115 protein-coding genes, 3 tRNA genes and 1 pseudogene (2 of these 119 running past the window's edge) are annotated in these 111273 nt (G+C 69.0%); 53 read left to right on the plus strand and 66 right to left on the minus strand.

From position 1 onward, the window contains the following. Window positions 1-254, plus strand: the final stretch of a protein-coding gene (locus CEP17_RS09845; RefSeq protein WP_112932109.1) for a TMEM175 family protein. 367 nt of this gene lie to the left of the window's left edge; 254 of the gene's 621 nt are visible here — the last part of the coding sequence; its start codon lies beyond the left edge, outside the window; the stop codon is at window positions 252-254. Between the two features lie 3 nt (window positions 255-257). Here CEP17_RS09845 and CEP17_RS09850 read toward each other — a convergent pair whose 3' ends face one another. The 5 genes from CEP17_RS09850 to CEP17_RS09870 form a co-directional block, all read right to left on the minus strand. Continuing rightward, on the minus strand, window positions 258-593 hold the full coding sequence (locus CEP17_RS09850; RefSeq protein ID WP_112932110.1) for a hypothetical protein: 336 nt from the start codon (window positions 591-593) through the stop codon (window positions 258-260). Between the two features lie 103 nt (window positions 594-696). Continuing rightward, the gene (locus CEP17_RS09855; protein ID WP_112932111.1) at window positions 697-2391 is read right to left on the minus strand and encodes an alpha-amylase family glycosyl hydrolase; all 1695 of its coding nucleotides are present in this window, start codon (window positions 2389-2391) and stop codon (window positions 697-699) included. A 59-nt stretch (window positions 2392-2450) separates the two neighbouring features. Continuing rightward, the gene (locus tag CEP17_RS09860) at window positions 2451-3359 is read right to left on the minus strand and encodes a carbohydrate ABC transporter permease (RefSeq protein WP_112932112.1); all 909 of its coding nucleotides are present in this window, start codon (window positions 3357-3359) and stop codon (window positions 2451-2453) included. Next, window positions 3359-4267, minus strand: a complete 909-nt coding sequence (locus tag CEP17_RS09865; protein WP_112932113.1) for a sugar ABC transporter permease — start codon at window positions 4265-4267, stop codon at window positions 3359-3361. The genes CEP17_RS09860 and CEP17_RS09865 overlap by 1 nt, the downstream gene beginning before the upstream one ends. Next, complete coding sequence (locus CEP17_RS09870; RefSeq protein ID WP_239498494.1) at window positions 4264-5568, minus strand: extracellular solute-binding protein; 1305 nt, start codon at window positions 5566-5568, stop codon at window positions 4264-4266. Before CEP17_RS09870 ends, CEP17_RS09865 begins: the two co-directional genes overlap by 4 nt. A 119-nt stretch (window positions 5569-5687) precedes the next feature. Here CEP17_RS09870 and CEP17_RS09875 point away from each other — a divergent pair, with 119 nt between their 5' ends. Both CEP17_RS09875 and lgt read left to right on the plus strand, forming a co-directional pair. After that, complete coding sequence (locus CEP17_RS09875; protein ID WP_239498495.1) at window positions 5688-6908, plus strand: ROK family protein; 1221 nt, start codon at window positions 5688-5690, stop codon at window positions 6906-6908. A 41-nt stretch (window positions 6909-6949) separates the two neighbouring features. Continuing rightward, complete coding sequence (gene lgt, locus CEP17_RS09880; protein WP_112932115.1) at window positions 6950-7864, plus strand: prolipoprotein diacylglyceryl transferase; 915 nt, start codon at window positions 6950-6952, stop codon at window positions 7862-7864. 49 nt (window positions 7865-7913) lie between these two features. On the opposite strand, the gene CEP17_RS09885 is transcribed toward lgt, so the two are convergent. The 6 genes from CEP17_RS09885 to CEP17_RS09915 form a co-directional block, all read right to left on the minus strand. Beyond that, on the minus strand, window positions 7914-8147 hold the full coding sequence (locus CEP17_RS09885; RefSeq protein WP_112932116.1) for a histidine ammonia-lyase: 234 nt from the start codon (window positions 8145-8147) through the stop codon (window positions 7914-7916). A 306-nt stretch (window positions 8148-8453) separates the two neighbouring features. Next, window positions 8454-8789, minus strand: a complete 336-nt coding sequence (locus CEP17_RS09890; RefSeq protein ID WP_112932117.1) for a DUF6804 family protein — start codon at window positions 8787-8789, stop codon at window positions 8454-8456. After that, on the minus strand, window positions 8786-9850 hold the full coding sequence (locus CEP17_RS09895) for a zinc-dependent alcohol dehydrogenase family protein (RefSeq protein WP_112932118.1): 1065 nt from the start codon (window positions 9848-9850) through the stop codon (window positions 8786-8788). The genes CEP17_RS09890 and CEP17_RS09895 overlap by 4 nt, the downstream gene beginning before the upstream one ends. Before the next feature lie 213 nt (window positions 9851-10063). Next, window positions 10064-11209 (minus strand): DUF998 domain-containing protein, encoded by a 1146-nt coding sequence (locus CEP17_RS09900; protein WP_112932119.1) that lies wholly within the window; start codon window positions 11207-11209, stop codon window positions 10064-10066. Between the two features lie 284 nt (window positions 11210-11493). After that, window positions 11494-12036: an RNA polymerase sigma factor gene (locus tag CEP17_RS09910; RefSeq protein ID WP_112932121.1), complete on the minus strand. Its 543-nt coding sequence runs from the start codon at window positions 12034-12036 to the stop codon at window positions 11494-11496. After that, complete coding sequence (locus tag CEP17_RS09915; RefSeq protein WP_112932122.1) at window positions 12006-12605, minus strand: hypothetical protein; 600 nt, start codon at window positions 12603-12605, stop codon at window positions 12006-12008. Before CEP17_RS09915 ends, CEP17_RS09910 begins: the two co-directional genes overlap by 31 nt. A 311-nt stretch (window positions 12606-12916) precedes the next feature. Here CEP17_RS09915 and CEP17_RS09920 point away from each other — a divergent pair, with 311 nt between their 5' ends. Continuing rightward, window positions 12917-13324 (plus strand): peptidoglycan-binding protein, encoded by a 408-nt coding sequence (locus CEP17_RS09920; protein ID WP_204359824.1) that lies wholly within the window; start codon window positions 12917-12919, stop codon window positions 13322-13324. A gap of 62 nt (window positions 13325-13386) precedes the next feature. Here CEP17_RS09920 and CEP17_RS09925 read toward each other — a convergent pair whose 3' ends face one another. Then, window positions 13387-13935: a dihydrofolate reductase family protein gene (locus tag CEP17_RS09925; RefSeq protein WP_239498496.1), complete on the minus strand. Its 549-nt coding sequence runs from the start codon at window positions 13933-13935 to the stop codon at window positions 13387-13389. A gap of 98 nt (window positions 13936-14033) precedes the next feature. Beyond that, the gene (locus tag CEP17_RS09930) at window positions 14034-15305 is read right to left on the minus strand and encodes an alpha-hydroxy acid oxidase (protein WP_112932124.1); all 1272 of its coding nucleotides are present in this window, start codon (window positions 15303-15305) and stop codon (window positions 14034-14036) included. 114 nt (window positions 15306-15419) lie between these two features. Between CEP17_RS09930 and CEP17_RS09935 the strand changes: the two genes are divergently transcribed. Beyond that, on the plus strand, window positions 15420-16190 hold the full coding sequence (locus tag CEP17_RS09935; RefSeq protein WP_112932125.1) for an FCD domain-containing protein: 771 nt from the start codon (window positions 15420-15422) through the stop codon (window positions 16188-16190). A 1-nt stretch (window position 16191) separates the two neighbouring features. On the opposite strand, the gene CEP17_RS09940 is transcribed toward CEP17_RS09935, so the two are convergent. Next, entirely contained in the window at window positions 16192-16824 is a 633-nt protein-coding gene (locus tag CEP17_RS09940; RefSeq protein ID WP_112932126.1) for a DUF4386 domain-containing protein, read from the minus strand. Between the two features lie 68 nt (window positions 16825-16892). Here CEP17_RS09940 and CEP17_RS09945 point away from each other — a divergent pair, with 68 nt between their 5' ends. Continuing rightward, a complete protein-coding gene (locus CEP17_RS09945) occupies window positions 16893-17576 on the plus strand; it encodes a TetR/AcrR family transcriptional regulator C-terminal domain-containing protein (RefSeq protein WP_239498497.1) in 684 nt (227 codons plus the stop codon). A gap of 10 nt (window positions 17577-17586) precedes the next feature. Beyond that, window positions 17587-18123 (plus strand): GNAT family protein, encoded by a 537-nt coding sequence (locus CEP17_RS09950; RefSeq protein ID WP_112932128.1) that lies wholly within the window; start codon window positions 17587-17589, stop codon window positions 18121-18123. Between the two features lie 12 nt (window positions 18124-18135). Here the strand turns inward: CEP17_RS09950 and CEP17_RS09955 are convergent, their stop codons facing one another. The 5 genes from CEP17_RS09955 to CEP17_RS09975 all read right to left on the minus strand — a co-directional run bounded on the left by CEP17_RS09955 (window position 18136) and on the right by CEP17_RS09975 (window position 22954). Further along, a complete protein-coding gene (locus tag CEP17_RS09955; RefSeq protein ID WP_112932129.1) occupies window positions 18136-19011 on the minus strand; it encodes a GNAT family N-acetyltransferase in 876 nt (291 codons plus the stop codon). 210 nt (window positions 19012-19221) lie between these two features. Next, window positions 19222-20511: a hemolysin family protein gene (locus CEP17_RS09960; RefSeq protein WP_112932130.1), complete on the minus strand. Its 1290-nt coding sequence runs from the start codon at window positions 20509-20511 to the stop codon at window positions 19222-19224. Continuing rightward, window positions 20511-21515 carry a TerC family protein gene (locus CEP17_RS09965; RefSeq protein WP_112932131.1) on the minus strand — a complete coding sequence of 335 codons (1005 nt, stop codon included), beginning with the start codon at window positions 21513-21515 and terminating at the stop codon, window positions 20511-20513. The genes CEP17_RS09960 and CEP17_RS09965 overlap by 1 nt, the downstream gene beginning before the upstream one ends. A 208-nt stretch (window positions 21516-21723) precedes the next feature. Next, a complete protein-coding gene (locus CEP17_RS09970; RefSeq protein ID WP_036291017.1) occupies window positions 21724-22017 on the minus strand; it encodes a DUF2277 domain-containing protein in 294 nt (97 codons plus the stop codon). Window positions 22018-22081: 64 nt separating this feature from the next. Further along, entirely contained in the window at window positions 22082-22954 is an 873-nt protein-coding gene (locus CEP17_RS09975) for an NAD-dependent epimerase/dehydratase family protein (protein ID WP_112932132.1), read from the minus strand. Between the two features lie 152 nt (window positions 22955-23106). Here CEP17_RS09975 and CEP17_RS09980 point away from each other — a divergent pair, with 152 nt between their 5' ends. The 3 genes from CEP17_RS09980 (at window position 23107) to CEP17_RS09990 (ending at window position 25161) form a co-directional block, all read left to right on the plus strand. Next, window positions 23107-24363, plus strand: coding sequence for an FAD-dependent oxidoreductase (locus CEP17_RS09980; protein WP_112932133.1), 1257 nt, complete (start codon window positions 23107-23109; stop codon window positions 24361-24363). Continuing rightward, window positions 24363-24674 carry a hypothetical protein gene (locus CEP17_RS09985; RefSeq protein WP_112932134.1) on the plus strand — a complete coding sequence of 104 codons (312 nt, stop codon included), beginning with the start codon at window positions 24363-24365 and terminating at the stop codon, window positions 24672-24674. Before CEP17_RS09980 ends, CEP17_RS09985 begins: the two co-directional genes overlap by 1 nt. A 130-nt stretch (window positions 24675-24804) precedes the next feature. Beyond that, window positions 24805-25161, plus strand: a complete 357-nt coding sequence (locus CEP17_RS09990) for a DUF6264 family protein (protein ID WP_112932135.1) — start codon at window positions 24805-24807, stop codon at window positions 25159-25161. Between the two features lie 374 nt (window positions 25162-25535). Here the strand turns inward: CEP17_RS09990 and CEP17_RS09995 are convergent, their stop codons facing one another. From CEP17_RS09995 to CEP17_RS10005, 3 genes are read right to left on the minus strand one after another with little or no spacing between them, the layout of a single operon-like run. Beyond that, window positions 25536-26327, minus strand: coding sequence for a MerR family transcriptional regulator (locus tag CEP17_RS09995; RefSeq protein WP_112932136.1), 792 nt, complete (start codon window positions 26325-26327; stop codon window positions 25536-25538). Beyond that, a complete protein-coding gene (locus tag CEP17_RS10000) occupies window positions 26320-26832 on the minus strand; it encodes a VOC family protein (protein WP_112932137.1) in 513 nt (170 codons plus the stop codon). Before CEP17_RS10000 ends, CEP17_RS09995 begins: the two co-directional genes overlap by 8 nt. A gap of 33 nt (window positions 26833-26865) precedes the next feature. Next, entirely contained in the window at window positions 26866-27399 is a 534-nt protein-coding gene (locus CEP17_RS10005) for a putative immunity protein (protein ID WP_112932138.1), read from the minus strand. A gap of 70 nt (window positions 27400-27469) precedes the next feature. On the opposite strand from CEP17_RS10005, the gene CEP17_RS10010 reads away from it, so the two are divergent. Then, window positions 27470-27871: a DoxX family protein gene (locus tag CEP17_RS10010; RefSeq protein ID WP_112932139.1), complete on the plus strand. Its 402-nt coding sequence runs from the start codon at window positions 27470-27472 to the stop codon at window positions 27869-27871. A gap of 36 nt (window positions 27872-27907) precedes the next feature. On the opposite strand, the gene CEP17_RS10015 is transcribed toward CEP17_RS10010, so the two are convergent. Continuing rightward, window positions 27908-28279, minus strand: a complete 372-nt coding sequence (locus tag CEP17_RS10015) for a DoxX family protein (RefSeq protein WP_016463883.1) — start codon at window positions 28277-28279, stop codon at window positions 27908-27910. A 47-nt stretch (window positions 28280-28326) separates the two neighbouring features. Beyond that, window positions 28327-28809 (minus strand): annotated as a pseudogene (locus CEP17_RS10020) (NAD(P)H-binding protein); the annotation flags it as partial. Between the two features lie 113 nt (window positions 28810-28922). Between CEP17_RS10020 and CEP17_RS10025 the strand changes: the two are divergent. Further along, window positions 28923-29351, plus strand: a complete 429-nt coding sequence (locus CEP17_RS10025) for a helix-turn-helix domain-containing protein (protein WP_016463881.1) — start codon at window positions 28923-28925, stop codon at window positions 29349-29351. 8 nt (window positions 29352-29359) lie between these two features. Here the strand turns inward: CEP17_RS10025 and CEP17_RS10030 are convergent, their stop codons facing one another. Then, the gene (locus tag CEP17_RS10030; protein ID WP_036319543.1) at window positions 29360-30040 is read right to left on the minus strand and encodes an SDR family NAD(P)-dependent oxidoreductase; all 681 of its coding nucleotides are present in this window, start codon (window positions 30038-30040) and stop codon (window positions 29360-29362) included. 149 nt (window positions 30041-30189) lie between these two features. Then, complete coding sequence (locus CEP17_RS10035) at window positions 30190-30873, minus strand: DsbA family oxidoreductase (RefSeq protein WP_239498498.1); 684 nt, start codon at window positions 30871-30873, stop codon at window positions 30190-30192. Between the two features lie 197 nt (window positions 30874-31070). Here CEP17_RS10035 and CEP17_RS10040 point away from each other — a divergent pair, with 197 nt between their 5' ends. Then, on the plus strand, window positions 31071-31415 hold the full coding sequence (locus CEP17_RS10040; RefSeq protein WP_162722433.1) for a hypothetical protein: 345 nt from the start codon (window positions 31071-31073) through the stop codon (window positions 31413-31415). Between the two features lie 83 nt (window positions 31416-31498). On the opposite strand, the gene dnaB is transcribed toward CEP17_RS10040, so the two are convergent. Next, complete coding sequence (gene dnaB / locus CEP17_RS10045) at window positions 31499-32881, minus strand: replicative DNA helicase (RefSeq protein WP_036288932.1); 1383 nt, start codon at window positions 32879-32881, stop codon at window positions 31499-31501. Window positions 32882-33338: 457 nt separating this feature from the next. Between dnaB and CEP17_RS15335 the strand changes: the two genes are divergently transcribed. Next, window positions 33339-34295 carry a hypothetical protein gene (locus CEP17_RS15335; RefSeq protein ID WP_112932942.1) on the plus strand — a complete coding sequence of 319 codons (957 nt, stop codon included), beginning with the start codon at window positions 33339-33341 and terminating at the stop codon, window positions 34293-34295. A gap of 83 nt (window positions 34296-34378) precedes the next feature. Further along, on the plus strand, window positions 34379-35872 hold the full coding sequence (locus CEP17_RS10055; RefSeq protein WP_162722434.1) for a chaplin family protein: 1494 nt from the start codon (window positions 34379-34381) through the stop codon (window positions 35870-35872). A 165-nt stretch (window positions 35873-36037) separates the two neighbouring features. Here the strand turns inward: CEP17_RS10055 and rplI are convergent, their stop codons facing one another. From rplI to rpsF, 4 genes are all read right to left on the minus strand, one after another. After that, window positions 36038-36490 (minus strand): 50S ribosomal protein L9, encoded by a 453-nt coding sequence (rplI, locus tag CEP17_RS10060; RefSeq protein WP_036319540.1) that lies wholly within the window; start codon window positions 36488-36490, stop codon window positions 36038-36040. 12 nt (window positions 36491-36502) lie between these two features. After that, a complete protein-coding gene (gene rpsR / locus CEP17_RS10065) occupies window positions 36503-36757 on the minus strand; it encodes a 30S ribosomal protein S18 (protein WP_005054609.1) in 255 nt (84 codons plus the stop codon). A 101-nt stretch (window positions 36758-36858) separates the two neighbouring features. Further along, window positions 36859-37362: a single-stranded DNA-binding protein gene (locus CEP17_RS10070; RefSeq protein ID WP_036319539.1), complete on the minus strand. Its 504-nt coding sequence runs from the start codon at window positions 37360-37362 to the stop codon at window positions 36859-36861. Window positions 37363-37367: 5 nt separating this feature from the next. Beyond that, window positions 37368-37706: a 30S ribosomal protein S6 gene (gene rpsF / locus CEP17_RS10075; protein WP_036282987.1), complete on the minus strand. Its 339-nt coding sequence runs from the start codon at window positions 37704-37706 to the stop codon at window positions 37368-37370. 195 nt (window positions 37707-37901) lie between these two features. Here rpsF and CEP17_RS10080 point away from each other — a divergent pair, with 195 nt between their 5' ends. Both CEP17_RS10080 and CEP17_RS10085 read left to right on the plus strand, forming a co-directional pair. Beyond that, window positions 37902-39467 (plus strand): MFS transporter, encoded by a 1566-nt coding sequence (locus tag CEP17_RS10080; protein ID WP_112932142.1) that lies wholly within the window; start codon window positions 37902-37904, stop codon window positions 39465-39467. Window positions 39468-39492: 25 nt separating this feature from the next. Then, window positions 39493-40662 carry a hypothetical protein gene (locus CEP17_RS10085; protein ID WP_112932143.1) on the plus strand — a complete coding sequence of 390 codons (1170 nt, stop codon included), beginning with the start codon at window positions 39493-39495 and terminating at the stop codon, window positions 40660-40662. Window positions 40663-40714: 52 nt separating this feature from the next. Here the strand turns inward: CEP17_RS10085 and CEP17_RS10090 are convergent, their stop codons facing one another. The 6 genes from CEP17_RS10090 to CEP17_RS10115 all read right to left on the minus strand — a co-directional run bounded on the left by CEP17_RS10090 (window position 40715) and on the right by CEP17_RS10115 (window position 47673). Further along, the gene (locus CEP17_RS10090; protein WP_112932144.1) at window positions 40715-41113 is read right to left on the minus strand and encodes a VOC family protein; all 399 of its coding nucleotides are present in this window, start codon (window positions 41111-41113) and stop codon (window positions 40715-40717) included. Window positions 41114-41282: 169 nt separating this feature from the next. Beyond that, the gene (locus tag CEP17_RS10095; RefSeq protein ID WP_112932145.1) at window positions 41283-42944 is read right to left on the minus strand and encodes an ABC transporter ATP-binding protein; all 1662 of its coding nucleotides are present in this window, start codon (window positions 42942-42944) and stop codon (window positions 41283-41285) included. Beyond that, the gene (locus CEP17_RS10100; RefSeq protein WP_036319534.1) at window positions 42944-43948 is read right to left on the minus strand and encodes an ABC transporter permease; all 1005 of its coding nucleotides are present in this window, start codon (window positions 43946-43948) and stop codon (window positions 42944-42946) included. The genes CEP17_RS10095 and CEP17_RS10100 overlap by 1 nt, the downstream gene beginning before the upstream one ends. 14 nt (window positions 43949-43962) lie before the next feature. Continuing rightward, complete coding sequence (locus tag CEP17_RS10105; protein WP_036319533.1) at window positions 43963-45054, minus strand: ABC transporter permease; 1092 nt, start codon at window positions 45052-45054, stop codon at window positions 43963-43965. Between the two features lie 119 nt (window positions 45055-45173). Further along, window positions 45174-46820, minus strand: a complete 1647-nt coding sequence (locus tag CEP17_RS10110) for an ABC transporter substrate-binding protein (RefSeq protein WP_112932146.1) — start codon at window positions 46818-46820, stop codon at window positions 45174-45176. 175 nt (window positions 46821-46995) lie between these two features. Beyond that, the gene (locus CEP17_RS10115; RefSeq protein ID WP_112932147.1) at window positions 46996-47673 is read right to left on the minus strand and encodes a response regulator transcription factor; all 678 of its coding nucleotides are present in this window, start codon (window positions 47671-47673) and stop codon (window positions 46996-46998) included. 150 nt (window positions 47674-47823) lie between these two features. On the opposite strand from CEP17_RS10115, the gene CEP17_RS10120 reads away from it, so the two are divergent. The 4 genes from CEP17_RS10120 to CEP17_RS10135 are packed head-to-tail and all read left to right on the plus strand — an operon-like array spanning window position 47824 to window position 51350. Continuing rightward, on the plus strand, window positions 47824-48729 hold the full coding sequence (locus CEP17_RS10120; protein ID WP_036319530.1) for an ABC transporter ATP-binding protein: 906 nt from the start codon (window positions 47824-47826) through the stop codon (window positions 48727-48729). Then, window positions 48726-49559 (plus strand): ABC transporter permease, encoded by an 834-nt coding sequence (locus CEP17_RS10125; protein ID WP_016463852.1) that lies wholly within the window; start codon window positions 48726-48728, stop codon window positions 49557-49559. The genes CEP17_RS10120 and CEP17_RS10125 overlap by 4 nt, the downstream gene beginning before the upstream one ends. Before the next feature lie 25 nt (window positions 49560-49584). Further along, window positions 49585-50748 carry a sensor histidine kinase gene (locus CEP17_RS10130; RefSeq protein ID WP_239498500.1) on the plus strand — a complete coding sequence of 388 codons (1164 nt, stop codon included), beginning with the start codon at window positions 49585-49587 and terminating at the stop codon, window positions 50746-50748. Continuing rightward, window positions 50745-51350, plus strand: coding sequence for a response regulator transcription factor (locus tag CEP17_RS10135; protein ID WP_112932149.1), 606 nt, complete (start codon window positions 50745-50747; stop codon window positions 51348-51350). The genes CEP17_RS10130 and CEP17_RS10135 overlap by 4 nt, the downstream gene beginning before the upstream one ends. On the opposite strand, the gene CEP17_RS10140 is transcribed toward CEP17_RS10135, so the two are convergent. Then, window positions 51347-51790, minus strand: coding sequence for a MarR family transcriptional regulator (locus CEP17_RS10140; protein ID WP_036319527.1), 444 nt, complete (start codon window positions 51788-51790; stop codon window positions 51347-51349). The two genes, CEP17_RS10135 and CEP17_RS10140, sit on opposite strands and share 4 nt — an antisense overlap. A 58-nt stretch (window positions 51791-51848) precedes the next feature. On the opposite strand from CEP17_RS10140, the gene CEP17_RS10145 reads away from it, so the two are divergent. After that, window positions 51849-52217, plus strand: a complete 369-nt coding sequence (locus tag CEP17_RS10145) for a VOC family protein (protein ID WP_036319525.1) — start codon at window positions 51849-51851, stop codon at window positions 52215-52217. Window positions 52218-52263: 46 nt separating this feature from the next. On the opposite strand, the gene CEP17_RS10150 is transcribed toward CEP17_RS10145, so the two are convergent. The 3 genes from CEP17_RS10150 to CEP17_RS10160 all read right to left on the minus strand — a co-directional run bounded on the left by CEP17_RS10150 (window position 52264) and on the right by CEP17_RS10160 (window position 54997). Continuing rightward, complete coding sequence (locus CEP17_RS10150) at window positions 52264-52647, minus strand: DUF779 domain-containing protein (protein ID WP_112932944.1); 384 nt, start codon at window positions 52645-52647, stop codon at window positions 52264-52266. Between the two features lie 91 nt (window positions 52648-52738). Then, window positions 52739-54286 carry an aldehyde dehydrogenase family protein gene (locus CEP17_RS10155; protein WP_112932150.1) on the minus strand — a complete coding sequence of 516 codons (1548 nt, stop codon included), beginning with the start codon at window positions 54284-54286 and terminating at the stop codon, window positions 52739-52741. Window positions 54287-54505: 219 nt separating this feature from the next. Next, the gene (locus CEP17_RS10160) at window positions 54506-54997 is read right to left on the minus strand and encodes a MarR family transcriptional regulator (protein WP_112932151.1); all 492 of its coding nucleotides are present in this window, start codon (window positions 54995-54997) and stop codon (window positions 54506-54508) included. A gap of 40 nt (window positions 54998-55037) precedes the next feature. Between CEP17_RS10160 and CEP17_RS10165 the strand changes: the two genes are divergently transcribed. Next, window positions 55038-55961 (plus strand): DMT family transporter, encoded by a 924-nt coding sequence (locus CEP17_RS10165; protein ID WP_239498501.1) that lies wholly within the window; start codon window positions 55038-55040, stop codon window positions 55959-55961. Here CEP17_RS10165 and malQ read toward each other — a convergent pair. The 4 genes from malQ to CEP17_RS10185 form a co-directional block, all read right to left on the minus strand. Next, the gene (gene malQ / locus CEP17_RS10170; RefSeq protein WP_112932153.1) at window positions 55933-58068 is read right to left on the minus strand and encodes a 4-alpha-glucanotransferase; all 2136 of its coding nucleotides are present in this window, start codon (window positions 58066-58068) and stop codon (window positions 55933-55935) included. The two genes, CEP17_RS10165 and malQ, sit on opposite strands and share 29 nt — an antisense overlap. 98 nt (window positions 58069-58166) lie before the next feature. Beyond that, complete coding sequence (locus CEP17_RS10175) at window positions 58167-59492, minus strand: GAF domain-containing protein (RefSeq protein ID WP_036319520.1); 1326 nt, start codon at window positions 59490-59492, stop codon at window positions 58167-58169. Window positions 59493-59631: 139 nt separating this feature from the next. Next, window positions 59632-61071, minus strand: a complete 1440-nt coding sequence (locus tag CEP17_RS10180) for a CCA tRNA nucleotidyltransferase (RefSeq protein ID WP_112932154.1) — start codon at window positions 61069-61071, stop codon at window positions 59632-59634. Window positions 61072-61110: 39 nt separating this feature from the next. Further along, window positions 61111-62685: a methyltransferase gene (locus CEP17_RS10185; RefSeq protein ID WP_112932155.1), complete on the minus strand. Its 1575-nt coding sequence runs from the start codon at window positions 62683-62685 to the stop codon at window positions 61111-61113. Between the two features lie 156 nt (window positions 62686-62841). Here CEP17_RS10185 and CEP17_RS10190 point away from each other — a divergent pair, with 156 nt between their 5' ends. The 4 genes from CEP17_RS10190 to trxA all read left to right on the plus strand — a co-directional run bounded on the left by CEP17_RS10190 (window position 62842) and on the right by trxA (window position 68159). Continuing rightward, complete coding sequence (locus CEP17_RS10190; protein ID WP_112932156.1) at window positions 62842-65070, plus strand: DUF6049 family protein; 2229 nt, start codon at window positions 62842-62844, stop codon at window positions 65068-65070. Beyond that, window positions 65063-66673 carry a lipid II flippase MurJ gene (locus tag CEP17_RS10195; RefSeq protein ID WP_112932157.1) on the plus strand — a complete coding sequence of 537 codons (1611 nt, stop codon included), beginning with the start codon at window positions 65063-65065 and terminating at the stop codon, window positions 66671-66673. The genes CEP17_RS10190 and CEP17_RS10195 overlap by 8 nt, the downstream gene beginning before the upstream one ends. Window positions 66674-66756: 83 nt before the next feature. Beyond that, window positions 66757-67737 carry a thioredoxin-disulfide reductase gene (trxB, locus tag CEP17_RS10200; RefSeq protein WP_112932158.1) on the plus strand — a complete coding sequence of 327 codons (981 nt, stop codon included), beginning with the start codon at window positions 66757-66759 and terminating at the stop codon, window positions 67735-67737. 98 nt (window positions 67738-67835) lie between these two features. Continuing rightward, complete coding sequence (gene trxA, locus CEP17_RS10205; protein WP_005054661.1) at window positions 67836-68159, plus strand: thioredoxin; 324 nt, start codon at window positions 67836-67838, stop codon at window positions 68157-68159. Between the two features lie 57 nt (window positions 68160-68216). Here the strand turns inward: trxA and CEP17_RS10210 are convergent, their stop codons facing one another. From CEP17_RS10210 to rpmH, 9 genes are all read right to left on the minus strand, one after another. Then, complete coding sequence (locus tag CEP17_RS10210) at window positions 68217-68558, minus strand: tryptophan synthase subunit alpha (RefSeq protein WP_112932159.1); 342 nt, start codon at window positions 68556-68558, stop codon at window positions 68217-68219. Window positions 68559-68567: 9 nt separating this feature from the next. Continuing rightward, the gene (locus CEP17_RS10215; protein ID WP_112932160.1) at window positions 68568-69593 is read right to left on the minus strand and encodes a ParB/RepB/Spo0J family partition protein; all 1026 of its coding nucleotides are present in this window, start codon (window positions 69591-69593) and stop codon (window positions 68568-68570) included. After that, entirely contained in the window at window positions 69593-70528 is a 936-nt protein-coding gene (locus CEP17_RS10220) for a ParA family protein (protein ID WP_036319591.1), read from the minus strand. The genes CEP17_RS10215 and CEP17_RS10220 overlap by 1 nt, the downstream gene beginning before the upstream one ends. 749 nt (window positions 70529-71277) lie before the next feature. Further along, on the minus strand, window positions 71278-71931 hold the full coding sequence (gene rsmG, locus CEP17_RS10225; RefSeq protein WP_112932161.1) for a 16S rRNA (guanine(527)-N(7))-methyltransferase RsmG: 654 nt from the start codon (window positions 71929-71931) through the stop codon (window positions 71278-71280). A 5-nt stretch (window positions 71932-71936) separates the two neighbouring features. After that, window positions 71937-72443 carry a R3H domain-containing nucleic acid-binding protein gene (locus CEP17_RS10230; protein WP_036319512.1) on the minus strand — a complete coding sequence of 169 codons (507 nt, stop codon included), beginning with the start codon at window positions 72441-72443 and terminating at the stop codon, window positions 71937-71939. Between the two features lie 28 nt (window positions 72444-72471). Continuing rightward, window positions 72472-73599, minus strand: coding sequence for a membrane protein insertase YidC (gene yidC, locus CEP17_RS10235; protein WP_082013772.1), 1128 nt, complete (start codon window positions 73597-73599; stop codon window positions 72472-72474). Between the two features lie 3 nt (window positions 73600-73602). Continuing rightward, window positions 73603-73989 carry a membrane protein insertion efficiency factor YidD gene (gene yidD / locus CEP17_RS10240; RefSeq protein ID WP_231560286.1) on the minus strand — a complete coding sequence of 129 codons (387 nt, stop codon included), beginning with the start codon at window positions 73987-73989 and terminating at the stop codon, window positions 73603-73605. Further along, window positions 73986-74324 carry a ribonuclease P protein component gene (rnpA, locus tag CEP17_RS10245; protein WP_036319511.1) on the minus strand — a complete coding sequence of 113 codons (339 nt, stop codon included), beginning with the start codon at window positions 74322-74324 and terminating at the stop codon, window positions 73986-73988. The genes yidD and rnpA overlap by 4 nt, the downstream gene beginning before the upstream one ends. Before the next feature lie 10 nt (window positions 74325-74334). After that, window positions 74335-74472 (minus strand): 50S ribosomal protein L34, encoded by a 138-nt coding sequence (rpmH, locus tag CEP17_RS10250; protein WP_005054680.1) that lies wholly within the window; start codon window positions 74470-74472, stop codon window positions 74335-74337. A gap of 327 nt (window positions 74473-74799) precedes the next feature. Here rpmH and dnaA point away from each other — a divergent pair, with 327 nt between their 5' ends. The 10 genes from dnaA (at window position 74800) to CEP17_RS10300 (ending at window position 85489) form a co-directional block, all read left to right on the plus strand. Next, window positions 74800-76218, plus strand: a complete 1419-nt coding sequence (gene dnaA / locus CEP17_RS10255) for a chromosomal replication initiator protein DnaA (RefSeq protein ID WP_112932162.1) — start codon at window positions 74800-74802, stop codon at window positions 76216-76218. Window positions 76219-76682: 464 nt separating this feature from the next. Then, on the plus strand, window positions 76683-77825 hold the full coding sequence (gene dnaN / locus CEP17_RS10260) for a DNA polymerase III subunit beta (RefSeq protein ID WP_036319509.1): 1143 nt from the start codon (window positions 76683-76685) through the stop codon (window positions 77823-77825). 60 nt (window positions 77826-77885) lie between these two features. Then, window positions 77886-79088 carry a DNA replication/repair protein RecF gene (recF, locus tag CEP17_RS10265; RefSeq protein WP_112932163.1) on the plus strand — a complete coding sequence of 401 codons (1203 nt, stop codon included), beginning with the start codon at window positions 77886-77888 and terminating at the stop codon, window positions 79086-79088. Continuing rightward, the gene (locus CEP17_RS10270; RefSeq protein ID WP_036319506.1) at window positions 79081-79566 is read left to right on the plus strand and encodes a DciA family protein; all 486 of its coding nucleotides are present in this window, start codon (window positions 79081-79083) and stop codon (window positions 79564-79566) included. The genes recF and CEP17_RS10270 overlap by 8 nt, the downstream gene beginning before the upstream one ends. Before the next feature lie 123 nt (window positions 79567-79689). After that, window positions 79690-81729: a DNA topoisomerase (ATP-hydrolyzing) subunit B gene (gene gyrB, locus CEP17_RS10275; RefSeq protein WP_036319504.1), complete on the plus strand. Its 2040-nt coding sequence runs from the start codon at window positions 79690-79692 to the stop codon at window positions 81727-81729. A gap of 84 nt (window positions 81730-81813) precedes the next feature. Then, window positions 81814-84390: a DNA gyrase subunit A gene (gyrA, locus tag CEP17_RS10280; protein WP_112932164.1), complete on the plus strand. Its 2577-nt coding sequence runs from the start codon at window positions 81814-81816 to the stop codon at window positions 84388-84390. Continuing rightward, window positions 84387-84788 (plus strand): DUF3566 domain-containing protein, encoded by a 402-nt coding sequence (locus CEP17_RS10285; RefSeq protein WP_036319501.1) that lies wholly within the window; start codon window positions 84387-84389, stop codon window positions 84786-84788. The genes gyrA and CEP17_RS10285 overlap by 4 nt, the downstream gene beginning before the upstream one ends. Window positions 84789-84857: 69 nt before the next feature. Further along, window positions 84858-84934, plus strand: a tRNA-Ile gene (locus CEP17_RS10290). 10 nt (window positions 84935-84944) lie between these two features. After that, window positions 84945-85017: transfer RNA gene (locus CEP17_RS10295), tRNA-Ala, on the plus strand. 43 nt (window positions 85018-85060) lie between these two features. Beyond that, on the plus strand, window positions 85061-85489 hold the full coding sequence (locus CEP17_RS10300; protein WP_112932165.1) for a YdeI/OmpD-associated family protein: 429 nt from the start codon (window positions 85061-85063) through the stop codon (window positions 85487-85489). 14 nt (window positions 85490-85503) lie between these two features. On the opposite strand, the gene CEP17_RS10305 is transcribed toward CEP17_RS10300, so the two are convergent. After that, window positions 85504-86349: a helix-turn-helix transcriptional regulator gene (locus CEP17_RS10305; RefSeq protein WP_112932166.1), complete on the minus strand. Its 846-nt coding sequence runs from the start codon at window positions 86347-86349 to the stop codon at window positions 85504-85506. 76 nt (window positions 86350-86425) lie between these two features. On the opposite strand from CEP17_RS10305, the gene ilvD reads away from it, so the two are divergent. Together ilvD and CEP17_RS10315 are read left to right on the plus strand one after the other, a co-directional pair. Next, the gene (gene ilvD / locus CEP17_RS10310) at window positions 86426-88324 is read left to right on the plus strand and encodes a dihydroxy-acid dehydratase (RefSeq protein WP_112932167.1); all 1899 of its coding nucleotides are present in this window, start codon (window positions 86426-86428) and stop codon (window positions 88322-88324) included. A gap of 38 nt (window positions 88325-88362) precedes the next feature. Further along, window positions 88363-88800 (plus strand): NUDIX domain-containing protein, encoded by a 438-nt coding sequence (locus CEP17_RS10315; protein ID WP_039415234.1) that lies wholly within the window; start codon window positions 88363-88365, stop codon window positions 88798-88800. An 18-nt stretch (window positions 88801-88818) separates the two neighbouring features. Here CEP17_RS10315 and CEP17_RS10320 read toward each other — a convergent pair whose 3' ends face one another. Both CEP17_RS10320 and CEP17_RS10325 read right to left on the minus strand, forming a co-directional pair. Next, complete coding sequence (locus tag CEP17_RS10320) at window positions 88819-89295, minus strand: YbaK/EbsC family protein (RefSeq protein ID WP_112932168.1); 477 nt, start codon at window positions 89293-89295, stop codon at window positions 88819-88821. Next, window positions 89288-89857 (minus strand): hypothetical protein, encoded by a 570-nt coding sequence (locus tag CEP17_RS10325; protein WP_036319490.1) that lies wholly within the window; start codon window positions 89855-89857, stop codon window positions 89288-89290. Before CEP17_RS10325 ends, CEP17_RS10320 begins: the two co-directional genes overlap by 8 nt. Before the next feature lie 91 nt (window positions 89858-89948). Here CEP17_RS10325 and CEP17_RS10330 point away from each other — a divergent pair, with 91 nt between their 5' ends. After that, entirely contained in the window at window positions 89949-90506 is a 558-nt protein-coding gene (locus CEP17_RS10330; protein WP_036282703.1) for a peptidylprolyl isomerase, read from the plus strand. Between the two features lie 20 nt (window positions 90507-90526). Then, window positions 90527-91372, plus strand: coding sequence for a rhomboid family intramembrane serine protease (locus tag CEP17_RS10335; protein ID WP_112932169.1), 846 nt, complete (start codon window positions 90527-90529; stop codon window positions 91370-91372). Window positions 91373-91476: 104 nt separating this feature from the next. Here CEP17_RS10335 and CEP17_RS10340 read toward each other — a convergent pair whose 3' ends face one another. Further along, a complete protein-coding gene (locus CEP17_RS10340) occupies window positions 91477-91716 on the minus strand; it encodes a cell division protein CrgA (protein WP_005054721.1) in 240 nt (79 codons plus the stop codon). 55 nt (window positions 91717-91771) lie between these two features. Here CEP17_RS10340 and CEP17_RS10345 point away from each other — a divergent pair, with 55 nt between their 5' ends. Genes CEP17_RS10345 through CEP17_RS10350 form a run of 3 tightly spaced genes read left to right on the plus strand, consistent with a single transcriptional unit; the run spans window position 91772 to window position 93553 of the window. Beyond that, on the plus strand, window positions 91772-92704 hold the full coding sequence (locus tag CEP17_RS10345) for a class E sortase (protein WP_239498502.1): 933 nt from the start codon (window positions 91772-91774) through the stop codon (window positions 92702-92704). Beyond that, a complete protein-coding gene (locus tag CEP17_RS15185; protein ID WP_036319487.1) occupies window positions 92704-92862 on the plus strand; it encodes a hypothetical protein in 159 nt (52 codons plus the stop codon). The genes CEP17_RS10345 and CEP17_RS15185 overlap by 1 nt, the downstream gene beginning before the upstream one ends. Then, entirely contained in the window at window positions 92843-93553 is a 711-nt protein-coding gene (locus CEP17_RS10350; protein WP_112932170.1) for a gamma-glutamyl-gamma-aminobutyrate hydrolase family protein, read from the plus strand. The genes CEP17_RS15185 and CEP17_RS10350 overlap by 20 nt, the downstream gene beginning before the upstream one ends. Here CEP17_RS10350 and pknB read toward each other — a convergent pair. The 7 genes from pknB to CEP17_RS10385 form a co-directional block, all read right to left on the minus strand. Next, the gene (gene pknB / locus CEP17_RS10355; RefSeq protein ID WP_112932171.1) at window positions 93488-95191 is read right to left on the minus strand and encodes a Stk1 family PASTA domain-containing Ser/Thr kinase; all 1704 of its coding nucleotides are present in this window, start codon (window positions 95189-95191) and stop codon (window positions 93488-93490) included. The genes CEP17_RS10350 and pknB overlap by 66 nt on opposite strands. Window positions 95192-95292: 101 nt before the next feature. Further along, on the minus strand, window positions 95293-97023 hold the full coding sequence (locus tag CEP17_RS10360; RefSeq protein ID WP_112932172.1) for a serine/threonine-protein kinase: 1731 nt from the start codon (window positions 97021-97023) through the stop codon (window positions 95293-95295). Further along, window positions 97020-98480, minus strand: a complete 1461-nt coding sequence (locus CEP17_RS10365) for a penicillin-binding protein 2 (RefSeq protein WP_112932173.1) — start codon at window positions 98478-98480, stop codon at window positions 97020-97022. Before CEP17_RS10365 ends, CEP17_RS10360 begins: the two co-directional genes overlap by 4 nt. Then, window positions 98477-99868 (minus strand): FtsW/RodA/SpoVE family cell cycle protein, encoded by a 1392-nt coding sequence (locus CEP17_RS10370; protein ID WP_036319477.1) that lies wholly within the window; start codon window positions 99866-99868, stop codon window positions 98477-98479. Before CEP17_RS10370 ends, CEP17_RS10365 begins: the two co-directional genes overlap by 4 nt. Beyond that, window positions 99865-101103, minus strand: a complete 1239-nt coding sequence (locus CEP17_RS10375; protein ID WP_036319473.1) for a PP2C family serine/threonine-protein phosphatase — start codon at window positions 101101-101103, stop codon at window positions 99865-99867. Before CEP17_RS10375 ends, CEP17_RS10370 begins: the two co-directional genes overlap by 4 nt. 10 nt (window positions 101104-101113) lie before the next feature. Further along, the gene (locus CEP17_RS10380) at window positions 101114-101659 is read right to left on the minus strand and encodes an FHA domain-containing protein (RefSeq protein WP_036319471.1); all 546 of its coding nucleotides are present in this window, start codon (window positions 101657-101659) and stop codon (window positions 101114-101116) included. After that, window positions 101656-102387 carry a DUF3662 and FHA domain-containing protein gene (locus CEP17_RS10385; RefSeq protein WP_112932174.1) on the minus strand — a complete coding sequence of 244 codons (732 nt, stop codon included), beginning with the start codon at window positions 102385-102387 and terminating at the stop codon, window positions 101656-101658. Before CEP17_RS10385 ends, CEP17_RS10380 begins: the two co-directional genes overlap by 4 nt. A gap of 237 nt (window positions 102388-102624) precedes the next feature. Here CEP17_RS10385 and CEP17_RS10390 point away from each other — a divergent pair. The 8 genes from CEP17_RS10390 to CEP17_RS10425 all read left to right on the plus strand — a co-directional run bounded on the left by CEP17_RS10390 (window position 102625) and on the right by CEP17_RS10425 (window position 110276). Next, window positions 102625-102708: transfer RNA gene (locus CEP17_RS10390), tRNA-Leu, on the plus strand. A gap of 130 nt (window positions 102709-102838) precedes the next feature. Beyond that, window positions 102839-103558: a response regulator transcription factor gene (locus CEP17_RS10395; protein WP_112932946.1), complete on the plus strand. Its 720-nt coding sequence runs from the start codon at window positions 102839-102841 to the stop codon at window positions 103556-103558. Beyond that, complete coding sequence (locus CEP17_RS10400; RefSeq protein WP_239498503.1) at window positions 103555-105021, plus strand: HAMP domain-containing sensor histidine kinase; 1467 nt, start codon at window positions 103555-103557, stop codon at window positions 105019-105021. The genes CEP17_RS10395 and CEP17_RS10400 overlap by 4 nt, the downstream gene beginning before the upstream one ends. Before the next feature lie 77 nt (window positions 105022-105098). Further along, complete coding sequence (locus tag CEP17_RS10405) at window positions 105099-106124, plus strand: phosphodiester glycosidase family protein (protein ID WP_112932175.1); 1026 nt, start codon at window positions 105099-105101, stop codon at window positions 106122-106124. A gap of 3 nt (window positions 106125-106127) precedes the next feature. Continuing rightward, the gene (locus CEP17_RS10410; protein WP_112932176.1) at window positions 106128-107240 is read left to right on the plus strand and encodes a bifunctional glycosyltransferase family 2/GtrA family protein; all 1113 of its coding nucleotides are present in this window, start codon (window positions 106128-106130) and stop codon (window positions 107238-107240) included. Beyond that, window positions 107237-107890 (plus strand): DUF4956 domain-containing protein, encoded by a 654-nt coding sequence (locus tag CEP17_RS10415; RefSeq protein WP_112932177.1) that lies wholly within the window; start codon window positions 107237-107239, stop codon window positions 107888-107890. Before CEP17_RS10410 ends, CEP17_RS10415 begins: the two co-directional genes overlap by 4 nt. Beyond that, window positions 107887-108708 (plus strand): VTC domain-containing protein, encoded by an 822-nt coding sequence (locus CEP17_RS10420; protein ID WP_239498504.1) that lies wholly within the window; start codon window positions 107887-107889, stop codon window positions 108706-108708. Before CEP17_RS10415 ends, CEP17_RS10420 begins: the two co-directional genes overlap by 4 nt. A gap of 11 nt (window positions 108709-108719) precedes the next feature. Beyond that, the gene (locus CEP17_RS10425; RefSeq protein WP_112932178.1) at window positions 108720-110276 is read left to right on the plus strand and encodes a carbohydrate-binding domain-containing protein; all 1557 of its coding nucleotides are present in this window, start codon (window positions 108720-108722) and stop codon (window positions 110274-110276) included. A 51-nt stretch (window positions 110277-110327) separates the two neighbouring features. On the opposite strand, the gene CEP17_RS10430 is transcribed toward CEP17_RS10425, so the two are convergent. Continuing rightward, window positions 110328-110993 carry a GntR family transcriptional regulator gene (locus CEP17_RS10430; protein ID WP_112932179.1) on the minus strand — a complete coding sequence of 222 codons (666 nt, stop codon included), beginning with the start codon at window positions 110991-110993 and terminating at the stop codon, window positions 110328-110330. A gap of 144 nt (window positions 110994-111137) precedes the next feature. Between CEP17_RS10430 and CEP17_RS10435 the strand changes: the two genes are divergently transcribed. Beyond that, window positions 111138-111273 carry the 5' portion of an ABC transporter substrate-binding protein gene (locus CEP17_RS10435; protein ID WP_112932180.1) on the plus strand. 1229 nt of this gene lie beyond the right edge of the window, so the window shows 136 of its 1365 coding nt (coding positions 1-136); its start codon is at window positions 111138-111140; its stop codon lies beyond the right edge, outside the window.

The raw sequence follows: 111273 nt of genomic DNA on the forward strand, positions 1-111273 counted from the left end.
GGGTCGGACTGGGGGCCTACGTCGGAACGATGCTTGTGGGCGGAGTGATACTGCGCGTGCAGGCGGTCGCGCTGCAGCGGGCGGGACTGAGCGACCGCGCACCCGCACCGCCGCTGAGGCACTGGATCGGCGCGATCCTGATGGCGGTCGCACTCGTGCTCGTGCTGCTGTTTCCTCAGTACGGCGCTCTCTGGCTGCTCGTCCTGCTGCTGGAGATCCCCCTCGGCCCCCTGCTGAATCGCGGGTCGCGCTGACGCTTAGGATCCCATCGCCGTCTGGAAGAGTCTGAGCGCTATCAACAGCCCCGCCACGGTGCCCGCACTGGCGGCGAGCGGAACCCAGGTGAGATCCCTCTCCATCCGCCACGAGAAGAGAGCCGCCGCTGCGGTGCCGAGAAACATTACGACGGCGACGAGGTAGTAGACGGCGCCCGCGAGGTCGGCGCCGGACCAGTCGCAGCGGAGCTCGCACACCCCTCCGGCGAAGATCGTGCTCCCCAACCACACCGCAGTCGTGATCGCGAAAACGACGACCTGGATGACCGCGACGGCAAGAACGGATGCCGCGGCGCTCCTACCTGACTTCGTGCTCATCCGCTCAGTCTGCCGTTGTCGGTCGACGCCACGTTCCCGTTGAACACATCGTTCCCGCACCGCGCGTTGACCGGCCACGCGACCCGCAGCCCGAGCCGCCGGATCAGCCCCCCGTGATCCAGACGGTCGTCTCCCCCGGCACGGTCTCGCCGTCGACCGGTGCACTCGACAGCACGACACGCTGACCCGGCGCGAGCGACAGCGCGAGCGGTGCGGAGCCGAACACCGTCACCACCTCCCACCCGTTCGGACGGCGGAAGCGCAGCACGTCGTCTCGGCCGGTCTCGACCCACTCCAGTCGCTCCGGCGCGAGCAGCTCGTGCCGCAGGGCGAGGGCCCGGCGGTAGAGCGAGAGGGTGGATGCCGGGTCGCCCTCCTCCGCCTCGACCGACGCGTCCGCGAACCACGACGGCTGCGGCAGGTGCGCGCCCCCCGAACCGAAACCGAACGAGGAGCCCTCGCGGGTCCACGGCAGCGGCACGCGGCATCCGTCACGTCCGTACTGCTCCTGGTGGGTGCGGAAGAACGTGGGGTCCTGCCGCTGGTCGGCGGGGATCTCCGCCACCTCGTGCAGGCCGAGCTCCTCACCCTGGTACAGATACGCCGACCCCGGCAGCCCGAGCAGGAACAGCGACGCCGCACGCGCACGGCGAAGGCCACCGGCGCGATCGATGACCGCCTCGTCGGCGCCGGCCTCGAGCCACCCCCCGCCGTGCCGATTGGGCACCGCGCCCTCGACCTCCTCCACCCGCGGCAGCGCGTAGCGCGTCGCGTGACGGAACACGTCGTGGTTCGACAGCACCCACGTGCTCGACGAGCCCGAGCGGGCCGCGAGAGCGATGTTGTCGGACACGATCTGACGGAACTGCTGTGCGTCGAACGCGGCCCGCAACAGGTCGAAGTTGAACGACTGGCCCAGACTCTCCGGGCTCGCGTACTTCGGCACGCGGTCGGTCGCCACCCACGCCTCGGCGACGGCCGTCCGCGGCGGGTCGTACGAGTCGAACACGCGGCGCCACTCGGCGTAGATCTCGTGCACGTCATCGCGGTCGATCAGCGGATGCGAGCCGTCGACGGGCAGCGCGGCAAGCTCCGCCGCAGACGGCAGGGGCTCGCTCAGGTCTTTCGTGAGCATGTGCGCGACGTCGATGCGGAACCCGTCGACGCCACGGTCCGACCAGAACCGCAGCGTCGTGAGGAAGTCCTCACGTACCTCGGGATTGTTCCAGTCGAGGTCGGGCTGCTCGATCGCGAAGCTGTGCAGGTACCACTGCCCGTCGGCGACGCGCTCCCACGTCGATCCGCCGAACGCGGCGGTCCAGTCCGTGGGCGGTTCGGATCCGTCGGGTCCGGCGCCCTCGCGGAAGATGTAGCGCCCCCGCGCGGCCGATCCGCGACCGGCGGCGAGCGCCTCCTGGAACCATTCGTGCCGGTCGGAGGTGTGGTTGGGCACGATGTCGACCACGATGCGGATGCCGCGCTCGTGCAGCGCCGCGACGAGCTCGTCGAAGTCGGCGAGCCTCCCGAGGCGCGGGTCGACATCGCGGTAGTCGGCCACGTCGTAACCGCCGTCGGCCAGCTCGGACGGGTAGAACGGGCTCAGCCACACGGCATCCACCCCCAGCTCGGCGAGGTAGTCGACGCGCGACAGGATGCCGCGGAGGTCGCCGATGCCGTCGCCGTCGGCGTCGGCGAAGCTGCGGGGATAGACCTGATAGACGACGGCTTGGCGCCACCAGTCGCGATCCTCCGGGCGGGAGAGTTCGAGGCGGTCGGAGGCGGAGAGCACGGCAGACATGCAGAACCTTTCGGAGTCGGGTCGGGTTCGGGGGGTGAGGGCAGGCGGCGGCGCGGGCGTCAGCCCTTGACGGCGCCCTGGGTCACACCTTCCATCACCCAGCGCTGGGTGAACAGGTAGGCGAGGATCGCGGGGGCCATCGCCATGAGGTAGGAGGCGAACGACACGTTGTAGTTGTTGCTGAACTGCGTCTGGAAGAGGTTCTGTCGCACGGGCAACGTCTGCAGGGCCGGGTCGGAGATGATCAGCGACGGCATCATGAAGTCGTTCCAGGCGTAGAGGAACGCGAAGATGCCGACGGTTGCGCTCATCGGCGCGAGCAGCGGGAAGATGAGCTTCCAGAACGTCTGCCACGTCGTCGCGCCGTCGATGCGCGCGCTCTCCTCGAGCTCCAGCGGAATCGACCGCAGGAATGCCGTGAACAGCAGCACGCTGAAGCTCAGCTGGAACATCGTGGCGAGGATGATGACGCCGAACGGGTTGTCGAGTCCGACGCGGCCGGTCAGCTGGATCTGCGGCAGCGCCACGACCGGGAACGGGATGAACATCGCCGCCAGCAGGTAGAAGAACGAGTAGCGGAACAGGCGGCGGTCCCAGTTGCGGACGATCGCGTACGACGCGAACGCGGCCAGCAGGATCGTGGCGATGACGGTGCCTGCGGTCACGAACAGGGAGATGCCCGCCCCGACCGGGAACTTCGTGAGGTTCCACGCCTCGACGAAGCCGTCGAAGCTGAACGGCGCCGGCAACGAGAACGCGTTGCCATCGACGGCTTGAGCGGTGGTCTTCAGCGACATCGAGATGGTGACGTACAGCGGCAGCAGCACGGTGACGGCGCAGAGGATCAGGATGATCGTCGTCGACCAGCTGACACGCTCACCGCGGGTGGTGGGACTCTTGCGACGGCGGTCGTCCGCGGGCGCGAAGGCCGCGGCATCCTCGACGACGAGGGCGGGTTGCGTGGACATCAGAAGGCGTTCCTTCCGCGAGTCAGCGAGAGCTGGAGCAGGGAGATGAGGATGGCGACGACGAAGAAGATGGTCGCGTTGGCCATCTGGTAGGCGTAGTCGCCGCCGTTGAAGCCCGCGATGATCGTCATCGCGACGCTGCGGGTGGCCGTTCCGGGCCCTCCGTTGGTGAGGCCGACGATGATGTCGTAGGCGTTCAAGAAGCCCTTGAAGCCGAGGATGATGTTGATCACGACGTACCCCGCGACCAGGGGCAGGGTGATCCGCACGAGCTGCTGACCCTTGGAGGCGCCGTCGAGCGCCGCAGCCTCGTACACGTCACCCGGCACGGCGAGCAGCCCCGCGATGTAGATGAGAAGCGTGCCGGGAATGGCCTGCCAGGCGGTGACGAGCACGATCGCCACCCACGCGAGGTCGGGGTTGGCGAGCAGGCTCGTTGACAGCGCCGGGATGCCGAGGGACTCGCCGAGGGAGGGAAGCGAGTTCGAGAACAGGAAGTTGAAGACGTAGGCGATGATGATGCCCGAGATGACCATCGGGATCACGAAGACGGTCCGAAGGGCCGTCTTCATCCGGATGCGGGCGGTGAGGCCGACCGCGAGCAGGAACGCCACCACATTGACGACGAGCACGGTCGCGATGGAGAACCCGATGGTGAAGAGGTAGCTCTGCAGGATCGCCGGGTCGCTGAACATTGCGATGTAGTTGGTCAGTCCTGTGAAGTGCCACTCGCCGATGCCGATCGAATCGGTGAAGCTGAAGAAGATCCCCACGACGCCCGGCACCGTGATCGCCAGCGTGAACAGCACGAGACTCGGCAGTAGGAACAGGTAGTAGATCGGCTCGACACGGCGGTGGCTGCGGCGCGCCGTGCGGTCACCGGCGGTGACGATCGTGGACGTGGTCATTGCCCAGACTCCTCTGTCTCGGTCGTGGGGGCGGGGGCGCGGAAGGCGAGGCGCGCCCAGTCGGCATCCATCGTGCGGAGGGTGCCCTGGGGGCTCGCGCCGAGCACGACGGCCTGCACGTAGTTGAAGACGGGGATCGTCTTGGGCACCAGCACCGACGGCCCCTGGTAGACCTTGCCCGCCGTGTAGAAGGGGATCATGCCCGCGATGCGGGGATCGTCGGGCGCGGGCGCATCCTTCGTGGGGGTGAAGCCGAGCTGCGACGTGTTGTACGCCTCGATGGTCTGGGGACGGTAGAGGTACTCGAGGAAGTCGCGCGCGGCATCCTTGTGCCGCGAACCTTCGGGGATCATCGCGGCGAGGTCCATGTTCACGCGCACGCGCCGATCGGCCGGATCGTCGGTCATCGGCAGCGGGAACGTGCCGAGGTTCATGTCGGGCGAGGTCTTCGCGATCTCGCTGAAGGCCCACGGGCCCTGCAGGTACATCGCCGCCTCGCCCTTCGCGAAGGCGAGGTTGCCGTCGCCGTAGCCGCGGCTGGGGGCGTCGGTGTTGACGAACTGCGACGTGAGCTGGGTCATCTTCTCCACGGGTGAGGAGAAGTCCTTCTCGAACGAGGTCGCCGAGTCGGGCCCGACGTCGGCGCCTTCTGCCGCGAGGCGGTTGAAGAAGTCGACGACGTCGACCGCGCCGCCGACCGCGTAGTCGTACCAGCCCTGTCCGACCGTCCAGTCGTCTTTGAAGGTCGCGTAGAACGGGGTGATGCCGGTCGCCTTCAGCTTCGCGCAGGCGGCGAGCAGCTCGTCCCACGTCGTGGGGACGTCGACCCCGGCCTTCGCGAACAGGTCTTTGTTGTAGATGACGGATGCCGCCATCACCGAGTACGGCAGCGCACTGATGCGCCCGGGGCACGAGCCGTACTGATCCATCAGGCCGCGGAGGTCATCGCGGGTCGTGGAGGCGGCCGTGGTGCCGGTGAGGTCGCTGAGTGCACAGCGCTGGACGAAGCGCGCGGTCTCGTAGTTGTAGTTGGCGAGCATGATGTCGGGCGGGTTGCCGCGGACGAAACTCGCCGAGACGACGTCGACGCCGGAGGTGTCCATCTCGACGCGCACGCGGTCCTGCGATGCGTTGTACGCGTCGACCACGCCGTTCATGAAGTCGAGGGCCTCGCGCTTGCTGAAGGTGAAGCGGATCGTCTCGCGGCCGTCGCTGCTGCAGCCGGAGAGCAGGCTCCCCGCCAGCACGAGAGCGAATCCGGCGGCCACCGCCCGGAGCGCTCGTGAGGTTCTCACAGACACCTTCGTCCTTCCGTCCGACGGCATCGTGGCCGCCCTTCCAGATTCGACTTTGATTAGATTTAGTGGTCGAATCAACTGTTCGGCAATACTCTGACAGAACACCTGCGGAAAGGTCAAGAGTGATTCAGACGGTCCTCGACACGGGCACCGGTCGCGCCAGCGTCGACGGAGTGCTCGACTTCGCGTGGGATGCCGGCACCTTCACCGCCACCGAGGCAATGCGCGCAGCATCGCTCACTCGTTCCACCACGATCGAGGCCATCGACACGCTCATCGCCGCCGGCGTGCTGCAGGAGCTCCCCAACGCGCGAGACGCCGGCGAGTACCGCGCGGGCCGGCCCGCTCGGCGCTTCCGCTTGCGCGACGACGCCGGCGTCGTCGCGGCGCTCGACGCCGGCGACACGCACCTGACCGCGGCCGTGTCCGACCTTTCCGGCGAGGTGCTGCTGCGGCGCCAGATCGCGCTCTCGCCCGCCCAGAGCGTCGACGAGCGCCGCGACACGATCGTCGCGCACCTGCGTGCGACGCTCGCCGAGGCCGGCGTGGCCCGCGACGACGTGCTCTCCCTGTGTGTGGGAGTGGCCGCCCCCGTCACGCTGCGGGGGCAGTCACCGCCGCACCCGGAGGGCTTCTGGGAGCGCACGAACCCGGGTCTGATCGATGCGCTGGGCGACGAAGCCGACGTCGTCGAAGTGAAGAACGACGCGCAGCTGGCGGCGGCAGCCGAAGGCACCGGGGGCGAGGCGGTGGGATGCCGCGACTACGTCGCGCTGCTGGCCGGCGAGCGCCTCGGGGCCGGCGTCGTGGTCGACGGTCACCTGCTGCACGGCGCTCACGGCGGTGTCGGCGAGATGTTCGCCTTCGACTTCATCCGCGATGTGGATTCCGCGTTCGGTCTCGGACCTACTCTCGAACGCCTCGCGCGCGAAGCCATCGCCAAGGCGGAGACCGAAACGACCGAGCGCAGCGGACTCGCCGCCATGGACCCCGCGCAGGTGCACGGCCGCGACGTGCTGGAGCTCGCCGCCGGCGGCGATCCTCTGGCGATCGAGATCACCGATGCGATCGGCCGCGTGCTCGCGCGCATCGTGGGGGTGCTCGGCAACATGTTCGACCCCGAGCGCGTCATCGTCTGCGGAGCCATCGCCGACGGCATCCAGCCGGTGCTCGACGCCGCCCAGCGCACGCTCGCCGCCCAGATCCACCTGCCCGCGCCGACGCTGCTGCGCTCGCACCTGGGCGGCGACGTGGTGATCCGGGGAGCGCTCGCCCGGGCCCGCGACAGCGCGCGCTCGACCGCCCTCCCTCGCCGCGTGGCCCGCGCCACTCGCGCCGACTGACCACCGCCACGCCGGGACAGCTCATACCCGGCAGGCGCATAATGTCGGGCGTGCACCTGAGTATTCCGAGCCCCGACCTCAGCTGGTCCAGCTTTCACCTCGGCCCGCTGACGATCCACATCTACGCGCTGTGCATCATCGCGGGGATCATCGCCGCCGTGATCATCACCGAACGGCGCCTGCGGGCGCGCGGAGTGCCGGCGGGAACCGTCATCGACGTTGCGCTGTGGACGGTGCCGCTGGGCATCGTCGCGGCGCGGATCTACCACGTGCTCACCCACATGGGCGACTACTTCGCCCCCGGCGACAACCTCTGGGCGGTGGTGGCGATCTGGGACGGCGGCAACGCCATCTACGGCGCCATGATCGGCGGCTCGGTGGGCATCTACATCGCCACCCGGCGCGCCGGCATCCGCTTCTTCGCCTTCGCCGACGCGCTCGCGCCGGCGCTGCTCGTCGCGCAGGCCATCGGACGACTCGGCAACTACTTCAATCAGGAACTGTTCGGGCTGCCGACGACCCTCCCGTGGGGCCTGGAGATCTCCCCCGACGCGCCGATGTTCCCCGCCGGCGTCGCGCCGGGCACGCTGTTCCATCCGCTGTTCCTCTACGAGATGATCTGGAACCTCGTCGGAGCCGCGCTGATCATCGTCCTCGAGCGCAGAGTGCGTCTCGGCTGGGGCCGCAGCATCGCGTCGTACTTCATCTGGTACGGGCTGGGCCGCAGTTGGCTGGAGGCGATCCGCATCGATCCCACGAGCGATGCGCCCCTCGGCATCCCGGCGAACATCTGGGCCTCGTTCGCCGTCGTGCTGCTGGGCGTCGCGATCTTCGTCGTGCAGACGGTGCGCCATCGTGGCGAGCCCGACACGTCGCCGTTCACCGCCGCGGAGCAGCAACGACAGGACGCCGAGAAGCTCGCCGTCGCCCGCGAGGACGCACCGCAGCCGTCGTGACGAGCGCCGCCCCACAGCGGGGCTGACGTGAACGCCTCCCGCGGGAGGCTCAGCTCGATGCGTCCGCGCCGAACGCTGCTGCGCCTGGACCGTGGAGGTGCCCCGTCGCGGGATCGACCCAGTTGCCGGAGCCTGTCATGCGGTGCCAACGCTTGTGGAACGCGAGGTCGGTGTCATCGGCGTCGAGGACCGCGGCTCCGCACAGGTCACAGACGCGGAGGAGCACGGTGTCGCCCTCCGCGGTCGTCAACGACACTGCACCGGTCGGGAATGAGACACCCATCGTGTTCCCCTCACTCCGCGGCTGTCGCCGCGGTCAGGCTCCGAGAATGCCCTCACCCTACGCGGTCCTCTCGTGCATCGACCAACACGCCGTGGCCGCAGCTATCGTCCCTGTCGACGGCCGCACGCACCGGTCGGCGGCCAGCGGCCTGTCGATCTATCGGTGTTCACAACTCCGGAGTTTCGGCGACGGCGAGCCCTGAAGGGGCGCTGAACCGCCAGACAGCCCGAGAATTCCGGAGTTATGAACGCACGGCCGGAGCAACTCCACTCGAGAGGGCCGGCGCCAGCACTGATGCCGCCGTCGTCACGCGCGCGGTGTCTTGATCATCGCCCCGGCGACGAGGAACACGATGGCCGCGGCCGGCTGCACGAGCGACCAGACCAGTCCGTCGAACCCGAACGGGAACACCGGGTTCCACACGACCGCGATCACGGCGAACACGACCGCCCACACCCACTGACGCGCCTGCGCGGCGAACCAGCCCACGATCAGCGCCAGGATCGCGACGACGTAGAGCACGACGATCCCCCAACCCGCCGTCAGCAGCACCGGCGCGAGGAAGAGGACGGCGGCCGCGAGCAGGGCCGGGGCGAGCGCGTTGCGCTGGAAGGTCGGCTCGCTCCGCTTCGTTCCGCTCATGCCGGCACTCCCGTCGTCGCAGGCAAGGCCGGGTCGATCATCGTCATACCGGCAAGCGTGGCACGGTCGAACGTGGGCAGAAGTGCGGCCGCGTCGGCGAGCGAGATCGTGCGCTCGATGAGCTCCTGCGGGCGCAGACGTCCCTCCGCGATGAGCTCGAGCATGGCGGGATAGTCGACCGCGGCCATGCCGTGGCTGCCGAGCAGATCGAGTTCCCACGCGATGACGCGTGCCATCGGCATCCCCGACAAATCGCTCGCAGACGGCAGCAGCCCTACTTGCACGTGGCGTCCGCGGCGACGCAGGCTCAGCACGGCATCCGCCGAGGTCTGCTCGGCGCCCACCGCGTCGATCGACACATGTGCGCCTCCCCCGGTGATCCGGCGCACGGCGTCGGGCACGTCGGTCCCGTCGGCGGCGACGACGACGGCATCGGCGCCGAGAGCGGATGCCGCGTCCAGCGCGGCCCGGTTGCGGTCGACGGCCACGACGTGCGCGCCGAGCGCGCGGGCGATCATGACGACACTGAGTCCCACACCGCCGGCACCGACGACCACGACCCACTCGCCCGGCTGCACGCGCGCACGTCCGGTGAGTGCGCGGAAGGCGGTGGCGAAGCGGCAGCCGAGGGAGGCGGCCGCGGCGAAGGAGACGTCGTCGGGAATGCGCACGAGGTTGGTGTCGGCGGCGTGCAGCGCGACGCGTTCGGCGAACGAGCCCCAGTGCGTGAATCCAGGCTGCTGCTGGTCGGGGCACACCTGCGCGTCGCCCGCGCGGCACCACTCGCAGGTGCCGCACCCGCAGACGAACGGCACGGTCACCCGGTCGCCGACGGCGAACCGCTCGACGCCCGCGCCGGTCTCGACGATCACTCCGGCGAGCTCATGGCCCGGAACATGCGGTACGGCGATGTCGTCGTGGCCCACCCATGCGTGCCAGTCGCTGCGGCACAGGCCGGTCGCCCGCACCTCCACGACCACGCCGCCGGCGGGCGCGACCGGGTCGTGGACCTCGCGCACCTCCAACGGTTCGCCCACGGCATCCATCACCACTGCACGCATCCGCACCCTTTCGTCCCCTTCACGCTAGCCGGTGGCTGATGTAGCGTCGGTCCCAGCGCACGCAAGATGCACGATCGCGAAAGGAAGGCCGCAGATGCACGATCGCCACTCCGATCCCACCCCCGGCCGCAACACCTTCCTCCGAGCGACAACGAGGTTCTTCGGACGTCTCGCCGATATCTGCGGATCGCTCGCACGATCGCTCTCCGGCCGCTACTGACCCACAGGCGTTGTCACCGGCGGCACGACAGCCGGCACGGGCGCAGCGTGTGTCGCGGCATCCGCATACGCACGCGACTGCCGCACGAACAGCATGAGCCACGCGAACAGCAGGCCGGCGATGATGAACTCCGACCCGGTGAGGTTGTAGTAGTCGATCGGCACCCACAGGGCGACGGCGACGACGATGCCGATCACGACGAGCACCGAGAAGACCGCGATGTCGCGGCCGATTCCGGGAACGAGCGTCAGCAGGCATCCGACGAGCACGCCGAAGACGACGACCATTCCGGATGCCGCGCCCACGTGCACCGGAAAGGCGACGGCGTCCGGTACGAACCCGGCGACCATCAGGCACAGACCGATCACCGCGAGCAGCCAGGCGAACAGGCGGGCACGGCGCTGGGCGGTGTCGACGTGCGCGCGCAGACCCACTTCGAGGTCATGGGCGACGAAGTTCGCCAGCGCGGTGATGACCGCGCCGGTCGTGATCAGGGAGAGGTTGAACTGGTAGCCGGCGTATCCCGACTCGTTGCCCAGTTCGGAGAAGTGGAACCGCCACCAATCGCCCTGTGAGGCGCTGACCATGCTCGCGAGCGTGCCGATGAACAGCACCAGGGTGGCCAGGGACGCGACGGCTGTCGAGGTGACCCGCGCGCCCGAGGCCGACGCCACGTAAGTCATCGTGCCGGCGGCGGCGGCAACCAGCGCCGCAGCACCGAACGGGTCGATCGTGAGTCCACGGAACCCCAGCTGGAACAGTTCCGCCACGGCCACGACGACGAGGGCCGCCAGCATCATCATCGCCGCCGACAGCGCGATGAGGTCGGTCACGCGTTTGGCGCGCGGCAGGCTGTCACGCCACGCAAGGTAACCGCGGCGCCGTTCCAGGGCGAAGGAGACCGCGAAGGCCGGACCGGCGGCGATCGCCGCGAGCAGCGCGGCCAGGCTCCCGACCGACTCGCCGCCGCCGAGCGGCATCCGCGCCCCGCCCATGACGACCACGGTGACGGCGGCGGCGACGAGCGCGGCACCCAGCGCCCAGCGCGTCGCGCGGGACTCGACGTTCGGCGAGAAGCGGGGCGTCTCGGATGCCGCGTGGTGCACCCACCGGGCGGGGGACGGGCGCCATCTGCTCACGTACCGAGCTTACTTTCGGCCTGCTCCTGACCGGTCGACTTCGGTCAGGAGCAGCGGGCACGCGGGCGGGTGGACATCACCGCTTCCGCGAGCCGCGCCGCCGACTGCATGCTCGCGGCATGGCTGGTTGGAACCGAGCACCGATCCGCGCCAGAGTCCGGGAGATCTGCATCTTCGAGATCGGACCTCGCGGTGGCAGCTACCCCAAGTCGGCACTGTCCATCATGTCCGCGCCTGGCAATGACAAGCGAAACGACGCGGCGTAGCAACACGCCTTCGTCGTCTTACTCGGTGTTGGCGGCCTCCTTCTGGGCGATGAGGTGGGCGCGGAGAGTCGCTCGTGCGCGGTGGTAGCGACTGCGGGTAGTGCCTTCTTTCAACCCCATGATGCGACCGGCGTCGGCAAGGGTGAAGCCTTCCCAGTGCACGAGCCCGATGATGTCGCGGTCGATCTGGTCCAGCCGTACCAGCGCCTGGCGGAGGTCGAGGTGGTCATCCGTGGTAAAGCCGGGGTGCTCGGTGACGGCGAGCATGCTGCGGAGCCGATCGGCGAGGGCGTGCTTCCTGCCGAGGGTGCGGTAGTGGTGGTAGAGCATTTTGCGGGCGATGCCGAACATCCAGGGCCTGACGTCTTCGTCTCGGGTGGGTAGCGCTCCGGATTTTCTCCAGAGCACGGTGAGCACCTCGGAGAGCAGGTCAGCGGCGTCTTCGGCGGGATCAACTCGTCGGGTGAGGTAGGCGAGGATGTCGGCGGCGTTGTCGTTGACCGCGGCGATGACGCGGTCCCGGTCGCGGGTCATGATGCGGGCGCGCAGGTCATGCCCCACGCGTCCACTGCTCGAGCGTCGGAAGCAGCGTTCTCATCCATCCAGCCGATGCCGGGGAAGGTCTGTTCTGCGAACGCGTGAACGACCGGAACCAGAGCGCCGGAAACCCGTTCTTCCCCGTCAGGGTCGTCGGTGCCGGTGCCGGCCGGGGCGGCGTCGTAGAGGTCTTGTCCGAGGCCGCCCCAGTCGTGGGCGGTGATCGCGGCGTCGAGGGTTGTGGCGTCGCCGGTGGCGGGGTGACGTAGTTCGATCCAGACCCGGCATTGCTCGGTGTGTCCGGTGGGGGTGGTCCAGGTGACAGGGATGGGTTGGGTGTTACGGATGTTCTGGGCGGGCATGCTCACTCGCGCCCAGTGCGACATCGCGACCACCGCAGTACTGGCCCCGGCGGTCAACGCGATCCCTCCCGCCAAGACAACTGGCAGCACCCAGGGCGCGCGCGGCGCCCGGCCTTTCCGCAACCGGGGTGGCATGGTGTTTCGGGCGATGTGTCCAGCCTCGGCTTCGACCGCGGACGGCAGGCGGTCAGCCATCCGGTCCAGTCGGATGTTCAGTTCGTCGTCGGTCATTGGTGCCTCCAGCCTCTCACCGGAGACATGCCCGGAACGGGCCCAACCGTTGCAGACCCGTTCCGGAATCTTTCCGCGGAACGTCGCCGTCCCGCCGCTCGGACTCATACCTAGCTCCTTCGGGATCTCTCGGCCCGGACGAACATCACAGGTGCGCCTTGCCGCAACTGCGCGTCGTCTGACTATGGGGAGTGCTGCCCATAGTCAGGGCGGCGTGGCTGTGACTAGCTTCGGAGAATCGACCCCCGGGAAGCCTCGATCGCAGACCCGCAGGGACGTCGCCTCCTGCCCGCACGTCACGAAAGGCACTCATGAAGCTCTGGTCCACCTCGTCTGCTCGCTCCCTCGCCGCTCTCACAGCCGTGGCCGCCGTTGCGCTCGGTTCCTTCGTCGGGTCGTCCCCCGCGATGGCAGCGGGAACGTGCCGGTCCTACAACTACTCCTACGGGGGCAACGGCAACTGCGTGAGCTACATCCAGACTCTCGCGAACCACAAACTCCCTACCATCGCCGGTTATCGCATCGCCGTGGATGGCCAGTACGGCGCCGCCACCCGCACGGCGATCATCCGTATTCAGCAAAGGTGGGGTCTGGCCGCAGACGGAATCGTCGGCCCCAACACCTGGGCGGCACTGTGCTCAGCAGGAACGGTTTCCAACTACGCCGGCGAGTCCTTCACCGCTGCAGAATGGAACGCCTACCGCGCTGCGGGATGCTGACGCGACTGTCTCGCAATACTCAGACGTCCGAGCGTGGATCGGCTGCCGGAGCAATGCGGCCGTCAGTCGCGAACGACGCGGTAGCGCAGCGACTGAATCCCCCGCGCCCACCGATGCGTCGACACCAGCTCAAGCGTCGTAGGGCCTACTCCGGGCGGGTAGAACGGGGTGCCACCACCGAGGAGGATCGGATACACGACGCTGCGGTACTCGTCGACGAGTCCCGCCGCGGCGAGGGTCGCCGCGAGAGTCGCTCCTCCGACCGCGACCTCTGCGACCGCGTCGTCGTCGCGCAGGCGCGCGATCTCCTCCACGAGATCGCCCTGCAGCAACCTGGTGTTCTGCCCGGGCGCGGCATCCAGCGCCGACGAGACGACGATCTTCGGCAGCGCTTTCCATACCTCGGCGAACTCGCGCTCAAGCGGCTCGAAGGTGGGCTCGACGTCGGGATCCTCCCAGTACCGCATCGTCTCGTAGAGGCGCCGGCCCAAGAAGTGGGCACTGAGACCACGCACCTCCTCGAGGGCGGCACGGAAGATGTGCTCGTCGGGCGCACCCCAGTCGAAGCGCCCCTCGGCATCCGTGATGTAGCCATCCAGGGAATGCGACATCGAGAGGATGATCCGGCCCACGTTCCGCTCCTTCGCGTCGGTGCTGTGCGCTCGACGCTACCCCGGCCGGCGGCCCGGCGACAGCGGGTCGCTCGGCGTCAGCGGGATGCCGCGCTCAGCACGCCCCCGTTCGATGCCCGGGGCACGAGGCGCTCCAGCTGGGTCACGTGGCGCGGCTCGAGCTCGGCGAGGGTCGAGACGCCCAGGAGCTTCATCGTGCGCTCGATCTCGGTGCGGAGGATCTCGATCGTGCGGTCGACGCCCTGGCGTCCGCCGGCCATCAGGCCGTACAGGTAGGCGCGCCCGATCAACGTGAACTTCGCCCCCATCGCCACGGCGGCGACGATGTCGGCGCCGTTCATGATGCCGGTGTCGATCATGACCGTGGCGTCCTTGCCGACCTCGCGCACGACCTCGGGCAGCAGGTGGAACGGGATGGGAGCGCGGTCGAGCTGCCGACCGCCGTGGTTGGAGAGGATGATGCCGTCGACGCCGCGATCGATCAATCGCTTGGAGTCCTCGACGTTCTGCACGCCCTTGACGACGATCTTGCCGGGCCAGAGGCTGCGGATGACGTCGAGGTCGTCGTAGCTGATGGTCGGATCCATCGCCGCGTTCAGCAGTTCGCCGACCGTGCCGCCCGTGGTCGACAGCGACGCGAACTCGAGCTTGGGTGTCGTCAGGAAGTCGATCCACCACCAGGGCCGCGGGATGGCGTTGATGATGGTGCCGACGGTCAGCTGCGGAGGGATCGAGAAGCCGTTGCGCTTGTCGCGCAGGCGCGCCCCTGCGACCGGGGTGTCGACGGTGAACTGCAGGGTGTCGAAGCCCGCCGCCGCCGCGCGCTTCACGAGTCCGTAGGAGATCTCGCGCTCACGCATGACGTACAGCTGGAACCAGTTGCGCCCGTGCGGGTTCGCCGCCTTCACGTCTTCGATCGAGGTCGTACCGAGCGTCGAGAGGGTGAACGGGATGCCGGCGGCGCCGGCGGCGCCGGCGCCGGCCGTCTCGCCTTCGGTCTGCATGAGCCGCGTGAAACCGGTCGGCGCGATGCCGAAGGGCAGCGCCGAGGGGCCGCCGAGGATCTCGGTCGACATGTCGACCTCTGCGGCCGGACGCAGGATGTCGGGATGGAACTCGATGTCCTGGAAGGCCTGGCGGGCGCGGGCGAGCGAAAGCTCCCCCTCCGCCGCACCATCGGTGTAGTCGAACGCGGCTTTCGGGGTGCGCCGCTTGGCGATGACGCGGAGGTCGGCGATCGTGAGCGCAGCGTCCAATCGCCTCTTGCGGGCATCGAGTTCGGGCTTCTTGAACTGCATGAGCTCCAGGAGCTCGCCGGGCTTGGGCAGCTGACGCTTCACGGGTGACATGGCGGGCCTTTCAGAAGATGCGACGATGCACGGCCATTGAGAGGTCTGACCTCTAGCGCACGCTATTCGAGCGGCCCTAGGCTGTCAAGCGGAAGCGAAAGGCGGTGACGGACGATGACGGACCGACCCACCACGCTCCCGACCGGCTCCGCACCGCTCTGGCAGCCGGTGAAGAAGGCACGCGCCCACGAGCTCGTCATCGAAGCCATCGAAGACCGGATTCTCTCTGGAACCCTTCAAGTCGGCGATGCGTTGCCGCCGGAGCGGGAGCTCGCCTCCTGCCTGGAAGTCAGCCGGGCCGGCGTGCGAGAAGCCGTTCGCGTGCTCGAGGCTCAGGGCGTGCTGCGTTCACAGCCCGGGGCGGGCGCCGCTGCGGGGACATTCGTGGCGGCGCTGCCCCGCGATGCACTCACCCGCTTCCTGCGTCTGCATGTCGCACTGTCGAACTTCACGATTCAGGACGTGACCGACGCGCGTGTGGTGCTCGAGCGCGCCAGCGCGGCATCCGCTGCGCGCCACCTCGACGACATAGCGCGATCGCAGATGGTCGACGCGCTCGACCGCATGGATCAGCCGCATTCCTCGCGCGACTCGTTCAATGAGGCCGACACGCAGTTTCACCTCGCGATCGCCGAAGCCTCGGGCAGCGCGTTGTCCGCGGCGCTGACCGCCGCGATCCGCAGTGCGATGAAGGTGCCGATCCTGCGCGCCGCCGAACGCACCGAAGAATGGCCCGAAGAATCGGATCGCCTCCGGCGGGAACACCGCGCGATCTTCGCGGCCATCGACGGCGGAGATCCCGATCGCGCGGCCGACCTCGCCGAAGCACACATCCGGCGCGCGGCATCCGTGCTGTTCGGGTTGCCCGCCGCACCCGCGCAATAGATCAGCCGACGACGGCATCCGCCGCGTGCGCGGTGCGGATGCCGCGATCCGGCCGCACCCCAACGGCGATGAGCCAGACGGCGAACCAGATCTCGAAGCCGAAGACGGGCACCGCCGCGATCGCTGCGACGACGCCGTTCAGAGGGATGGCTCCGGCCAGTTGCAGCCCGTTGCTGACGAGCACGACCACGCCGCCCGCCATCCCCAGCGCGGCGAGCGCGCGGGGTACGGCTCGCGCATCCCACAGCAGCCAGCCGAGGATCACCGTGTTGACGCTGATGACGAGGCCCTGTCCGAGCAGGAAGGCGGCGGTGTGCATGGCCGCGGATGCGCCGTCGACCGTCGTGCCGGCCAGCGCCGCTGCGAGCATAGGGAGCGCGCCGGCGACGATGACGGCCGCTTCGAGGGTACGCAGCAAGGCGAAGCTCGCCGCTCGGGCAGGACCGTGCGCCTGCAGCAGCACCCAGAGCAGTACGCCGGTGCCGAGGCAGCCGAGTGCGAGCACGAACTCCAGGGCGACACCGGCGCGGACGACACCTCCGCCGTAGGCGATCACGGCGGTGACCGACGTGACGTGCGTGACGAGATAGAGGATGCCGGCGAGTTGCGACTGACGGCGGACGAGCTGAGACACGGTGTTCCTTCCACGTTCGGTATACGGCGTAAACCAGTTCGCACACACACTAGGTGTACGGTGTATACGTGTCAACCGTGCGTCCACACCTCGACCTGGAGCGCATCATCGACGCCGCGATCGCCATCGCCGACGAGAGCGGCCTCGACGCGGCGAGCATGCGTGCGGTCGCAGAGCGCCTGGGCGTGACACCGATGGCGCTGTACAAGCACCTGGCCGATCGTGCCGCCCTGGTAGATGCGATGCTCGACCGCGTCCTTGCCGACGTCGCTCGCCCCGCGCCCACCGCCTCGTGGGACGACGCCGTGCGCTCGCGGATCATGGCAACGCGCGCAGCCCTGTCGTCGCACGCCTGGACCCGACAGGCGATCGAGACGCGCGAGCACGCCACGCCTCGCGTTCTCGCGCACATGGACGCACTCATGGCCGACATGTTCGCGGGTGGGCTGTCAGCCGATCTCGTGCATCACGCGATGCACGCATTGAGCACCCGCATGTGGGGCTTCACCCGCGACGTGCTGCCCACACCGGTGCCCCCCGACGATCCCCGGGAGCGCGCCGCCGCGATGGCCGCGTTCGCGACGACCTACCCGGCGATCATCCGCATGGCCACGACCGCGCCGCACGCCGGGCAGGCCTGCGACGACGACGCGGAGTTCGCCTTCGCCCTCGACCTGCTGCTCGACGGCATCCAACGTCGACACGAGCAGTCGTGGACGTCGACCGAAGCCGGTGACGCACCCCGCCGGTAACGTGGAGGGAATGCCGCACCCTCCCCTCGTCACACTGCGCGCTCGCACCGCCGCCGATGTCGACGCCCTGTACCGCGTCGCCGCCGACCTGGACACGTGGGAGGAGCGCACGCCGTCGCGCCCGTCGCCGCTGACGAGGTCGGCTTTCGAGAAGCGGCTCACCGATGCCACGAACGGCTCGAGTACGCGCAGCATCGAGTTCGTGATCGACGTCGACGGCGCCGCAGTCGGCAGCGTGAGCCTGTTCGGCTTCGACGACCTCGCCCACCACGCCGAGATCGGCATCGCCGTGCTCGCCGAACATCGCGGGCGCGGCATCGGATCCGCGGCCCTCGCCCAGATGGTGGAGTTCGCGTTCGTGCGCTGCAACCTGCGCCGGGTGCACCTGCAGGCGATCAGCTCGAACACGGGCGCGATCCGCGTCTACGAGAAGGCGGGTTTCGTCAGGGAAGGCCGCTTGCGCGAGCATGCGTGGGTGCGCGGCGCCTACGAGGACATGGTGGTTCTCGGGCTGTTGCGCGCGGAGTGGGAGCGCAAGGACGGCTGACGTCGCGCCCCGCTACTGAGCGGATGCCGGCGGCACGACGGTGCCCTGATGGAAGCGCAGGCGCGGTGCGGTGCCGCCGACGTCCCACAGCGATGAGTGTCGGCTGATCCGCGAGGGCGTCGTGAGCCGATAGGTGACCAGCACCAGCTCGGGCGAGAGCTGACGGAACTGCCACTCATCGGTCTGGGGCGTGGCGCGCGAGTCCGCGCTCTCCTCGGCGAGCGCACCGACGATCTGTTCCCGCGTCCAGAGGGTGCCGGAGCGGCCGATCTCGACGAAAGCGGGGTGCAGCAGCTCGTCGACCCGCGCGGTGTCGCGGCGCACGTCGGCGGTGAGCAGGGCCGTCTCGGCATCCTTCACCGCCGCCCATTGCCGTACGCCGGCGTGACGCACCAGCCGGACGATGTGGATGGGATGGTCGGCCAAGAGCTGGTCGCGCTCGATCCCGTCGCGGACGAAGCCGTTGCGCAGATAGAACGCTTCGGCGCGGGGGTTGTCGTCCATCATCCAGAGGTAGGCGTCGCCGGCACCGATCGCCGCGTCCAGCAGCAGCTGCCCCGCACCGGTACCGTGGTGCGCCGCCAGGACGTAGATGCCCTCCAGCTCCCGCGACGTCGGCCGATCGTCGTCGCGCCCGTCACCGGCCGTCGCCCAGCCGACGATCCGCCCGTCGACCTCGGCGACGAAGACGTCGGTGACGTCGTCTTCGATGATCGACGCCCACCGCTCGATGCGCGGCTCGACCCGCAAACCGGCGAGGACCGTCGCCGGAAGCTGACGGACATAGGCCTCGCGCCAAGCCTGGACGTGAACCTCGGCGACGCCCCGGGCGTCGTCGACGGATGCCGGGCGCACGCGGACGGCGGACGGGGCAACGGGTGCGCTCATGTGCTCATGTTCGCAGGCCGCATCGAGAGAAATTCGCACGAATCGCGTGATGAAACCCGCTTCGAGTCATCTCATCAGTGCGGTGGTGATGGTATCCCGCCGTGTTCGGGCCTCGATGAGCTGGGGGGCTCGTCACCCGCAGACGCCGCCTTCCCCAGAGGCCCGTGCTGCGGGGCGGGGCGGCGCACAGCGTCGCCCCGCGGCCCGAACTCACCCGGGGGTGCCGGCGGCATCGCTCTGCGCCGCCCGCGCGACCACGCGCACGCCCGCCACGCGGCGGCGGTCCATCGCGACCACGTGGATCGCGGCATCGGGCAACTCGACGGTGTCACCGACGACGGCGAGTCGTCCGAGCTGTTCGATGACGAAACCGGCGATGGTGTCCGATGACCCCGGCGGCAGCTGAACGCCGGTGGCCTCCTCGAAGTCCGCCCGGTTGAGGCGCCCGTCGAAGACGCCCGCATGCGCGTCGGCGACGGTGTCGTACTCGTCGAAGATCTCGCCGACGACCTCCTCGACGAGGTCTTCGAGGGTCACGATGCCGTCGGTGCCGCCGTACTCGTCGATGACGACGGCGATGTGATCGCCGTCGGCGCGCATGCGTGTGAGGGTGGCCAGCACCCCGGCCGTCGCGGGGAGGTACGGGATCGGGCGCACGACCCGACTGACCGGGGCCTCGGCATCCCGCGATGCGATGTCGAAGAGGTCGCGCACGTGGACGAAGCCCGAGATGTCGTCGATGGACTGATCGACGACCGGATAGCGCGAGTGCGGCAGCTCGCGCACCTGGGCGACCGCCTCGGCGACGGTCGCGGTGGCGTCGAGGACGACGACGTCGGGACGCGGGCGCATGACCTCGCTGATCTGCCGCCCGCGCAGCGAGAGCACGTCGTCGAGCATGCGCCGTTGATCGTCGGGCAGACCCTGGTGGGTTGCGACGATGTCGCGGATCTCGTCCTCGCTGAGCTCGTCCGCCGTCTTGTGCGGGTCGCCACCGAGCAGGCGCACCAGCGCGTTGGTCGACACCGACAGCAGCCAGATCACCGGCCGCATCACGACGGCGAACCCGTCGAGCACGGGAGCGACGGCGTAGGCGAACTGCGCATTGCGCTGAATGGCGAGGCGTTTGGGCACGAGCTCGCCCAGCACGAGCGACAGGTACGCGATCACCAGCGTCAACGCGACGGTCGCCAGTGTCATCGCCAGCTGAGGTGCGGCGCCCACCCGCTCGATCAGGGGCGCCACGGCCGGGGCGATCGAGGTCGCGCCGTAGGCCGCCGAGGCGAAGCCGGCCACGGTCACCCCGATCTGCACCGCGGAGAGGAACGTGTTCGGGTTGCGGGCGAGGCCGGCGACCTTCTGCCCGCGCGCACCACGCGCCGCGATCGCGTTGATCTGGCTCTCGCGCAGGGTCACGAGGGCCATCTCGGTGGCGGCGAAGACGCCGCCGACGAGCACGAAGACGAAGACGAGAGCGATGTTCCAGGCGAGATCGCCCATCAGCGGGCGTCCTCACGCGCGGCGGGCAGGGCCTCGCCTCGGGCATCCTTCCGTGTCTTCAGCAGGCTCGCGATCGTGGCGACGGCGACGGTGGCAGCGATGAACAGCAGCGACAGCCAGATCGGGATCTCCGGGATGAACGTCACGTGCTCGCCGCCGTTGATGAACGGGAGCTCGTTCTTGTGGAGCGCGTGGATGAGCAGCTTCACGCCGATGAACGCGAGGATCACCGCGAGACCCTGGGCGAGGTACACCAGGCGCTCCAGCAGACCGCCAATGAGGAAGTAGAGCTGCCGAAGGCCCATCAGCGCGAAGGCGTTCGCGGTGAAGACGAGGTACGCCTCCTGCGTGAGCCCGTAGATCGCGGGGATCGAGTCGACCGCGAAGACGAGGTCGATGAACCCGATCGCGACGATGACGAGCAGCATGGGGGTGACGAACCGGCGGCCGTCCTTCTTCACCGTGAGCCGGTCGCCGTCGTACTCGTCGCTGACCGGGAGCACACGACGTACGAGGCGCATGAAGCGGCCGTCGGCGGGGTTGGACTCACCGTGCGCGAAGGCCTGCCGATACGCGAGGAACAGCAGCAGCGCGCCGAAGAGGTAGAACACCCACGAGAAGTTCTCGATCAGCGCCGCCCCGACGGCGATGAAGGCGCCGCGCATGATGAGGGCGATGACGATGCCGATCATCAGAACTTTCTGCTGGTACATCTTCGGCACTGCGAACCCGGTCATGACGATGAGGAACACGAACAGGTTGTCGATCGACAGCGCCTTCTCGGTGAGATACCCGGCGAAGTACTCGCCGCCGTAGCCCCACCCCGAGAACACGCCCACGCCCACGCCGAACAGCAGCGCGAGGCCGATGTAGAAGGCCGACCAGCGCGCGGACTCGCCGACGGTCGGCTCGTGGGGCTTGCGCACGTGCGCGAAGAACTCCCACACGAAGAAGGCGATCGTGACGGCGATCGTGATGATCCACACGAGCGGGGTGATGTTCACAGGGGTCTCCCGAAGAATGGCGTGACGTGGTCGACGCCAGAGTCTCCCCCATCCCCTGCGGGACCGGTCGGCCCGGGCCGCGATGCGACCGTAATGACGGACCGTCCGTATCGGAGTACTCCCCCTGGACTGCTGTCACAGTAGGGGAACAAAGTGACGTGAAGCTGAGAAGACGCCGGATGCCGCGGCATCCGACCGGCGCCGGCGATCAGGATGCCGTGCGGATGCGCACCTCGCGCTCCATCCGCTTCTCGTGGCGGGCGCGTCCCTTGACCGCCTCGGCCTCGCGGTTCTTCGGCGGTGCGGTCGTCACGAGCGCGTCGAGGAGGCGCCGCGTGGCGGCGGCGATCTCGTCGATGGCCGCGTCGAACGCCTCGGCGTTGGCGCGCGAGGGATGCGTCGAGCCGCTCACTTTGCGCACGAACTGGAGGGCCGCTTCGCGGACCTCGTCATCGGTGGTGGGCGGTTCGAAGTTGTGGAGCACCCGGATGTTTCGGCACATGCGGCGAGCGTAGACCGCGGTGCGCCGCAGCGACAGAGGTGCCGCTACGGCGCGGGTGACCCGGTCAGCCCTGCGCCGCCGAGCCGTAGGCGCCGGCGCGGATCTCCTGGAGCAGAGACGGGCGGGTGGGCGTCCAGCCGAGGGAGCGCGCCTTCTCGCCGCGTCCCTGCTGGTCGAGCATGAGCGCATCGGCGAAGGGGGCACCCAGGCGTGCGCGTGAGGCCTCGACACCCTCCGCAGCGACCGGACCGTCGGCGAGCGCTTCGCCGAGTTCGGTGACCGTCGCGTTGTGGCCGCTGAGGCCCAGCACGCGTCCGACGGGCTCGGAGCGCTCGATCACCCGCACGTACAGCTCGGCGAGGTCGTCGACGTGCACGGTCGCCCAGTGCTGGGTGCCGTCGCCGATCACGGTGAGGCGGCCCTCGCCGTCACGCGGGGCGGAGCCCAGCATGGCTGGGATGCCGGCGCCGTGGCCGTGCACGATGCCGGGCTCGACGATCGTGAGGGCGAGATCCGCCGCGGCGAGCCGGGACTCCACCTCCTCCCGCCAGGCGACGATCGCGGGCGGGTGGAACGGGGTCTGCTCGGTGAGGTCGTCGGACGGGCCGTGGATCCAGAGACCGCCCGTGTGGATGTAGGGCTTGCCGGTGCCGCCGAACGCGGCGATGACGGCATCGGCGACGGCGCTGTCGAACTGGGGGGCCGTGCCGTCACCCGGTGCGGCGGTGTGGATCGCAGCATCCACGCCCTCCAGCAGCGGAGTGAACCAGTCGGCGTCGGTGACGTCGCCGACGACCGCAGTCGCTCCGGCCGCCGTGGCCTTCTGCGCGGCGTCTGCGCTGCGCACCGGCGCAACGACGTCGTGACCATGAGCGCGCAGAACGTCGAGGACGGACGAGCCGATGTAGCCGGTGGCACCGGTGAGGAGGATCTTCATTCCGTCATCGTAGGCACGGCGGCGGGAAGCGAGGGTCGGATTCGGCGCGCTCGTCAACCCCGAGATCGGATGCCGCGGCATCCCTAAGCTGGCGGCATGCGACGGTGCGGCGGGGACCCCGGACGCGTCCGACGACGAGAGGCGGAGCGGCGATGCATGACGTCGTGGTGATCGGAGCAGGCCTCGTGGGGCTGCGGTGCGCGGTGGTGCTGGCCGAGCGCGGACTCGAGGTCATCGTGCTCGACGCGGGAGACGAGGTCGGCGGACGTCAGCGCACCGACCTCGTCGACGGGTTCCGACTCGATCGTGGCTTTCAGGTGCTCAACCCGGCGTATCCGGCGCTGCGTCGCAGCATCGATCTCGACGCTCTGGCGCTGCGGTCGTTTCCCGTGGGCGTGCAGGTGCGCACCGATCGCGGCCTCGCTGAGCTGCGGCATCCGCTGCGCTCACCGCTGTCGATCCCCCGAACGATCGGCAGCGGCCTGGTGAGCATCGCGGATGCCGTGGCGTTCGCACGCTGGCTGACGCCGGCGTTCATGCGGCGGCTGTCGGCACGGGCGCGAAGCGATCGCGCGCTGCGCGAGGGGTGGGATGCCGCGAGCCTGCGCGGCCCGCTGCGCACCGCCGTGCTCGAGCCGTTCCTCGCCGGTGTCGTCGCCGAAGACGGTGGGGGCAGCTCGAACGCGTTCGTACAGGAGTTGGTGCGGTACTTCGCGCTGGGGCGGCCGGGGCTTCCCGCGCAGGGGATCGCGGCGGGGCCGGCGCAACTGGCGGCGCGGGCGCGTGCTGCGGGCGCGGAGATCCGGCTCGGGGCGCGAGCGGAGCGCATCGACAGGGACGGCCCGATCGTCGAGGTCGGCGTCGCGGGTGGCGAGGCCCTCCGCGCCGGGCGGGTCGTGGTGGCCGTCGGCGCGGAGTCGGTGGCGGAGCTGGCGCCGGTGCCGCGACCCGCGACCAACGGGCTGCAGACATGGTGGTTCGCGGCGACGGCAGCACCCTCGGCATCCGCGCTGCTGCGCGTCGACGGACGCGACGCCGCCCGCCGCGGGCCGGTCGTGAACACGGCGGTCGTGTCGCACACCGTGCCGTCGTATGCGCCCGTCGGGCGTCATCTCATCGAGGCGACGTGCCTGCTGCCGCGGGGTGGCGCGGCAGCAGGCGAGGGCGAGGTGCGCCGGCACCTCTCCGAGCTGTGGGATGCCGGGGTGACGGACTGGCAGCTGCTGCGTCGCGACGACATCCCGGATGCGCTGCCCGCCCAGCCGGCACCGGTGCGTGCGCCTCGCCCGCCGCGCGTCGACGACCGGATGTACCTCGCCGGCGACCACCGACATGCGGCGTCGATCCAGGGCGCTCTCGCCTCCGGCGAGCGCGCTGCTCGCGCGGTGCTCGTGGACGCGGGCGTGTGATGGGCGAGGCGGAGCCGCTGCGGTCAGTGGGCCTGCTCGTGCTGCAGGTGATCGTCTCGTCCATCGCGTACGTCATGGTCGTGATGCAGACCTTCAGCATCGACGGCTGCGGCGACCGGTGCGACTTCACCCTCGTGACCGTGGCGTCTCGCGGCGCGCTGGTCGTGTCTGTCGTCGCGGCGCTGGTGAGCGCGGTGATCGTGGTGGCGCGCGGCTTCCGCCCGAGCTGGTGGGCGCCGGTCGGCGGGATGGCGCTGGTGGTCGTGACCACAGTCGTCGCGATGTACGCGATTCGCGTCGCGACGCAGTGACGGCCGGGGCCAGAGGCGCCCTGCCGAGCATCGCCTGGTGGTACTGGATGATGCGCGAATCGGGATCGAACTAGCCTCGTTCGGAGGCGTGCTGGCGCGGAGGGAAGTGGCCTGTGGGACACTCGCCCTCATGACGACTCAGCACGCCACCGGCACGTCCGGCGGTCGCATCGCCGATGTGATCGTCTCCGTCACCCTGATGCTCGTGGGCATCGTCGGGTTCGCCGTGCTCGCATTCGCGTCACTGTTCCTGGTGATGGCGGCGGACTCCTGCACCAACGGCACCTGCAATACGGCCCTTCTGTCCGTCGCGTGGATGATCGCGATGGGTGGACCTCCCCTCGTCTTCGGCGCCGCAATCGTGTGGACGATCATCCGCCTCTCCCGCCGGAAGACCTCCTGGTGGATGCCGCTTGCCGGCGCCGCCGCCGGCATCCTCGTCTGGGTCATCGCCGTGAGCATCATGCAGACCAGCGTCGGACGCTGATGCCCCATGAAGGGTGCGATCCAGTCTCTCGGTGAGACGATCGCCGTCGCCGAACGCGCCGCCATCGACCCAGCCCCGTCGTCGAACTGCTCACGAGCACATTGTTTCCCGGGCCGGTGTACTCCGCCTACGGAGACCTCATCGCCGAGCGTCGCTATCGGCCCGCGGGATTCACCACGATCCTCGGACGCAAGGATCTGCACCTCGCTCTGGACGCGGCCGCGAACGTGGGAGCATTGCTCCCGTTCGGAGGTTCTCCGCGACGTCTTCGACGAGGCCATTTCACGAGGCAGTTCCCTGGACGATTGGGCATGCATCGCGGAGCTTCGCCGGTAGCTGGTGGCTGGACCCGTCGGCGCACCCTTTCAGAGCCATCACTCCCAGGTGGCCGTGTCGGGGTCGATGCCCGCGGCGCGCGCGCTCTCGTCGATCGCGCGGCTCAGCCACGCCGCCAGCCCCGGCCGCACCGCGTCGTAGTGCGCGGAGAAGCGCGGGTCGGCGACGTACATCCGCCCGAGGCACACCTGCATCTGCCGCGTGACCGGGAAGAACTGCGAGAGCAGGGTGCGGTGTCGCTCGACGAGGCCGTCCGCCACGGCATCCCCGGGCATCGCTCCGCCACCGACCGCGGCGCCCAGCTCGATCTCGAACGTGGTCATCGCCTCGGTCACCGCGGCCCAGTCGCCGGCCGAGCGCGACGCCGCACGCTCGGCGTACTGCTGCCACTGCGCCGATTGTCCGTAGGCCTCGCGCGCCTGCGCGGGCCACTCGGTATTCCAGTCGGGGCCGAAGATGTCGCGCTGTTCGTCCTCGGAGAGCAGGATGCCGCGCTCCTGCGCCTCGATCATGCGGGCGAGGTCCTCGTCGAGGTCGTTGAGCTGGGCGATCCGCTGCGCGAGCTGGGCGCGCTGCACCCGCAACTGGTCGGCGACATGGCCCCCCGGCTCATCGAGAATGGCCCGGATCGCGTCGAGGTCGAGCCCGAGCTCGCGGTACACGACGATGCGCCGGAGGCGTTCGACATCGGCATCCGTGTAGAGCCGGTAGCCGGCCCGCGATCTCGCTGCAGGGCTCGCGAGGCCGATCTCGTCCCAGTGGTGGAGCGTCCGCACGGTCAGGCCCAGGCGCGCAGCCGTCTCGCCCACCGGCAGTCCGTCGTCAGACATGGGACTCATTGTCGTCGGTGCCGATGCCGACCGCGCGGAGGGTGCGGCCCTCGACGCTGTCGGGGTCGAACACCTTGCCCGCCGTGAAGATCACGCGGGTGTTCTCGGGGGTGATGACCTCGATGTCGCGGGTGTTCCACATCGTGTCGCGCGGGTGGGCGTCGACGCCGAGGGCGCGGAGGGCCTCGGCGATCGGATCGATCTGGTCGAGCACGCAGGCGAATCTCACGCTCGCGGCCGGGGCGGTGTCGGCCGGTGTGCCCGCGACGAGGAGCACGTCCTGGAACGCCCACCGGCGCAGGTGCGTCATCTGCCTCGGAATGCCGAACAGCTCGAAGAAGCCGAGGCCGCGGGTCCAGAAGTCGATGGATGCCGCGAGATCGGCCGTCGGAATCGTCACGAACATGGGCATGCCGTAGATGCCGCGGAACAGGGGCGGGGCGACGGCGTCGGGTCCCGGGGCAGGGACGGGGCTGATGTCGAAAGCGTGGGGAAGGTCGGTCATGAGACCACGATCGAGCCTGACGTCGCGTGAGGGTCAAGCCCGGGATGCGATCCGATTCTGCAATGTTCGGATGGTCGATCCCAGGATGCCGCGGGCCAGCAATCCGCCGGCGACGAACGGACCCGCGGCATCCTCGCCGACCGGTGGAAGCTGACGGAGGGCGGCGCGGACCGCCGGTGTCATGCGCTGCAGTTGCCACTCGATCTCGGCATCCGCCTCGTCGGGCCGGTCGATGCCGACGGCTTTCACGGCGTAGGCGGCGGCGCCCAGGGCGTGCGCACCCATGTGCGCGACGCCCGACGCCTGCGCCGCCGACCGGGCCGCCGCGATCGCGGCGGGCGAGGTGACCGAGGCGGCGGCGCGGCCCGCAACGAACCGGCGGCGGATCTCGCCCGCCGAGTCGAGCTCACCGCGGGCGTAGGCGCGGGCCCGCGCGATGGCGTCACGCGGGCGATCGTCGTCGGGAGCCTCGCTCTCGAAGAGAGGGAGCACCCGTTCGGCGCAGTCGGCCGCCCACGCGGCGACGAGGCGCCGGTCGGGCTCGCTCAGGGTTTGCGGGGAGAGCATCTGCCCATGCTGTCACCGGGGCTGTTCGCGCGGCGGCCCCGGGCGGCGGCGGGGCGGGGAGAATGGCGTGATGACACGTCGCGCGAAGAAGCCCGCCGCCACCGTTCCCTGGATCGTGATGGTGCCGTTCGCGGTGTCGGGCGTCATCCACCTCGTGCGACCCGGCGTGTTCACGCCGATCATCCCGCGGGCGCTGCGCCGATGGGATCGGCCGCTCGTGGTCGTGTCGGGCATCGCGGAGCTGGCATGCGCGGTGGGGTTGGTCGTGCCTTCGACTCGGGCCGCCGCGGGGCGAGCGAGCGCGGTGGTGCTGGCCGGCGTCTGGCCCGCGAACATGCAGATGAGCATCGACCTCGGCCGCCGGGCAGCGCGCCGCCGCTCCCCGAAGGCGTGGGCGGCGTTCGCCGTGTCGCTGGTGCGGCTGCCGCTTCAGGTGACGTTGATCCGGCGGGCGCTGCGGGCCTCACGCTGATCCTGGTCTTCGTCGCGGCGCCGACGCGATGCGCGGTCAGACCCAGACGAGGAATCCGAGGATCGCGACTGCGACGGCCAGCAGCAGCAGAACCAGATTCATCGGCACCACCCGGGCTTCGCCTCGACGCAGGTGGAAGATCACGGCGCCCAGCTGCACGAGCGCGAGCCCGATGGCGGCGACGGGCCCCAGCACCGGAGCGATGCCCGTGAGCGGCGGCAGGATCAGACCGAGCGCTCCCAGCACCTCGACCACACCGATGACGCGGACGAGCGGCAGCGATACGTCCTTCGCCCAGGCGATGCCCCCGGCGACAAGGGCATCGGGAGAGCGGAAGGCCTTCATACCCCCGGCGGTGAGGTAGGCCAGGGCGAGCAGACCGGCAATGATCCAGTAGGCGATCGACATGAGTGATTCCTTCGGTTGTGGTGTGGTGATGACGGGTGGAACAGTGGTCAGCGCGGCGCCCGCGCGTTCCAGATCAGCGGCGCCTGACGCAGCCAGGTGTCGTCCTCCAGGGAGTCGAGAAGGAACCGGGCGACGTCGGCGCGGCTGATGGTGAAGCCCGGCTTCGCCTGCTCCATCTGAGCGGCGCGCACCGGCCCGCGAGGGGTGGCATCAGACAGTGCGACGGAGCGGACCATGACCCACTCGGCATCCGAAGCACGAACGTCGGCGTCGACGCCGTGGTGGTCGTTGTAGCCGTGGCGAATGCCGGAGCTCTTGATCAACGCTTTGAACAGCAGGTTGAACGAAGCCCAGGAGTCGCCGGCGCCCATGGTGGAGGCGACGGCGATGCGACGGATGCCCTTCTCTCTCATGACCGCGAAGGTGTCGCGGGTGGCATCCGTCATGAAGCTCGGCGGGCTCACCGCCTTAGACCAGGGGTTGTCGCTCGCGCGTGAGTTGTTGAGCGCACTCACGACCGCATCGGCGCCCTCTGCCGCCGAGAACGAGGACGGTGGTCACAGAAGAGTCCTTTCGGGGCATACGCACTGATGGTGTGGCAACATATCTTTCAGTCGGTAATCAGGAGCGGCGGGGGCGAAAGATGGCGTCAGCGAGGACGATCAGCGGTCCGTGCCGGGCATGGCCGGCCGAGAGCGACTTCATCCGCGAGGTGCTCGACCGCATCGGCGACAAGTGGACAGTGCTGGTGGTGAGCACACTCGGCGGCGGACCATTGCGCTATTCGGATCTGCAGGCGAGCATTCCGGGCATCTCGCAGCGGATGCTGACCGTCACACTCAAGGCCCTTGAGCGTGACGGCTTGCTCACCCGCACGGCCTACCCCGAGGTGCCGCCGCGGGTGGAGTACGAGCTGACAGATCTGGGGCGGTCGCTGCTGGACGCCGTCATGGCGCTGGCCGGCTGGGCGGCCGCCCACCACGAGACCGTGGCGGCGAACCGCCGCGATCACGAGGTCACGGGTGTCGGCCGCGTTGGGGCGCATGCCATTCTCGCTTCCGTCGGCCAATAGCGCTCGCTCTACTTCTTGACGACCAGCTCGTGCACCGCGCGAGTGTGATGCATGTCCCAGTACAGGGGGGCGATGTCGGCGGCGGGGAGGAAGTCGAGTCCGGGCGCGGGTGCGTGCTCGGCGATCATGAGCGCGATGGCGACATGGGCGACATGGACGCCGCTGCCGGCGAGGGCCTGACCGAGGTTGAGCGCCCAGTTGCGCAGTGCCGCACCACCGGCGGTGACGTTGCCGTACTGGGCAACCGGGTACATCGATCCGGCGCCCGTGGTGAACAGCAGCGTGCCGGCACCGATCGCGAGCATCTCGGGCAGAACGACGTCGGCTGCCGTCATGGCGCCGTACAGGTAGTACTCGATCTGCGGCTGCACGTTCTCCGGGGTGGCTTCACGGATGTCGACGGGAGCCAGGGGACCTGCCGACGCGTCGGCCGGCGAGTACTCCAGCACGTCGATGCCGCCGAAGTGCGCCGTTGCGGCGGTCAGCGCTGCGCGGAGGGTGGGCCGGTCGAGCACGTCGGCGGCGAAGCCGGCGGCAGTGATACCGTCGGCGGCGAGTTGGGCGACCAGGCTGTCGAGCTTCGCCTGGTTGCGGGAGATGAGCGCGACGTCGAATCCCTGGGCACCGAAGCTGCGCGCGATAGCGAGTCCCAGGCCGGAGCCGGCTCCGATGATGGCGATGGTGGGCACAGTCTTCCTCAGATTCGTCAGTGTGTGGGGGTCGGTGGGTTACGGGCGGGTGGCTGTGGGCAGGGCGCACGCTTCACCGTTGGGATCGCACGCGGCCGCGGCGGGGTCGCCGAAGGTGAGCAGGACGGGCTTCGCGGTGTCGTCGGTGCTCATGCCACACCGTCCGTGGCGTCTGTCACGAGGTTGTCGAGCACCTGCCCGTATGCCTCGACGGACTGGGCGCCCGACGCGGCGAAGCGGCGGTCGAAGACGGTGAAGGGCACGCCTTGGATGCCGAGTGCTTGACCTTCATGGGTGTCGGCGCGCACGGCATCGGCGTATTCGTCGCTGGTCAGCACCGTGCGAACGCGGTCTGCCGACAGCCCCACCTCTGCGGCGACCTGTGCGAGCACCTCGGCATCGAAGGGGTTGATCTCTCCGGCGAAGAATCGGTCTTGCACTCGGGAGAAGAACTCGAGGCCCTTGCCCGCCTCCTCGGCGTAGTGCACGACGCGATGGAAGTCGAAGGTGTTGGCGTTGAGCCGGTCGAGCGAGAAGGGCAGACCCTCGCGCTGCGAGAGCGCCTGAATCTGACGCTCGGCTTGAAGGACGACGTTCGCGTTGCCGCCGTGCGAGCGGATGAAGGCGCTCTCGATGGTCTCCGGTGTGTGCGGCGCGTTCGGGTTGAGCTCGAACGAGCGCAGCTTCACCTGGAACCGATCGGCATCCGCGCGGGAATCAATGGCTCGCTGCAGTCGATGCTTACCGACGTAGCACCACGGGCAGCTGAGATCCGCCCACACCTCGATGACGATCGGGGCCGCCGCATTGGTCTCCTTGGACGACATGATCATTACCTCACTTCTGATTCGTAACCACATTGTGAGTGAGTAGGGTGAGGCCTACAAAAGGCACTTCGAGGTGCGTTTCGTGAGGGCTCAGAGTCGCCGCCCGCTCCTGCGGCGGTGGTCCCTGGCTATGCGATACTTCCCGCATGTCGACACCGCCGCCGGACTTCCCTTCGTCTGTGGCTCCGGGCGATCAGGTACCCGTGAGGCCATCCACATCAGGTGCCCGCATCGCCGACGTGATCGCCTCGGTGATCCTCATGGTCGCCGGCTTCCTCTGCTTCGCGGTGCTCGCATTCATGTCGCTTTTTCTCGTCATGATGTCGGACGGGTGCTTCGGTGACCGGTGCAACACCGGCCTCATGTCGGTGGGCTGGCTGATCGCTCTCGGCGTGCCTCCCGTCGTGTTCCTCGCCGCGGCGGTGTGGACGATCATCCGCCTCGTCCACCGCAAGATCAGCTGGTGGGTTGCGGCGGTCGGCGCGGCGTCGGGAGTAGCGATCTGGTTCGCGGGCGTAGGCATCATGAACGCGAGCCTCGGTCGCTGACCCTCGAGGCTCGAACTACCCCTCGGGAGCAGTTCACGTGGCGACAGATCCCGACGTCTTCACGTGGAACGTGAATGCGACTCCTACCCGAAGTCCCCCGGGGCCATGTCGGTGAAGCGCGAGAAGTGGCCCTGGAAGGCGACGGTGATCGTGTCGGTGGGGCCGTTACGGTGCTTCGCGACGATCAGGTCGGCCTCGCCAGCGCGAGGGCTGTCCTTCTCGTAGGCGGCCTCGCGGTGCAGCAGCACCACCATGTCGGCATCCTGCTCGATCGAGCCCGACTCACGCAGGTCGCTCAGGGCCGGCTTCTTGTCGGCGCGCTGCTCGGGACCACGGTTCAGCTGCGACAGCGCGATCACCGGCACCTGCAGCTCCTTCGCCAGAAGCTTCAGCGCACGCGAAAACTCCGAGACCTCCTGCTGACGGCTCTCGACGCGCTTGCCCGACGTCATCAGCTGCAGGTAGTCGATGACCACCATCTTCAGACCCACGCGCTGCTTGAGCTTGCGGCACTTCGCGCGGATCTCGACCAGCGTCATGTTGGGGCTGTCGTCGATGTACAGCGGCGCGTCGTTGATACGCCCACGGGTCGCCGCGATCGTCGTCCAGTCGCGGGAGTCGAGCGTGCCCTTGCGCATGCTCTGCAGCGGAATGGCGCCCTCGGCGCTCATCAGACGCATCGCGATCTCGCTGCGACCCATTTCGAGCGAGAAGACGATCGTCGGCTGCTGCGCCTTGATCGCGGCGGCCCGCGCGAAGTCGAGCGCCAGCGTCGACTTACCCATGGCGGGTCGCGCCGCGATGATGATCATCTGGCCGGGGTGCAGACCGTTGGTCAGCTGGTCGAGACCCGAGAAGCCGGTGGGGATGCCGGTCATCTGACCGTCGCGGCCGCGCGCGGCCTCGATCTCCTCCACCGCGGCATCCACCGCGATCTGCAGCGGCACGTAGTCTTCGGCCTGCTCCGCGCCGGTGACCGAGTAGATCTCCGCCTGCGCGTTGTTGACGAGGTCGAGCGCATCGCCCTGACCGTTGTAGCCCATCTGCACGATGCGCGTGCCGGCCTCGACGAGCCGCCGCAGCAGCGCCCTCTCGCGCACGATCGACGCGTAATAGGCGGCGTTGGCCGCCGTCGGCACGATCGAGGTCAGCGAGTGCAGGTAGTCGGCACCGCCGGATCGCTGCAGGTCGCCGGTCTTGATGAGCTCGTCGGTCACGGCGACGACATCGGTGGGCTCGCCGTGCGAGTACAGCGAGAGGATCGCCTCGAAGATCAGCTCGTGCTTCGGCACGTAGAAGTCGGTGCCGCGAAGGGCCTCGATGACATCGGCGACGGCGTCGCTCGACAGCAGCATGCCGCCCAGTGTGCTCTGCTCGGCGAGGAGGTCGTGCGGCGGCGTGCGCTCGGGGCCGCGGCTCTCCAGGGGTCCACCGAAGCGATCCTCGGAGATGTCCGCGATCGACATGCAGTCCCCTTCACACGCTCGATGACCGGTCCCGCCGCGAGACCACACGTCACGTTAGGCACGGGTTCCGACAGTCGCAAACAGGCCTGTGGATAACTCTGTGGATGATCTGCGCGAAACGCCGGACACCCTGTGCACAGTACCTGTGGAAACACGCCGACCAACCTCAAGATTCGCCGTCAGAAATACCCTTTGACCTGGTTTTTTAAGATTCACAACCTGTGGATGCGCAATGTGGTTGAAGTACCGCTTGAAGGTTGACGCCGTGGGTGAGGGTTGGGGACAACCATGGGGATGAATGCGCCCTTGTCAAGTCGAGATGTCCGCCCCGGCGCGTCGGAAGTTTCGAGACAGGGGTCTGGACACGAGTGATATATCGGCGTATCTTCTCTGTTCCAGGCACTCCATGGGTGTCGGCGTGCGCCGGCATCCCGACACATCGTCGTGGGAGGTGAACATGGCAACAATCGCAGTCCCCCCGCTGCGCCGCGGACGATCGACCACCGAGTCGACACGGCGATGGGCGATGCTGGGCGCGCTCGGTGTCGGAGCCGCGTTCGCCTGGTTCGCCATCTCGCTCTTCTCCGGTCCGTCGGCCCACGCCGCCGACGACACGGACAACCCCCTGGGCTCCCTCGTGAGCGGCGTTTCCAGCACGCTCTCGAAGGTCACCACGCCCGTCCTCGACCCGGTTGCAGAGATCCTCTCTCCCGTCGCCGAGACCGTCGCCCCCGTCGTCGAGAGCGTCGCTCCGCCGGTGGGCGGCATCGTCGACTCCGTCGCCCCCGTCCTCGAGCCGCTCGCACCGGTCGGCCAGGTCGTCGCCCCCGTCGGCTCGGCGGTCGGCGAGATCGTCAGCCCCCTCGCACCCGTTCTCGCGCCGGTCACCGGCGCGGTGAAGCCCATCGTGGATGCCGCGGCCCCCGTCACCGACGCCGTGAGCTCACTTCCGGTCGTCGGCGAGCTCGTGACCCCCATCACGAGCGTCGTCGTCCCCCCTGGCGGGGCCCCGGCATCCTCCTCCGACCCCTCCGCGCCTGCCGCGGGAACTCCCCCCGCCGCGGCCGCTCTGGCCGTGCTGTCGGCCGCGTGGGATCAGACCATGCATGGCGTCGCGACCACGACGACGGCGGCCGCACTCTCGCTCGGCAGCGCCGTTACCTCGTTCGTTCCGGGCGCGGCCGCTGTGGCATATCCGGCAGCGCCCGGCGCTCCCGGCGGCTGGGGACTTCTCGGTCCCACCCTGGACGCCACCTCGTTCTTCTCCAGCGGAGCTGGATTCTCGTTCGGCGCGGGCGCCGTGCTCGCCTTCGGTCTGTTCGCTGCACACCGTGCCTGGGTGCTGCGACGCCGACCGGAGGACGACTCTGCCCTCCCCGCGCCGGTGTTCGCCACCGACGTCTCCCCTGACTGACGGGGGTTCGGCCGCCTTCCGAGCGGCACGATCCCGCGCGCTGTGCGCGCATACCCCCCAACACTCTCAGGAGAGAAGTCATCATGAACACCAACCTCAAGCGCGCCCTGTGGGGCACGCTCCTGGCCGGAGGCATCACGCTCTTCGGCGCAACGGTCGCTCAGGCGGCCGAGACAACGGGTGACGACGGTCTGCTGTCGGGCACCCAGGGGCTCATCTCCGTCGCGGTGCCCGTCACGGTCGCCGGCAACGGCATCTCGGTGCTCGGCGACGCCACCAGCACCGACGCGCAGACCTCGACCCCGGCGATCTCGGTCGGCGGCGGTGACGCGTCGACGAGCGGTTCCGACGGCGCCGGCTCGGGCACCCAGGCCCTCATCGATGTCGTCCTGCCGGTGACGCTCGGCGGCAACGCCGTCTCCGTCCTCGGTGACGCCGAGAGCACGGATGCCGCGACCTCGCAGCCCGCTGAGGCGCCCGCCGCGACGCCGGCTGCACAGGAGGCTGCCGCACCCACCACGAGCGGAAGCGACAGCATCCTGGGCGGCACCCAGGGCGTGGTGAACGTCGCGGCCCCGGTGACCGTGGGTGGCAACGCCATCTCGGTGCTCGGCGACGCCGACACCACCAAGGCCACCACGACGGCCCCCACCGGCACCGGAAGCGGCTCCACCGACGGCGCCACCACCAACGGCACGGACGGCATCCTCGGCGGCACCCAGGTGCTCGCACCGATCACCGCACCCGTCACCGCCGGCGGCAACGCCATCTCCGTCCTCGGCGACGCCGACACCACCAAGGCCACCACGACGGCCCCCACCGGCACCGGAAGCGGCTCCACCGCAGGCTCCACCACCAACGGCACGGACGGCATCCTCGGCGGCACCCAGGTGCTCGCCCCGATCACCGCACCCGTCACCGCCGGCGGCAACGCCATCTCCGTCCTCGGCGACGCCGACACCACCAAGGCCACCACGACGGCCCCCACCGGCACCGGAAGCGGCTCCACCGCAGGCTCCACCACCGACGGCACGGACGGCATCCTCGGCGGCACCCAGGTGCTCGCCCCGATCACCGCACCCGTCACCGCCGGCGGCAACGCCATCTCGGTCCTCGGCGACGCCGACAGCACCGACGCCACCACCACGGCCCCCACCGGCACCTCCGGCACGACGACCGGCGGCTCCACCACGAGCGGCCTGGACGGCATCCTGGGCGGCACGCAGCTGGGCCTGCCGATCACCGCGCCGATCACGCTCGGCGGCAACGCCGTCGCGGTCGTCGGCGACGCCACCACGACGGGGCCGACCACCGGCAACCCCGGCAACCCGGGTAACCCCGGCAACCCCGGCAACCCCGGCAACCCCGGCAACCCCGGCAACCCCGGCAACCCCGGCAACCCCGGCACGCCGACCACCGGCGGCACCCCGATCACCGGAATGGTCGCCGCGAGCGGCCCGGTGAAGACCCTCGCCGTCACCGGCGGCGTGCTCGACACGCTGCCGCTGGTCGGCGGGCTGCTCGCCCTCGCGCTGGGGGTGATGCTCACCGCACGCCGCCGCAGCCGCACCGAATGACCCCCGACGGGAGGGGCCGGCGACCGTGCCTGGCACCGGCCCCCGCACCGTCAGGGCGTAAACGACGGATGCCGTGACCTCACCTTGGGGGAGGTCACGGCATCCGTGCTGCGTTTCGACGAGGCGCTGCGCGCCTCGCTCAACGACCGGGAAACCCGGCGGGTCTTACTTGGCGGCGACCACCTGGAGGGTGATCACAGCGGTGAGGTCGTCGCGCAGACGCACGGTCGCCTCGTGCTCACCGACGGCCTTGATGGGCGCGGTGATGTGGATCTTGCGCTTGTCGAGGTCACCGAAACCGGCTGCCTTGACCGCGTCGGCCACGTCGGCGGTCTTGACCGACCCGAAGAGGCGGCCTTCCTTGCCGGCCTTGACCGACAGCTTGACCTTGTTCGACTCGAGGGTGTCCTTGAGCGCGACGGCCTCTTCGTGGTCGTGGATCGCACGGGCGTCACGGGCGGCGCGGATCGACGCCACCTGCTTCTCGCCACCGCGGGTCCACGCCACAGCGAAGCCCTGAGGGATGAGGTAGTTGCGGGCGTACCCGTTCTTGACCTCGATGACGTCGCCGGCGCTTCCGAGCCCGGCAACCTCGTTCGTGAGAATCAGCTTTGCCATGATGGGTGCTCCTTAGCGGCCAGCGCCGGCGTAAGGCAGGAGCGCCATTTCGCGGGCGTTCTTGATCGCCTTGGCGATCAGACGCTGCTCCTGCACCGAGACACCGGTGATACGACGGGCGCGGATCTTGCCGCGCTCCGAGATGAACTTGCGAAGCGTTGCGACGTCCTTGTAGTCGATGACGCCGACGCGGATCGCCTTCGCGGGAGCGGCGTTCTTCGCGCCCTTCCGCGGCTTACGGCGATCGCCGGTAGCCTTTCCAGCCATTGTTTTCCTTAGATGTGAGCGGATGCCGAGGCATCCAAGATTTTCTGCGTGAGGGTTTCGACTCGGCCCTCCGGGCCTCGCTCAACCCCCGGCGGCGACGATCAGAAAGGAGTGTCGTCGCCGTAGGCGCCGGGTGCGCTCCAGGCGTCGGGTGCGGCAGAGCCCGGGGTCGCCCACGGCTCCTCCTGCTGCACCTGCTGCGGGCGCGACTGCTGGCCGCCCCCGTAGTTGCCTCCGCCGGAGGCGGCACGCGTGACCTGAGCCGTGGCATACCGCAGCGAGGGGCCGATCTCGTCGACCTCCAGCTCGATCGCGGTCCGGTTGTTGCCCTCGCGGTCCTGGTAGGAACGCTGCTTCAACCGACCGGTCGCGATGACACGGGAACCCTTCGTCAGCGAACCGGCGACGTGCTCGGCGAACTCGCGCCACACCGACGCGCGGAGGAACAGCGCTTCGCCGTCCTTCCACTCGTTGGCCTGACGGTCGAAGTTGCGCGGCGTCGACGCGATGGTGAAGTTCGCGACGGGCAGGCCGTTCTGCGTGTAGCGCAGCTCGGGGTCTGCCGTGAGGTTTCCCACGACGGTGATGACGGTCTCGCCGGCCATCGTCCTTACGCCTTCGCTGCCTTGCGGGCGGCCTTGGCCTCGGCGCGCTCCTTCTCGGCGGCGACCTGAGCGATCGCCTCCTCGGCACGCAGGACCTTGGTACGCATGATCTGCTCGTTCAGCTTGAGCTGACGGTCGAGCTCCTGCGTGGCCTCGCTCGTGGCGGTGAAGTTGACGACGGCGTAGATGCCCTCGTTCTTCTTCTGGATCTCGTACGCCAGGCGACGCTTGCCCCAGACGTCGACGTTCTCGATGGAGCCACCGTCTGCGGTGATCACCTTGAGGAACCCGTCGAGCTTGGGGGCGACCTGACGCTCGTCGATCTCGGGGTCGAGGATGACCATGAGCTCGTACTGGTGTGAGTGCGTCACTAACCCACCTCCTTCGGACTAGAACGGATGCCGGGCATTTCCCGGCATCAGGAGGGTTGATGCACGTGCCCGGACTCTATTCCGCAACGGAACGCAGACGGGCAACCACAACAGTCTACCCGACGACCGCTACGCTCATGGACGACGGGGGCGACGGAAGGACGGTGGATGCCGGGCACGCACGTTCCCGCGCGCACGGGCGCGGTCCTGACCGCGCTGCTGATGGCGGCCGCGGTCTGCAATCTGACCACCGGCGGCGCCAGCGTCGCCCTGCCCGACATCGCCGGCACCTTCGACGCCCCGCAGACGACGCTCAACCTCGTCGCTCTCGGCACAGGGCTGGGGCTCGCGATGACTGTGCTGTACGCCGGCGCCCTCGGCGACCGCTACGGCCGCGTGCGGCTGCTGTGCATCGGACTGATCGGTCTGCTGATCGCCGGCACCGCGGCAAGCCTCGCCCCGACGATCGAGTTCCTCATGGGCGCCCGCGTGCTCACGGGTATCGCTGCGGGCTGCGCCTTTCCCACGACCCTCGCCCTCATCACCGCCCTCTGGGCGGAGGGTCCGGCCCGCGTGCGCGCGATCGCCCTGTGGACGGCGACCGGGGCGGTGGCGACGGTCGCCGGCTCGGTGATCTCGGGCGCACTCGTCGTCGCCTTCGGCTGGCGCATCGCCCTGCTGCTGCCCGTGCCGGTCGCCGCCGTGGCACTCCTCATCGCCGCGCGCGCGATTCCGCGCGGCGTGGCGGAGTCCGACGAGCCGGTCGATCACCTCGGCGGCATCCTGTCGGTCGTCGCCGTGGCCGCACTGGTGCTCGGTCTCGGCGTCGTCTTCGCCCCGGGGGAGACGGGTGCGGGGGTGGGCCTGCTCGTCGCCGCGGCGGTGCTGATCGCCGCCTTCGCGGCGCGCCAGCTGCGGATCGCGGCGCCCCTCTACGATCTGTCCATCGCGCGGCGGCGCCTGTTCTGGGTCCCGGCCGTCGCAGGCACCCTCGCCTTCGGCGCGCTCGTGGGGGCGATGTTCGTCGGTCAGCAGTACCTGCAGAACATCCTCGGCTACGACGCGCTGCAGGCGGGCGTCGCACTCATCCCGGCCGCGATCGCGCTGCTCGTGTGCGCACCGCTGGCGGCGATCCTCGTCGAACGCGGCACGCGGATGGCGATGATCGTCGGCTACGTCGTGCTCATCGCCGCCTTCGGCACGATGCTCGCGTGGAACGAGACCACACCGCCGGTGATCGTCGCGCTCGCGTTCGCCCTGGTCGGCGGGGGTGCGTCGTTCGTGATGACCGCGGCATCCCGCTCCCTGACCAGCAGCACCCCGGTGCGCCGCGCGGGCATGGCCTCGGCGACCAGCGACCTGCAGACCGACCTCGGCGGTGCGGTGATGCAGGCGCTGCTCGGCGCCGTGCTCGCCGGCGGGTTCTCGCACGTGTTCGCCGGGCTCATCGCCGCCTCTCCCGAAGCCGCATCGCTCTCCGACGACATCACCCGCGCCTTGCAGGCGTCGTACGCGTCGGCCGCCCACGTGGCCGCCAACAACCCCGCCTACGCGGCGCAGATCCTCGAGGCGGCGCGGTTGAGTTTCGTCGACGGCGCCTGGGCGGCGTACCTCGTCGGCGCCGTCGCGCTCGTGGTGGGACTGATCGTGGTGACCGTGGGCCTTCCGGGGGTCGCCGTCGAGAAAGAGTTGCGAGGCCGTTATCGCGACGAGGACGCGCTGACGGCGCCCTGAAAGCTCGCCCGGGTAGCGTGGCGATATGAGCACGCCCGCGGCATCCTCAGCCTTCGACGCGCGACCGCTCATCGAGCCCGCCGATCGGGCGACCGTGCGCGCCTACGTGCGCGACCTGCGCGCGAGTGGACGGGCACCGGCGTCGAACATCGCGTCGCGGGCCGTCTTCGCCGTGCTCGCCGTCGTGGCCGTGCTCTTCGTCTTCGGGTCGACGGTGATCGGTGTCGTGGGCGGCATGACGACGGCATCCGGGGGCGGGTTCTCGCCCTTCCTGATCGCGCCGATCCTCGTGGTCGTCGGTGTGGTCGCGGTGCTCGCGACCGCGCTGGTGCGCATGTTCGGCGCCCGCACGGGGGAGCGGTGGTGGCGCCTCGACCGCTTCGCGCGGGCCAACGCGATGACCTGGTACCCGTCGGTGTCGAACCCACCGCTGCCGGGAATGGTGTTCGGCATCGGACACGGGCGCATCGCGAGCGACGTGGTCCGCGGCGAGAGGCCGCGCTTCGTCGAGTTCGGCAACTATGTGTACCGCACGGGCTCGGGCAAGAACGAGTCGACGCATCGGTGGGGCTACGTCGCCGTCAAGCTGTCGACCCCGCTGCCCAACATCGTGCTGGATGCCGTCGGCAACAACAGCCTGTTCGGCTCCAACCTGCCGGCCGCGCTCGACGGGTCGCAGCGGCTGAGTCTGGAGGGCGACTTCGACCGCACCTTCACGCTCTACTGCCCGTCCGGCTACGAGGCCGACGCGCTCTACCTCTTCACGCCCGACATCATGGCGCGATTCGTCGACCACGCCGCCGCCCTCGACATCGAGATCGTCGACGACTGGCTCTTCCTCTATACGCCGCGCGAGGCGTCGACGCTCGACCCTGCCACCTGGGCCTGGCTGTTCTCCGTGGTCGCGGCCCTGCTCGACAAGCTCGCCCAGTGGGAGCGCTGGCGCGACGACCGCCTCGCCGCACCGGCGACCGGCGCGGCCGTCCCCGCGCGTGACGCGGCGGGATCGGCGGCACTCCCGTTCGCGGCGCCCGCGGCATCCCTGGGTCCACCGCACGGCGTCGCGCCGGAGGGCAGACGGCTGCGGCGGCGCGTGCCGTGGGCCGCGATCATCGTGATCGGCGCGGCGCTGCTGCTGATGCTGTTCGGCCCGCTGGGCGTGTTCGCCTCGATCATCGAGAACCTGTCGAACTGAGACCGCCGTTGCACGTGAAACGGTGCGCGCCGGCGGCCGCGCGACGACCGGCTCAGGCTGCCGGCAGCGGCGCGAACAGGTCGACGGCGTTGCCGTCGGGGTCGAGCACCGTCGCGTAGCGCTGACCCCAGAACGCGTCGAACGGCGGAACGTGACCCTCGTGGCCCGCGGCGACGAGGGTGGCATACGCGGCATCCACCTCTGCCGGACTGTCCTTGACGAACGCGAGCGCGATGCGGTGTCCGCCGGACGCCGGCTGGTAGTCGGGGTCGAAACTGCGGATCGTCTCCACCGTGTCCCACGCCAGAGCGACGCCGCCGTCGAGGGTCGCGTCGACGTGCGGAGCGTCGTCCTGATCGTCGGCGATCGGCACGCCCAGCGCCCGATAGAACGCGAGGGATGCCGCCATGTCCCGCACGACGATGCCGATGAATCCGAGGGTTGCTGTCATGGCGTCAGGCTATGGCAGGCCGGAGACACTCACCCTCGAGCGCCCCGCGTGCACAACTCCGCCTGAACCGCGCAAGCCAGCGCCGCACGCCCGCGCCGACGCCGTCCAGGCGGAGTTACGCACGCCACGCGGGACCGGGGGCGGGGCCGCGGCCGCGGATGCCGCGGCTTCAGCCGCGGGCGGCGCGCCAGGCCTCGCGGCGGGCGGCCTGCTCAGCGGGATCGGGCACCGGCAGCGAGGCGATGAGCGTGCGGGTGTAGTCGTCCTGCGGGTCGCCGAGCACGCGCGCGGTCGGCCCGGTCTCGGCGATGGTGCCCTTGTGCAGCACGACGACGCGGTGGGCGAGCATGTCGACGACCGCGAGATCGTGCGTGATGAAGAGGGTCGCGAAGCCGAACCGCTCCTGCAGCTCGCCGAACAGCTCGAGCACGCGCGCCTGCACCGACACGTCGAGCGCGCTGGTGGGCTCGTCGGCGATGAGCAGCTTCGGATCGAGCGCGAGACCGCGGGCCAGCGAGGCCCGCTGGCGCTGCCCGCCCGACAGCTCGTGCGGGAAGCGGTCGCCGAACGCCTTCGGCAGCTGCACGGCCTCGAGCAGCTCGTCGACGCGGTCGCGGGCATCCGCGGCATCCCGAGCCCCGCCGTGCACGATCAACGGCTCGGCGACGTTCTGGGCGATCGTCAGCAGCGGGTTGAAACTCGTCGCCGGATCCTGGAACACGAACCCGAGGTCCTTGCGGTGGGGCCGGAACGTACGCTCCTTGACCCCGTTCATCTCGACGCCGAGCACCCGCAGCGAGCCGCCGGTCACCGGCGTGAGCCCGGCGATCGCGCGGCCGATCGTGGTCTTTCCCGAACCGCTCTCGCCGACCAGGCCCACGACCTCCCCGGGCGCGATCGAGAAGCTGACCCGGTCGACGGCGCGGAATCCAGCGCGACGCAGGCGCCCCGCGTACTCGATGACGAGGTCGGATGCCGCGACGACCGGCGCCGCCTCGGCGGCGCCCGCCGGCAGCTGGCGGTCGATGACCTCCAGCCGCGGCACGGCGGCGAGCAGGCGCTTCGTGTAGTCGTCGCGAGGCGCGGCGAACAGCTCCGAGGCGGGCGCGGTCTCGACGACCTCGCCGTTCAGCATGACCGCCACCCGGTCGGCGAGGTCGGCCACGACGCCCATGTTGTGCGTGATCAGCACGATCGCCGTTCCGTCTTCGTCGCGCAGGCGCCGCAGCAGGTCGAGGATCTCGGCCTGCACCGTGACATCGAGCGCCGTGGTCGGCTCGTCCGCGATGATCACGGTCGGATCGAGCGCCAGCGCCGTAGCGATGACGATGCGCTGCTTCTGCCCGCCGGAGAACTGGTGCGGGTAGTCGTCGACGCGCCGCTCGGGCTCGGGGATGCCGACACGACCGAGCATCTCGATCGCCCGCGCACGCGCCTGCTTCTTCGTGTACCTGCCGTGGGCGCGCAGGCCCTCCGCCAGCTGCCACCCCACGGTGAAGACGGGATTGAGGGCCGTCGAGGGCTCCTGGAAGATCATCGCCGCCTTCGTGCCCCGCACCCGGCGCATCGCCTCGCGGTCGAGGCCGATGACATCTGTGCCGTCGAGCACGACCGCGCCCTGGGTGAGGGCGGTCTCGGGCAGCAGGCCCAGAATGCTGCGCGCGGTGACGGTCTTGCCGCTTCCCGACTCGCCGACGATCGCCAGCACCTCGCCCGGGCGTACGTCGAGACTCACCCCTCGCACCGCGTGCACGTCGCCGCCGTCGGTGGCGAAGGTGACATCCAGGTCGCGGATGTCGACCGCCCGTGCGTCGGAAGACGTCGCCGCCATCACTCCACCTCTCCCATGAACTCGCGCGAGGCCGGCTCGCTCGCCGCGACGGCATCCGCCGGAGTCGGTGCCGTCTTCGCCGAGCCGGCCCGTCGCCGCGCGCGCAGGCGCGGGTCGGCGAGGTCGTTGAGGCTCTCGCCGATGAGGGTGATGCCCAGCACCGTCAGCACGATCGCGATGCCCGGCGGGATCGCGGTCCACCAGATGCCCGCGGCGACGTCACTGATGGACTTGTTGAGGTCGTAGCCCCATTCGGCTGCGGCCGTGGGTTGGATGCCGAAGCCGAGGAAGCCCAGCGCGGCGAGGGTCGAGATGGCCTCCGACGCGTTGAGGGTCACGATCAGCGGCAACGTGCGCGTGGAGTTGCGCAGCACGTGACGGAACATGATGCGCGGCGTCGACGCGCCGATCACCTTCGCCGACTCGACGAACGCCTCACCCTTGATGCGCACGACCTCGGCGCGGACGACGCGGAAGTACTGCGGAATGAAGACGACGGTGATGGATGCCGCCGCCGCCAGGATTCCCGGCCACAGTCCGGACTGGCCCCCGCTGATCGCGATGGCCACCACGATCGCCAGCAGCAGCGTCGGGAACGCGTAGATCGCATCGGCGACGACCACGAGCGTGCGGTCGACCCACCCGCCGAGATAGCCCGAGACCAGACCCAGCAGAATGCCGATGAACACCGACAGCGCGATCGCGACGATCACGACGTACAGCGCGGTCTGCGCACCCCAGATCACCCGGGAGAGCACGTCGTAGCCGCCGACCGTCGTGCCCAGCAGATGCGCTGCGCTGGGCGGCTGCTGCGCGCCGAAGTTGCCGTCGGGCCCGTCCAGCTGCGCGTAGCCGTAGGGGGCGATGAGCGGCGCGAAGATCGCGCAGAACACGAAGATGCCGGTCAGCACGAGGCCCGCGACGAGCATGCCGCGCTGCAGGCCGACGCTCTGGCGCAGCTGGTGGACGACCGGCATCCGGTCGATGAGGCGAGACTTCGTCATGTTCGCATCCCTCCTCAGTACCGGACCCGCGGGTCGATGAGCGCGGCGATGATGTCGACGGCGAAGTTCGTCACCGCGACGATGATGGCGATCATCGCGACGATCCCCTGCACGGCGACGAAATCGCGCGAACCCAGATACGCGGCCAGCTGGAAGCCGAGACCCTTCCACTCGAAAGTCGTCTCGGTGAGCACCGCGCCGCCGAGCATGAGCGCGATCTGCAGCCCGATGACCGTGATGATCGGGATGAGCGCGGGCTTGTACGCGTGCGTGCGCACCAGGCGTCCCTCCCGCACGCCGCGTGAGCGAGCCGCGTCGATGTAGGGCATGTTGAAGGTGCCGATGACGTTCGTGCGCACCAAGCGCAGGAAGATGCCGGCGGTGAGCAGACCCAGCGTCAGCGCGGGCAGCACCGCGTGCAGCAGCACGTCCTGCACGTAGGCGGGGTTTCCGGAGGCGATGGCATCGATGAGGTAGATGCCGGTGCCGCCGTTACGTCCGATGGCCAGCTCGGTGCGCACGCTCGCGCGCCCCGAGATGGGCAGCCAGCCGAGCCAGACCCCGAAGACGAGCTTGGCGACCAGGCCCGCGAAGAACACCGGCGTCGCGTAGAAGAGGATGGCGCTCACGCGCAGCACCGCGTCGGGCCAGCGGTCGCGCAGCGCCGCGGCGACGAGGCCGAGCGGGATGCCGACGATGAAGGCGACCACGAGCGAGTACAGCACCAGCTCGAGGGTCGCGGTGCCGTAGGTGGCGATGACCTGCACGACCGGCTGATTGTCGGTGATGGTCGTGCCGAAGTCGAAGGTGAAGATGCGGCCGAGGTACTCGATGTACTGCACGATGATCGGCCGGTCGTAGCCGGCCTCGTGGATGCGCTCGGCGAGCTGATCGGCCGGCAGCCGCCCGCCGAGAGCGGCGGTGATCGGGTCGCCGGTGAGGCGGATGAGAAAGAAGACCAGCGTCACGAGGATCAGCACGGTCGGGAAGATCAGCAGGAACCGGATGAGGATGTACCTGCCGAGCGCGGAACCGGATCCGGTCTTTCGGACCTCCAGCGCGGGAGGCGGCTCGGCGACGGAGGATGCCGCGACGGTGCTGGTCATGGATGCCTACTCTACGGATGAAGTGCGTTTCGACGCGCTGCGCTCGCTCAACGACCGGGGGTGTGATCCCCCGGTCGTTAAGCGAGGCGCGTTGCGACGAGTCGGAACGCCCGGACGCGTTACTTCGTGATCGGTGCGAAGCGCAGCTTGAACGACGCGTCGAGCGTGACGCCCTTCACGTCGGCACCGGTCACCGCGACCTGAGCGCCCTGCAGCAGCGGCACCGTCGAGAGGTCCTTGGCCACGAGGTCCTGGATCTTCTCGATGTCGGACGTGCGGGTGGCGGCATCCGTTTCGACGGCCTGCTTGAGGATCAGGTCGTTGACCTCCTGGTTGACGTAGTGGTTGCCCAGGAAGTTCTTCTCCAGGAAGAACGGCGTCAGGTAGTTGTCGGCGTCGGAGTAGTCCGGGAACCAGCCGAGCTGGTAGGCCGGGTAGACGTCGGCGGTGCGGTCCTTGGAGTACTGCACCCACTCGGTCGACTGCAGGTTGACCGTGAAGAGGCCGTCCTTCTCGAGCTGCTGCTTGACCAGCGCGTACTCGTCACCCGACGACGGGCCGTAGTGGTCGGGGCTGTACTGCAGGCTCAGCGCGACGGGCGTCGTCACACCGGCCGCAGCCAGCGTCGCCTTCGCCTTGTCGGCGCTGGGGCCTCCGTTGCCGTCGCCGTAGAGACCCTTCAGGGCGTCGGTCGCCCCGGCGAACCCGGCCGGGACGTACGAGTAGAGCGGGGTGTACGTGCCCTTGTAGACCTGGTCGGAGATCGTCTTGCGGTCGATCAGATCGGCCACCGCCTGACGGACGGCGAGCGCCTTGGCCGGGTCGGCCTCTGCGGTCGTCGCACCGTACGGCTGCGTGTTGAAGTTGAAGACGATGTAGCGGATCTCGCCGCCCGGACCCTCGACGACCTTGACCTTGTCGTTGCCCGACAGGTCGGCCACGTCGGTCGACGACAGGCTGCGGTAGGCCACGTCGACGTCGCCCTGCTGGACGGCGAGCTTCAGGTTCGACGACTCGGCGAAGTAGCTGAGCACAGCGCCCGAGTTGCTGGGCGCGGCGAGCAGACCCTTGTAGTTCTTGTTGGGCGTGAACTCGACCGTCTTGTTGAAGTCCCACTTCGTGATCGAGTAGGGGCCGCCGAAGGCGTCGGCCTTCACGATGTCCTGGTCGGGCGTGACGGCATCGGCCGAGAAGACCTCCTCATCGACGATCGCGCCCGGGAAGGACGTGAGGATGAAGGGGAAGACCTGGTCGTTGTCGGTCTTCAGCTTGAAGACGACAGTCGTGTCATCGGGGGTCGAGACGCTGTCGAGGTTGTACAGCAGGCTCGATGCACCGTTGGGGTCGGCGATCTTCAGGTTGCGGTCGAACGAGAACTTCACGTCGGACGAGGTCAGGTCGTGGCCGTTGGCCCACTTCAGGCCCGCCGGCAGCTTCACCGTGTACTCGTTGGGCGCGGTGAACTCGGCCGACTCGGCCAGGTCGGGAACGACCTTGTTGGAGTTGTAGTCGGTGTTCACCAGGTACGGGAAGACCTGGGTCTGCACGGCGAGCGAGCCGTTGTCGTACGAGCCGGCCGGGTCGAGCGTGGTGACCTTGTCGGTCGTGCCGATGATGATGGGGCCGGATGCCGCGCCGTCGGTCGATCCGCCCGTGTTGCCGCCGCCGGCGCAGCCGGCGAGGAGCAGCGCGGAGACGGCGAGCGCGCCCGCTGCCAGCGCGGTGCGTGCGCGGGCGGAGCCCGGCGAACTGAAGTGCAGTGCCATGTGTGAGTACCTCTGCTGTATGTCGGTAGGCCCCGCCAGGCAGGCGGGACTCAGGTCGCTATCCTGTCGTGCACATCGCCGATCTGCCTCGTGATCGCGCTTTTTGTAACAGGAATGAAACCCGGCACCACTGCGCGTGACGCGGGGTTTCGCCGGCCGACACCGACCGCGACGGTCAGAGGTCCCGCGCGGGCGGCGGGCCGGGCGGGAGCAGACCGTCGTCGCGCGCGGCCTGGGAGAGCTCTGTCTTGGTGCGCACGGGACGACCGACGGCGGCGTACTTGGCCTTCACCCGGTTGAGGTATTTGCGGGCGGTGTCGCCGCGCACGCCGAGGCGATCGGCGACCTCGCTGATCGTGAGACCGGAGGCATAGAGCACCATCAGACGCGACTCCTGCACGCTGAGGGCGGGGCGTACCGCGAGCGCGTCGAGCGTCGCGCGCGTGCGCGGCGACCAGGCGCGCGCACCCCGCCGCACCGCATCGACGACCGCCAGCACGACACCCTCGGACTCCCGCGAGGACACGATGCCCTCCACCCCGGCATCCATCAAGGTCCGGACGACGTGGTCGGGGGCGTCGGCGGTGAGGGCGACCACGCGCATTCCGGCTCGTCGACAGGCAGCGAGGGCCGACAGGTCGGTCTCGACGCGGTCGGTGACGACGAGGAACAGCACCTGCGACGGGTGCGTGCCCGCCGGGCGGCGCGCCACGACCTCGCCGACCGTGGCGGCTTCGGCGACCACCCGCATACCCAGGCGACCCGCCAGCAGCTCGCGCGCATGCGCCCTGCGAGCGCTCGATGGGTCGACGATCGTCACGCGCCGCAGCGCCGCACCCGCGGAAGCGGTCATGTCTCCTCCTTGCGTCCCTTCGAAGAGAGTGCGAAACCGACGATTCGTCACGCGAGTACGCCGACGAGTTTTCGGCCGTGACGAATGTCATGGCGCAGTCGTGACGGCCGTGTGCGGTGCACGGGCCGGCGCGCGGGCAGAGTCGGAGACATGGATGAGAACCAGGGACTGCTCGCGGTGGATGCCGCGGGCCTGCGCAAGAGCTTCGGCAGTGTCCGAGCGGTGGAGAGCGTCGATCTGCGGGTGCGCCCGGGCGAGATCGTCGCCTTCCTCGGCCCGAACGGCGCCGGCAAGACCACCACGATCGACATGCTGCTGGGGCTCTCCGACCCCGACGTCGGCGCTGTCCGCGTCTTCGGCGAGAGCCCTCGCGCGGCCATCTCGCACGGGCTCGTCTCCGCGGTGCTGCAGACCGGCGGGCTGCTGAAGGACATCACCGTCAGCGAGACGCTCGCGCTCACGGCGAGCCTGTTCGCCGACACCCGCCCGGTGGAGGAGGTCATGCAGCGCGCCGGCATCAGCGAGATCGCGAACCGGCGCGTCGGGATGTGCTCCGGCGGTCAGCAGCAGCGGCTGCGCTTCGCGATGGCGCTGCTGAGCGACCCGGGTCTGCTGATTCTCGACGAGCCCACCACCGGGATGGACGTCGAGGGCCGCCGCGCGTTCTGGAGCGCGATCCGCGCCGACGCCGCGCGCGGACGCACCGTGCTCTTCGCCACGCACTACCTCGACGAGGCCGACGAGTACGCCGACCGCATCGTGCTCATGAGCCGAGGCCGCATCGTCGCCGACGGCTCCACCGCCGAGATCAAGAATCTGGTCTCCGGCCGCATCGTGCGCGCCACCCTCCCGGGCGCCGACCCCGCGCGCCTGGCCGCACTCGCCGGCGTCGACGACGTCGAGTTCGCCGGCGACCGCATCAGCATCCACACGAAGGACTCGGATGCCGTCGCGCGCCACCTCCTCACCGAGACGGCGGCCCGCGACATCGAGATCACCTCACAGAACCTCGAGAGCGTCTTCCTCGCCCTCACCTCCGAAGGAGCCTCCGCATGAGCACCGCATCCTCCGCGCCGTCGGCGCTGTCCGCCGATCGCGTCACCCTCGACCGGCGCGTCCCGCCGCTCGGCGGCTTCAACCTCACCTACCTCGGCATCGAGCTCAAGCGCCGCCTGCGCAATCGCCGCACCCTCTTCTTCACCATCGCGTTCCCGGTCGTGATGTACGTCATCATCGGTCTGCGTCTGCGCGATGAGCAGCTGACGGCGACGCCCGTCGCCGACGGCGGCGTGTCGGTCGCGGCGTACATCATGGTGTCGATGGCGATGTACGGCGCCATGATGTCGGCCACGCAGACCGGCGCTGCCGTCGCCCTGGAACGCACGCAGGGCTGGAGCCGGCAGCTGCGCCTGACGCCCCTGAACCCCCTCGTCAACATCATCATCAAGATGATCGCGGGCATGGTGCTGGGCCTTCTCGCGGTCGTCGCCACATATGCAGCCGGCGCGATCAGCGGCATCCAGCTCAGCGTCGGTCAGTGGATCGGCACGGGGCTCGTCGGCTGGGTGCTCGCGAGCGCCGTGTTCACGACGCTCGGACTGTTCGTCGGCTACCTCATGCCGAGCGAGAACGCCGCGCAGGTGACGAGCCTCGTCGTCGTGTTCTTGTCGTTCCTCGGGGGCCTGTTCTACCCGCTCAGCAGCATGCCCGACTTCATGCAGACCATCGCGAAGTTCACCCCGGTCTACGGCATCGGCGAGCTCGCCCGCTCGCCGCTGACCGGCGAGAGCTTCGACGCGATGTGGCTGGTCAACGCGCTCGTCTGGCTCGTGCTGTTCGTCGCCGGCACGACGTGGGCGTTCCGGCGCGACACCAAGCGCGTCTGAGTCGGCGCGCCCTACAGTGAAGTCCGTGAGCGCGACACGAGACGATCTCGGCGGGACCGGGTGGGACATCCCCCCGGTCCCCGCCTCGTCGACGACACCCACGGCGCGCGAGCTGCTGACCGCCCGCGCCGCCCGAGGCTGGTACGTCGGCGGCTCGATCTCGCTCATCTGGCTGTTCATCGTGGCCACCGAGGCCGTCGCCGCCGCGGACACCGCGGTCTCGAGCGCGGTCGTGATCGCCCTGCTGGTGCTGTTCGCGGCATCGTTTCTGATGGCGATCCCTGTGTCGCGCCTTCTGCCGCCGCGGCTGCGACTGCTGCCGGCGGCCTGGCTGTTCCTCCTCTCCTTCACCCTCTTCCCGTGGATCGGGTGGGATGTCCGCGGTGTGTGGAGCTACGTGGGCGTTGCGATCGGCATGGCCGTCGTCCGCTTGCGCACCACCTGGACGCTGCTGCTCGTGCTGGGAGCGACGGCGCTCGTCACGGGCGTGATCTCGGACGGGTGGACGGAAGGCGTGCTGTTCCTGCCGGCTATCATCGTCTCGATCTCCGCGATGATGGCGGCGTTCGGCCGCAACATCGCCGCGATGAACGCCCTGCGCGCCACGCGGGATCAGATGGCGCAGATGGCCGTCGAGCGCGAACGCAGCCGCGTCGCGCGCGACCTTCACGACATCCTCGGTCACTCGCTCACCGTGATCACGGTGAAGACCGAGCTGGCAGGCCGACTGATCGACGTCGATGCCGCGCGGGCCAAGGCGGAAGTCGCCGAGGTCGAGGCCCTCGCGAGGGGCGCCTTGGCCGATGTGCGCGCGACGGTCGCCGGCTACCGCGGCATCACGGTGGCGGGCGAGCTGGCGGCCGCTCGGCAGGCGCTGGATGCCGCCGGCATCGCCGCTGAACTGCCCACCGCCACCGAGAACGTGCCCGCAGAGCGGCGTGAGCTGGCGGGCTGGATCGTCCGCGAGGGCGTGACCAACGTGATCCGCCACGCGCACGCGTCGCGCTGCCGCGTGCGCCTCAGCGGCCGCAGCGTGAGCATCGAGGACGACGGGGTGGGACCGGCGTCCGGCGCGGGTACGGCGGGCAGCGGACTGATCGGGTTGCGCGAACGGGTGGAGGCGGCCGGCGGGCGTCTGACGCTCGGCCGCAGCGAGTGGGGCGGATTCCTGTTGAAGGTCACGCTGTGATCCGCCTGCTCATCGCCGACGACCAGGCGCTCGTGCGCGGTGCTCTGTCGGCCCTGCTGGGTCTCGAGCCCGACATCGAGGTGGTCGCCGAGGTGGGTCGCGGCGACGAGGTCGTGGATGCCGCCGTGCGCACATCCGCCGACGTGGCGCTGCTCGACATCGAGATGCCGGGGATGGACGGGATCGCGGCGGCATCCGCGCTGCGCGATGCGCTGCCCACGTGCCGGACGCTCATCGTGACCACGTTCGGCCGTCCGGGCTACCTGACCCGCGCGATGCGGGCGGGCGCGGCCGGATTCGTCGTGAAGGACACGCCCGCTGCGCAGCTCGCCGACGCCGTCCGACGGGTGGCGCAGGGACTGCGGGTCGTCGATCCCGCCCTGGCCGCCGACTCGCTCGCGCAGGGCGAGTCGCCCCTGACCGGCCGCGAGACCGACGTGCTCGCGGTGGCCCGGACGGGCGGCTCGATCGCCGACATCGCGCAGATGCTGCACCTGAGCGAGGGCACGGTGCGCAACCACCTCTCCAGCGCGATCGGCAAGACCGGTGCCCGCAACCGCGCCGACGCCGTGCGGGTCGCCGACGAGAACGGCTGGCTCTAGCCGCGAAGAGAGCGGATCATCGCGCCGAGCAGCCGCAGCGCCTCGTCGCGGTCGCCGTCGTCGAGACCGTCCAACATGCGATCCTCCACCGATCGCACGGCCGTGCTGGCGGCGGACAGCGCCGTGCGGCCCCGATCGGTGATCGTCGCCGGGAGCACCTTGCCGGAGGCGGGGGTGTCGGGCCGCGAGATCTCACCATCACGCTCGAGCTTCTGCAGCAGCACGTTCATGGTCTGGCGGGTGACGAAGGTGCCACGGGCCAGATCCGAGTTCGACAGCCCGGGACGCTGTGCCAGCAGTTCGAGACACGCGTAATGGGTGACGCTCATCCCGAGCGGACGGAGAACGTCTTCCATCGCGCTCCTCAGAGCGCTCGCTGCCTCTTTGAGGCGATAGCCGACAGAGGTCGGTAGATCGACGACGGGCGTGCGTTGACTCATGTCAGTATCCTGACATACACTTGCGTGTCAGATAACTGACATACGAAAGGAACAACTCATGCCCGCCACCGGCCCCGACTTCATTTCCCTGCAGGTTCGCGACCTCGCCGCCTCCCAGGCGTTCTACGAGCAGTTCCTCGGGCTCACGCGCTCACCGGCAGGACCCCCGCACGCCGTCGTCTTCGCGACGACCCCCATCGCATTCGCCGTGCGGGACATCGTCGATGACGCCGTCCGCGAGGGCGCGACCCCGCCGGGAGCGGGCATCGCCCTCTGGCTGCACGCGACCGACGTGCAGCAGATCCACGACGCCTTGGTCGCCGCCGGCCACGAGATCGTCGCCGCTCCGATCGACGGCCCGTTCGGCCGCACCTTCACGTTCGTCGACCCGGACGGGTACCGGATCACGCTCCACGACCGCGCCTGACGGGCGGGCGAGCGAGCGAGCGAGCCCGACCGTATGGATGCCGGCGTCAGCGCAGGCCGAAGTGGTCGAGCTCGGCGTCGTCGAGCAACCGCGAGCGGATGAGGAAGCGCATGCCGGTCGGCCCCTCGACGCTGAAGCCCGCGCCGCGGCCCGGAACGACGTCGATCGTGAGGTGCGTGTACTTCCAGTACTCGAACTGCGATGCGGAGATGAAGACCTCGATCGGGTCGTCCAGCCCCACGTCGAGGTCGCCGAGTTTCACGTCCGACGGCCCGGTGAGGAACATCCCGACGGGGTAGCACATGGGTGCGCTGCCGTCACAGCATCCGCCGGACTGGTGGAACATGAGCTTGCCGTGCTGCGCCGTGAGCTGGCGCAGGAGGGATGCCGCGGCATCCGTCACCGCGACCCTGCTGAGTGTGGTGGTCATGACCGTCCCGTTCTCCGCCGACACACGACCTGCCGCCCGAAACGCACGGGCGTCTGGGGCGGCAGGTCGTGTCTCGCCGATGTGTCTCGACTCAGAAGAAGCCCATCGCGCCTTCGGCGTAGGACACGAGCAGGTTCTTGGTCTGCTGGTAGTGGTCGAGCATCTTGAGGTGGTTCTCGCGTCCGATGCCCGACTGCTTGTACCCGCCGAACGCGGCGTGCGCCGGGTACTGGTGGTACGTGTTCGTCCAGACACGACCCGCCTCGATGCCACGACCCGCGCGGTACATCGTGTCGGCCGACCGGCTCCACACGCCCGCACCCAGGCCGTACAGCGTGTCGTTCGCCGTGTGGATGGCGTCGTCGAAGCCGTCGAAGCTGGTCACCGAGACGACGGGACCGAAGATCTCCTCCTGGAAGATGCGCATCGAGTTCTGTCCCTCGAACACCGTCGGTGCCACGTAGTAGCCACCGCTGAGCTCGCCGCCGAGGTCCACCCGCTCCCCGCCGGCGAGCAGCTTCGCGCCCTCGGCCTTGCCGATCTCGATGTAGCTGAGGATCTTCTCGAGCTGGTCGTTGGAGGCCTGCGCACCGATCATGGTGGCGGGATCGAGGGGGTTTCCCTGGATGATCTTGCCGACGCGCTCGAGGCCGTCGCCGAGGAACTGGTCGTAGATCGAGCGCTGGATGAGCGCCCGCGACGGGCAGGTGCAGACCTCGCCCTGGTTGAGCGCGAAGAACGTGAAGCCCTCCAGCGCCTTGTCGTAGTAGGCGTCGCGGTCGCGGGCGACATCCTCGAAGAAGATGTTCGCGCTCTTGCCGCCGAGCTCCAGCGTCACCGGGATGAGGTTCTGCGACGCGTACTGCATGATCAGCCGACCGGTCGTGGTCTCTCCCGTGAACGCGACCTTGCGGATGCGCTTGTGCTGGGCGAGCGGCGCGCCCGCCTCGATACCGAACCCGTTGACGATGTTCACGACACCGGCCGGCAGCAGGTCACCGATGATGTCGAAGAGGAACAGGATGGATGCCGGGGTCTGCTCGGCCGGCTTGAGCACGACGCAGTTGCCGGCGGCGAGCGCGGGCGCGAGCTTCCATGTCGCCATCAGCAGCGGGAAGTTCCACGGGATGATCTGGCCGACGACGCCCAGCGGCTCGTGGAAGTGATACGCGACGGTGTCTTCGTCGATCTGGCTGAGCGTGCCCTCCTGGGCGCGCAGCACACCGGCGAAGTAGCGGAAGTGGTCGATCGCCAGCGGGATGTCGGCGGCGAGCGTCTCACGGACCGGCTTGCCGTTCTCCCACGTCTCGGCGACGGCGATCTTCTCGAGGTTCGCCTCGATGCGGTCGGCGATCTTGTTGAGGATGTTCGCGCGGTCGGCCGGGGTGGTCTTCTTCCACGACTCGAACGCCTTCCAGGCGACGTCGACGGCGCGGTCGATGTCTTCCGCGGTACCGCGGCCGACCTCGGTGAACGGCTTGCCCGTGACCGGGGTGATGTTCTCGAAGTACTGCCCCTTGATCGGTTCGACGAACTCGCCGCCGATGTAGTGGCCGTACCGCTGACGGTACTCGGCGATGGCCCCGCGCTGGCCGGGAGCAGCGTAGACGCTCGAGACGCCCTCTTCGACGATGGTCATGATGTCTCCTTCGACAGTGCATGGTCCGCGGCATCCCCGCCGCGTTCGGATGCGCCGACGGTACGCACCGCAACGTTGCATCGCGTTGCATGGGCGGCGGGAGCCGCGGCATCCGCGTGGCATCCGCCGCGAGACACACCTTGCAAGCCGAGAAACCAGTGCGCGGGGTGTTTCTCGGCGTGCGCGTGGTTTCTCGCGGGGGGCGGGGGGATGCCGGGGTCAGTCGTGGCCGAGGGCGGTGAGCCAGCGGCGGGAGGCGTCGCGCACGGCGGCGGCGTCGTCCGCGGGAAGGAGCGCGACCAGGCGGTGCTCGTTGGCGAGGTGTGCCGTGAACGCGCGGTCGATGAGCTCGACGCCCTCGGGGGTGAGGCGCACGAGGCGCCGGCGGCGATCGTCGTCAGCATCCGTGCGGACGACGAGGCCGCGCTCGATCAGGCGGTCGACCCGCTTCGTGAGTCCGCCGGTGGTGACCATCGTGTGGTCGGCCAGTTCACCCGCCGGCAGCTCGTACGGCGCACCGGCGCGGCGAAGCGATGCCAGGAGGTCGAACTCCGCCTCGCTCAGCCCGAACTGCGCGTAGACGGCGGTCAGCTCGGCCGTCAGTGCCGCGGCCAGGCGATGGACGCGGCCGATCACGCCCTGCGGAGAGGGATCGAGATCGGGGCGTTCGCGGCGCCACTGCTCCTGGACGAGGTCGACGTGATCCTGCACACCCTCGACATTACCTTCCGTGGAAGCTATATTCTCTTCCATGGAAGATAAAAGGCGTCGCTGGGTACTCGTGACGGCGATCGCCCCCGTCGCCTGGGGCAGCACGTACTTCGTGACGCGCCACCTGCTCCCGCCCGACGCGGCGCTGTGGGGCGCCGTCATCCGCTGCCTGCCGGCGGGTCTTCTCGTGCTGCTCGTCACACGGCGCCTGCCGCGCGGCGCCTGGTGGTGGCGCTCGTTCGTGCTCGGCGCTCTCACCGTCGGCGGCCTCAACGTCCTCGTCTACGTCGCGGCGCAGCGACTCGCCACGAGCCTGGCGGCGACGATCATGTCCACGTCTGCGGCGGCGCTGCTCCTGCTCAGCTGGATGATGCTCCGCCAGCGTCCGACTCTTCGGGCCGCCGGCGGTGCCGTCCTCGGCATCGTCGGCGTGATCGTCATGCTCCAGCCCGGCGGCGGGGATGCCGACGGGTGGGGCATCGCGGCATCCGTCGTGGCGATGCTGTCGTCATCGCTCGGCTTCGTGCTGACGAGGCGGTGGGGAGCCGACGTGCCACCCCTGACGATGACGGCATGGCAGCTCATCGCGGGGTCGCTCGTCGTGATGCCGGTCGCGATCGTCGTGGAGGGTGCACCGCCGGCGCTCGACGGACCGGCGCTGCTCGGTTTCGTGTACATCATCCTCGTGGCGACGGCGGTGGCCTACGCCGCCTGGTTCACCGGGCTCGCCCGCCTGCCCGGGGCCGTGGTCGGCGTGATCGGGCTGCTCAATCCCGTGACCGGTGTGCTCCTGGGCGTCGTCGTCGCGCACGAGCCGTTCGGTCCCGCGCAGCTGCTCGGACTCGTGCTCGTGGTCGTCGGCGTTCTCGCCGGCACCCTCCCACCGGCCGCCGCCACCGACGGACCGGCGCCTGCGCCCGCGGCGCCGCCGCTCGTCAGAGGTGAGCGTCGACGGCGCGCGTGAGCGCGTCGAAACGGGGATTGTCGGCCAGGTCGTCGAGCAGCACGGCGCGACCGTCGGGACCGGCCAGCGGGATCTGCCAATTCGGGTACTCCCGGTCGGTGCCGGGCTGGTTCTGCGCCCGGCGCTCGCCGACGGCATCCACGAGGGCGACGCCGATCAGCTGCGCGGGGGATGCCGTGATCAGCACGTTCAGCGCCTCGATGACCTCCGCCTCGCCGGGCTCGTCGCCGATCAGTCCGCGTTCGCGCAAGAGTGCCAGCATGCTCGAGCGTTCGGCATCCGCATCGGCGAGCTCCTCCTCGACCGGGCGGGTGAGCAGACCGAGGCGGGCACGGAGGGCGACGTGCTCGTCGGCGAGGTAGCCCGCGGTCGGCGGAAGATCGTGCGTGTTGACGGTGGCCAGCAGCGAGCGGCGGTACTGCTCCGGCGGCCGGAATCCGTCGCCCTCGCGCTCGAACCACAGCACCGAGGTGGCGAGCACCCCGCGCGCCGACAGGTAGTCGCGCACCCAAGGCTCGACGTTGCCGAGGTCTTCACCGATCAACACGGCACCCGCGCGGTGGGCTTCGAGCAGCAGCACGCCGATCATCGCCTCGTGGTCGTAGCGCACGTAGGTGCCGGCGGCGGGGCTGAGCCCCTCGGGAATCCACCACAGCCGGAACAGCCCGATGACGTGGTCGATGCGCAGCGCTCCGGCGTGCCGCAGGAGCGTGCGGATCATGTCGCGCAGGGGTGCGTATCCGGCCTCGGCGAGCGCGCGAGGCAGCCACGGCGGCTGGTTCCACGTCTGCCCCTGCTGGTTGTACATGTCGGGCGGAGCGCCCACGGCCATGCCGGTCGCGTACATGTCGCGCAGCGACCACGCGTCCGAGCCCTGCGGATGCACCCCGACCGCGAGGTCGTGCATGATGCCGATCGCCATTCCCGCCGCCCGCGCTGCGGCCTGGGCGTCGGCGACCTGCTGATCGGCGATCCACTGCAACCAGACGTGGAACGCGACCCGGTCCGCCAGCTTCGTCCGCAGCGCCGCCACCAGGGGTGAGCGGATGTCGTCGACGTCGGCCGGGCGCTCCCGGCCCGCGTAGTGCTCCTCCAGCGCGCACCACAGGGCGAAGTCCTGCAGCGGCTGGCCCTCGCGCGCGGCGAAGGCGTCGAGTTCGGCGCGCCGCGACGGCGAGAGCGGCACCGTGAAGATCGCGTCGAGCGCGAGCCGCTTGGCCGCCCAGACAGCATCGCGGTCGATGCGGTCGGCGTCGCCGTCGGTCGACGCGACCGGTGCGCGAGCCGCCTCGACGACGGCGCGCTCGGTGGGTGTGAGCGCGGCGACCTCGCGGATGTGTTCCGGGCGGACGTAGAGCGGTGCGAGGAAGCGGCGGGTCGCCGGGCGGTACGGCGACGGCTCGATGGGGCTCGTGACCTCGGCGGCGTGCACCGGGTTGATGAGCAGGAAGTCGGCGCCGCGGCGTCCGGCGATGGCGGCGAGGTCGCCCAGATCGGCGAAGTCGCCGAGGCCCCACGAGGCGCGCGAGCGCACCGAGTACAGCTGCGCCATGAGCCCCCACCCGCGGTCGCGGCCGCGCCGCGCGGGCGGATCGCCCAGGCGATCCGGGGTGATGACGAAGGGGATGGATGCCGCGCGGTCGGCCTCCGCCGCACCGAACGCGCGCTGCTCGGCACGCAGGGTGTGCCAGCCTAGCGGAAGGTCGGCGGGCACGGGCACCTCGACGCGCCAGCGGAGGATACCGTCGACGAGCCGCGCCGCGGGACGCTGCTCCGGAATCGTCAGCTCACGCGTCCCAGCGTGTTCGAGATCGACGGTCAGCGCGACGTCGTGCCCGTCGTCGACGTGCACCCACAGCACGCCGACCCCGGGGCGGGTGACCACCGACGCCGGCAGCAGGTCGCGCCACACGCGCTCCTCCTCCGCGACGAGGGCCGCGCTGATCGCGGCATCCGTCGAGGCGTCGACGCCCATCGCCGCCAGCACCGCCCGCAGAGTGGATGCCGGGACGTGCACCCGGTCACCGAAGAACGACCAGTACTCCGTCGCGATGCCGAAGGCGCTCGCGAGTCGCACGAGGTCGGGCGTGGGCGCGTCGTCGGTCATGTCGATCCTCCCTCAGCGCCACGCGGGCGTCTGCGCCCATCCTGGCACCCCACCCCGGCCCCTGTCGTCCAGACCCGGCGCCGGGCACCCGGCGCCGCTCAGCGCTCGAGCTTCTCCAACCGCGCGACGAGGCCGGCCCGCCGCGGCGAGCGCGCCGGCAGCATCTCGAGCGCGAGGCGCAGCACCTCGGCGTCGTCGGCGCCGTCGTCGGTGTCGGCGTAGGCGAGCAGCACGTCGACGGAGGCCTCCGTGAGCAGGGCCTCGCGCAGGGCGAGGCGCACCGACTCGCGGAACTCCTCCACGCCGGGCGCGACCGAGTCGGGCAGCACGCGCCCGCGGTAGGCCGCGAGCGCGACGCGGTGCGCACCGCGGCCGAGCAACGCGACCACCTGATGGGCGTCGGTGTGCAGCTCTGCCGTGAGGCGGTAGGGGCGGGATGCCGGCACCAGCTGCGGCGCCACCCGCTCCAGCACCTTGCGCAGGCGCACCAGCTCGGGTCGCAGCGTTCCCTCCGCGTCGTCCTCGCCGTACACGAGCTGTCCGAGCCGCTCGGCGGAAAGCCCCTCGCGGTGCACAGCGAGCATGAGAAGGATCTCGGCGTGCCGCGCCGACAGCTCGGTCACCGTGGCGCTGTCGGGTCCGGCGACATCGAGGAGCGCCCGGTCGCGTCCGAGCACGCGCAACATCGTCGTCGCGGTCGCCGTCGCCGCGGGCCGGCGCGCCCGCCGCGGCGCGGGAGGCTGGGCACGGGCGCGCAGCCGCCCCACGAGCAGCTCGGACTCGACGGCGCGGGCCGTCGCGTCGACGAGCAACTGCGCCTGCGGGGTGGCGGCATCGCTGTCGCCCGTGACGTCGATGACGCCGAGAACCCGGCGCGTCTCCGGATCGTAGACCGGTGCCGCCGTGCACGACCACGGTTGCACGAGGCGGTTGAAGTGCTCCGCCCCATGGATCTGCACCGAGCGCCCGAGGGCCAGGGCGGTGCCGGGAGCCGAGGTGCCCACCGCCTCCTCCGACCAGTTCGCGCCGGCGACGAAGCCCATGTCTCCGGTGAGGCTTCGCACCCGCCGGTCGCCTTCCACCCACAACAGCCGGCCGACGGCATCCCCCACGGCGACCACGACTCCCGAGTCGCTCTCGCCGCCCGGCAGCAGCAGGGCGCGGATCATGTCCATGGCTGCCGAGAGCGGATGCGCCTGCCGGTACGCCTCGAGCTCTTCGTCGCCGAGATCGAGTGGCGGGAGCCCTTCGGCACCCACGAGGTGCGCGAGCGAGCGGCGCCAGGAGTCCTGCACGAGCGGGCGGATCTGACCCAGGCGCGGATCTCCGATGTTGCCGCCGACCAGCTCTTCGTGCGCGCGCTCGATCAGCAGACGCGACGTCTCTGGCGAGACCTCGCGGCGCGATGACCACGGCGAGGGCACGGCAACTCCGTTCGACGGTGAGGAGGTGCCGTCAGTCTAGATCGCGAGCCGCCAAGATTGCCCCGAGCCGCCAAGATTCGACGCGCCGGAGCATGTCGGCTCGGCACGAACGTGGCGGCTCGGCGGGGGGAGAGAGGGGTCAGCGAGCGGACCACCAGGCGCGCAGGCGCTGCTCGGCGGCATCCGCGCCGATCGGGCCCTCGTCCAGGCGCACCTCGAGCAGGAAGCGATACGCCTCACCGACCTCGCGTCCGGGCGGGATGCCGAGGATCTCCTGGATCCGGTTGCCGTCGATCTCGGGGCGGATGGCGGCGAGCTCCTCCTGCGATGCGAGCTCGTCGATGCGCCACTCGATGTCGTCGTACGCGCGGCGCAGGCGCGTCGCCTTCTTCGCGTTTCGGGTGGTCACGTCGGCGCGGGTGAGGATGTGGAGCCGTTCGAGCTGGTCACCGGCATCCCGCACATAGCGCCGCACCGCCGAATCGGTCCAGGCGCCCTCGGCATAACCGAAGAAGCGCAGGTGCTGCTCGATGAGCTGCGTGACCGCGGCGATGGTGTCGCCGTCGAAGCGCAGCGCCTGCAGGCGCTTGCGGGCCAGGCGAGCGCCCTTGACGTCGTGGTGGTGGAAGCTCACCCCGCCGCCGGGCTCCAGGCGACGGGTCGCGGGCTTGCCGATGTCGTGCAGCAGGGCGGCCAGGCGCAGCGTGGTGTCGGGGGCGGCGCCGGGATGGCGCGCGTGCTCGAGCTCGATCGCCTGGCGCAGCACGGTGAGGGAGTGCTCGTAGACGTCTTTGTGATGGTGGTGCTCGTCCACCTCGAGGCGCAGCGCGGGTACCTCGGGCAGGATCTCGCCCATCAGTCCCGTCTCGACGAGGATGCGGATGCCGCGCACGGGATCGTCGGTGGCGAGGAGCTTCACGAGTTCGGCCTGCACACGCTCGGGGCTCACGATCGCGATCGTCGAGCGCAGGCGCTCCATGGCCTCGAGAGTGGCCGGCGCGACCTCGAACTCGAGCTGGCTCGCGAACCGGGCGGCGCGCAGCATGCGGAGGGGATCGTCGCCGAAGCTGACGTCGGGGTCGCCCGGAGTGCGCAGCGCGCCGGCGAGGAGATCTTCGACGCCGCCGGTCGGGTCGACCAGGGCGGGAACAGGCAGACGCAGCGCCATGGCGCCGACGGTGAAGTCGCGGCGGGCGAGATCGTCCTCGAGGCGGTCGCCGAACGCGACGGTGGGCTTGCGGGTGAGCCCGTCGTAGCTGTCGGCACGGTAGGTGGTGATCTCGACCTGCTCGGAGGTGCCGGACGGGCCGGGAATCTTCGCACCGATGGTGCCGAACGCCCGTCCGATGTCCCACGTCGCGGTCGCGAGGGGCTTGACGATCCGCAGGATGTCGTCGGGGCGGGCGTTGGTCGTGAGATCGAGATCGTGGGTCGGACGTCCCAGCAGCGCGTCGCGTACCGGACCGCCGACGATCGCCAGTTCGAACCCGGCCTGGGCGAAGGCGGCACCGAGGGTCGCCATGATCGGCGAGGTCGCGAGCGACCCGAGCCGGTCGAGGCCTTCGGCCATGTTGAGCATGGTTTCCAGCCTACCGGCGCACCCTCGTCGCCCCCGGGGTCACGCCAGGCGCAGCATCCCGATGAAGACGAGTTCGCGCACCCGCGGCAGCAGGTCGGCGCGCAGCGCGGCGGCATCCACCTCGAGCAGCTGCGCGATCGCGTCGGAGAGCTGACCGACCGTGAGCTCGCCGTCCGAGGCGCCGACGAGAGCGGCGAGGGCGGGGTCGACCTCGACGGTGCGCGCGAGACCACCGCCCTGTCGCAGTTCGATGACGCTCGGAGCTTCCGCGCCCGGCAGATGGTGACGCGCCTCGGTGACGTCGTCGGCCACGATCGGGCGTGCGGCGGCGAGCGCCGCGTCATCGAGCTGCTCGAGCGTGTCGAAGGCGGCGAGCGCCGCCCCCAGGTGCACGCCGAGGGCGCGATCGTCGGGCAACGGGTGCGTGACGCGCTCGTATCGGGCGAGCGCCGCGACGGCGGATGCCGGGCGCCGGAGCACCAGGTAGCCGAAACCGACCGCGTCGACCTCCCGTGCGGCGAAGTCGGCGAGCCACGCATCGACCAGCGCCGCGTAGCCGGGCGTCCCCGGTGCCGTGCCGCCGTCGCGAACCCACAGCTCGGCGTACGCCAGGGGGTCGAGACGTTCCCGCTCGATCACCCAGGCCTCCAGCGGCACCGGCGAGGCGGCGACCCATTCGCGGACGCGCTGCAGACCGTCCTTCCCCGCGCGGTACTCCCAGTTGCCCAGCAGCTGCGCGGTGCCGCCCGGCGCGAGCACCGCGCCGACCTCCGACACGAAGGCTGCGACGAGATCGTCGCCGGCGTACCCGGCATCGCGGTACTCGTACTCCGGCACGCCCGCGACGCGCGGGGTGATGACGAACGGCGGGTTCGAGACGACGCGATCGAACTGCTCGCCTGCGACGGGTTCGAAGAGGCTGCCGCGACGGGTGTCGACGCCCTCCACCTCGTTGAGCAGCGCGTTGATGCGGGTGAACACAAGGGCGCGCGGCGAGACGTCCGTCGCGACGATCGCCGTCTCGGCGTCCGTCGACGCTCCCGTAGGCGGGGCGGGCTGAGTGCGCAGGGCGAGGTGGGCGCGCAGGGCCTGGATGCCGCAGCCCGTGCCGACGTCGAGAACCCGCCGGGCGGGCGTGGTCAGCTGCAGCCCGGCGAGGGTGAGGGAGGCACCCCCGACGCCGAGGACGTGGCCCGTGGGCAGCGGCCCCCCGAGCGCGGCCTCGTCGAGGTCGCTGGCGATCCACCATTCGGCGTCGTCGGGAGGGCCCGCGACGTCCTGGGGACGCACGAGAACGGCGGGCACGACGACGTCCCCGTCGATCCGCGCGAAGCCGAGGTCGACCAGCCCCTGTGCTCCGAGCATCGGCAGGGCGCGCGCGACGGCAGCACGGTCGGTCGCCACCCCGAGGTACAGCAGGCGCGCGAGGGCGGCGAGCGCGTCACTGCGCAGTGCCAGGGCCGCCAGAGCCGGTCCGTGCAGCCCGTGGCCGACAGCGGTGTCGGCGACCGGGCCCCACAGCGATCTGACGGCGTCGGCGCGGTAGCCGGCGGCGGCGAGGTCGCGGCGCAAGGCGCTGATGAGCGCGGGGTCGGGGTTCACGGTGGGCTCCACAGCATCCCATCCTCACGCACGCCGGTGCGGGACGCCGCACTCGGCGAGGCGACGGATCGCGGCGATCGCGGCCGGTCACGGGCTGCCCACAGCACGAGGACCCTAGAATCACAGCTGATCGTGCGGTCAGGCATCGCACAGGAGCCGATTCCCGCTATGACTGTGTCTTTCCCCGCCGCCGCGCGCCGACCTCCCGACGGAGTGCGCGGCCGTCGTCGTCGCACGATCATCGGCGCGGCGCGGCGAGGGCTGCGAGCCGCCGTGCTGCTCGCAGCGTCGACCGGGATGGCGCTCGCGATCGTCGCCGCCCCCGCGCCGGCCCCCGCGGATGCCGCGACCGGTCCCCCGGAGCCCTCCGCAACTCCGAGCGCCACCGACGCCGCGGATGCCGCAAACCTGTCGGTCGTCGTCGCCCCGGCCGGCAACGGCGTGGTCAGCACGACGGTCGTCTCCGTCGCGGTCGCCGTCTCCAACACCGGCGACGCCCCGGCGGCGAGCGGAACGGTGACCATCGCGCTGAGCCGATCGCCGCTGGCCACCAGCGCCGAGGTGACGAGCTGGCTCGACGCCCAGACGGTCGCCGACTCGACCGTCGCCTCCGTACCGGTCACCGCCGTCGTCGCGCGCGGGACCGCGACGGCGACAGCGGCGGTCGATCTCGGCGCGCTGGGCGCGCTCGCCCCCGGGGTCTACCCGCTGAGCGCCGCGTACTCCTCCCCGACCACCGGCACACAGCCGCTCGTCGCGCACAGCGTGCTGACCGTGCCCGATGCCGCGTCCGCCGCGAGCGGTGTCGGCGTCGTCGTACCGATCACCGCTCCGCCGACCACCACCGGCCTGCTCAGCGCGGACGACCTGAAAGCGCTCACCGCCGACGACGGAGCCCTGCGCACGCAACTGAACGCCGTGACCGGTACGCCGGCGATCCTCGCCGTCGACCCTGCGATCCCCGCGGCCATCCGCGTCCTGGGCTCGTCCGCACCGGCATCGGCGCGGCAATGGCTCGCCGACCTGCTGGCTCTGCCCAACTCCCGCTTCGCTCTGCAGTTCGGTGATGCCGACCTCGCCACGCAGATCGCCGCCGGTCTTCCCGCGCCTCTGCGTGTCTCCAGCCTCGATCCCTTCATGTCGGCGCGGAACTTCACCTCCCCCGCCGTGGCCGCCGGCGCAAGCCCCGCAGCGACCCCCGCGCCCGACGGGCGCACGCTGCCCACCCTCGACCAACTGCTCGACATCGGCACGGCGCGCGCCAACGTTTTCTGGCCCGCGACGGGCTCGGCCACCGCGGGTGTCGTCGCCGCACTCCAGAGCGCGCGGGGCGCCTCCGGCTCGACCGAGCCCGCGGCGATCACGCTCGTGGGCACGAGTGCTCTCAGCGGTGCCGTCGGGGCACGAGCGGATGCCGCGGGCGCCGGCATCCTCGCCTACGACGACGGTGCCTCCCGCGCGCTGCGCACCGCCTCGCTCGCCTCCGACCCTGTACACCAGGGTGCCGGTCTCGCGGCCGCCTCCGCCTACGCGAGCGTCGCGACACGGGGTGCCGCCTCCTCCGCGCCGCTGCTCGTCGTCGTCGACCGGGCGACCGGACGGTCGGCGACCGGCCTGCGGGCCGCGATCGCCGCGGCATCCTCCCTGGCCGGGCGCACAGCCTGGGATCTGGATGCGCTGCTGGCGGCTTCGGCGACGGCGGTCTCCGTCACCGGAGGCGACGCGGCGGATCCGACGCGCGTCGATGCCCTCCGCGATCTGCTCGACCAGGAGAACCGCGTCGCCGCGTTCGCCACCGTGCTCGCCGATCCGACGCTTCTGACCGCGCCCGACCGGGCGGAGATCCTGCAGCTCCTGGGCAACGTGTGGCGTGCGGCACCCGATCAGTTCGCCAGTGCACTGTCTGACCATCGCGATGCGACGAGCACGACCCTGGGTTCCGTGGCGATCGTGCCCCCCAGCGACATCACGCTGCTGGCCTCGTCGGCGCCGCTCACCTTCTCGGTGCGCAACGACCTGCCGTGGCCGGTCACACTGATGCTGACCGCCGCCCCCAACGACCCGCGCCTGATCGTGCAGAAGACGGCGGACGTGTCCGTGGGCGCCGCCCAGAGCACACGCGTGCAGGTTCCCGTGCAGGCGCGCGTGGGCAGCGGCGAGTCGACTCTCGACCTGCAGCTGCGCAGCTCGGCCGGTGTGGAGATCGGAGCCCGGGTGCGCGTCGCGGTGTCGGTGCGCGCCGAGTGGGAGTCGGTCGGTATCACCGTCATGTCGGTGCTCATCGGCGCGATGCTCGTGCTCGGCATCGTTCGCACGGTGCGAAAGATGCGCCGCCGGCGCACCGCCACCGCCGCGACCGCCGCGCAGAACCCCCGAACAGAGGACGTCGATGGCTAATCTCGGTCGCGCGAGCGCCATCATCGGAGCGGGAACGCTGTTCTCCCGCGTCACCGGACTGGTGCGCTCGCTCGTGCTCGTCGCCGTGATCGGCTCCTACGGCAGCAAGGCGGCCGACGCCTTCAGCATCGCGGCGCAGCTTCCGACGAACGTGTACGAGCTGCTCGCCGCCGGTGTGATCACCGGCATTCTCGTCCCGCAGATCGTGAAGGCCGCCGCGCACAGCGACGGCGGCTCGCGGTACGTGTCGAAGCTGCTGACCCTCGGCAGTGTCGTGCTCGTCGCCGCGACCGCACTCATGATGGCGCTGGCGCCCGCGCTGATCTGGCTCTATACGGATGGATGGAACGCCACCCAGAAGGGTCTCGCCGTCGCCTTCGCATACTGGCTGCTTCCGCAGCTGCTGTTCTACGGGCTGTTCGCCCTCCTCGGCGAAGTTCTCAACGCGCGGAAGGTCTTCGGCCCTTACAGCTGGGCTCCGACCGTGAACAACCTGGTGTCGATCGCTGGATTCGGCGTGTTCCTCCTGGTCTTCGGGGGCCCCTTCACCGCCGTCGCGGACTGGGATGCCGGCATGATCGCGCTCCTCGGCGGAACCGCCACGCTGGGCATCGCGATGCAGACGTTCGTGCTCCTGCTGTTCTGGAAGCGCACGCGGCTGCACATCCGACCCGACTTCGGATGGCGCGGCATCGGCCTCCGACACGTCGGCACGCTCGCGTGGTGGACGTTCCTCGCCGTGGTCGTCGGACAGCTCGCGGGAATCGTGCAATCCCGCGTCGTCACACAGGCATCGGGCGAGGCGAGCGTCACCGTGATGGTCTACGCGTGGCTGATCTTCATGCTCCCGCACTCGATCGTCGCGATGTCGATCTCGACCACGTACTTCACACGGCTCGCCGAGGAGGTCGCCGCAGGGCGGCTCGATCGCGTCGCTCCCAACCTCGACGAGTCCATCCGCGCGATCGCGCTGTTCGGGTTCGGATTCACGGCCGCGATCGGCGCGGCATCCGTCCCACTCTCCCGCGTGTTCACGACCGACTCCGACGGTGCGGTCCCGATGGCGTGGGTGCTGTGCGGATACCTCATCGCGCTGGTGCCGTTCGGTGTGCTGCTGATCATCCGCCGGGCGTTCTTCGCCTTCCAGGACACCCGCACGCCGTTCGTCTTCTCCTTCGTGCAGGCCGCCCTCGCCGCCCTCGGCGCCGCAGTCGCGGCGGTCGCGGTCGCAGCGGGACTGCTGCCGTTGGCCTTCCTCGCCGCCACCGTCGCCTTCACGCAGTCGCTCTCGACGTACGTGCAGCTGCCGGTCGCGCTACGCCTGCTGCGCCGACACACCGACACGACCGCTCTGCGCACGACGTGGAGGGCGCTCGGCCGCTTCGCCGTCGCCGCCGTCCCCGCGTTCGGCGCGGGATGGGCCGTGTTCCTGCTCGTGGGTGGACCTGCGGGCTGGACCGTGTCCGACCGCCTGCTCGGGGCGATCGGCGGCGGCCTCGTGGGTGCGGCGTCGCTGGTCGTCTACATCGCCGCTCTGGCGCTGCTGCGCGCCCCCGAGCTCGCGATCGCGGGCCGACTCGTGCGACGCCTCACCGGCCGCTGACCGGCGGCGCGGAATGCCGCGCGGTTAGCATGGGTTGCACGCACTGGAGCCCGACAGGGGCTCGTGCGGAAAGGGAAGAGCACGTGCGACAGGTCATCATCATCGGTTCCGGCCCGGCCGGATTCACCGCCGCCATCTATGCGGCGCGGGCGAACCTCTCCCCCCTGCTGATCGCGAGCTCGGTCGAGGCCGGCGGCGAGCTGATGAACACCACCGAGGTGGAGAATTTCCCCGGGTTCCCCGAGGGCATCATGGGTCCTGACCTCATGGCGAAGATGCAGGAGCAGGCGGAGAAGTTCGGCACCGAGGTCGTCTACGACGATGTCGTGAAGCTCGAGCTGACCGGCGACGTCAAGAAGATCGTGCTCGGCAGCGGCGCCGAGCACGAGGCCGAGAGCGTCATCTTCGCGACGGGTTCCGCCCCGCGAAAGATCGGTATCGAGGGCGAGTCGCGCCTGTCCGGTCACGGGGTGTCGTACTGCGCAACCTGTGACGGCTTCTTCTTCCGCGAGCAGGCCATCGCCGTCGTCGGCGGCGGCGACTCCGCGATGGAGGAGGCGACCTTTCTCACCAAGTTCGCCTCGAAGGTGTACGTCATCCACCGTCGCTCGGAGCTGCGGGCCTCCAAGATCATGCAGGAGCGGGCCTTCGCGAACGAGAAGATCGAGTTCGTGTGGAACAGCGAGGTCGTCGACGTCCTCGGCGGCGATGCGGTCTCGGGACTGCTGCTGCGCGATACGGTCGACGGCACTGAGCGCGAACTGGCGGTGACCGGTGTCTTCGTCGCGATCGGCAACGACCCGCGCACCCATCTCGTGCACGACTCCCTGCGACTGACCGAGCACGGCACGATCTGGGTCGACGGTCGCTCCTCCCGCACGTCCGTGCCCGGGGTGTTCGCCGCCGGCGACGTCGTCGACCCGATCTATCGCCAGGCGGTCACCGCCGCCGGCAGCGGCACCGCCGCGGCCCTCGACGTCGAGCACTACCTCGCCGCCCGCGGCGATGCCGGAGCTCCCGAGGCGGATGCCGCCGAAATCGACGGCCTCGAGCAGGTCGCCTGACCGACGCCACGCGGGCCGGGTCGGGAACATCCCGGCATCCCCACGTGTTGGACACACCGGAGCCGAAAGAACCGCGGCTCACAACGAAGGAGACAGACATGACCGCCAAGGCCACGAGCGAGAGCACCTGGCAGCAGGACGTCATCGACGCTGAGGGACCCGTGCTGGTCGACTTCTGGGCCGCCTGGTGCGGTCCGTGCCGCATGGTCGGACCGATCCTCGACGAGATCCAGTCGGAGAACGGCGAGAAGATCACGGTCCTCAAGCTCAACGTCGACGAGAACCCCAACCTCGCCATGGAGTACCAGATCACCTCGATCCCCGCGATGAAGGTGTTCAACAAGGGCCAGGTCGAGAAGACGATCATCGGCGCCAAGCCGAAGTTCGCCCTCGAGCAGGACCTCGCCGCCTACCTCGGCTGAGCGATCCTCAGCGCGCGTCCGCCCAGGGCGGTACGCCACCTCTGAACCGCACCGTCGTCAGGATGCCTCGGCTCGCACCGACGCATCCCAGCGGCGGTGCGGTTCGCTTCCCAACAGGCGCCAGACCGCGCGCGTCAGCGGCGGGTACTGCAACGCGATCTGTCGCAGCACCCGGTAGTTGCGCGACGCCGTGGGCCTGTTGCCGCCGTCGGAGGCGATGTTCTCCGCCCGCAGCGTGAGCACGACGAGCTCGTCGACCGAGGGCAGGTCTTCCATGAAGTCCCACGGGTCTTCCCCCTCGCGGATGCGCTCCTCCACGAGCACCGACAACTCGTCGGCCGCCTCGGCGCGCAACAGCTCGAGGCTGGCACGGCGCGGGAGCGAGGGGTCGTCGGTCACCCCTCCAGCCTACGCGCCGCTTCCGACACCGTAGCCGTCCTCACCGAGTTCGCCGAGAATGCGGTTAAGATCCTGAACCGTAGCGAAATCGATGTTGATCTGGCCTTTTCGCGCCGTCAGCGTGATCTTCACCTTGGTGTTGAGACGGTCCCCGAGGCGCTCGGCGACGTCGTCGAGGTGCGCACGGCGGGCGCCCGCCTTCGGTGCGACCCGGCGTGAGCCGGCATCCGCGACACCCTTTGCAGCCGCTTCCGCGGCCCGCACGGAGAGATCCTCGTTGATGATCTTGTCGGCCAGTCGCTGCATGGCGTCGACATCGTCCAGGGACAGGATTGCGCGGGCGTGACCCGCGCTGATGACTCCCGCCGCGACCCGCTGCTGCACCGGCATGGGCAGCTTCAAGAGGCGGATCGTGTTGCTGATCTGGGGTCGCGATCGACCGATGCGCGTCGCCAGCTGCTCCTGCGTAATGCCGAAGTCCTCGAGCAGCTGGAGATATGCCGAGGCCTCTTCGAGGGGGTTCAGCTGCGAGCGATGCAGGTTCTCGAGGAGCGCGTCGCGCAGCAGGTCCTCGTCGGCGGTCTCGCGCACGATCGCGGGAATCGACGTGAGACCGGCTTCCCGGGAGGCGCGCGTGCGGCGCTCCCCCATGATCAGCTCATACTTGCCCTCGTCGTTGAGACGGACGACGACCGGCTGCAGCACCCCGAACTCACGGACGCTGTGGACCAGCTCGGCAAGATCATCGGGATCGAAGTTCGTGCGCGGCTGCCGCGGGTTGGGAACGATGTCATTCGGGTCGATCGTGATCAGTCGGGCTCCCGGCACCGCCACCAGTTCCGTGTCTCCACTGCCCGGTGCCGCGGCATCCGTGACGTCCGCGCCGGCATCGGCACGATCCGCGGACTCGACGGTCGCCGCGGCCACGGCAGACGAAGCCCCGGGGAAGAAGACGTCGACGGGACGGGCCTCCGCGCTGTCTCCGGTCGGGATCAGTGCGCCGATTCCGCGGCCGAGACCGGTACGTTTCGCCATCAGGAGTTCTCCTCGTTCGCGGGGGTGCGCTGAGCGCGTTGGACCAATTCGACCGCCGCTTCGCGATACGACACAGCGCCCGCCGACTGACCGTCATACGCAATGACGGTCTGCCCGAAGCTCGGTGCCTCCGAGACGCGCACCGAGCGTGGGATCACCGTTCGCAGCACCTCCTGCGGAAAATGCTGGCGCACCTCGTCGGCCACCTGCTGAGCAAGACGCGTGCGGCCGTCGTACATCGTGAGAAGGATCGTCGACAGATGCAGACGCGGGTTCAGGTGCTTCTGGATCATGCGGACGCTGCCCAGGAGCTGGCTCAGACCCTCGAGCGCGTAGTACTCGCACTGGATGGGGATCAGCAGTTCGCTCGCCGCCGTGAAGGCGTTGATCGTGAGAAGCCCCAGAGACGGGGGACAGTCGATGAGGACGATGTCCACACGTTCGGAGGTCGTCGAGAGGAAGTCATCGAGCGCCGTACGGAGGCGGTGTTCACGCGCCACCTGCGACACGAGTTCGATCTCTGCGCCGGCGAGATGAATGGTGCTGGGTGCGCAGAGGAGATTGGGGGACTCCGGGCTCACCTGGATGATGTCAGCGAGGGGGAACTCGTCGATGAGCACGTCGTAGACGCTGGGGACATCCGCGGAATGCGGCACACCCAGTGCGGTGGATGCGTTTCCCTGGGGATCGAGATCGATCACCAGCACACGCGCGCCGAGCGACGCCAGAGCGGCCGCGAGGTTCACGGTGGTCGTGGTCTTTCCCACGCCGCCCTTCTGGTTCGACACGGTGAAGACGCGGGTGTCGCCCGTGAACGTCACATCGACGGCATCCAGCGCCTTGCGGCGGGACGTCAGGTCGGCCAACTCCCGAGCGATCGGGCTGTCATCGATGGAGAAGGGTGCGGGTGCGGTCGCATTCTCCGATTCCGGCACCATCAACTCCTGTCTTCGCGGGACTTCTCTACTGTAGTCGAGGCGTCCGACGTGAACCGACGTCGAACCCGTTCCTCCCCGCCGTTTCACGTGAAACCATGAGACGCGTCTCGAGATCCAGTTGCTCCGTTTCGACTCGCTCCGCTCGCTCAACGACCGGTAGTTACGGCTGCCGCACTACGCGCACCGCGACCGACGTCCGCCGCGCGGCGTCGTAGCGCTCCTCCCAGCGTTCCACGTGAAACCACGCGCGGCCTTCCGACAGCTGAGCGCTCGGTTTCGACTAGCCACGCCCACTCAACGACTGATCGTTGTGACACCCGGTCATTGAGTGAGGTGCGTAGCACCGAGTCGAAACGCCACAGGTGACGTTTCACGTGAAACGGTGAGCGCCATCCAGACAGCGAACGCACCACCCAGATCATCACCGGGGATGCTTCACGTGAAACAAGCGGGCTTTGCGCGCGGGCAACGACCGACGATTGCGGCGCAGGTCGTTGGCTACGGGCGCGCCACCCAGTCGGTACGTCACGACTGCCATCCACGTGGAGCGAGCCGGCGGGTCGAGGAAATTGAACACTGCGTTTCGACTCGTCGCGCACTCAACGGCCCATCCTTGTGAGGACCGCGTCACCTCTGGTCGTTAGTCACCCAGCGTGGAGGCGGACAGACAACGAGGGTGTTTCACGTGAAACGGCCACAAGCCCGCACGCAGACCACGGTGGATGCTCCGCGACGGACTCGAGGAATCAGGCGCCGCGTGTCGCGCGGAGAACACGCGTCGGCTCGTCGATGACACCTTCGCCGACTGTCTCGACACGCACATCCGTGAGCTTGTAGCGACGGATCGCCTTCTCCGCAGCAGTGATCTCATTCTCTGCGTTGGCGCCCTTGAGCAGCACCAGTTCCCCGCCCGGGCGCAGCAGGGGAGCGGTCACCGGGATCAGAGTGCGCAAGGCGCTCACGGCACGTGCGGTGACGGCATCCAGAACCGGACCACCGGTCCACTCTTCGCCGCGTGCGCGTACCACCTCGACGTTGTCGAGACCGAGGTCAGCCGTCTGCTCCTCGAGCCACGCGACGCGGCGCTCCATCGGCTCGATGAGGACCCACTGCACATCCGGCCTGGCGATGGCGAGCACGAGCCCCGGAAGGCCGGCGCCGGATCCGACGTCCGCCACGCGCCCGCCGGTGGGGAAGAGCGGGGCCGCGATGGCGGAGTTGAGAATATGCCGGTTCCACAACCGAGGAGGTTCGAGTGGGCCGATAAGGCCGCGCTCCTCCCCGTGCGCGCCAAGAGCGGCGGTGAACCGGCGCGCAAGCGGCAAGCGGTCTCCGAAGATGACGAGCGCCGAGGCCGGCTCCGACTCCATCGCAACTGTTTCACGTGAAACATCGTCCATGGGCGTCAGGCGCGACGAATCACCGTGTGACGATCGGCGCCATCGCCGTACGACTCCGAGATCAAGCCGCGGTCGGCGACGATGTCGTGCACGAGCTTGCGTTCGTAACTCGTCATCGCGGGAAGCGACGCCTGCGACGCGCCCTCATCCAGTCGGGCGATCGCGCGATCGACGAGCTTCTCCAACTGACGCTGACGCGCGTCGCGGGATCCGCCGACGTCGAGGATCAGGCGCGAGAAGCGGCCGGTCTTCGTCTGCACGGCGATGCGCACGAGCTCCTGCAGTGCCTGTACCGTGTCGGGCTCCGAAAGCAGCCGAAGGCTCTCGGCATCGTCGTTCTCGACCGACACGTAGGCGCGGCCCCCGCGAACGTCCAGAGCAAGGTCGCCATCGATATCGGCGATGTCGAGGAGCACCTCGAGATAGTCGGCCGCGATGTCACCTTCCTGCTCGAGCTGCTCGGTGGTCGCAACGGGACGCTCGGTCGCGTCGCTCTCGGAAATCGTGCTCATGAGGGTCCTCGGAGAATCGTCGATCCGGTCAGGAATCGGTGGTGGGCTTGTTCTTCGGCGCCTGCGACTGCTTCTTCGCGCGCTGCTTGCTCACCGGCTGCTGACGCTTGGGAGCTGCGGCCTTCGCCTTCTGCGCCTCTTCGTAGAGACGCTGCTGCTCGGCCTGGTACTTCTCCAACGGCACGATCTTCCCCTGAGCATCGATCGCCTTGCCCTTGCGCGCGAGCCGCTCTTCGCGCGCCTTGGCCGCCTCGGAGCCGGGCGTCGGCAGGTTTCGGATCACGAGGAACTGCTGAACCATGGTCCAGATGTTCGACGTGAACCAGTACAGGACCACGCCGAGGGGGAAGAAGATGCCGGAGAAGATGAAGGCCAACGGCAGGATGTAGAGCATGATGCGCTGCATCTGGTAGGCCTGGCCGGTCTTGGCCTCGGGGGAGAGGTTCTTCGAGATGATCTGCAGCTGAGTGATGAACTGCGAGGCGATCATCAGCACCACGAGCACGATCAGGATCGCGACGGTGGCTTCCCAGCCGTCCGGCTTCTGATTGATGGCTTCGACGAGGCTGGTGTGCAGGGGGGCGACGCCGAACAGCTTCGCCTCGTAGAACTGCCAGGTGAGGTCCTTGCTCAGCAGGCCCACACCGCCCACACCCCACTCGGCGTGCTTCTTCACATCGCTGAGCGTGTAGAACATGCCGAGCAGGATCGGCATCTGCACCAGCAGCGGCAGACAGCTCGAGACCGGCGTCGTGCCGTGCTTCTTGTACAGAGCCATCGTCTCGCGGCTCATCGCCTCGCGGGAGAGCTGATCCTTCTTGCCTCGGTACTTCTCCTGAACTTTTCGCAGTTCAGGGGCGATTTCCATCATCTTGCGCTGACTCTTGATCTGACGCACGAAGAGAGGGATGAGGGCGCTGCGGACGACGATCACGAGGCCCATGATCGAGAGCACCCACGTGAGTCCGGCGTCGGCCTGGAGGCCGAGCGAGGTGAAGATCCAGTGCCAGAACACCAGGATCGCCTCGACGATCCACTTGAACGGCCACATGATGGTGCTGAAGAAGTCGAGGCTCGACGACGGCGCCGGCGTGGTCGGCGTCGGCACGACGGGGGTCGGTGTCGCCGCGGCGGCGGCGTACAGAAGATCCAGCACGGATCAGTCCTTTCTCGGCGACGCGTCGGGCGACGCCTCACCTGTGGATGGCACGACGAAACCGAACCGGGTCAGCTCGTGTCGAAAGTTCTCGTGCAAGGGCACATCATCGATTCCACCACGCGCCCAGGGGTGACAGCGCGCAAGGCGGGCAGCGGTGAGCGCTGATCCCTTGACGAGGCCATGCTGCTGAACCGCTCCGACCGCGTAGGCAGAGCACGACGGATAGTACTTGCAGACGTCGCCGTACAGATGCGAGATCGTCGCGCGATAGCCGTGGAGCACGAGAAGCCCGGCGTTGCGCGGCAGGAGAGGGATGGACGAGAGCACACCGGATGCCGTGAGGTGGCCCGTGCCGAGAGAGTACGAGGGGAGGGTGGTCGTACTCACGCGGCGGCCCGTCGCGTCAGACATCTCGTGACCTCGTCGCGCAGCTGCGCGAAGTCGGCGGAGGCAGCGCTCGGCAGCGCGCGGATGACGATGTCCGCTCCCGGGCGGACATCGTCGATGGCCTGCGCGCAGACGGCCTTCAGGCGTCGACGAACGGTGTTGCGAACGACCGCACCGCCCACCTGCTTGCTGACGATGAAGCCGAAACGCGGTGGCCGCTGCTCCGTCGAGGTCGTGACGTACGTCACGGTGTGCGGCGCGGCACAGCGGACACCCCTGCGGACGACGGTCTTGTACTCCGCCCCGCGGGTGATGCGGTTCCCGCGCGCCAGCACTTTCGTCGGATCAGGCGGACAGCTCGGTGCGACCCTTGGCGCGGCGCGCCGACAGGATCGAACGGCCGGCACGCGTGCGCATGCGGGCGCGGAAGCCGTGCTTCTTGGCGCGGCGGCGGTTGTTGGGCTGGAACGTGCGCTTGCTCATGAGGATCACTCCGGATCGGCGGTCACCCGAACGCTCTAGACCGGGGACACGGGGTACAGGGACTGTCCAGGAGCGTCCGAAGGCGCCCCAGGGCATAAGTCAACCGACTAAGGCTACGTCGAGAACCACAAGAACTCAAACCGAAGCACCCGGACGGGTCATTATCCACCGACTGTGGATAGCGTGTGGTGAAGACACGCGGGGCGGATCTACAGTGGATTTTGCTCTTCGCGGGGTCGCTGACTACCGTGACTGCGGTAGTTATCCACAGGTTCGATCATCATCGATGTCGCCCTGCCCCGCACCGATCCCACCCCCGGAGGGGACATGTCACAGCACGAAACTCCAGATGTCCCCGTCTGGACCGCCGTGCTGGAAGAGCTCTCCGGAGACGAGCGCGTCACTCCGCAGTTGCAGGGCTTCATCAATCTCGCCGTCGCCCAGGGCGTCATGAGCGGCACGCTGTACCTCGATGTGCCCAACGACCTCACCGCGGCTCAGCTCAACAAGCGTCTGCGGGCACCCATCATGGAGGCTCTGGCCCGCGTTGACGCCGAGCCGGCGGCATCGTCGTTCCGTGTGGTGGTGAACCCCGAGCTCGCCGACGCGCATCTGACGGTTCCGGTTCCCGTTCAATCCGCGTCCGCGCCGGTCCCGATCGCCCGACCGGCCGCCGAAGACTACGCGGAGACGGCGGCATCACCCTCGCGCAATGACACCCGCCTGAATCCGAAGTACAGCTTCGACAACTTCGTCATTGGTCAGTCCAACCGCTTCGCACACGCGGCGGCCGTCGCCGTTGCTGAAGCGCCCGCGAAGGCCTACAACCCCCTCTTCATCTACGGCGACTCGGGGCTGGGCAAGACCCACCTCCTGCACGCGATCGGCGACTACGCGCTCAGTCTCTACACCGGCATCCGCGTGCGATACGTCTCCAGCGAAGAGTTCACCAACGACTTCATCAACTCCATCGCCAACAACCGCGGCTCCGCGTTCCAGGCTCGCTACCGCGATGTCGACATCCTGCTGATCGACGACATCCAATTCCTCCAGGGAAAAGCAGAGACGCAGGAGGCGTTCTTCCACACCTTCAACACGCTCCACGATCACGACAAGCAGGTCGTCATCACCAGCGATGTGCCACCGCGCCACCTCACCGGCTTCGAAGACCGCATGCGCAGCCGCTTCGAGTGGGGCCTCATCACCGACGTCCAGGCCCCGGACCTCGAGACCCGCATCGCGATCCTGCGCAAGAAGGCGCAGTCCGAGCGCCTCCTCGTTCCCGACGACGTCCTCGAGTACATCGCCACCAAGGTGTCGAGCAACATCCGCGAACTGGAGGGCGCGCTGATCCGTGTGTCCGCCTTCGCGAGCTTGAACCGCTCGACGCTGGACATCTCGCTGGCCCAGACGGTCTTGCGCGACATCGTCGACACCGACGACGCGAACGTCATCTCTCCGACCGACATCATCACGGCCACCGCCCAGTACTTCCGACTGTCGGTGGACGACCTGTACGGGTCGAGTCGGTCCCAGTCCATCGCGACCGCACGTCAGATCGCCATGTACCTGTGCCGGGAGCGCACGAGCCTTTCCCTCCCGAAGATCGGCCAGCTGTTCGGCAACCGAGATCACACCACGGTGATGTACGCGTACAAGAAGATCAGCGAGCTGATGAAGGAACGGCGCTCCATCTACAACCAGGTCTCCGAGATCACGACGCAGCTCGGCCGCGTCGGACGTTGAGCACCTGCCCCGTCTGGGCCGGAAAGACCCTCGGTGTCGTCACCGGGGGTCTTTTCGCGCAGATCGTGCTTGACAGCCTCACACAGGCGGCGCCAATATACGCGTTCTGCACAGTGTGGACAGGCTGTGGATAACTCGGCATCCCCGTGGAGTCTTGTGAGTCGATGACGGTGGGCTGTGGATGACGATCGGACGACGGGGCGGGCATCGTCGCCCTCACCCACCGACTCTCCGCAGGGTGCCCACAAGTTACACGCGTGTGGTTTCCCTGTCGCGACAGGGATCGGTCGAGTTCTCCACAGTTTCCACAGCCGTTAACACCATGACAGAGAACTTCATCAAGGAATCCGATTCGATCACCTCACGGTGTCGAGGGCTGAGGCACGGCGAAAGGATGCCGGGTCAATCCGTTCGGATCGTGGCACTAGCATGGGAGGGCCCTACTCGACGTCAAGGGAGCGCCAGTGAAGTTCCACGTGAATCGCGATGTGTTCAGCGAGGCCGTGTCGTTCGTCGTCAAGCTCCTGCCGCAGCGCAACCCGCAGCCGATCTTGGCGGGTGTGCTGATCGAGGCATCCGAGGACGGCCTGTCGCTGGCGGCCTTCGACTACGAGGCGTCGGCGCGCACGACGATCGAGGCGACGGTCGACGATCCGGGCACCATCCTCGTCCACGGACGACTGCTGTCCGAGATCGCGAGCCGACTGCCCAACGCGCCCATCCAGATCGAGGTCGGCGAGGACGACGGCATCCTGCTCACCTGCGGGTCCGCACGCTTCACCCTCGCGTCGATGCCGGTGCAGGAATACCCCGCGATCCCCGAGGTCTCGGGCGAGTCGGGACTCGTGCCCGCGGAGGACTTCGCCACCGCGATCGCCCAGGTGGCCTTCGCTGCCTCCCGTGACGACGTCACCCCCGTGCTCACCGGTGTCCAGCTGGAGGTGGCGGGCACCGAGCTCAGCCTCGTCGCGACAGATCGCTACCGTGTGGCCCTGCGCGACGTGAAGTTCGACGGCGGGGGTGTCGCCAGCGACGAGTCGACGACCGCACTCGTGCCCGCGCGTACGCTCACCGAGGTCGGAAAGACCTTCGCGCACTCCGGCGACATCCAGATCTCCTTCTCCGGATCCGGCGATCGCGAGATCATCGCCTTCACCGCGGGCAACAAGACGGTGACCTCGCTGCTGATCAAGGGAAACTTCCCTCCGGTGCGTCGCCTCTTCCCCGAGCAGACCGATCACTACGCCGTCGTCAACACGGCGGAGCTGGCCGAAGCGGTCCGTCGCGTCGCCCTCGTTCTCGACCGCTCCGCGCCGCTGCGATTCACGTTCACCGCGGACGGCGTCTCGATGGATGCCTCGGGCACCGAGCAGGCCCGGGCGACCGAGTCGGTCGATGCGACCCTCACCGGCGAGGACGTGACGCTGGGACTGAACCCGCAGTACCTCCTCGAGGCCCTCGGAGCCGTCAAGAGCGAGTTCGCGCGGATCACCTTCACGTCCAGCGACAACGCCAACAAGCTCAGCCCCGTGCTGATCACGCCGCAGACGTCGGGGACGCCCGAGAGCTTCAAGTACCTGTTGCAGCCCAACCTGCTGCTGCGCTGACGTCTTCTGCGCTCTCCCGGCGCACCGTCGGGAGTCGGCACCGCCGAATAGGCTGGGTCGGTGATCGTGGAGCAGCTCAGCCTCGTCGACTTCCGCAACTATGCGGCCGCCGACGTCACGCTGGATGCCGGCGCCAACGTCTTCGTCGGCCGCAACGGCCAGGGCAAGACGAACCTCGCCGAAGCCATCGGCTTCTTCGCCACCCTCGGGTCGCATCGCGTGTCGCAGGACGCTCCGATGGTGCGCGACGGCGCGGATGCCGCCATCGTGCGCATGCGTCTCGCGTACGGTGAACGGCGCGTGATGCTCGAGGCCCAGGTGAACCGGACGGGCAGCAACAAGGCGCGCGTCAACGGCTCGCCGGTGAAGACGTCTGAGCTTCCGCGCTACGCCCAGGTCGTCCTGTTCGCGCCGGAAGATCTGCAGATCGTCCGGTCCGATCCCTCCGCGCGCCGCCGCTTCGCCGACCAGCTCCTCATCCAGCGCGCACCGCGGATGGCGGGAGTGCTCTCCGATTACGACCGTGTCCTCAAGCAGCGCACCGCTCTGCTGAAGTCGGCGCGTGCGCGTGGCGTGCGTGGGGATGCACTGTCCACCTTGGACGTCTGGGACGACAAGCTCGTCCAGCTCGGCACCGACGTGATCCGCGCGCGACTCGCCCTCGTCGACGATCTCGCCGGTCCCGTCGCGCGGGCCTACACCGCGATCGCCGGCGCCGACCATCGGCCCGAGATGGAGTGGATGCTCTCCATCGGCGGCCTCGACCCCGACGATGACGACATCGGGGCCGTCGACGGCTCGCCGGCGACCGTGAGGGGGCTGGGTGCCGGGGACATCCAGCGCATCTTCCGCGAGCAGCTCGTCGCGGTGCGCGCGTCGGAGCTGGAACGAGGGCTGACGTTGGTCGGTCCACATCGCGATGATCTCCTGCTGCGGGTGCGCGGCCTGCCGGTGAAGGGCTACGCATCGCACGGTGAATCCTGGTCGGTCGCCCTCGCCCTGCGTCTCGCGTCGGCAGAGCTTCTGCGTGCGCAGTCGCAGCTGGGCGATCCGGTGCTGATTCTCGATGATGTCTTCGCCGAGCTCGACGCCGATCGCCGTTCGCGCCTGGCGGCACTCGTCGAGGGCTACGAGCAGGTGGTCGTCACGGCCGCCGTCGAGGAGGATGTGCCTGCCGCACTGCGCGCGCGGACGGTGCGCGTGGTCGCGGGAACGATCGTGGCCGCCGACGCGGACGAGGATGCGAAGGTCGACGATGAGTGACGAGATCCCGGAGACGATCGGCACGTATCTGCGCCTGCGCGGCCTGGAGCCGTCTGCGCGCACGGCACGCCGGCGCAAGAAGCGCTCTGTCGACGACGATGACAAACAGCCGTTCGCTCCCGGCCGCGATCCCAAGGGGGTCGCCGACGTGCTCTCGGACCTCACACGTCAGTCGGGCTGGGATGCGCAGCTGGCGCGCGAAGACCTCGTCCTCCAGTGGACGGATGTCGCAGGCGAGGAGACGGCCCGTCACGCGCATCCCGTCGCCCTCGCCGACGGACTTCTGACCGTGCAGTGCGATTCGACGGCGTGGGCGAAGAACCTGCAGCTGATGCGCGCGGAGATCGTGACGCAGCTGATGCGGCGCTTCCCGGATGCCGGGGTGCAGAATGTCCGATTCGTGGGACCGGACGTCCCCTCATGGAAATGGGGCCCCAGAGCCGTTCCAGGGCGGGGTCCTCGCGATACCTACGGTTGAAGAGGGTCCGAGGGCATCTGGAACGATTTCAGGGCGCCACAGGGGCCTTCTCCGGGCTTTCGAGGGTCCTGTGGGGGTAGAATGAGACGTCTCTGATCGACCATCCAGGAGCGCTCGAAACCTATGACGTCCGATACCCCCGACAGCGTTCCTCAGGAACTTCCTCCGAAGCAGTCACAGAAGGTCGAGAACGATTACGGGGCCGACGCCATCCAGGTGCTCGAAGGCCTCGAGGCGGTGCGCAAGCGCCCCGGCATGTACATCGGCTCGACCGGTGAGCGCGGCCTCCACCACCTCGTGTACGAGATCGTCGACAACTCCGTCGACGAGGCACTCGCCGGCTACTGCGACACCATCACGGTCACGATCCTCGAAGACGGCGCGATCCGCGTGGTCGACAACGGTCGTGGCATTCCGGTCGACATGCACAAGACCGAGGGCAAGTCGACCGTGGAGGTCGTGCTGACCGTGCTCCACGCCGGCGGCAAGTTCGGCGGCGGCGGGTATGCGGTCTCCGGCGGGCTGCACGGCGTCGGCTCGTCGGTGGTCAACGCGCTGTCGACCCGGCTGGATGTCGAAGTACGTCGGCAGGGACACGTGTGGCGGCAGTCGTTCCGCGACGGCGGTGTGCCGCAGGCCCCGCTGAGCCAGGACGAGGCGACCGAGGAGACCGGCACGACCATCACGTTCTGGCCGGACGCGTCGATCTTCGAGACGATCGACTTCGACTACGACACCCTGCGCACGCGCTTCCAGCAGACGGCGTTCCTCAACAAGGGGCTGCGCATCACGCTGAGTGATCTGCGTCCCTCGTCGGCCTACCTCGTCGACGGTGAGGACGGCCAGGCCGTCGAGAAGCAGCCCTTCGACGACTTCCACTACGAGCGCGGACTGGTGGACTACGTCGAGTACCTCAACAAGATCCGCAAGGCCGAGGTCGTCAACGACGAGATCATCGAGGTCGAATCCGAGGACACGGAGCGCCACATCTCGCTCGAGCTCGCCATGCAGTGGACCACGAGCTACACCGAGAACGTCTTCACCTTCGCGAACACGATCAACACGCACGAGGGCGGCACCCATGAAGAGGGCTTCCGCGCGGCGATGACCACGTACATCAACAAGTACGCGCGTGAGAAGGGCCTGCTCAAGGAGAAGGACGACAACCTCACGGGCGAGGACATCCGCGAGGGCCTCACCGCCGTCATCTCCGTGAAGCTGTCGGAACCGCAGTTCGAGGGACAGACCAAGACGAAGCTCGGCAACACCGAGGCGAAGGCGTTCGTGCAGAAGGTCGTCGGCGATCAGCTCACCGACTGGCTCGACCGCAACCCCGCCCAGGCGAAGCGCGTCATCATGAAGGCCATCGATGCCGCCACGGCACGGCTGGCCGCACGCAAGGCGCGCGAGACCGCGCGCCGCAAGAGCGTGTTCGAGTCGGCATCCATGCCCGACAAGCTCAAGGACTGCACGAGCAAAGACCCGTCGATCAGTGAGATCTTCCTCGTCGAGGGCGACTCGGCCGGCGGCTCGGCCGTCCGCGGTCGCGACCCCGAGACGCAGGCGATCCTCTCGCTGCGCGGCAAGGTGCTCAATGTCGAGAAGGCGCGACTGGACCGTGCGCTCGGCAACAACGAGATCCAGGCGATCATCTCGGCGTTCGGCTGCGGAATCGGCGAGGACTTCGACGTCGCCAAGGCGCGGTATCACAAGATCGTGCTGATGGCCGATGCCGACGTCGACGGCCAGCACATCACGACGCTGCTGCTGACGCTGCTGTTCCGCTACATGCGCGGACTCATCGAGGCCGGCTTCGTCTATCTCGCCATGCCGCCGCTGTATCGCCTGAAGTGGACCAATGCCGAGCACGAGTACGTGTTCAGCGACCGCGAGCGCGATGCGCTCCTTGCCGACGGTCTGGCCGGGGGCAAGCGCATTCCCAAGGAGTCGGGCATCCAGCGCTACAAGGGTCTCGGAGAGATGAACCCGAAGGAGTTGTGGGAGACGACCATGGACCACAACACCCGCACGCTCCGTCAGGTGACGATCGATGACGCGGCCGCAGCGGACGAGATCTTCTCGGTGCTCATGGGTGAGGACGTCGAGTCGCGACGCAGCTTCATCCAGCGCAACGCCAAGGACGTCCGCTTCCTCGACATCTGATGCCTTTCGACTCGTCGAGCGAGGAGCGCAGCGACGAGTCGAAACGCGACACACGCACCCCGGCCCCCGTGAGAACGAGAAGACATGACTGACGAAGAACGCCCCGACCCGAACGCCGGCCACAACCACGGCAACATCGACCAGGTCGACCTCCAAGTCGAGATGCAGCGCAGCTATCTCGACTACGCGATGAGCGTCATCGTCGGCCGCGCCCTGCCCGACGTCCGTGACGGTCTGAAGCCCGTGCACCGCCGTGTCATCTACGGCATGTACGACGGGGGCTACCGCCCTGACAAGAGCTTCAACAAGTGCGCGCGCGTCGTCGGCGAGGTGATGGGTCAGTATCACCCGCACGGTGACAGTGCGATCTACGACGCGCTCGTGCGCCTCGTGCAGCCGTGGTCGCTGCGCTACCCGCTGGCCGACGGTCAGGGAAACTTCGGATCCCCGGGCAACCAAGGTGCGGCCGCGCCGCGGTACACCGAAACGAAGATGGCCGCGCTCGCCATGGAGATGGTGCGCGACATCGACGAGGACACCGTCGACTTCGAGCCGAACTACGACGGCAAGACGCAGGAGCCGACGGTGCTGCCGTCGCGCTTCCCGAACCTGCTGGTCAACGGCTCGGTCGGCATCGCGGTCGGCATGGCGACCAACATCCCGCCGCACAACCTCCGCGAGGTCGCGGAGGGCGCGCTGTGGGCGCTGGAGAACCCGGACGCGCCGCGCGAGGAGCTGCTCGAGGCGCTCATGAGCCGCATCCACGGGCCGGACTTCCCCACCGGGGCGCAGATTCTCGGAACCAAGGGCATCCGCGAAGCGCAGCGCACCGGTCGGGGTTCGATCACGATGCGCGCCGTCGTGAACGTCGAGGAGATCCAGGGCCGTACGTGCCTCGTGATCACCGAGCTGCCCTACCAGGTCAACCCCGACAACGTCGCGCTGAAGATCCGCGATCTCGCGCGCGACGGGCGCATCACCGGCATCGCCGACATCCGCGACGAGACGAGCGATCGCACGGGTCAGCGTCTCGTCATCGTCCTCAAGCGGGATGCCGTCGCCAAGGTCGTGCTGAACAACCTCTACAAGCACACCCAGCTGCAGGAGAACTTCGGCGCCAACATGCTGGCGATCGTCGACGGGGTGCCGCGCACGCTCGCCCTCGACGGGTTCATCACGTACTGGATCGAGCACCAGGTCGAGGTGATCGTCCGTCGCACGGCCTTCCGACTCCGCAAGGCCGAGGAGCGCATGCACATCCTGCGTGCGTACCTGAAGGCACTCGACGCGCTCGACGAGGTCATCGCGCTCATCCGTCGCTCGCCGACGGTCGAGGAGGCCCGCGAAGGACTCAAGGCGCTCCTGGAGATCGACGACATCCAGGCCGACGCGATCCTGGCCATGCAGCTGCGTCGCCTCGCCGCGCTGGAGCGGCAGAAGATCATCGACGAGGCGACGGAGCTCGAGGCGCAGATCGCCGATCTCAACGACATCCTCGTGTCGCCGGCGCGCCAGCGGACGATCATCGCCGAGGAGCTCACCGGCATCGTCGACAAGTTCGGTGACGACCGTCGCACGCACATCCTGCACGGCTTCGACGGCGACATGTCGATGGAAGACCTCATCCCCGAAGAGGAGATGGTCATCACCGTCACCCGCGACGGGTACATCAAGCGCACGCGCAGCGACAACTATCGTTCCCAGCATCGCGGCGGCAAGGGCGTCAAGGGCGCCCAGCTGCGGGCCGACGATGTCGTCGAGCACTTCTTCGTGACGACCACGCACCACTGGCTGCTCTTCTTCACCACCAAGGGCCGCGTCTACCGGTCGAAGGCGTACGAGGTTCCCGAGGCCGGCCGCGACGCGAAGGGTCAGCACGTCGCGAACCTGCTGGCACTGCAGCCGGGTGAGGAGATCGCGCAGATCCTGGACATCCGCGACTACAAGGTCGCCCAGTACCTCGTGCTCGCGACCCGCGACGGCAAGATCAAGAAGACCTTCCTCAGCGAGTACGACACCAATCGTCAGGGTGGCATCATCGCGATCCGCCTGCGCGGGCAGGATGAGGAGGACGGCGACGAGGTCGTCAGCGCGCTGCTCGTCGACGACACCGACGACATCCTCCTCATCTCCCGTCAGGGCATGTCGCTGCGCTTCACCGCGACCGACGAGTCGCTGCGTCCCATGGGCCGCTCGACCGAGGGTGTGAAGGGGATGTCGTTCCGTGAGGGTGACACGCTGCTGTCGGCATCCGTCGCGAAGGACGATGCCTACGTCTTCGTCGTGACCGAAGGCGGGTACGCCAAGCGCACCGCTGTCGACCAGTACCGCCTCCAGGGACGTGGCGGACTGGGCATCAAGGTCGCCAAGCTGAACGAGGACCGGGGCGATCTCGCCGGCGGTCTGATCGTCGGTGAGGACGACGAGGTCTTGGTGGTTCTTGCCAGCGGCAAGGTGGTACGCTCTGCCGTGGCCGAGGTGCCTGCGAAGGGTCGCGACACCATGGGAGTGGTCTTCGCCCGTCCCGACGACGACGATCGCATCCTCGCAATCGCACGGAACTCGGAGCGAGCGCTCCGAGCGGAGCAGGACCCGGCCGAGACCACCGACGCCGAAGACTCCCCCGCTTCGCGCCCCGAAGGAAGTGACACCGACGCATGAGCACGGTAGCCGACAAGCTCGCCAAGAAGTCATCCAGTAAGACCAGCGCCAAGCAGGTGCGTCTGCGCCTCGTGTACGTGGACTTCTGGTCCGCCGTGAAGCTGTCCTTCCTCGCCGCGGTGGCCGTCGCGATCGTCACTGTGGTGGCGAGCTTCCTGATCTACACGGTGCTCAGCACGACGGGACTGATCGGCAAGCTCGACGACCTCTTCAAGGCCTTCGACGACAACTTCAAGTTGAGCGATGTGATCAACCTGGCGCAGGTCATGGCGTTCTCCTCCGTGGTAGCCATCCTGAACCTGATCGTGATCACGGTGCTGGGCGCCGTCGTCGCCGGGATCTACAACCTGATGGTCAAGGTGACCGGCGGACTGCTCGTCGGCTTCACGTCCAACTGACCGATTTTTTGTTTGCCCGCTCGTCGGGTAAAGTCTTGGAGGTTGACGGCGGCAACGCCGCCTCCGGACGGGGCTATAGCTCAGGCGGTTAGAGCGCTTCACTGATAATGAAGAGGTCCCAGGTTCAAGTCCTGGTAGCCCCACCACTACCCGTCCGGGGCCTTAGCTCAGTTGGTAGAGCGCCTGCTTTGCAAGCAGGATGTCAGGAGTTCGAATCTCCTAGGCTCCACAGTTTTTCTCCCCTCGGCCTCGCACGCTGACATACTCGCAGCATGCGGTTCGAAACGACGCTCTTCCAGCAGGGAAACAACACCGGCATCGTGGTTCCCCCCGAGGTCGTCGAGGCCCTCGGCGGTGGCAGCCGGGCAGCGGTCACGGTCACCGTGAACGGCTTCACCTACCCGAGCACGCTCGCGGTGATGGGTGGACGCCACCTCATCCCGTTCTCGTCCGACAAGCGCTCGGCGACCGGCCTCGCCGGCGGTGACGCGATCGAGGTCACCCTCGAGCTCGACACGGCACCGCGGACGGTCGAGGTCCCGGACGATCTCGCCGTCGCCTTGGACGATGCGGGGATCCGCGCGCGCTTCGACGCGCTCGCTCCCAGCGCGCGCAAGGCGCACGTCACGAACGTGGTCTCGGCCAAGACGGATGAGACCCGCACGCGACGCATCGCCGCGATCGTCGCGAAGCTCGCCTGAGCGGCGGCGCAGCGTCAGTCCGTCGTGCGGGCGAAGCGCTGCCGGGTCTCGGCATCCGCGACGTAGACCACGAGTTGCACGTCGGTGTGATCCGACGGTCGCAGCTGGTGGTGCTCGAACACCAGCCGCCCCCGTTCGGGATGGCGGAACACGCGCTCGCGTGAGACGAAGCCCCCCACGCCGTGCTCGTTCCACCGGGTGCGGAAGTCGTCGCTGGCCGCGATCAGTCTCGCAACCAGATCGCGGTAGCGCGGATCTCCCAGACGAGGTCCGGCCTCGGCGCGGAACTCGGCGAGGAATCTTCTGCTCGTGTCGTCCCAGTCGTCCAGCAGCGAGCGCACCGACGGGTCGGTGAACACGAGCCAGAGAAGGTTGCGATCTTCCGACGAGGTCGTGGCCACACCGGGGTACAGGCGCTCATACGCGCTGTTCCAGCCCGCGATCCCCCAGTCGGGGGCGAGTGCGTACGCGGGGTGGTCGTCGAGGGCGTCGAGAAAGCGCTGCACGGCGGCGGGCGCCGTATCCACGGCATCGGCGCGGGCCGCCGGCCGTGGCGCGAGGCCCACGAGACTCAGCACGTAATCGTGTTCGGCGTCGGTGAGGCGCAGCGCCGCCGCGACGGCGTCCAGGACTTGGCGCGAGGGGTGGATGTCGCGCCCCTGCTCGAGCCACGTGTACCAGGTGACGCTCACCCCCGACAGGTACGAGACCTCCTCGCGCCGCAGGCCCACGGCTCGACCACGGCCGGCCGGCGGCAGCCCGTAGGCGGCCCGATCGAGACGCTCGCGTTGGCGTCGCAGGAACGAGCCCAGCTCCTGCCGCCGCTGACGGCCGTCGTCGCGGGTGCTGTCGTCAGTCACCCCACAAACCTAGTACTGCCACTACTAGGAGCAGCGCAGACTTCCGACCGCGTGCCGCGGCATCCAGAGTGGAACCATGCCCACCCCTCTGCGCTCCCGCACCGTCACGCACGGCCGCAACGCCGCTGGCGCCCGTGCCCTGTTCCGCGCCGCCGGCGTCAACGCCGCCGACTTCGGCAAGCCGATGATCGCCGTCGCCAACAGCTTCACCGAGTTCGTCCCCGGCCACACGCACCTGCAGCCGGTGGGCCGCATCGTCTCCGACGCGATCACCGCGGCCGGCGGCATCCCGCGCGAGTTCAACACCATCGCCGTCGACGACGGCATCGCCATGGGGCACGGCGGCATGCTGTACTCGCTGCCCTCACGCGATCTGATCGCCGACTCGGTGGAATACATGGTCAACGCGCACCAGGCCGACGCGCTCGTGTGCATCTCCAACTGCGACAAGATCACGCCCGGAATGCTGATGGCGGCCCTCCGCCTCAACATTCCGACCGTCTTCGTCTCGGGCGGTCCGATGGAGTCGGGCCGGGCGACTCTGGTCGACGGGACCGTCCGCACCCTCGACCTGGTCGACGCGATCTCCGAGGCGGCGAACGACACGGTGTCGGATGCCGACATCCAGCGCATCGAGGAGAACGCCTGCCCGACGTGCGGGTCGTGCTCGGGCATGTTCACGGCCAACTCGATGAACTGTCTCGTCGAAGCGCTCGGCCTCGCCCTTCCCGGCAACGGCTCGGTACTGGCGACCCACACCGCCCGCCGCGCGCTGTACGAGAAGGCGGGCGAGGTCGCGGTGCAGATCACGCGGGCGTTCTACGACGAAGACGACGCGTCGGTGCTTCCGCGCGCCGTCGCGAGCCCGGCGGCCTTCGCCAACGCGATGGCGCTCGACATCGCGATGGGCGGATCGACGAACACGATCCTCCACCTGCTGGCCGCGGCGCACGAGGCCGGCATCGACTTCGGTCTCGACGAGATCGACGCCATCTCCCGTCGCGTGCCGTGCCTTGCGAAGATCGCACCCAACCCGGCCTACGGCCGCATGTACTACATGGAGGACGTGCACCGCGCCGGCGGCATCCCCACCATCCTCGGCGAGCTGCACCGCGCGGGGCTGCTCAACTCCGATGTCTCGTCGATCCACGCGGCCTCGCTGGACGCGTGGCTGGGCGAGTGGGACGTGCGCGGGGGTACGGCTTCCGACGCGGCGCGTGAGCTCTGGCACGCGGCACCCGGAGGCGTGCGCTCCTCGAGCGCGTTCTCGCAGTCGGAGCGCTGGGCGACCCTGGACGAGGATGCCGAGAACGGCTGCATCCGCTCCGTCGCGCACGCCTACTCCGCCGACGGTGGTCTCGCGGTGCTGCGCGGCAACCTCGCGGTGGACGGCGCCGTGGTCAAGACCGCGGGCGTGGACCCCTCGATCCTGGTGTTCTCGGGTCCTGCGGTGGTCTGCGAGTCGCAAGAGGAGGCGGTGGCGAAGATCCTCGGCAAGAAGGTGCAGCCGGGTGACGTCGTCGTGATCCGGTACGAGGGTCCCAAGGGCGGCCCGGGTATGCAGGAGATGCTGCATCCCACCTCGTTCCTCAAGGGCCGGGGCCTGGGCAAGGTGTGCGCCCTGGTGACCGACGGTCGTTTCTCGGGCGGCACGTCGGGTCTGTCCATCGGTCACGTCTCGCCGGAAGCAGCCAGCGGCGGGATCATCGCCCTCGTCGAAGACGGTGACATCGTCGACATCGACATCCCGTCGCGGTCGATGAGCCTGCGTGTGGACGACGACGAGCTCGAGCGACGTCGCGCCCGACTGCTGGACGAGGGCGGATACGCGCCGCGCGATCGTCAGCGACCGGTGTCGCTGGCGCTGCGGGCGTATGCGGCGATGGCGACGTCGGCCGATCGCGGAGCCGTCCGCGATGTCGAATCCGTCGAACGTGCGCTGCGTGAACGCGAGCTGCGGACGGCTTCGGCCTGACCCTCGGATCTGCCGATCGCGACCGCTAGGCTCTCGGCATGGACTTGCGGGTCGCCGCCTACGCCGTCGTCGTCGACGAGTCCGACCGCGTGCTGCTCGCTCACTGGCACCAGGGGCGCCGGGGAGCTTGGACCATGCCCGGCGGCGGCCTGGAAGAGGGCGAGGATCCCGTGGATGCCGCGCGCCGAGAGGTGTGGGAGGAGACCGGGTACCGCGTGCGGATCGGCACGCTCCTCGGCATCCACTCCCGCGTGATCCCGGCGAACCGCCGGGTCTTCGCTGCCGACACCGAGCCCCTGCATACGCTGCGCATCGTGTACCGCGCGCAGGTGACGGGAGGTCAGCTGCGCCACGAGAAGAACGGATCGACCGATCGGGCGGAGTGGTTCGACCTCACGGCGCTGCCGCCGCAACGGGTGAAGCTCGTCGACATCGCGCTCGGGATGGCCGGCGTGGCCGTCACCGGCGCGGTCTGAGCGCGCAGTGCGATCGGCTCAGGACGCCGCCGGCTGCGAGATGTCGGCAACCGTCGCATCGTATGCACGGATGAGGTCGTCGGCGTCGACGAACAGGCTGTAGCCGTGCGCCCCGGCACCCATCGCGATACGTCTGCCCACGATCGACGCGTCCGCGTACACCGGCCAGTCGTTCGTGCTGCCGATCGGCACGATGGTTCCCCGCTCGTAGCCGGTCGCGGCCAGAGCGAGCTCCGGCTCGGGGAGTCTCAGCTTGTTCACCCCGACCAGCGCGCGCAGTTTCGGCCAGGAGATCGCCAGATCTCCCGGAATCAACGCGAACAGATACGTGTCGTCGGACTTCTTGACCACGAGTGTCTTGACGATGTCAGCAGGCTGCAGACCGAGCAGGCCGGCCGCCTCCGCAAGGCTGGATGCCGCGGGCCGCTCACGAACCTCGATGGCCAGGCCGCGCGCGGCGGCCGCATCTCGGACGCGGTCGAGGGGATCAGGCATCCGGGGCGCGCAGCGGGTCGTCCGCCACCCACAACTCGTCGTCCGCGCGAAGGGTCTGCCACGCCGCGTAGACCACGCCGGCCGCCGCCGCGATGCCGAGGAGGATCGCGATGACGCCCCCGGCGCCGATCCCCTTCTTCGCAGCGGGGACGCTCAGCTGCTTCGTCGCCTTCTTGCCGTACTTGTCGGCCTTCTTCTGCAGAGCGGCGAGGTCGATCGATCCGAAACCGCGACCGGCGGCCAGATCTTGACGCTTCTCGTTCGCGGCATCCCACACCGAGAGCGCCGAACCGATCAGGGCACCCGCCGTCGGGACGACCTTGTCGTTGTAGACCTTCTTGGAGGTCGCGACGCCCTGCTCGACATAGGGGGCGGCGTACTTCTCGTAGGTGTGCTGCACGGTCGGCACGACCTGCTCGCGGTTGTAGTTGCCGAGCTGGCGGCCGGCTTCGCGGGCGACCTCGCCCGCCTGTCCGATCAGGACCTGCTGCGACTCCCACAGCGTGTTCGCCTGGTGCTGGAGCTTGCGGAGTTCCTTCTTGCGCTTGCGGCTGAGGCTCACGGTGCCCTCCCTGGGTTCCGGCTGGGTTTCATCCCATCTTGCCAGACCTCCCGGGCCTCGCGAGGGGTTGACAGGTGAGAGAATGCTAGGCATGCCGATCCACACCGCCGTCGCGACCATCCACACCAACCACGGCGACATCGTCGTCAACCTCTTCGGAGACCACGCACCGCGCACCGTGCAGAACTTCACGGGTCTGGCCGACGGCTCGCAGGCCTGGACGCACCCGGCGACCGGCAAGCCCGGCGAGGGTCCGCTGTACAAGGACGTCATCTTCCACCGCATCATCCCGAACTTCATGATCCAGGGCGGCGACCCGCTCGGTCAGGGCGTCGGGGGCCCGGGCTACAACTTCAACGACGAGATCCACCCCGAGCTCACGTTCGGTGCGCCCTACCTGCTCGCGATGGCCAACGCCGGACTGCGCCGCAACGCCATCACGGGCAAGGCCGAGGGCACCAACGGCTCGCAGTTCTTCATCACGACCGATCCGACGCCGTGGCTCAACGGCAAGCACACGATCTTCGGCGAGGTCGCCGACGATGCCTCGCGTGCCGTCGTCGACGCGATCTCGGCCGTTCCGACCGCCGCGGGCGACCGCCCGATCGAGCCCGTCGTGATCAGCTCGATCGACGTCGTCCCCGCCTGAAGAGAGCGGAACCGGCCCGCGTGACCGACTCCGACATCCGCACCAATCCGGACAACTTCTGCTACCGGCATCCTGACCGCCAGAGCTTCGTGCTCTGCCAGCGGTGTCTGCGCACGATCTGCGGAGAGTGCCAGACGCCGCTGCCGGTGGGCGTGATCTGTCCGGAGTGCCTCGCCGAGCAGCGCCAGGCCGCCAAGGCGAATGTCACGCGGATGCCGCGACGGCGTCCGTCCGGCATCGACGGCAAACCGGTCGTGACGTACACGTTGGTCATCGTCACCACCGTGTTCTACCTGATCGGACTGATCCCGGGCATCGGCCCGCTGGTTCAGAGTCTTTTTGCGTTCGCACCGTGGCTGGCCTACACGCAGCCTTGGCGATTGTTGACCGTGACGCTCGTGCACGCGAGCCCTTTCCACATCGCCTTCAACATGCTGGCGCTGTGGGCGCTGGGACGCAGTCTCGAACCGCTGCTCGGGCGGTGGCGTTTCTTGGCGCTCTACCTCCTGAGCGCGTTGGGTGGATCCGTGCTGGGCGCCTTCGTCGCGCCGACGACATGGGTCGTCGGCGCTTCCGGTGCGGTCTGGGGTCTTCTGGGCGCGATGTTCGTCATCGGTCGTCACCTCGGCGCCAACGTCACCGCGATCGCCGTGCTTCTCGGGATCAACCTCGTGATCACGTTCCTGCCCGGATCGGGCATCGCGTGGCCGGCTCACATCGGCGGCGGGCTCGTGGGTGCGCTGATCGGCGTGATCTTCGCCCGAACGCGCAAGATCCGACAACGGGGGCTGCAAGTATGGTTGCTCGTCGCGGTCGGGGCGGGTCTGCTGGGCCTCCTCGCGGTGCCCTTGTTCATCTACGCCTAGGCCGTCAGCGGAGACTTATCCACAGGCTCATCCACAGATGGGGATGAATTACACCGGTGTAACTCACAGGCGCTGACACCTGTGGAAAGACCGCGGGGCGGCGATCAGCGCCAGCGCGTCGTCATCAGGAACCCGATGAAGGCGATCCCGAAGCCGATGACGAGGTTCCATCCGGCGATGCCGGGAATCGGCAGCGCCTGGTTGCTCAGGTAGAACACGATCACCCACAGCAGCCCCAGGATCATGAGCCCGAGCATGATGGGCTTGAACCACACCGGGTTGGGTGCGGACTCGCCCTCGCCGTACTCCGCGACCTGCTCGTCGTGCTTTCCTGAACGCGCCATGGCCAAGATTCTACCTGGCAGGTCTCCCCCAGCCACGCTGTGCGACAATCACAGCGTGAAGGACGGCACCGGCGACAACGCAGCCGAGGGCATCGACCCCCTCGAGCACACGTCTCGACGTGCGCGGCGTCTTGCCGCGCAGTCGGAGGGGTCCGGGCCGACGATCCCGGCGCAGACGAACTCGCAGGAGCCGGAGGGCACGTCCCCGGCGGCGCGCCCGGTCAAGCCGGTGAAGCCGCGGCGACGAGCCTCTTTCCTCGGCGTCCTCGGCGAGCTGCTGATCACGGCCGGCGTCATCGCACTGCTCTACGTCGCCTGGCAGATGTGGATCGGTGACTGGATCATCGGGTCGCAGAAGCACACCGAGGCCAGCGCGCTGTCGCAGAGCTGGCTGCAGCAGGCATCGCAGAGCCCGACGGCATCCGACACTCCGTCTCCATCTCCGAGCGCGAGCTCATCTCCGGAGGCCGCCGCACCTGTCGTTCCGGTAATGGCCCAGAAGGACTACGGTCAGCAGTTCGGGGTCATGTTCATCCCGCGTTTCGGGCCGAACTGGCAGTTCACCGTGGCCGCGGGCACCGGCCGTCACGACATCCTCGACGCGGGCGAGATCGGTCACTACACCGACACCGCCATGCCCGGAGAGGTCGGCAACACCGTGTACGCCGCCCATCGGTGGACCTCGGGCGCACCCTTCGACCCGATCGACAAGCTCGTGATCGGCGACGCCATCGTCATCCAGACCCCGGACGGCTGGTACACCTATCGCTTCCGTACTCTGGAGTACGTCCAGGCGACGCAGGTCGAGGTCTTGCTGCCCGTTCCGCAGCAGGTGGGCATGGCGGCCAACGGCCGTTACCTCACCCTGACCAGCTGTGCCCCGAAGCTCAACATGCTCGAGCGCATCATCGCATACGCCGTGTTCGAGAGCTTCACTCCGACCTCGGCGGGACCGCCCGCCTCGCTGACCCAGGGAGTGTCCGCCTGATGTATGCCGCCCTCTGGCGCGTTCTGCCCGGCCCGGCCTGGGTGCGCATCGTGATTCTGCTGGTCCTGCTCGCCGCAGTGCTCTACGGGCTGTTCTGGTACGTGTTCCCGTGGGTCGGCCAGTTCATCAATCCGCAGGATGCCACGGTCGGCGGCTGACGGGCGTCGCGTCCTCGTCGTCGACAACCACGACAGCTTCGTTCACACGCTCACCGGCTATCTGCAGGAGCTGGGTGCGACGACCGACATGGTCGAAGCGGATGCCGTCGACGACGCGGGTGCGTTGATCGCGCCGTATGCCGGAGTGCTGATCTCGCCGGGGCCCGGCGCCCCCGCGGATGCCGGGGCGTCGATCGACATCGTGCGCGCGGCGGGGGGTCAGGGGATCCCTCTGCTCGGGGTGTGCTTGGGCCACCAGGTGCTCGCGGCGGCGTTCGGCGCGACGGTCGCCGAAGCCCCCCGACTGCGCCACGGCACGACGTCGCAGGTGTGGCACGACGGCGCGTTCCCCTTCACGGGACTGCCCTCACCCTTCCCCGCGACGCGATACCACTCCCTCGCCGTCGTTCCGGACTCACTGCCCGCCGAACTCCAGGTGACAGCGCAGACGTCGTCCGGAGTCATCATGGGACTCGCCCACCGTGACCTGCCGCTCTGGGGGGTGCAGTTTCATCCCGAGTCGGTGCTCACCGAGGGGGGCCATCTGCTGCTGGGCGCATGGCTCGAGCGCATCGGAGTCACCGGCGCCGAGGCGCGGGGCCGTGAGCTGCGGCCCCTGCGCGGACTACTTTCCGGTGCAGACGCGGAGCTCGACCGTGGAGTGGATCGGCACGTCGCCCGGGGGCAGTGACTGCCCGGCGACGATCGGTGTCGATCCCACGGCGGGGCACGATGGGTCTTCGACGACGCTCGCGGTGAGCTTGAGGTCATCGGAGGTGAGGTCGCGGGTCGCCGCGTCGACGGTGTAACCGACGAGATTCACCAGAGCGACCTTGCCGCTGGCGACCGTGAGGTTCACGCGCGTTCCGACCGGGATCTGCGTGCCGGCGGTCTGATCGGCGGAGATCACGATGCCCTGGGCGAGGTCGGGATCGCTGCGCGTCGTCACGGCGCCGAGCTGCAATCCGACGGCCTTCAGAGCCGCTTCGGCATCTGTCGAGGACTTTCCGGCGATATCGGGCATGGCGCTGGTCTGCTGTCCCGTGGAGACGTAGACCGTGATCGTCTGGCCGGGCGCGACGATGGTGCCCGCGGCGGGATCGGTGCGGATGACGTTGCCGGCCACGATCCCGTCGTCGCTCTGGTCCACGCGCTTCGCCTCGAGATCCTGCCCCGCCAGCTTCTCGCTGGCGCGGTCCCACGACATGTCGACGACGTCCTCGACGACGCGCGAGTTCTGGGGAACCGCGCTGCCGGGACGTATCGTGATCACCCAGATCAGCACGGAGATCAGCACGACGGCGAGCAGCGCCACGCCGGCCCAGATCCAGGCGGCCGGGGGTCCGGCCTGCGTCCGTCGCATCGTGGTGTCGGCGGTGAGCTGTCGCAGCGACCGGGCCGTCTCGGCAGCCTGTCGCGGATTCGCACCGTACAGCTCGCTCGCCAGCGCGCCGACCTGCTTCTTCGTGGGGGCGTGACCGTCCACGGTGGCGTCGAGCGCCTGGCGGAACGACGCCGCGTCCTGGTATCGCTGGAACGGATCCTTGGCGAGAGCGCGCAGCGCCACGGCGTCGATCGAGCGCGGGATCGCATCGACCAGTTCGGACGGCGGCAGGGGCGTCTCGCTCACGTGCTGGTAGGCGACGGCGACCGGTGACTCGCCGCGGAAGGGCTGGCGACCGGTGAGCAGCTCGTACAGCACGATGCCGGCGGAGTAGAGGTCGGCGCGCGCATCGACCGGCTCGCCCTTGGCCTGCTCCGGCGACAGGTAGGCCGCGGTGCCGATGATCGCGGTGGTCTCGGCGACGGTGGAGGAAGAGTCGGACACGGCGCGCGCGATGCCGAAGTCCATCACCTTCACCTGGCCGCCGGCGGTGATCATGACGTTTCCGGGCTTGATGTCGCGGTGGACGACGCCGGCGCGATGGGAGTACTCGAGTGCTTCGAGGATGCCGTCCACGTAGCGGATGGCGTCGCCGACGGGCACGCCGCCGTCGCTGACGACATCCTTGAGAAGGGTGCCCTCCACGAGTTCCATCACGATGTACGGCACGGGATGCGTCGAGCCGTCCGGGTCGGTCTCGGCATCTTCACCGGCGTCGTAGACGCGGACGATCGCGGGGTGCGACATCCTCGATGCCGACTGCGCCTCGAGCCGGAACCGCGTGCGGAACGCACTGTCTTCGGCGAGCTCCCGCTTGAGGATCTTGATCGCCACCTGACGCCCGAGGGTCAGGTCCTGCCCGCGATACACGCTGGCCATGCCTCCGCGGCCGATGAGTTCATCGACCCGATACCGCTCGGACAGCACACGCGGATCTGCAGACACTTCTCTCCCCTGGGCTGACTCATAGCCAGCCTAATAGAACCCTCCTGTGCGACCCCTGGATCCGTCAGTCCGCGCCCCCCACCCCGGGGGCGCGGCGCCGCTCAGGGAGCCGGCGTGCCCGTGGGCGTCGTCGTCGTCGGGATCGGAGCCTGACCCTCCTGCGAGTCCGGGCTCGTGCGATCGCCGCACTGCGCGCTGTACTTCACGAGGATCAACGAGCCCGGCTGCACGTTCTTGTCCGCCGTCACCTGAAGGCTCCGCGGAGCGGTGGGCGACTGGTAGGTCGTGCTGTTGTTGGCGTTGAAGGTGCCGTTGATCACTGTGAAGTTGTACGCCGTCACCGATGATCCGGCCGGGCACCCGCTGAACGCCTCCCACGTCACGGTGAAGGTCTGGGACCCCTTCGGGTCGTTCGTCACCGTCGGCGCGTTCGGCGTGCCGATCGGGCTCATCTCGTCGTAGAAGGTGACCGTGATGATGGAGCCGAGCTGAACGTCCCCGCGCGTGGGGTTGGTCTGGTAGATCTTTCCGACCTGGTCTTCGCTCGGCGCGGCGGAGCCGCGCTCACAGGTGACGTTGACCTTGGCAGCCTTTGCAGCGGTCTGCGCCTCGTCACAGGTCTTGCCGATGAGTTGGAGGCTATCGATCGACACCGTTGTAGAGCTCGGAGACGGTGACGGGGGCGTCGCGGAGCGGCTGGGTGTCTGCGATGTCGAGGAGCTCGACGTCGGAGCGGGCTGCGCGCCCTGATTCGCGAAGAGGGCGAACAGTGTGCCGCCCAGCACGATGAGCAGCAGGGCGATGAGCGCGACCAGCGGCCACGTCCACGGGCTGCGCTTCTTCTTCTGCGGCTCGTCCGCGGCGTCGGCGGCCGCGACGGCGCCCACCGCTCCCGCCGTCGGCAGCAGACGTGTGGCCTCCTGGGTCGCGACGCCCGGCGTGAGGAGCTTGGTCGCCTCGTCCATGGCCATGCCGCCGGCGATCGCTGGGACGATGGCCGCCGCGCCGGCGACATCGCCGCGACGAAGTGCGGTCGCCGCGCGGGCGACCGCCGAGGCGGTCGCGGGACGGTCCTCGGGCTTCTTCGCGATCATGCTCATCACGAAGTTGCGCACCGGCTCGGCGATGGTGGCGGCCAGCGGCGGCGGGGTGTCGTTGATCTGCGCCATCGCGATCGCGACCTGCGACTCGCCGGTGAAGGGACGCTTGCCGGCGAGGCACTCGTAGGCGACGATGCCCAGCGAGTAGATGTCGGTCGCGGGGGATGCCGCGTGGCCCGACGCCTGCTCCGGCGAGAGGTACTGCACGGTTCCCATCACCTGACCGGTGGCCGTGAGCGGTACCTGATCGGCGATGCGGGCGATGCCGAAGTCGGTGATCTTCACCCGTCCGTCGGGAGTGATGAGCAGGTTCCCCGGCTTGACGTCGCGGTGCACGAGACCGGCGGCGTGGGCGGCCTGCAGGGCGGCGGCGGTCTGAGCGACGATGTCGAGGGTCTTGTCGGTGGACAGCGACCCTTCGCGCTCGAGGATGGTCGACAGGGCTTCCCCGGGCACGAGCTCCATCACGAGGAAGGCGGAGCCGTTCTCCTCGCCGTAGTCGAAGACGCTCGCGATCCCCTCGTGGTTGACGAGCGCCGCGTGGCGGGCCTCGGCACGGAAGCGCTCCAGGAAGCCCGGGTCCCCCATGTACTCGTCTTTGAGGATCTTGATCGCGACGGTGCGTCCGATCACATGGTCGGTGGCCTCCCAGACCTCACCCATGCCGCCGATCGCGATCCGCGAGTCCAGCTCGTAGCGTCCACCGAAGCTCACACCCTGTGTCGGTCTCATCTGCTCAGCACCGCCTCCATGACTTTCTTCGCGATTGGAGCCGCGATCCCGTTGCTCGTGCCGGACTGCCCGAGACCTCCGCCGTTTTCCACCATCACGGCGACGACCACTTTCGGGTCGTTGGCCGGGGCGAAGCCCGTGAACCAGAGAGTGTACGGATCCGAGGGTCCGTGCTCCGCGGTACCGGTCTTCCCGGCCACGTCGACCCCGTCTATTGTTGCACCGCTGGCCGCGCCGTCACGGACATTGGAGATCATCAGCGAGGTCATCGTCGCGGCATCCGTCGTGCTCAGCGCACGACCCAGCTCGGTGTCGGCGAACGTCTCCTGCACGGTCAGATCGGGCGCCACGACGCGGTCGACCATACGCGGCTTCATGACCATGCCACCGTTGGCGATGCCGGCGGCGACCATCGCCATCTGCAGCGGCGTGGCGGTGACGCTGCCCTGACCGAAACCCGACAGCGCGAGCTGTGCCTGGTCGAGCGCTTTGGTCGGGTACGCGGAGGTGACGACGCCGAGGGGGATGTCGATGCTCGCGTTGTTGAAGCCGTACTTCTCGGCTTCGGCGCGCAGCGCGTCCTGACCGAGGGCGACGGCCAGCTGGGCCATCGGGATGTTGCAGCTCAGGCGCAGGGCGGTCGCGATGGTGACCTGATCGCCCGGGCCGCATGTGTTGCCGTCGAAGTTGCGGATCGAGGTCGACGTGCCCGGCAGCGTGTAGGTCGCGGGGTTCGGGAAGGTCGAGTCGGGCGTGAACTTGCCCGATGCCAGCGCTGCCGAGACGACGACGAGCTTGAAGGTCGACCCGGGTGGGTTCAGCGTACCGATGGCGCGGTTGTCGAGCGGGTTGACCGCGGCGTTCATCAGCTGGTCGTAGGTCGTGTTGACCTGCTGCGCGTTGTGCACGGCCATCGCGTTGGTGTCGTAGCTCGGGCTCGTGACCATCGCGAGAACGCGCCCGGTCTTGGGCTCGAGGGCGACGACGGCGCCCTGATAGGTGCCGAGCGCGTCGAAGGCGGCCTTCTGGATGGCCGGGTCGAGGGTGAGCAGCACGTTGGAGCCGCGCGCGGGCTGACCGGTGATGATCTGATCCACGCGCGAGAGGAACTGCGAGTTGGCGGTGCCCGAGAGCTCCTTGTTCATCGCCTGCTCGAGTCCGGTCACCGAGTTCAGTAGCGGGTTCATGTAGCCGGTCACCGGCGCCCACATCTGGGGGTCGGTGTACTGGCGCTGCCAGGCGTACACATCGTCGCTGGGCACCGAGTCGGCGATGACGGTGTCGCCGGCGATGATCGACCCGCGCTGCACCTCGAACGAGTCGTAGAGCGCGCGCTTGTTGAGCGGGTTCTCGCTGAGATCGCCGGCCTGGACGACCTGGATCCAGCTGGTCGCGCCGAAAAGGGCCACGAACATGGCGAGCATGATCAGCGACAGCCGTCGCAGTTCGCGGGTCATCCGATCACCACCCGGGGGCGCGAGCGCACGGCATCCGAGATGCGCAGCAGCAACGCGACGACGATCCAGTTGGCCACCAGCGACGATCCGCCCGCCGCGAGGAACGGGGTCGTCAGCCCCGTCAGGGGGATGAGTCGGGTGACGCCCCCGACCATGATGAACACCTGGAGCGCGATGGTGAACGACAGGCCGGTGGCCAGCAGCTTTCCGAAGTCGTCCTGGCCGGCGATGCCGATGCGGATGCCGCGACTGGTGAACACCATGTACAGGCAGAGGATCGCGAAGACGCCGATGAGCCCCAGCTCTTCGCCGATGCTGGGGAAGATGTAGTCGCTCTGCGACAGGGGGGTCAGCCCCGGCCGTCCACGCCCGAGACCGGTTCCGAGCAGGCCGCCCTCGGACAGGCCGAAGATGCCGCTCACGAGCTGATAGCTGCCGCCCGCGCTGTCGATGACGGCGGGGTTGAAGGCGTCCAGCCAGTTCTGGAAGCGCCCACCCACGTAGCTGAGCACCTGCGAGGCGATGAGGGCACCGCCGACGGCGAGGAGCAGGCCGAGCACCGCCCAGCTCGTCTTGCCCGTGGCCACGTAGATCATCGCGATGAACATCCCGAACATGAGCAGACCCGTGCCCAGGTCGCGCTGGAAGATGATGATCGCCATCGAGGCGAGCCAGATGAGCAGAAGGGGACCGAGCTCGCGGGCGCGCGGCCACGTCATGCCGAGGAAACGCGTTCCCACCGAGGTGAGGGCTTCGCGCGTGCGCACGAGATAGCCGGCGAAGAAGATGGCCAGCGCGATCTTCGCCAGCTCGCCCGGCTGGAAGGAGAAGAGACCGCCGATGGAGATCCACACATCGGCGTTGGCGTCGGTGCCCAGTCCCGGGACGAAGGGGAGCACGAGCAGCAGGATGCCGACGAATCCGAACACGTACGTGTAGCGGAAGAGCACGCGGTAGTTCTTCAGGAAGATCACGATGGCGACCGCCGCGGCGCTCGCGATGGCGAGCCACACCAGCTGACGGGTCGAGAGGGCGTCCCACCCGGTGCTCTGGTCTTCGATGTCGATGCGGTAGATCATCGCGAGGCCCAGACCCGACAATACGGTCGCGATGGGGACGACGAACGGGTCGGCTTGAGAGGCCTTGAAGCGCAGCACGATGTGCAGGGCGAGCACGAGCACCGTCAGCGCGCCGCAGTAGTAGAGGAACGTCCAGTCGATGTGGCCGAGCGCGCCCAGCTGCACGAGGGCGATCGCGGCGCCGTTGATCACGAAGGCGAACAGCAGCAGCCCGAGTTCACGGTTGCGCTGCGTCTGCGGCATCCGGAGCTTTCTCAGCGCCTTGACGACCGTCGTGTCGGCCTGGACGGTGTCGGTCGCCGAGCTCATCGTTCACCCTCCAGAGTGGTGCGCAGGGTGTCGACGATCTGCTCGGCATCGGAGAGCGACCGCGCCGAGATCGTCGAGGTGACCGCGAGACGTTGATAGAACGGCAGATCGTTCAGGGAGATGCCGGTGTCCTCGTAGACGGACGAGAGGGAGATCGGTCCGATGTCCTGCTGGATGCCGCGGTAGATGACGACCGTGTCGGTGTCGGCGCCGACGAAGTACCGCGTCTGAGTCCAGGCGTAGGCGCCGAGCGCTGCCGCCGAGAGGGCGGCGAGGATCGCGATCAGGCCGACGACCCACCAGATGCGCCGACGGCGGGCGCGTCGGCGGTCTTCCTCGATGAGCTCCTCGAGGAACTCCGCGGCGGGCTCGAAGTGCGTCGGTTCGTTGGCCGCCTGGCGGGCGGTGTGTAGCCAGCTGGTGCGCCCGGGGCGGGCGGCCGGCACGTCGACGCCCTGCGGGTTGGATGCCGAGCCGACGATCGTCGCGGTACCGCTGAACATCGGGTGGCTGCCGCCCACATCGACGATGACGACGGTCACGTTGTCGGGGGCGCCGCCGTCGAGCGCCTGCTTGAGCAGGAGATCGGCAGTGCGACCCGGCGGGTAGTGGTGGCCGAGCACCTTGCTGGTGTGGGCGTCATCGACGACGCCGGACAGGCCGTCGGAGCAGAGCAGCCAGCGATCACCGGGCTGCGTCGGCATGATGAACGTGTCGACCTCGGGGTCGGGGTCCATGTCGCCGAGCACGCGCATGAGCACGGACCGGCGCGGGTGGTAGCGGGCTTCTTCGGGAGTGATGCGACCCGAGTCGACGAGGCGCTGCACGAAGGTGTGGTCGGTCGTGATCTGGGTGAGCGCATCGTCGCGGTAGAGGTAGATGCGCGAGTCGCCGATGTGGGCGATCACGGCGTAGTCGTCGACCATGATGAGGCCGCTGACGGTGGTGCCCATGCCCGCGAGTTCGGGCCGTCGCGCGACGGTGTCGATCAGCACGCCGGCGGTCGAGGAGATGGCTTCCTGCAGGGCCTGTTCGGCCTCGGCGGTCGACGTGTACGGGCGGTCGAGGTCTTTGAGGCGGTGGACGGCGATGCTCGAGGCGACGTCGCCTCCGGCGTGGCCGCCCATCCCGTCGGCGACGACGAAGAGATTCGAGCCCGCGTAGCCCGAATCCTGGTTGTTGGAGCGCACCTTCCCCGTGTGGGAGATGGCGACGCTCGATCCCTCGAAGACCATGGGAGGCGGGCTACTTCCTCAGCTCGAACGTCGTCGCGCCGACCTTGATCGGTGCGCCCACGCGGATGGGCACCGGGGTGCTCACGCGAGCACCGTCGTGCCAGGTTCCGTTGGTGGAGTCGAGGTCCTGGATCATCCACTGGTCGCCCCAGAGCAGCAGGCGCGCGTGGTGGCTGGAGGTGTAGTCGTCGCGGATCACGAGCCCCGATTCGCTGGAGCGGCCGATCGTCAGCGCGTCAGAACCGAGCGGCAGCTCGAGGCCGGCCTTCGGGCCGCTCGTGATCACGATGCGCGACACGGCGTCGCGGGTCGCCTTCTGCGGTCCGCTCGGGCTGGCAGCGGCGGCGGGAGCGGCCGGGGCGATGGGTGCCGTTGCCGCCTGAGCGGGGGCGGGAGCGGATGCCGCGGGGGCGACACCGGCGGCCGCGGGTTCGGGCAGCTTTCGCACCTTCACCCCGAAGAGGTCGGCGCGCAGCGAGTAGACGACGGCGAAGACGAAGAACCACAGCAGGATCAGGAATCCGATCTGCAGCAGCAGGAGAGTCAACTCGCTCACGCGGATCCTCCGATTCCAAAGGCGCGGGTCGCGTCGGCGGCAGAGGTCGAGGGTCGAGGGGGCGCGGCCTGTGCGATGACGCGGAAGACGATCTCGGTGCGGCCGATCGTGACCACGGAGTCGGGGGGCAGCGGCGCTTCGGCGATCTTCGTGCCGTTCAGCTGCGTGCCGTTGGTCGATCCCATGTCGCGCACCATGGCGCGCTCACCGTCCCAGAGGATCTCGACATGGCGACGGCTGGTCCCGGCATCCGGGATCGTGATGTCGGCGTCGCTGCCGCGTCCGATCACGGTGCGTCCCTTCGCCAGCGTGTGCTGCGCTCCGGCGATCTCGACGATGCCGCGCCAGGCGACCTGGCCCGCCGCGGTCTGCGAGGCGACGCGCAGCGTGCCCGTCGACAGTGTGGGATCGCCGGCGAGGGCGATCGTGACGGGGCCGGCGAAGGTGAATCCCTGCGCCTTCGCGTGAGCGTCGACGAGGGTGTGCAGTTCGGAGTCCAGCGCGCTGCCCAGGCCGAGCATGCGCTCGGCATCGGCCGGCGACATGCGCACCTCGAAGGTGTTCGGGGCGAGGATGCGGTCGCGGCTGACGACGGCAGCCTTCGCATCGAGCTCGCTGCGCAGGGCGGCCGCGATCTCGACGGGCTGAATGCCGCTACGGAAGGACTTCGCGAACGCGCTGTTGACTGCGCGCTCGAGTCCCTTCTCGAAGCTGTCCAGTAGTCCCACAGGGCTCCTCAGGATCGCCGACCGGTGCGTACATGCTAGTTGCACAGGCTGAGCAGACGCGGAACGCGCCGAGCTGGCGCGCGGGGGAAGCGGGTTTCGACTCGCGCCGCTCGCTCAACGAGCGGCAGATGGCCAGCCCGCTCGTTGAGCAAGGCCGGCACAGCCGAGTCGAAACGGGTCTCGGAGCGTGATATCCTCGGGAAGTTGAGTCCGTGAGATCTTCGGAGATCGCGGCTCGCGCGAGTGGCGGAATAGGCAGACGCGCTGGCTTCAGGTGCCAGTGCCCGAAAGGGCGTGGGGGTTCAACTCCCCCCTCGCGCACAGCGACGAAGAGACCGACCGGTGATCGAACCGGGCGGTCTCTTCTCTTTTGTGCGCGCGTGCGGAACTCACATGCATCTCTTCGAAGATGGCGTGGTCCGGTCGGGGCGGACAGGGCATTCTGGGACGCATGGACAGTCCCCGACCCACGCTCACTCGCATCGACGGCAGTCCCGTTCGCGCGCTCGTCGTGGACGACGAGCTCAACCTTGGGGAATTGCTGCGGATGGCGATGGCGAAGGAAGGATGGGACGCGCGTGCGGTCACCGACAGTCGCCACGCCCTCGAGGTGATCGCCGACTTCGACCCCGACCTCCTGGTGCTCGACGTCATGATGCCCGACCTCGACGGTGTAGAACTGCTGTCGCGGATCCGGGCGAACGGAAACGACGTTCCGGTCCTGTTCCTGACCGCGAAAGACGCCGTCGAGGACCGTATCGCGGGGATGGCCGCCGGCGGTGACGACTACGTCACGAAGCCGTTCAACCTCGAAGAAGTCATCCTGCGGCTGCGCGCGATGGCGCGTCGTCACGTCGCTGCGGCTGCGGCCGTGGACGACCTGCTCCGGGTCGGCGATCTGACCCTCGACGAAGACGCTTACGAGGTCCAGCGGGCGGGAACGCCCATCACCCTGACGGCAAAGGAGTTCGAGTTGCTGCGCTACCTCATGCACAACGCTCTGCGCGTCGTGAGCAAGTCGCAGATCCTCGACGCCGTGTGGGGCTACGACTTCGGCGGCGACAGCGGTGTCGTGGAGATCTACATCTCCTACCTGCGGCGCAAGATCGACTCCGGTTCCGATTCGATGATCCACACCGTGCGCGGGGTGGGTTACATGATCAAACCGTGAACCTGCGCCGGCCTCTGACGCTGCAGCGCGCCCTCGTCCTCGGCACGGGTGTTCTGGTGGCGCTCGCGATCGTCGTCATGAGCGTCGCGACGGTATTCGCGCTGCGCGCCTTCGTCTACGACCGGCTCGATGAGCAGGTCGTCGGGGGTCTGGCGGTTGCGGGGGGCGACGGGCATGCCCAGGGCGGGGGTGCAGATCACGGCAACGGATCGTCCGCGGCGAAAGGGCCGGATCCACGCGTCGGCTCTCTCCAGGTCGTGCTCGATGCCGCCGGCACGCAGGTGTCGGCGTCGTATACGCGTGCGGACGGCACCGAGGTCACTCTGTCCGCCGACCAGGTGGCCTCGCTGTCGGCATCCGTGCCCACCGATCGCCAGCCGGTGACCGTCGATCTTGCCTCTGATCTGGGTTCTTTCCGTGTTGCGGCGCAGTCCGTCAGCGGACGAACGGTGATGTCCGGGATGTCGTTGGCGGATGCCGCGGCGACCACGACCGCGCTGACGACGATCCTGGTCGCCGTCGGCGGAGTGACACTCGTCGTCACGATCGGAGCTCTCTCCCTTCTCGTTCGCCAGCGCCTGCGACCCCTGGAGCGTGTGGCCGCGGTCGCGCAGCGGGCATCGGCGCTGCCGCTGGGTCGCGGGGACGTCGAGATCCCTGATCGCGTCGCCGACGCCGACACCGATGTGCGCACGGAGGTCGGGCGCGTCGGTGCCTCGCTGAACGATCTGCTCGGACACGTGCAGGCGGCACTGGCCGCCCGCCAGCACAGCGAGAGCGAGCTGCGGCGATTCATCGCCGACGCCAGTCATGAGCTGCGTACGCCTTTGGCCAGCGTGCGTGGCTACGCGCAATTGTCGCTGACCGGGCCGGAGGAGATGTCGGATTCGCAGCGGCGATCGCTCGAACGCATCGAGTCGGAGGCGCGTCGGATGGCATCTTTGGTGGACGATCTGCTGCTGCTGGCGAGACTCGACGCCGGACAGCGCCTTCGTGACGACGACGTCGAATTACCGCTTCTCGCCATCGATGCGGTCGATGACGCCCGCACGGTCGATCCCACCCGCCACTGGCGCCTGCAGATACCGGGCGACGCCCCGATCACCGTGCGCGGTGACGAGGATCGCTTGCGTCAGGTCCTGGCGAATCTTCTGCGCAACGCCCAGATGCACACCCCGCCGGGGACGACCGTCACGACGTCGCTGGCACGAGACGGTGACGAGGTGGTTCTGGGCGTGCGCGACACGGGCCCCGGCATCGATCCGGCGGTGCGCGACGGTCTCTTCCAGCGATTCACCCGCGGAGATCGCGCGCGTAACCGCAACGCGGGAAGCACGGGTCTCGGCCTCTCCATCGCGGAGGCGATCGTCGCCGCCCACGGCGGCACCATCACGGCCGACAGCACTGTCTCCGGGGCCAGCTTCAGCGTCCGCCTGCCACTCAACCGACCCCGGCCCTCATAGGTTAAACATAGGCTTGCATAGCCGATACCGAAACTTCGGCAGGGTTCGATTAGTCCGCGCTCCGTAGACCTGTGGGTATGGACAACGCCCACCGAAATCGCGACACCGCCAGCACGGACACGGCGCCCGCTCCCGACAGGTCGCGGCGTCGCATCCGGCGTCGCACTCTGCTGATCGGCGCCCTCAGCCTGACTCTCGTCCTCGGCGGCACCGCCTGGTGGGCCGCCGATCGCTACCTCATTCCGCATGTCGAGGTCGCCGACGTCGCCGCCTACGAGGCGGCCCATGCAAGCGTCATCGCCACGGCGTCCGCCACGGCATCCGTCTCCGCATCAGACGCGACCGCAGAGAAGACCCTGACGGACACCTCCTACCGCAACGGTTCCACTTCCGTCACGGTGTCGACCGTGACGACGGGGTTGGGCTCCGACATCGTGACGTACTACGTCGCGGATGTGACGCTGGGCACCGCCACCGATCTGCGATCGGCCTTCGCCAACAACCAGTTCGGCGAGAACATCGTGCAGACCACGAGCGAGATCGCCGCGGCTCACGATGCGGTCTTCGCGATCAACGGTGACTACTACGGGTTCCGCTCCACCGGGATCGAGATCCGCAACGGCGTGATCTACCGCGACGAACCGGCTCGCCAGGGCCTGGCGTTCTACCTGGACGGCCACGTCGAGGTGTACGACGAGACGCAGACCTCCGCCGATGCGCTGCTGGCGGCAGGCGTCTGGAACACCCTCAGCTTCGGGCCGGCGATCGTCGAGGGCGGGCAAGTGGTCTCGGGCACGGACGACGTCGAGGTCGACACCAACGTCGGAAACCACTCGATCCAGGGTGACCAGCCGCGCACAGCCGTGGGCGTCATCGACGACAACCATCTCGTTTTCGTGGTCGTCGACGGGCGTCAGAGCGGCTACAGCGAGGGCGTGACGCTGCCCGAGCTCGCGGACATCATGATCTCGCTCGGTGCGACCACCGCCTACAACCTCGACGGTGGAGGCAGCTCCACGATGTACTTCAACGGCACGGTGATCAACTCGCCCTCCAACGGCGGTGAGCGCGGCACCAGCGACATCCTCTACGTGGCGGGCTGAGCGATGTACGTCCTGATTCCCGCTTACCAGCCCGGACCGCAGCTCGCCCCTCTCGTGGCCGATCTGCGCGCGGCCGCTCCGGAGCTCGACGTGCTCGTCGTCGACGACGGCAGCGGTGGCGACTTCACCGGTGTCTTCGCCGCCGCGCGCGCCGCCGGTGCCCGCGTGATCGCCCACGACGTGAATCGGGGAAAGGGCGCCGCCCTGAAGACCGGGTTCGCTGACATCGCCGCGAGCACGCCCGGTGCCGGCGTCGTCACCGCGGATGCCGACGGGCAACACACCGTGCACGACATCGTCGCCGTCGCCGCCGGCGTGCGGTCGACCGTCGATGGGGGCGTCGACGCGCTCGTCCTCGGGGTGCGGAGGTTCGGGCGGGCCGTTCCCGCGCGCAGCCGCTTCGGCAACGTCGCCTCCCGCCTCCTCTTCCAGCTCGCCACGGGACGGCGGATCTCCGACACCCAGACGGGACTGCGCGGAATCCCGGCCGGCCGTCTCGCGTGGGCGCAGAGCATTCCCGGCGACGGGTTCGAGTACGAGCAGCGGATGCTGCTGCGCGCGGCGCCCGATGCGGTCGACGTGTGTGAAGTCCCCATCGACACGGTGTATCTCGGACGCAACGAGTCCAGTCACTTCCGGCCGGTGCGGGACTCGCTCAAGGTGCTGCTGCCGGTGCTGCTGTTCGCCGGCTCGTCTCTTGCCGCCTTCGTCGTGGATACGCTCGTGCTGCTGCTGCTGACCGCGTTGACGGGCTCGCTGATCGCGTCGATCATCGCGGCGCGCGCCGTCTCGGCATCCGTCAACTTCGTCGTCAACAGACGAATGGTGTTCCGTGCGCGGGGAAGCAGCGTCGGCGCCCAGGCGTCGCGGTACGCGGTGCTCGCCCTGGCGCTGCTGGCATCGAACATCGCCTGGATGTCCTTCCTGACCGACGCGGGGCTGGCGCTCCTGCCCGCGAAGGTCATCACCGAAGGCGTGCTGTTCATCCTCAGCTACGGAGTTCAGCGCTCCCTTGTCTTCCCTCCATCACTCGCGCCCGCGCCGGGCGCCGCGCCGCCTCGCGCCCTCCTCCAGCCCGTCCCCACCACCTCATCTCACACAGGGAGAAACCGATGACCGTCACTGCCCTCCTCCTCGCCGCCGTCGACCTCGCCGCCGCCGTCGCTCTCAGCGCGATCTACTTCCACCGCCACCGCCGACGTGACCTCGTCGTGGCCTTCCTCGGCGTCAACGTCGGCGTTCTCGCCGTCGCGTCGGTGCTGGGCACGGCGGAGGTGGCGCTGGGGCTCGGTCTCGGCCTGTTCGGAGTGCTCTCGATCATCCGGCTGCGCTCGAGCGAGATCACGCAACGCGAAGTCGCCTACTACTTCGCGGCGCTCGCGATCGGCCTCATCTGCGGTCTCCCGCACACCGATCTCGTGCCGCCTTCCGTGCTCGTCGCGCTCATCCTGCTGGTCCTCGCCGCCGCCGACCACCCGCGCCTGCTCTCCCGCAGCCGCCACCAGAGCGTGCATCTCGACCGCGCCATCGCCGATGAGGATGAACTGCGCGCCGAGCTCGCTCGGCTGCTCGGCGGCGAGGTGACCGCTCTCACCGTTCAGCGGCTCGACCTCGTCGACGACACCACGCTCGTCGACGTGCGCTATCGCATCGACCCGCCGACGCGGCAGAGTGCGACTCGCGCTGCGATCGAAGAAGGCCTTCAGACCGCGGCGCCGCAGGTCGGCGACACCCGTTTCGCCGACCTCGTCGGAGGCGCACGATGAGCGCACGATCCCGCATCCACACCACGCTCGGTGCGATGCCGCCGGTGACGCTCGACGAGGTGACGGCGGATGCGGCGCTGCTGACGCGGATCGACCGCAAGTACGTCGTTCCCCTCGACGAGGCCGCCGATCTCCTCGCCGACTTGGCATCGCAGCCCTGCGCTCCGCGGGTGCTCGAGATCGACGGGCGCCGGGAGATGGCTTATCGGTCGGTGTACTTCGACACGCCGGATCTGCTCAGCTTCCGCCTCGCCGCGCACGGGCGCCGGCGACGCTTCAAGCTCCGCACGCGCTCGTACATGGACACGGGGTCCACCTATCTCGAGTTGAAGACGCGCGGGGCCCGGGGACTCACGCAGAAGGACCGGGACGACTACGGCGCACAGACGCCCGACGAACTGAGCGCCGATGCCCGCGGCGAGGTGGCGCTCGCTCTCGACGCCATCGGGATCGACGCCGCGCGCGCCGACGATCTCGACGCGCGTCTGCAGACCCTCTACCACCGCTCGAGCCTCGTCTGGTCCGCTTCGCCGGATGCCGGGGCATCCCGCGCCACCGTCGATCTCGACCTCGAGTGGGTCGACGCCTCGGGTGCCGGCTTCCTCGTCCCGCGCTTCGCGATCATCGAGACCAAATCCCCCGGAAGCGCCGGCACGCTCGACCGCGCGCTGTGGCGCGCAGGTCATCGCCCGCAGCGCGTCAGCAAGTACGCCACGGGCATGGCGGTGCTGCGCGGCGACCTCCCCCGAAACCGGTGGACGCGTGTGCTCGAAGGTCCGTTCTCCTCCGCCGTCCCCACCTCTCACCCCTCTTCCTGAAAGGACGCATCATGCGCCGCCGAATCCTTCCCTTCGCCCTTCCCCTGGCCATCGCGGCCGTCGTTCTCACCGGCTGCAGCGTCACCGCCACGCCCACGGCATCGTCCTCGGCGAGTGTCGCGGCGACGTCCGCCGCCGCACAGACCGTCGCGGACATCGATGCTGCGGTACCGGCCGCCGCAGCCGCGGTGCTCGCCGAGAACGCGGACGGCACCGTCGTGAACGACGACGAGTGGGACGCTGCGGACGCCGTCGGGATCACGCTGTCCGGATCGACAGCGACCAGCGACGCGTCAGGTGTGGAGGTCTCCGGCTCGACCGTGACCGTCACCGCCGCCGGTGTCTACCGTGTCAGCGGCAGCCTCGACGGTCAGCTGGTGGTCGCGGCTCCCGATGACGCCCTCGTCGTTCTCATCCTGGACGGTGCGAGCGTGACCGCCTCGACGGGTGCGGCGATCCAGGTCGTCTCGGCGGATGACGTGGCGATCAATCTCGCTGAGGGCTCCACCAACACGATCACCGGAGCCAGCTCCGCGGATGCCGATGCGAGTGCCGCCGTCTACGCCGACACCGATCTGACGATCTCCGGCTCGGGCGCGCTCGCCGTCACGGACTCGGGCAACGACGGCATCTCGGCCACGGACGACCTCGCGATCATCGGCGGAACGATCACCGTGAACGCCGCCGACGACGGCCTGCGAGGCAAGGACTCGCTCATCATCTCCGGAGGAACCGTCTCGATCACCGCCGGCGGCGACGCTCTCAAGAGCGACCAGACCGACGATGCGACGAAGGGGTACGTGTGGATCGGCGGAGGCACGGTCGATGCCACCGCAGGAGATGACGGCATCGACGCCCAGACCGACGCCGTCATCAGTGCCGGAACGTTCACCGTGGCCAGCGATGACGACGGCATCCACTCGGAGACCATTCTGGTGATCGCGGGTGGCGACGTCACCGTCACGCGCTCCAACGAGGGCATCGAGTCGGCTGACATCCGCATCGCGGGCGGCACCACGCGGGTGACCTCGACCGACGACGGGGTGAACGCGTCGGGCAACTCCTCCGGTGGCGGGATGGGCGGCGGCATGCAGGACACCGGTGAGAAGCTGACCATCTCTGGTGGGACCCTCCTGGTCGACGCCCTGGGCGACGGCCTGGACTCGAACGGGACGATCGAGATGACCGGGGGAGAGGTCACCGTGTTCGGCCCGACCGCCAACGACAACGGCGCCCTCGACTCCAACGGCGGCATCACCATCTCGGGCGGAACGCTCGTCGCCATCGGCAGCAGCGGAATGGCGGAGACGCCGGAGGCGTCCTCACCACAGGGATGGCTCGCCGCGTCCGTCAGCGGAGCGGCGGGATCGACGGTGCAGATCACCGACGGGTCCGGCGCCGTCATCTCCTCCTATACGGCGACGAAGACCTTCGCCTCGGTGGTGTTCTCCTCGGCAGAGATCACGAGCGGCCAGACCTACACCGTGACCGTCGACGGGGCCGCGACATCCGTCACCGCCGGTGTGGCGGCCGCCGGTGGCATGGGCGGAGGCGGTCGGGGGCGCTGAGCTCCCGTCGCGGAGCCGCACGGGCGCACAACGGCGGCTCCGCGACGCGTCTCAGCGGGCGGGCGGGACAGCGCCCGGCGTGACGCCGTAGAGGCGTCGGATGCTGTCCTCGGCCCCGCCGGCATCGCGCGCCGCGATGCGGTCGCGCAGCAGCTGCCAGTTCTCGCGGCGGGGGGCGGCCTCGGCGCGGACCCCTGACCATCCGCGCAGGTTGCGTTCGACGACGATGGACGTCTCGTGGATGATCGTGTCGAACACGCTGTTGCCGGTCGCCCGCGCAGCGACGATGCCCAGGCGGGATGCCGCGGAGAACACCGCGGCCGCGTCGCCCGTGTCGATGCCCGCCAGTGCCGCATCGACCGTGGCGACGAGGTCAGCGAGATCTTCGTCGGAACAACGCGACACCGCGAGGCTGAGCGCATTGCCGAGGAAGTAGGCGGCGAACTCGCCGGTGTCGCGGCGCAGTGCGTCGCTCGGTGCTGTGACACGCGTGTAGCGACCGACCGCGATCTCGACGAGCCCGAAGCGCTCCAGTCGCTGCAGTGCTTCGCGGACCGGTGTTCTCGAGACGCCCAGCTGCTGAGCGAGCTCGACATCGCGGAGGCGATGCCCGGGAGGGAACGTGCCGTCGGCGATCGCCGCGCCGATGCGCGCGTAGATCTCGTCACTCAGGATCATCCCGCTGACGAGTTCGATCGGGGCGAGCGTCGCACTCATTTGCAACGAATGGTACGGCCCCCTGTCATGCCGCGACAGGGGGCCGTGTCCATGATTGCCATTAGATGAGATGTATGATGTACTAGCTCTCGCCGTCGCCCGACGGCCCTGTCGTCAACGACGCCGACCAGAAAAGGACGCGCAATGGCATCACAGCATCGACGCTCACGTCTTGTCCCTCGCATCATCGCTCTCGCCACGGGCCTCGCCGCCGTGGCCGCCCTCACCGCCTGCTCGGGCGGCTCGGGTGGCGGCGGAAACTCACAGTACGGCTTCGATG

This window comes from Microbacterium sp. PM5 (assembly GCF_003293595.1).
Lineage (GTDB): Bacteria > Actinomycetota > Actinomycetes > Actinomycetales > Microbacteriaceae > Microbacterium.

Excerpts from the sequence above, each read along its gene's own strand:
- dnaA (WP_112932162.1), top strand. The coding sequence starts at position 74,800 with ATGTCACAGCACGAAACTCCAGATGTCCCCGTCTGGACCGCCGTGCTG.
- CEP17_RS10195 (WP_112932157.1), top strand. The coding sequence starts at position 65,063 with ATGGCTAATCTCGGTCGCGCGAGCGCCATCATCGGAGCGGGAACGCTG.
- CEP17_RS10285 (WP_036319501.1), top strand. The coding sequence starts at position 84,387 with ATGAGCACGGTAGCCGACAAGCTCGCCAAGAAGTCATCCAGTAAGACC.
- CEP17_RS10085 (WP_112932143.1), top strand. The coding sequence starts at position 39,493 with ATGAGCACGCCCGCGGCATCCTCAGCCTTCGACGCGCGACCGCTCATC.
- lgt (WP_112932115.1), top strand. The coding sequence starts at position 6,950 with ATGTCGGGCGTGCACCTGAGTATTCCGAGCCCCGACCTCAGCTGGTCC.
- CEP17_RS09860 (WP_112932112.1), bottom strand. The coding sequence starts at position 3,359 with ATGTCCACGCAACCCGCCCTCGTCGTCGAGGATGCCGCGGCCTTCGCG.
- CEP17_RS09930 (WP_112932124.1), bottom strand. The coding sequence starts at position 15,305 with ATGTCACCCGTGAAGCGTCAGCTGCCCAAGCCCGGCGAGCTCCTGGAG.
- ilvD (WP_112932167.1), top strand. The coding sequence starts at position 86,426 with ATGCCCACCCCTCTGCGCTCCCGCACCGTCACGCACGGCCGCAACGCC.
- CEP17_RS10370 (WP_036319477.1), bottom strand. The coding sequence starts at position 99,868 with ATGAGCTCGGCGACCGACACCGTCCAGGCCGACACGACGGTCGTCAAG.
- CEP17_RS09935 (WP_112932125.1), top strand. The coding sequence starts at position 15,420 with ATGACGGACCGACCCACCACGCTCCCGACCGGCTCCGCACCGCTCTGG.
- CEP17_RS10025 (WP_016463881.1), top strand. The coding sequence starts at position 28,923 with ATGGCGTCAGCGAGGACGATCAGCGGTCCGTGCCGGGCATGGCCGGCC.
- CEP17_RS10100 (WP_036319534.1), bottom strand. The coding sequence starts at position 43,948 with ATGACGAAGTCTCGCCTCATCGACCGGATGCCGGTCGTCCACCAGCTG.
- CEP17_RS10105 (WP_036319533.1), bottom strand. The coding sequence starts at position 45,054 with ATGACCAGCACCGTCGCGGCATCCTCCGTCGCCGAGCCGCCTCCCGCG.
- CEP17_RS09855 (WP_112932111.1), bottom strand. The coding sequence starts at position 2,391 with ATGTCTGCCGTGCTCTCCGCCTCCGACCGCCTCGAACTCTCCCGCCCG.
- CEP17_RS10125 (WP_016463852.1), top strand. The coding sequence starts at position 48,726 with ATGAGCACCGCATCCTCCGCGCCGTCGGCGCTGTCCGCCGATCGCGTC.
- malQ (WP_112932153.1), bottom strand. The coding sequence starts at position 58,068 with ATGACCGACGACGCGCCCACGCCCGACCTCGTGCGACTCGCGAGCGCC.
- CEP17_RS10155 (WP_112932150.1), bottom strand. The coding sequence starts at position 54,286 with ATGACCATCGTCGAAGAGGGCGTCTCGAGCGTCTACGCTGCTCCCGGC.
- CEP17_RS10360 (WP_112932172.1), bottom strand. The coding sequence starts at position 97,023 with ATGAGACCGACACAGGGTGTGAGCTTCGGTGGACGCTACGAGCTGGAC.
- dnaB (WP_036288932.1), bottom strand. The coding sequence starts at position 32,881 with ATGTCGATCGCGGACATCTCCGAGGATCGCTTCGGTGGACCCCTGGAG.
- CEP17_RS15185 (WP_036319487.1), top strand. The coding sequence starts at position 92,704 with ATGTATGCCGCCCTCTGGCGCGTTCTGCCCGGCCCGGCCTGGGTGCGC.
- CEP17_RS10115 (WP_112932147.1), bottom strand. The coding sequence starts at position 47,673 with ATGACCGCTTCCGCGGGTGCGGCGCTGCGGCGCGTGACGATCGTCGAC.
- CEP17_RS10315 (WP_039415234.1), top strand. The coding sequence starts at position 88,363 with ATGGACTTGCGGGTCGCCGCCTACGCCGTCGTCGTCGACGAGTCCGAC.
- CEP17_RS09895 (WP_112932118.1), bottom strand. The coding sequence starts at position 9,850 with ATGCGTGCAGTGGTGATGGATGCCGTGGGCGAACCGTTGGAGGTGCGC.
- CEP17_RS10080 (WP_112932142.1), top strand. The coding sequence starts at position 37,902 with ATGCCGGGCACGCACGTTCCCGCGCGCACGGGCGCGGTCCTGACCGCG.
- CEP17_RS10395 (WP_112932946.1), top strand. The coding sequence starts at position 102,839 with ATGGACAGTCCCCGACCCACGCTCACTCGCATCGACGGCAGTCCCGTT.
- CEP17_RS10215 (WP_112932160.1), bottom strand. The coding sequence starts at position 69,593 with ATGGCGAAACGTACCGGTCTCGGCCGCGGAATCGGCGCACTGATCCCG.
- CEP17_RS09950 (WP_112932128.1), top strand. The coding sequence starts at position 17,587 with ATGCCGCACCCTCCCCTCGTCACACTGCGCGCTCGCACCGCCGCCGAT.
- CEP17_RS09890 (WP_112932117.1), bottom strand. The coding sequence starts at position 8,789 with ATGAGCGGAACGAAGCGGAGCGAGCCGACCTTCCAGCGCAACGCGCTC.
- CEP17_RS15335 (WP_112932942.1), top strand. The coding sequence starts at position 33,339 with ATGGCAACAATCGCAGTCCCCCCGCTGCGCCGCGGACGATCGACCACC.
- CEP17_RS10350 (WP_112932170.1), top strand. The coding sequence starts at position 92,843 with ATGCCACGGTCGGCGGCTGACGGGCGTCGCGTCCTCGTCGTCGACAAC.
- CEP17_RS10055 (WP_162722434.1), top strand. The coding sequence starts at position 34,379 with ATGAACACCAACCTCAAGCGCGCCCTGTGGGGCACGCTCCTGGCCGGA.
- CEP17_RS10070 (WP_036319539.1), bottom strand. The coding sequence starts at position 37,362 with ATGGCCGGCGAGACCGTCATCACCGTCGTGGGAAACCTCACGGCAGAC.
- CEP17_RS09865 (WP_112932113.1), bottom strand. The coding sequence starts at position 4,267 with ATGACCACGTCCACGATCGTCACCGCCGGTGACCGCACGGCGCGCCGC.
- gyrA (WP_112932164.1), top strand. The coding sequence starts at position 81,814 with ATGACTGACGAAGAACGCCCCGACCCGAACGCCGGCCACAACCACGGC.
- CEP17_RS10035 (WP_239498498.1), bottom strand. The coding sequence starts at position 30,873 with ATGATCATGTCGTCCAAGGAGACCAATGCGGCGGCCCCGATCGTCATC.
- CEP17_RS09850 (WP_112932110.1), bottom strand. The coding sequence starts at position 593 with ATGAGCACGAAGTCAGGTAGGAGCGCCGCGGCATCCGTTCTTGCCGTC.
- CEP17_RS10430 (WP_112932179.1), bottom strand. The coding sequence starts at position 110,993 with ATGAGTGCGACGCTCGCCCCGATCGAACTCGTCAGCGGGATGATCCTG.
- rsmG (WP_112932161.1), bottom strand. The coding sequence starts at position 71,931 with ATGGACGATGTTTCACGTGAAACAGTTGCGATGGAGTCGGAGCCGGCC.
- CEP17_RS09925 (WP_239498496.1), bottom strand. The coding sequence starts at position 13,935 with ATGTCGCATTCCCTGGATGGCTACATCACGGATGCCGAGGGGCGCTTC.
- CEP17_RS10000 (WP_112932137.1), bottom strand. The coding sequence starts at position 26,832 with ATGACCGACCTTCCCCACGCTTTCGACATCAGCCCCGTCCCTGCCCCG.
- gyrB (WP_036319504.1), top strand. The coding sequence starts at position 79,690 with ATGACGTCCGATACCCCCGACAGCGTTCCTCAGGAACTTCCTCCGAAG.
- CEP17_RS09975 (WP_112932132.1), bottom strand. The coding sequence starts at position 22,954 with ATGAAGATCCTCCTCACCGGTGCCACCGGCTACATCGGCTCGTCCGTC.
- CEP17_RS10340 (WP_005054721.1), bottom strand. The coding sequence starts at position 91,716 with ATGGCGCGTTCAGGAAAGCACGACGAGCAGGTCGCGGAGTACGGCGAG.
- CEP17_RS10410 (WP_112932176.1), top strand. The coding sequence starts at position 106,128 with ATGTACGTCCTGATTCCCGCTTACCAGCCCGGACCGCAGCTCGCCCCT.
- CEP17_RS09980 (WP_112932133.1), top strand. The coding sequence starts at position 23,107 with ATGCATGACGTCGTGGTGATCGGAGCAGGCCTCGTGGGGCTGCGGTGC.
- CEP17_RS10090 (WP_112932144.1), bottom strand. The coding sequence starts at position 41,113 with ATGACAGCAACCCTCGGATTCATCGGCATCGTCGTGCGGGACATGGCG.
- CEP17_RS10190 (WP_112932156.1), top strand. The coding sequence starts at position 62,842 with ATGACTGTGTCTTTCCCCGCCGCCGCGCGCCGACCTCCCGACGGAGTG.
- CEP17_RS09915 (WP_112932122.1), bottom strand. The coding sequence starts at position 12,605 with ATGACCGACGACGAACTGAACATCCGACTGGACCGGATGGCTGACCGC.
- CEP17_RS10165 (WP_239498501.1), top strand. The coding sequence starts at position 55,038 with ATGGAAGATAAAAGGCGTCGCTGGGTACTCGTGACGGCGATCGCCCCC.
- CEP17_RS10405 (WP_112932175.1), top strand. The coding sequence starts at position 105,099 with ATGGACAACGCCCACCGAAATCGCGACACCGCCAGCACGGACACGGCG.
- CEP17_RS10095 (WP_112932145.1), bottom strand. The coding sequence starts at position 42,944 with ATGGCGGCGACGTCTTCCGACGCACGGGCGGTCGACATCCGCGACCTG.
- CEP17_RS09920 (WP_204359824.1), top strand. The coding sequence starts at position 12,917 with ATGAAGCTCTGGTCCACCTCGTCTGCTCGCTCCCTCGCCGCTCTCACA.
- rplI (WP_036319540.1), bottom strand. The coding sequence starts at position 36,490 with ATGGCAAAGCTGATTCTCACGAACGAGGTTGCCGGGCTCGGAAGCGCC.
- CEP17_RS10180 (WP_112932154.1), bottom strand. The coding sequence starts at position 61,071 with ATGCTCAACATGGCCGAAGGCCTCGACCGGCTCGGGTCGCTCGCGACC.
- CEP17_RS09960 (WP_112932130.1), bottom strand. The coding sequence starts at position 20,511 with ATGGGCGATCTCGCCTGGAACATCGCTCTCGTCTTCGTCTTCGTGCTC.
- CEP17_RS10415 (WP_112932177.1), top strand. The coding sequence starts at position 107,237 with ATGACCGTCACTGCCCTCCTCCTCGCCGCCGTCGACCTCGCCGCCGCC.
- CEP17_RS10375 (WP_036319473.1), bottom strand. The coding sequence starts at position 101,103 with ATGGTCTTCGAGGGATCGAGCGTCGCCATCTCCCACACGGGGAAGGTG.
- CEP17_RS10010 (WP_112932139.1), top strand. The coding sequence starts at position 27,470 with ATGACACGTCGCGCGAAGAAGCCCGCCGCCACCGTTCCCTGGATCGTG.
- CEP17_RS10330 (WP_036282703.1), top strand. The coding sequence starts at position 89,949 with ATGCCGATCCACACCGCCGTCGCGACCATCCACACCAACCACGGCGAC.
- CEP17_RS10015 (WP_016463883.1), bottom strand. The coding sequence starts at position 28,279 with ATGTCGATCGCCTACTGGATCATTGCCGGTCTGCTCGCCCTGGCCTAC.
- trxA (WP_005054661.1), top strand. The coding sequence starts at position 67,836 with ATGACCGCCAAGGCCACGAGCGAGAGCACCTGGCAGCAGGACGTCATC.
- CEP17_RS10140 (WP_036319527.1), bottom strand. The coding sequence starts at position 51,790 with ATGAGTCAACGCACGCCCGTCGTCGATCTACCGACCTCTGTCGGCTAT.
- CEP17_RS09970 (WP_036291017.1), bottom strand. The coding sequence starts at position 22,017 with ATGTGCCGAAACATCCGGGTGCTCCACAACTTCGAACCGCCCACCACC.
- CEP17_RS09885 (WP_112932116.1), bottom strand. The coding sequence starts at position 8,147 with ATGGGTGTCTCATTCCCGACCGGTGCAGTGTCGTTGACGACCGCGGAG.
- CEP17_RS10270 (WP_036319506.1), top strand. The coding sequence starts at position 79,081 with ATGAGTGACGAGATCCCGGAGACGATCGGCACGTATCTGCGCCTGCGC.
- CEP17_RS10120 (WP_036319530.1), top strand. The coding sequence starts at position 47,824 with ATGGATGAGAACCAGGGACTGCTCGCGGTGGATGCCGCGGGCCTGCGC.
- rpsF (WP_036282987.1), bottom strand. The coding sequence starts at position 37,706 with ATGGTCATCCTCGACCCCGAGATCGACGAGCGTCAGGTCGCCCCCAAG.
- CEP17_RS10320 (WP_112932168.1), bottom strand. The coding sequence starts at position 89,295 with ATGCCTGATCCCCTCGACCGCGTCCGAGATGCGGCCGCCGCGCGCGGC.
- CEP17_RS09995 (WP_112932136.1), bottom strand. The coding sequence starts at position 26,327 with ATGTCTGACGACGGACTGCCGGTGGGCGAGACGGCTGCGCGCCTGGGC.
- CEP17_RS10365 (WP_112932173.1), bottom strand. The coding sequence starts at position 98,480 with ATGACCCGCGAACTGCGACGGCTGTCGCTGATCATGCTCGCCATGTTC.
- CEP17_RS10300 (WP_112932165.1), top strand. The coding sequence starts at position 85,061 with ATGCGGTTCGAAACGACGCTCTTCCAGCAGGGAAACAACACCGGCATC.
- CEP17_RS10110 (WP_112932146.1), bottom strand. The coding sequence starts at position 46,820 with ATGGCACTGCACTTCAGTTCGCCGGGCTCCGCCCGCGCACGCACCGCG.
- CEP17_RS09990 (WP_112932135.1), top strand. The coding sequence starts at position 24,805 with ATGACGACTCAGCACGCCACCGGCACGTCCGGCGGTCGCATCGCCGAT.
- CEP17_RS10150 (WP_112932944.1), bottom strand. The coding sequence starts at position 52,647 with ATGACCACCACACTCAGCAGGGTCGCGGTGACGGATGCCGCGGCATCC.
- CEP17_RS09985 (WP_112932134.1), top strand. The coding sequence starts at position 24,363 with ATGGGCGAGGCGGAGCCGCTGCGGTCAGTGGGCCTGCTCGTGCTGCAG.
- CEP17_RS09955 (WP_112932129.1), bottom strand. The coding sequence starts at position 19,011 with ATGAGCGCACCCGTTGCCCCGTCCGCCGTCCGCGTGCGCCCGGCATCC.
- CEP17_RS10230 (WP_036319512.1), bottom strand. The coding sequence starts at position 72,443 with ATGAGCACGATTTCCGAGAGCGACGCGACCGAGCGTCCCGTTGCGACC.
- CEP17_RS10005 (WP_112932138.1), bottom strand. The coding sequence starts at position 27,399 with ATGCTCTCCCCGCAAACCCTGAGCGAGCCCGACCGGCGCCTCGTCGCC.
- CEP17_RS10425 (WP_112932178.1), top strand. The coding sequence starts at position 108,720 with ATGCGCCGCCGAATCCTTCCCTTCGCCCTTCCCCTGGCCATCGCGGCC.
- rpmH (WP_005054680.1), bottom strand. The coding sequence starts at position 74,472 with ATGAGCAAGCGCACGTTCCAGCCCAACAACCGCCGCCGCGCCAAGAAG.
- rpsR (WP_005054609.1), bottom strand. The coding sequence starts at position 36,757 with ATGGCTGGAAAGGCTACCGGCGATCGCCGTAAGCCGCGGAAGGGCGCG.
- CEP17_RS10420 (WP_239498504.1), top strand. The coding sequence starts at position 107,887 with ATGAGCGCACGATCCCGCATCCACACCACGCTCGGTGCGATGCCGCCG.
- CEP17_RS10145 (WP_036319525.1), top strand. The coding sequence starts at position 51,849 with ATGCCCGCCACCGGCCCCGACTTCATTTCCCTGCAGGTTCGCGACCTC.